The following is a 113,226-nucleotide window of genomic DNA, read 5'->3' on the forward strand; positions in this document are numbered from 1 at the left end:
AGCGACATGCGGCAGTAGGCCAGCCGCTGCTCCAGGTCCATCACCTTGTTGGTGTCCTTGAAGTAGCGCGGCAGCTCGGCGTAGGCACCCTTGGTCACGCCCGGGCCCTTGCCCAGGTCGCATTGCTCGAGCGAGGCGTTCTTCGGCCCGGCGGGCTTCTTCCACAGCTCTTCGCCGGCGGCTTCCCACAGCTCGGCGGGATTGCCTTCGGCCAGCATCTGGCGGTATTTGGCGATTTCGTCGGCGGTGCTGCCCTGCGCATGCACGGCCGCAGATCCGAGCGCCGCCGCCAGCGCCGCGGTGGCGGCCACGGCCAGCGCCGCGCGCCGGCCCAGGCTTGGGATGGTGTTCATGGGGCTTCTCCTCGCGGCCTCGCCCGGGGCGGGCCGTTCTCTCTTGTATTGCCGAAGCTACGCTGCCCGGCTCAGGGCAGGTTATATCAAGGCTTGATATAAGCGTAGCCTTCTTCGGCCTGCAGGCGCGCGATCTCGACCACGCCGGCCGGCACCACTTTCGCTTCCATCAACAGGCTCGATTCCGGGATCTTGCGCGCCGTCAGCGTATTGCGGCACACGCGGAATTCCACCCCGGCCGACGCCAGCGCGCCGACCGGTCCGTCAAAGGTGTTGCCGCGCGCATCCTTGGCGCCTTCCACCAGGAAATCGATGCCGTAGCCGAACGCCACCACCACGATCTTGGTGTCGGGGGCGCCGTTCAGGTGGTTGCGCAGGTTGCCCATCGCACGTACCGCCTGGTCGACGCCTTCCGACAGCTGGTACACCACCTTCACGCGCCCGCCCTTGCCCGCGGCGCTCGCCGCCGGCGCGGACTGGGCTGCCGCCTTGGCGCTCAGGCCGATGGCGGCCAGCGCCGCCGTTGCTCGAATAAATGCTCGCCGCATGTCGTTCCTTCCCGCCGGGCCAGTCCCGGCATCCGTCCCGAACCTTAGCAGAGGACGGCTTGCCGTGCCGGCCGCATCCAGCCGGTTAGCAGGCGGTGCCGGGCGCGATCAGGCGATGGTGGCCTCGTCGGTGCGCTTGTCGCCCTTGTTGTCGACCCAGGTCACGGCGACCTTGTCGCCCTTGGCACCGCCCTTGAACTTGAAGTTCAGGAACGGATCCTTGGACACCGCCGGGCCGAACTGGGCGCGGAACACTTCCTTGCCCTTGTACTGGGCGCTCACGGTCTGGATATGCCAGGCCGGGATGACCTTGCCGGACGCATCCTTGCGCTGGCCGGTCTCCATGTCGTGCTTCATCAGGATCTTTACATCAACCACGCCGCCGTTCTCGGTGGCGCGTACGCGCATCGGGTCTGCCATGTGTTTCTCCGGTTGCAGTTGGCGGAAATTTTGGTGACGAGGGCGCGGCGTCAGCCGCCGCAGCCGCCCAGCGTGACCTTGATTTCCTTCGATGCCACGTACCACTTGCCGCCGGCCTTGACCGCGGCGTGCACCACCGAGGTCTGGCCCATCTTCACGCGCGTGGAGACGAACGGCTCGGTGCCGGCCGGGATGATGAAGTCGGCGGCCAGGGTATTGGGGTTCTTTTCCACCAGGATCGCGATCTGCTCGGTATCCGGGAGGGTGCTGGTCACCGCAACCGGCACCACGGCGCCGTTCTCGGCGATATCGGGGGCGGTGAAGGTGATGGCGGTGCTTTTCTCGGTGCCGCTGCCGCCGAGGGCCTTGATCACGTCGGCAACACTCTTGCCGTCAAAGGCGTTCTTGTTCCACTCGGCCGCCTGCGCTTCGCTGATCAGGCCGGTGGCGGCCATCAGCGACAGGACAGCGGTGACCCGCAGCACTTCTCGTCGTTTGGAATTCATTGCTTGCTCTCCGGCTACTCCGTTCCAGTCGGTCGTGGACCGTTTCAGGGGTGTTGCATGCGGCCGGTACATCGCCGGCCGCTGGTTGTCCCAGGCCGCACGGCATTCACCGTCCGGCCCGGCGCATCGGCGGACTGCCCGCCCTGGCAGTCGGTCTTACTTGGCAGGGGCGCCTGCCAGCACCCACTCGACCACGGTCTTCAGGTCGGCGTCGCTGAGGGCAGCGTTGGCCGGCATCGGCACCGGACCCCACACGCCCGAGCCACCGTTCTTGACCTTCTTGGTCAGGGTAGCCAGGGCGTTCTTGTCGCCCTTGTACTTGGCCGCCACATCCTTGTAGGACGGGCCAACCAGCTTCTTGTCGACCTGGTGGCAACCCATGCAGGCGTTCTTGTTGGCGATCTCCTGTGCCTTGGCGGCATCGACCGCGTGGGCCGATGCGGCGGCGCCGAGCATCAGCGCTGCGATGACAAACTGCTTCATTGTTAAGCTCTCCAAGCTCTGTAAAGCCGTGGGGACGGCAAAGGCCGCGGGGCCGTGCTGCAATGGCCATGCGGCACACACGGGCCGCCGCCCGGGGGCACTGCGGCGGCCAGTCCGTTATTTTGCCTCAAGAATCCAGCCCACCATGGCCTGGACGTCCGAATCCGGGATTTGCGGCTGCGGCGGCATCGGCACGGCGCCCCACGCGCCCTGCCCGCCCGCCTTGACCTTGCGCGCCAGCGCCGCGTGCGCATCCTGCCCCTTGTACTTGCCCGCGATGTCGGCAAAGGACGGCCCCACCAGCTTGCGGTCCATGGCGTGGCAGGCCACGCACTGGTACTGGCTGGCCAGCCGCGCGCCGGGCGCCGGCGCCGCCGGGGCGACCGATGCGACGCTTCCGGCGGCTGCGCTACCAGCCGCGATGCCGCGCACCGGCCCGAACGCCCGCTGCTGCTGCGCCAGGTCGCCGTGGGCGTCGCGGGCATAGGCCGGCATCGACGAGGCGATCGCTACCTGGTCCGCGCAGCGCGACATGCAGGCGGTGTTGCGGGTATCCGGCCGGCCGCGCCCGGGCCACAGGCCGTGGTCGGTGGTCATGCCGGCCCGGTTGGGCATGCGCCGCTGGACCTCGGCGATATTGGCGTCGGACAGCGTAAAGTCGGCCGGGACGATCTCGCCCAGGTTGAGCAGGTAGGCGGTGACCGCATAGACCTCGTTCACGCTCATGCTCTTGGGCGCGTTCCACGGCATGGCGCGGTGGATATAGTCCCACAGCGTGCTGACGGTGCTGACCTTCATCAGCGTGGTGCGGTAAGGCTGGTTGCCGGTCATGCCGGCGACGCGCCCGCGCCGGATATCCTCGGCGGTGGTGCCGCCGACCAGCGGCGTGAACACCTCGTTGGATTCGCCGAAGTCGCCGTGGCACGACGCGCATTTGCCGTCCCAGACCTTCTGCCCCTGCGCCACCGTGCCGCTGCCCTTCGGCAGGCCCTGGAAGTCCGGGCGCACGTCGATGTCCCATGCCGCCACTTCCGCCGGCGTGGCGGTGCGGCCAAGTGCCGCACGCGCGTCGGCCGTGCCGGCCGCTGCGGTTGCGGCGCAGCCGGCCAGCAGCAGCGCGGCGGCGATCCTGAGCTCAACCCACATGGACATTGGTCACCTCGCCGCCGGCCGCCACCTGCCAGCTCTGGATCGCGTTGTTGTGATAGATCGAGCGCGTGCCGCGCACCGCGCGCAGCTGCCCCAGCTTCGGCTGCACGTAGCCGGTCTCGTCGATGGCGCGGCTTTGCAGGAGGGCCGGGCTGCCATCCCAGACCCAGTCCAGGTTGAAGCGCGTCAGGCATTTGGACAGCACCGGCGCCTCCAGCCGCGCGGTGCGCCAGTTGCGCCCGCCATCGGTCGAGACATCGACACGCCGGATGCGGCCGCGCCCGGACCACGCCAGGCCACTGATGTTGTAGAAGCCCTTGCCAACCAGTTGCTGCCCGCCCGAGGGGGTAGTGATGACCGACTTGCACTCCTGGATCGAGGTGTACTGGCGCAGCTTGCCGTCGGGCATCATGTCGACGTAGTGGATGGTCTCGTCCTTGGCGTTCCACGGCTGGTCGCCAAGCTCCAGCCGGCGCAGCCACTTGACCCACGACACGCCCTGCACGCCCGGCACCACCAGCCGCAGCGGGTAGCCGTTCTCCGGGCGCAGCATCTCGCCGTTCATGCCCCAGGCCACGATGATCTCGTCGGCCAGTTCCATCGGGATGGTGCGCGTCATCGACGAGCCGTCGCCGCCTTCGGCCAGTAGGTAGCGGCCGCGGCGCAGGTCGGCGCCGGCATCGTCCAGCAGCACCCGCAGCGGCACGCCGGTGAATTCGCAGCAAGACAGCATGCCGTGGGTGTACTGCACGGTCGGCACCGCCACGTTGCCCCACTCCATGCCGGTATTGGCGCCGCATTCGATGAAGTGCATGCGCGACACCGCCGGCAGGCGCATCAGGTCGTCCATGGTGTAGACCCGCGGCGTGCGCACCAGGCCATTGATCATCAGGCGGTGACGGGCCGGGTCGAGATCGTGCCAGCCCTGGTGGTGGCGCTCGAAATGCAGGCCGTTGGGCGTGATGATGCCGAAGAAGCCTTGCAGCGGGGCGAACGCCACCGAGGCCGCCGACACCCGCGTCAGGCCCGGGGACTCGCGCCGCACCAGGTTTTTCTCATGAGCCGAGGGCTGGCCGTAGGGGCGTGCCGCCACCGGCTGTCCCAGTGACGTGGCCCACGGCTGTGGCTGCAGGATGGCGGGATCGCCGTCCGCGGCCAGCGCGTGCCGGCCTGTCGCGGCCGCGGCAATGCCCGCGGCGGCACCGAGGAAGCTCTTGCGCAGGAAGTCGCGGCGCGGCGCGTCCAGTCCGTGCCGGCCGATGTCCTGCTGCAGCGATGCGCTGACGAAGTGCTCGGGCGCGGGCACGATGCGCCCGGGCCGGTTCCGTTCCTGCAATGCGGTCTCCTCCGGCGCGCTCGCCACGGTCGGTCGGACCGGTCGGCGTGCCTGTTGTACGGAGCGCGGCAACCGGTGCGGCGCCTCCGTTCTGCTGCCGGAAGAGTGGTGGCGTCTAGCCTGCCGTGCGCCGCCTGCGCGCCGGGGCCTCCGGCGCGGGCTGTGCCATGAAGCGGTCGACCACGCCGGAGGGCAAGGCGTTGTCCTCCAGCCGGCTCGCCACCTGCACGCAGACCGTGCGGCACAGCTCGATCACGCTTTCGTCCGCAATGGCGTAGAACACCAGGTTCGCCTCCTTGCGGCGCGACAGCACGCCCGAGCGGTACATCGCGTTGAGATGCCGCGACACATTGGTCTGCGACGAACCCACCGTCTCGACCACCGTGCTGACCGGCTTCTCGCCATCGCACAAGGCGTGCAGGATCTTCAGCCGCGTCGGCTCCGCCAGCAGGCTGAAGTATCCCGATACCTTTTCGAACACGCGATCCAGCTCTTCCATGGCGTCTAATATATTCGTATATGCGTGAATGCGCATATAGTGTTTACCCATTGATGCGGCACAGCATGAAGGCGCCGCGATGCGGGCCCTCAGCGGCGCGCCAGCGCCCGCCCTGGCCAAAGGCGCTGGCCGAACACATTCAGCAGCAGCCCCGCCATCACCACGGCCGCGCCAAGCCACTGCGCTGCGGACAAGTCCTCGCCCAGCAGCGCGTGCGCCGACACCAGCCCGACCACGGGCACCAGCAGCGTCAGCGGCGCCACCTGGGTGGCCGGATAGCGCGTCAGCAGCCGGCCCCACATGGTGTAGCCGAACACCGTCGCCGCGAACGCCAGGTACGCCACCGCGAACACCGCCATGCCAGACACCTGCGTCACGCTTTGCGCGATGCGCGCCGGGCCCTCCAGCCACAGCGACAGCAGCGCGAACGGCACGATCGGGACCAGTGCGCCCCAGATTACCAGCCCGAGCAAGTCCACGGGCCCGATCTTCTTGCTGACGATATTGCCGCTGGCCCAGCAGAACGCGGCGCACAGGGTCAGCACAAAGCCCGCCGCGCTCATGCCGCCCATGCCGTCGCCCGTCAGGCCCGCGGCCCCGGCGCCGATCAGGGCCAGCCCGCCGGCGGCGACCGCCATGCCGGCGAGGTTGTGCCAGCGCACCGGCTCGCCCAGCCACAGCGCGGCGATCGCCAGCGTGAAGAAGGCCTGCGACTGCAGCACCAGCGACGCCAGCCCGGCCGGCATGCCGACCGCCATGGCGGAGAACAGGAAAGCGAACTGGCCAAGGCTGATGGTGACGCCGTAGGCCAGCAGCAGCCGCCACGGCACGCGCGGGCGCGGCACGAAGAAGATGGCCGGGAACACCACCAGCAGGAAGCGCAGCGCACCCAGCAGCATCGGCGGCACGCCCGCCAGCCCGACCTTGATGACAACGAAGTTGACGCCCCAGACGCAGACGATGGCGAGGGCGAGGAGACGGTCTCTGGCTTGCATTGGGAGTGCCGGGCGCGAGCGCGCGGGATGGTCGATCGGGACGCCTAGGGTAGCAGCGCCGGTGCCCGCGGCATTGTACGTTCTTGCGGTTTTGTGCGGGCACGAAGCGCCCGCACAAAACCGCTGTCAGCCCAGCATCTCCGCCCAGATCCCGCGGGCCCAGGCCAGCGCGTAATCGCCCTCGAGCGCCGTCGGCGCCGGCGACAGCCCGCCCGAGCCCGGCACCGTGACCATGGTCTTCTGCGCGGCATCGTAGCGATGCACGCTCGACACATGCACCGCCTCGCGGTCCGAAGTGAAGCTGTAGCAAGTGTTGTTGTACAGCGGCTCCGGATCCGGGGCGCGGCCCGACAGCAGCGCCACCAGCGCCGCCGCCGCGACCTTGCCGTGCTGGTTGGCCATATGGCCGGACTTGGGCATCAGCGGCGCGATCTGGATGGCGTCGCCGATCACGTGGATATGGGCCGCGGCGCGCGACTCGAAGCTGAGGAAGTCCACCTCGCACCACTTGGCATTGGCCGTGGCCAGCCCGGCCGACACCGCGATCGCGCCGGCCCGTTGCGGCGGCAGCACGTTGAGCACGTCGGCGCGCACATCGTCCTGCACCTCGAACTTGAGCGTGCGCGTGGCGGGGTCGACATCGGCCACCTCATGCTGCGGCCGGTATTCCACCATGCCCGGGTAATGCGTGGCCCAGGCCTGGCGGAACAGCGCCGCCTTCGAGGTGATGTCGGGGTTGGCGTCCAGGATCAGCACCTTGCTGCGCGGCTTGTGCTGCCTGAAATAATGCGCCACCTGGCAGGCGCGCTCGTACGGCCCCGGCGGACAGCGGTACGGCGCCAGCGGCACGCTGATGGCATAGGTGCCGCCATCGGGCATCGCCTCCAGCTGGCGGCGCAGCGCGACGGTCTCGGGGCCCGCCTTCCAGGCATGCAGGATCTGGTCGCCGCCGGGCCGTTTCAGGCCGGGCAGCGCCTCGGTCATCATCTCGACGCCGGGCGACAGCAGCAGGCGGTCGTAGGGCAGCGCGCCGCCGCCCGCCAGGCGCACGGTGCGCCGGGTGGGGTCGATGGCGACCGCGGTGTCGCGCGCGAGCCGCACGCCGTGGCGGCGCACCAGCGCATCGTACGGCAGCGTCAGGTCGCCGAGCTGGCGGCTGCCGCCGATTACCAGGTTCGACAGCGGACACGAGACAAAGGCCGGATTCGCTTCGACCAGCGTGACCTCGATGGCCTGTCCGCTCCATTCGCGCAGGTAGCGCGCCGCCGTGGCCCCGCCATAGCCGCCGCCCACCACCACCACCCGGGCCGGGGCCGCGGCGCGCGCCTGCCGGATCCCGGCCGTACCCAGCACTGCGGCGCCCGCGGCGCCGAGGAAGCTTCGTCTGTGCATGGCTCGCTCCCGTCAGCGCACGGCGGCAAACCAGGCCGCGATCGCGGCAATCTGGTCGTCGCTGTAACCCTTGGCAATCTGGTGCATCACCGTGGCCGGGCGCGTGCCGGCCTTGAAGGCCTGCATCTGCGCGGCAAGCTCCGTCTGCGGACGGCCGGCCAGCGGCGGGATGGTGCTGCCTGACGGAGCCCGCCCGGCCGGGCCATGGCAGTTGGTGCAGGCGGCGGCCTGGCTGCGCGCGCGCAGCGCGGCATCGGTAGCCTGAGCAGGCGCCGCGGCTGACGCAGCGCCGGGTTCGGTCGACTGCGCCGGCTGGGCGCACAGCATTGCTGCCAGCAACGCCAGTCGCGGCGGCACACGCCAGGCAGGCCGGGGGATCGTGGTTGTCATGGTCTCGCTCCGTCTGGGGCCGGCGCCGTGTTGTCGCAAGTCAGCCAGCGTGGCAACCGTAGCACATCGGCCGGGCCGGTGTGCGTTGCAAACCGTAGAACGAAAAACGGCGCCCGCATGAGCGGACGCCGTCTTGACCAGCGCGGCAACAGCGACGGGCGCTTCAGGGCAGATTGCGGCCGGGTGGCAGCGCCACCGGCGAAGAGACCGGCGCCGCGACCGGTGCCGTGGTGGTGGCGCCCGCGCTGCCGGCGGTACCCGGGGCGGCATTGGCCGGGGCATCGATGGGCCCGCCCACGCCCGGCACCGACTGCACCGGCGCCGGCGTGCCGACGCTGCCGTCGAACGACGGGTTCTGCGAAGTCGAGGCCGTATCCAGGCGCGCGCGCTCGGCGTCATTGACGTAGTCGAAGGCCTTGACCACCTTGGTCACGCCCGAGGCATTGCGCGCCACGTCGGTGGCCCGGTCGCCCTCGGCGCTGGTGACCACGCCGAGCAGGTAGACCACGCTTTTCTCCGTAGTGACCTTGATCGAGTTGGACGGCACGCCTTCGGCGGTCATCAGCAGGGTCTTGACCTTGCTGGTCAGGTAGGCGTCCTGACTCTGGGTCATGAAGCCGGGCGAGTTGACCACCTCCAGTTCATTGATCACCACGCGCGCATTCTGCAGGCCGCGCACGTACTGCTCGATCTGCTGCTTGACGCTGTCGCTCTTCGCTTCGCCGGTCAGCAGCACCTTGCGGTTGAAGACGGTCACGTTGACCCGCGCCTGGCCGCTGAAGCGCGAGTTGATGGTGTTCTCGGCCTCGAGCTGCAGGCCGCGGTCGACGGTCTGGGTGGCGGCCGGGCGGCGGTCGGTGGCCATCGCCACGCCGGTCCCCATGGCGCCTGCGATCACCGGGAAGCAGCCGGCCAGCTGCGTGGCGCACACCAGCGCGGCCGCGGCCAGGCCGGCGCGGCCCAGTCCGGCGCTGGCCAGGGGACGGGAAGGATGGCGCGCGTCCGCGCCGTTCCGGGGAGCTTGCGTAGTGGGCAGGTGAGTCATGCGGTCCTTGCTGTGGCTGGATGTTGGAAATAAGGGGGGCGGCGGAGGCCTGGCATCAGGCTTCCCCGAGCAGGGCCTCGTCAATGCCGTTGCACAGGCAGTGCAGCGTCAGCAGGTGCACTTCCTGGATGCGCGCGGTGCGCTCGCTCGGCACGCACAGGTGGATGTCGAATTCATCGAGCAGGCCGGCGATGGCCCCGCCGCCCTTGCCGGTCAGGGCCACCACGGCCATCTCGCGCTGGCGCGCGGCGGCCACGGCAGCCATGACGTTGTCCGAATTGCCTGACGTGGAAATCGCCAGCAGGATATCGCCGGGCTGGCCGAGCGCCTCGACCTGCTTGGAAAACACCTTGCTGAAGTCGTAGTCGTTGCCGATCGCGGTCAGGATCGCGCTGTCGGTGGTCAGCGCAATCGCGGCCAGGCCGGGCCGTTCGCGCTCGAAGCGCCCGACCAGTTCGGCGGCGAAATGCTGCGCCTGCGCCGCGGAGCCGCCATTGCCGCAGGCCAGAATCTTGTTGCCGCTGGTCAGCGCGCCAACCATGCGTTCCACCGCGGCGTCGATATAGGGAGCCATTACCGCCGCGGCCTCTCGCTTCGCTTCGGCACTGTCTAGGAACTGTTGCTGAATACTGTCGATACTCATGGCTCTGGGGCCGGTTTGTTGCCATGGCGATCCGCAGATCGCCGCTCATGTCTGCCGCTTATGTCTGCCGCGCATTATGACCCAGCCCCGGCGGCATCCACGTCAAAGGCGTGCTGCAACCACTCCAGCCGGCCGGGTTCCAGCGCCACCACGTCAAAGCGGCAAGGGGGCACCCGGGCCAGCGTGGCCAGGTAGTGCCCCGCGGCCAGCAGCACGCGCCGCTGCTTGGCCGGGGTGATGCTGGCCGCGGCGCCGCCGAAGTCGCGCCCGCTGCGGTGGCGCACCTCGACGAACACCAGCGTGCCGTCCGGCGTGCGCATCACCAGGTCGATCTCGCCGCCTTTGCAGCGATAATTGCGCACCACGGGCTCCAGGCCCTGGCTCCGCAAGTGGGCCAGGGCCCGGTCCTCTGCCTGCGCCCCGCGTGCCTGACGGCTCGGCTCCTGCGTGGATTTGAATGATCGCATCAACGGAAGTTCTCAAGCATGAGTGACTGGATCTCCCTGGCGGCAAGCCAGTCGTACCCGGCCGGCACGCTGTATGTCGTGGCCACGCCCATCGGCAATGTCGCCGACCTGTCGCTGCGGGCACTGCATGTGCTGGGGCTGGCCGACGCCGTAGCGTGCGAAGACACGCGCAATACCGGCCAGTTGCTGTCGCGCGTCGGCCTGCAGCGGCCGCTGGTGGCGGTGCACGAACACAACGAGCGCGAGGCCGCGGGCCGCATCGCCGAACGCCTGGCGGCGGGCGAGCGCATCGCCTACGTCTCGGACGCCGGCACGCCGGGTATTTCCGACCCCGGCGCGCGGCTGGTCGAGGCGGTGCGTGCCGCCGGCCATCCGGTCGTGCCGCTGCCAGGGCCCAGTGCGGCGGTGACAGCGCTGTCGGTGGCAGGCGACCTGCTCGATGCCGGCGCGGGCCGCTTCACCTTTGCCGGCTTCCTGCCCCCCAAGCCCAAGGCCCGCGCAGAGGCCATCGCCCGCCTGGCGGCGCTGGACCACGCCTGGGTCTGCTACGAGGCGCCGCATCGCATCGCCGACACGCTCGCCGCGCTGGCCGCGGGCCTGCCCGGCGAGCGGCGGCTGCTGGTCGGGCGCGAACTGACCAAGCTGTTCGAAGACATCGCCGTGTTGCCGGTGGCGCAGGCGCCGGCCTGGCTGGCGGCCGACCCAAACCGGGCCAAGGGGGAATTCGTGCTGGTGGTGGAAGGCGCCGGCAGCGCCGCCGCCGAGGGTGGCCTGCCGGATGCCGAAGCGCAGCGCGTGCTGTCGCTGCTGCTGGCCGAGCTGCCGGCCAAGCGCGCCGCCAAGCTGGCGGCTGCCATCACGGGCGCCGGCACCGACGCGCTGTATCAGTTGGCGCTGGCGCAACGCGCCGGCCGCGCCGACGATTGATGCCGCGGCCCGCGCGCAAGCATGGGCCTGCAGGTGCGAATGTAATGTGGAGGTGTCAGCGCGCGGCGGCATGCGACGGCGCTGGCGCGGTCAGCGGCGCTTGCGCTTGACGGTCTTGCCGGTGGCCTTGAACGCCTTGGCGGGCGCCAGCGAATTGGCCAGTTCCGGCACGGACACGTCGTCATCGCCGCTGCCGTCGCCGGCCTCGGTGCCGCCGGCATCCACCTGCGGGCCCAGCGCGGCCACTTCAGTGCGGGTCAGGCGGCGGATCTCGACGTTGGTGGCGCCCCGCTCGACAAAGCCCAGGCGGCGCGCGGCGCCGAAGGACACGTCCAGCACGCGGTTGCCGTGGTATGGCCCGCGGTCATTGATGCGCAGCACCGCGACCTTGTTGTTGCGCAGGTTGCGCACCAGCACCCAGCTGTCCAGCGGCAGCGACGGATGCGCCGCGGTCATGGCGCGCATGTCGAAGCGTTCGCCGTTCGCGGTCTTGCGCCCGTGGAAGCCCTTGCCGTACCACGAGGCCACGCCGCGCTGCTCGAAGGTGCCGATGTCGGCGCGCAAGCCTTCTAGCGAATTGCCGCTGCGGCCTTCGTCCGGGTCGTAGCCGAACAGGTTCCAGCTGCCGCTGTCCGAGGCGCGCGCGGCTTTGTCGGTGTCGGCGCGTTCGGGCTTGACCGGCTTGGCGTTCCTTGCCGCGCGCGTGGGCACGGCGCCGGTGTCATTGCTGGCGGTGTCGCTTTCTGGCGGTGTGGCACAAGCGGCCAGCACCACGGCGCAGGCGGTGCATGCGCCGAGTTTGGCTAGCCGTTGCCAGCGCTTGGTGAGAGCGGAGATCCTGAACATGGGCGGCAGTCTAACATTGACTGTTTCGGACTATGTCTTTCAATTTGTTACGAAATCTGTGCGATTTCGCACGATCGTGGCCTAATTGGCCGAAATCCCGCATGTAGCAACGGATTCCGGGCCACGGCGCCGATGCGTGATGGGAAACTCATTCATCACATCGAACCCATGAGGTCGTGTCTGGCGGCCCCGGCGCTACAATGCTGGGCACGGTCGCCGCAGCCCGCGGCGCCGCTTGCGCCCGCCAGCGGAACTACCGCCGAGACGCGCTTTTGCCGGCGCGGCCCGGCCACCAGAAACTGCCATGAAAGCCCTGCTTATCCCGGTCACGCCCTTCCAGCAGAACTGTTCGCTGCTGATCGATGAAAGCACTGGCGTCGCCGCGGTCTGCGATCCCGGCGGCGACCTCGAGCGGATCCGCGGGGCGGTGAAAGAGCAAGGCGTCACGCTGGAAAAGATCTTCCTGACGCACGGCCACGTCGACCATTGCGCCGGCGCCGCGGCGCTGTCGCGCGAACTCGGCATCCCGATCGAGGGGCCGCATCAGGACGAGCGCTTCTGGATCGACCAGCTGCCCGAGCAGACCCGCCGCTTTGGCTTCGGCCACGCCGAGAGCTTCGAGCCTGACCGCTGGCTCGAAAACGGTGACACCGTGCAGTTTGGCAATGAAACCCTGGAGGTCTACCACTGCCCCGGCCATACCCCGGGCCATGTGGTGTTCTTCTCGCGCCCCAACCGGCTCGCCGTGGTCGGCGATGTGCTGTTCGCCGGGTCGATCGGCCGTACCGACTTCCCGCGCGGCAACCACGCCGACCTGGTCCGCTCGATCCGCACACGGCTGTGGCCGCTGGGCGAGGATGTGACCTTTATCCCGGGACACGGCCCGGTCTCGACCTTCGGCGAGGAACGCCGCCACAACCCGTACGTCGCCGACCACCTGATCGACGCGGGTTGAAGCCATGGCCAAGCGACAGGCGCCCGACACCCGACCCGAGATCTACGTCAGCACCGACGTCGAGGCCGACGGCCCGATTCCCGGCCCGCACTCGATGCTGTCTTTCGCCTCGGTGGCGATGCTGGCGGACAAAACCGTGCTGGGCACCTTCTCGGCCAACCTCGAGACGCTGCCCGGCGCCGCCGGCCACCCGGTTCAGATGCAGTGGTGGCAAACCCAGCCTGAAGCCTGGAGCGCCTGCCGGCGCGACCTGCAGCGCCCTGAAGAGGCCATGGTGCGCTATGTCGAATGGGTCGAGGCGCTGCCCGGCAAGCCGGTCTTCGTTGCCTTTCCCGCGGGCTTCGATTTCACCTGGATGTTCTGGTACATGATGCGCTTTGCCGGGCGTTCGCCATTCGGCTGGGCCGCGCTCGACATCAAGACCCTGGGCTTTGCCCTGACCGGACGGCCCTACCGGAAGACGGTCAAGGCGGCGTTCCCGGCGGGATGGATGGATCCGCTGCCGCACACCCACGTGGCGCTCGACGATGCGATGGAACAGGGTGCGCTGTTCTGCAACATGCTGGCCACGCTGCGCGAGCGCGAAGGCGCACTGGCCGCGTTCACGCCGGATACGGCAGCTGACGCAAGCGTGCCCTCACCTCCGCAAACGCAAGGCTGATCGCCTGCTGCGATGCGTCAAGCGCGGCGGCATGTCCCTTGCAGGCCGGCGCTCGCAACTGGCGCCAGCCAGCCTATAGTAGAAGCGGATATGGCGTTACCGGGCGAAACGAGCCATGACTAACCGGCGCACTTGCGCAGCCACGCCATATGCCGCTTGAGCCATCTTGCCCGGACCGCGCGGCGCCTGCCGAGGAGGTGTCCATCATGCGTTTCCCTACCGACCTGCACTTGAGAGACCTGGCCGGCCGGATCCATTGGCCGCATGCCACGCGGGACGCCACGCCCATCACGCATCGCCACTCCTCGGACGAGGACGCCGAAGTCGCCAAGGCCACGCTCTACGTCAGCACCGTGACGCTGGTGGTACTGCTGGTGGTGCTGGCGGCCATCGCTTTCGGTCAGGAGGCCATGCACTGGCTGGGTGTTCATTAGACGACCCCGCCTGAAGCAGACTGCCTCGCAGACCGGCCGGCCCCCACTCACCGTGGGGGCCGGTTTTATTTCAGGCGAGCAGCGGCGCGACGTTTTCGGGCGGCCGGCCGATCGCGGCGCGACGGTTGCGCACCACCACCGGGCGCTGCAGCAGGATCGGGTGGTCGGCCACCGCGGCCAGCAGCTCGGCATCGGTCAGGCCAGGGTCGGCCAGGCCCAGTTCCGCATAGGGCGCTTCGTTGTCGCGCAGCATTTCGCGCACCGGCAAGCCCAGCAGGGTGTGCAACTGGCGCAGCGTCGACAGCGACGGCGGATCCTTCAGGTACTCCACGATCTCCACCGGCTCGCCCAGCCGCCCGGCGGCGGCCTGGACCAGGGCAAGGGTCTCGCGCGACTTGGAGCAGCGTGGGTTGTGGTAGATGGTGATCATGGCAGGTCCTTTCTTGTCGAGGCCGCGCTCCATGGCGGGGCGGCGGCACTAATGCGGTGCAAATCAATCCGCACTATATACAAGACAGCGGCCGGCGCGCAGCATCATGCCGCGCCCGTCTCCGGCACGCATCCTGCGTTACACCGGCTTCTTGCTCCAGGCGCCATTGCCGATGACCTCCCTCCCTGTTTCCGCCACCGAGCCCCGCTTCACGCTGCGTGACGCCACGCGCGCCGACGTGCCTGCCATCCACGCCATCTATGCCTACCACGTCCAGCATGGCCGCGCCTCGTTCGAAGAGGAGCCGCCGAGCGTCGACGAGATGCAGTTGCGCTTCGCCGAAGTGCACCGCAAGGGCCTGCCCTACCTGGTCGCCGAGCGCGCCGGCGCGGTGCTGGGCTACGCCTATGCCTCGGCCTATCGCGCGCGTAGCGCCTATCGCTTCGCCATCGAAGACTCGATCTACATCGACCACCGGCGTGTCGGGGAAGGCCTTGGCCAGGCGTTGCTGGCCGAACTGATCGCACGCTGCGAAACCGGCCCGTGGCGCCAAATGGTCGCCGTCATCGCGTGCACCGCCGGCGGCGAAGGCGCGGGCTCGCTGGCCTTGCACGAGCGGCTGGGCTTCCGCACCGTCGGCCGGCTGGAGGCGGTGGGGTTCAAGCATGGGCAGTGGATCGATACGGTGCTGATGCAGCGGATACTCGGCGCGGGTGCGACGTCGCTGCCGGCCTAGGCGGAATCGGCTTCCCCGAGTTCAGACGTGTCTCATAGGCATGCAGGGCCTTCTGTATCGACAATGCCTATACTTTGTCATCACAAGGAAACCGGACATGCTTGTGTCAGAAGAAACCGAACTCACGTTCACGCTGGACGCCCAGATGCATGACGCATTGATCGCCGAAGCCAGCGCCCGGGGAAGCACGCCTTCGGAAATCCTCCGGGACCTGGTGCGCGAATACCTCGATCGCAACGGCAAGAAGCGCGACTACGAGGCTTTCCTGCACAGCAAGGTTGAGGCCTCCCGCGCATCGATGCGCGACCTGGGTGGCATTCCTGCAGAACAGATCGAAGCGGAGTTCGCGGCCTGGCGCACTGCGGCCCGGCGGCGAGCTTGAGGGTTGTCTGGACAGCACTGGCCCGGCGCGATCGCACACTAATTTTCGAGTTCATTGCCCAGGATGACGTCGAAGCCGCTGCTCGCATGGATGAACGATTTCTCCAGGCAGCGGAGCGCTTGTGCGCGTTCCCCGTGTTGGCGCCGGCGGGCTGCGTGCAAGGCACCCGAGAATTTGTGGTTCACGAACACTATCGCCTGATTTACGAGGTCGAGCGCGATACGGTGCTGGTGCTCGCATTGGTCCATACGTCGCGCTGCTGGCCGCCGCTCGAAGCGCGGACGTGATCGGATCGGCCAACAAAAAAACGCCACGGATCTCTCCGTGGCGTCTCTCCAGCCAAGCTAGGCGCCTGCGGCGCGCAGCCTTACTTCATCAAATCCGACAGCGCCAGCGCCACCACCTTGGTCGCACGGTTCAGGTCGTTCAGGCGCAGGTTCTCGTCCGAGTTGTGGCCGCGCGCTTCCATCAGCGTGCGCGGACCGGCGCCGTACAGCACGGTGGGGATGCCGCGCTTGGTGTAGTGGCGGGCGTCGGTGTAGAGCGGCACGCCTTGCACCGGAATCTCCACGCCGAAGACGGATTCGGCGCGGCTCTTCAGGGCGCCGATCAGCTTTTCCACGCCCGGCAGTTCGGACAGCGGCTCGGCCAGGATGATGCGCTCGACCTTCACTTCGATGCCCGGGCGGTCCTTGGCGGCCTGCTCGACCACGGCGCGGATCTCGCCTTCGGCGTCGAAGCCGATCTCCTCGGGGATCATGCGGCGGTCGACGCGGAAGGTCACCAGGTCCGGCACCACGTTGGTGTTGATGCCGCCCTTGATCAGGCCGACATTCAGCGTGGCGGTGTCGATGCCCGGCACCTTGGACTTGCGCGTCGCCAGTTCGGCGCGCAGGCCGTAGATCGCCTGCAGGATATGGGTAGCGGCTTCGATGGCGTCGACGCCGGTGTGCGGCATGGCGGCGTGGCCCTGCTTGCCCTTGACCGTCACTTCGACGTGCAGGCAACCGTTGTGCGACGAGGTGATGCCGTACGAGAAACCCGCCGAGATGGCGTAGTCAGCCTTGCTCAGGTTGTTGTCCAGCAGGAACTTCGGGCCGATGTCGCCGCCGGTTTCCTCGTCATAGGTGAACTGCAGCTCGACCGCGCCGTTGATCTTCGCGCCCTGCTTCTCGGCTTCCATCAGCGCCAGCACGGCATAGGTGTAGGTGGCGAAGTCCGACTTGGACACCGCCACGCCGCGGCCGTACATGACCGGGCCGTGCTCGCTGTCGGCCACTGCGCCGCCGTACGGGTCCTTGGTCCAGCCCAGGCCGGGAGGCACCACGTCGCCGTGGGCGTTCATGGCGATGGTCGGGCCGCCCGTGCCGAACTGCTTGCGCACGATCAGGTTGGTGGCGCTGATCATGCCGGCTGCCTTCACCAGCTCGTCGGGCACCTTGTGCGCCTCCACCGTGAAGCCCAGGCCCTCCAGCAGTGCCTTGGCGCGCTTGCCGTGCGCGTCGCAATCGCCGGCCGGGTTGTCCGAAGGCACCTTGACCAGTTCGGCCAGGAAGGCTTCCTGTTGCGGACGATGCTGGTCGATGAACTGCGTCAGCGTGGTGTCGATGGGGTTCATATTGTCTCGTGCGGTCATGACTGGTTCTCGTAACTTCTGAGGGAGGTTCGGGTGGGGTTTCCGGGGGCTGGTTACTGCGGCAGCCGGAAGTGCTCGACGAAATCGCTGAACACGCGCGCGGACAGTGCGGCATCCTCGGCGGTCATGGTTTCGGTGGGATGGTGGCTGATGCCGCCGTTACCGCAGCGCACGAACAGCATGGCGACATCGGCGATGGCGGCAATGGCCATGGCGTCGTGGCCGGCGCCCGACGGCAGGTGGCGCACGGGCACGCCCTGGCGGGCAATGGCGGCGGCCCATTGCTCTTGCAGCCACGGGGCGCACGGCACGCTCTTCGCCTCGTGGGTCTTGCGGATCTGCACGCGCACGTTGCGGCGCGCGCAGACGCGCTCGATCTCGGCCAGCACGTCATTGACGGCGGCCTCGCGCTCGGCGTCGTCGCCGGCGCGGATGTCGATCGAGAACACCGCACGGCCCGGCACCACGTTGGTGGCGCCGTTGGGGACGTTGAACTGGCCCACGGTGCCGACCAGGCCGGGCTTGCCGCCGCAGCGCTGCTCGATATACAGGCCGATTTCGGCGCCAGCCATGGCGGCGTCGCGGCGCATGTCCATCGGCACGGTGCCGGCATGGCCGGCCAGGCCTTCCAGCTCGACGATGAAGCGGGTCGCGCCGGAGATCGCCGTGACCACGCCCACCGGCAGTCCTTCGTTGAGCAGCACCGGGCCCTGTTCGATATGCACCTCGATAAAGGCCGCCACCTTGCTGCGGTCGTGCCTGGCGTCGGGCAGCGCGGCGGCGTCGAAGCCTGCTGCGCGCATCACCTCGCGCATGGTCTTGCCGCTGTCGTCGACGTTGTCCAGCACGTTGTTGTCGAAGGTGCCCGCGATGGCGCGGCTGCCCAGCAGCGTGGCCTTGAAGCGCACGCCCTCTTCCTCGGCGAAGCCGACGACCTCGAGTGCAAACGGAAAGCGCTTGCCCTGCCGGTTCCATTCCGCCACGCAAGCGATCGGCAGGATCACGCCCAGGTTGCCGTCATAGCGGCCGGCGTCGCGCACGGTGTCGAAATGCGAGCCGGTGAGCAGCGCCGGCGCGTCGGGCGTGGTGCCCTCGTAGCGGCCGATCACATTGCCGGCGGCATCGCGCCGCACCGTCATGCCGGCCTGCTGCATCCACTCGGTCAGCTGCGCCGCGGCGCCGTGGTGGGCGTCGGTCAGGTAGGTGCGGGTGAGCATGCCGGGCTGCTCGGTGTGGGCGGCCAGGGCGTCGGCCCAGGCCATGATGCGCGTGCCAGTCTCTGCGGCGGACGGCGACGGATTTGCTGCCATGCGTGTCTCCTGCTGGAAGTGCGTGAAAGCCGCGGCGGCGTGGCTGGCGGGTGCCAGTGCGGGCGGGACGCCCATGGCCGAAGCTCTATTCTGTGCGATTCATGGTAGCACAGTGAATTCAAAAATTGCATACAAAAATGATATGCACTATATTCGGTTCCACGTTCAGACAATGCGCTGCGGACAATCCGGTCCGGACAACGGATTGCGTGGATTCCGCCCCAACAGGGGGGCAGTCCGCGCGGTGGCGCGCTTCCCACCCGGGAGCCCTGCCTCAGAACGTAAGGCCGGCAGCCCACCCAGCCGTCAGAGCAGTACGGGGCCGCCGGTGATTCCTGGATCGAAATGGGCCAGCCGTGCACATGCGCGGGACCGGCCCGGCACGGAGACAACCATGCAGCACGCAGTTCCCTCGCAGCACCGCCCGGGCGCACCACGCCTGCACACCCGCTTTACCCGCTCGCTGTTCGGCCAGGTGCTGATCGCACTGGTGATCGGCACGGCACTCGGCCTCGCCTTCCCCGAATTCGCCGCCAAGCTTAAGCCGCTCGGCGATGCCTTTATCAAGCTGATCAAGATGCTGATCGGCCCGATCGTGTTCTGCGTGGTGGTGGCCGGCATCTGCGGCGCCGGCGAGCTGAAGAAGGTGGGCCGCGTCGGCATCAAGGCGGTGGTGTATTTCGAGATCGTCACCACCATCGCGCTGGCGCTGGGCATCGTGCTGGCTTATGTGTTCCAGCCGGGGGTCGGCATGAACGTCGATCCCCGTTCGCTCGACGCCTCGGCCATTGCCGGCTTTATCGACAATGCCACCAAGGTCAAGGACCAGGGCACGGTCGACTTCCTGCTCAAGCTGATCCCCAATACCGTGTTCGGCGCCTTTGCCAACGGCGACGTGCTGCAGGTGCTGCTGGTGTCGGTCCTGTTTGGCTGCGCGCTGTCGCTGGTGGGCGAACCGGGCCGGCCGCTGGTCAGCCTGATCGATACCTTCTCGCACACGCTGTTCAAGATGATGGGCTTCATCATCAAGCTGGCGCCGCTGGGCGTGCTGGGCGCGGTGGCCTTCACCGTGGGCAAGTACGGCATTGGCTCGCTCAAGCAGCTGGGCTTCCTGGTGTTCCTTTTCTATGGCGCGGTGACCCTGTTCGTGCTGGTGGTGCTGGGCACGATCATGCGCGTGTGCGGCTTCTCGGTGATCAAGCTGATCCGCTACCTGCGCGCCGAGTTGCTGGTGGTGCTGGGAACGGCTTCGTCGGACAGCGTGCTGCCACAGGTGATGAAGAAGCTGGAATTCATGGGCATCAAGAAGTCGGTGGTGGGCCTGGTGATTCCGACCGGCTACTCGTTCAACCTGGACGCGTTCTCGATCTACCTGACGCTGGCCGCGGTCTTTATCGCGCAGGCCACCAACACCCCGCTGGCGCTGCCCGACCTGCTCGGCATCCTGGCGGTGGCGCTGATCACCTCCAAGGGCGCGCACGGCATTCCCGGCTCGGCCATCGTGATCCTGGCCGCGACGCTGTCGGCCCACCCCGCCATCCCGGCAATCGGCCTGGTGCTGGTGCTGTCGGTGGACTGGTTCATCGGCATCGCGCGCGCGCTGGGCAACCTGATCGGCAACTGCGTCGCTACCGTGGTGGTGGCCGCGTGGGAGAAGGACATCGACCGCGCCCGGGCCCATGGCGTGCTGAACGGCACCATCGAGGCATCGGACCTGGACGCGGGCCTGGCGGCCATGGCGCAGGACGGCGCTGCCGCCGGCTCCGCGGTTGCGGTCCCGGGCCCCGTCGCGGGGCGCTAGAATCACGCATCTCCCCAACCGCGCAGCCTCTGCGCAAGTGCGCTGCCATGCCCGAGCATATCGATCCTGACATGACCGCCGAAGCGATTGCCGAAGACATTGTCGCGGCCATCGTTTCGCACCGCCTGCCGCCCGGCACCAAGCTGCGCGAGGAGGCGTTGGCCAGCGTCTACCGCGTCAGCCGCACCAAGGTGCGCGCGGCGCTGCTGATGCTGTCCAAGGACAAGGTCATCCAGATCGTGCCGGACAAGGGCGCCTTCGTGGCCAAGCCCAGCGCCGAGGAGGCGCGCGAGGTGTTCGCGGTGCGCCGCATCCTGGAGGCCGCGCTGGCGCGGGAGTTTGTCGCCAAGGCCACCGCCGCGGACTACAAGCGCATCGACCGCCACCTGGCGGCCGAGCGCAAGTCGCTGGCGGGCAACGATGCCCAGGTGCGCACCCGGCTGCTGGGCGACTTCCATATCGTGCTGGCCGAGGTGGTCGGCAACGGCGTGCTGACCGAGATGATGCGCGAGCTGTCGACGCGCAGCGCGGTCATCACCATGCTGTACCAGTCGCGCCGCGACGCCGCCTGCTCGTCGGACGAGCACCGCGAGTTCATCGAGGCCGCCCGTGCCGGCGATGTCGAGCGCGCCGTCGCGCTGATGGTGGACCACCTGGGCCACGTGGAAGGCGCGCTGCATTTCGAGGAAACTGCGCCGGTGGCGCGCGGCAAGGACCTGGTTACGGCGCTGCTGGCATAACGCCGACGCTGCCGCCCTGCCGATCCACCCCGGCCTGCAGCGACCCGCTTGACGTGAGTCAAAGCATCCCTGGGCGCCCGCGGGCACACTTCATCTCGCCATGAAGACGCGGGGGCGCACTTCATGAGCAACTTGCCTGCCGGCACCTCATCGTCGGCAGGCTGCCCGCACGCTGCAACGGTGTGCGGGCTTTCTTTTTTCTGAGGACTGGCTTCCGCGGCGCGGAATGGCGCACCGTCCCGCGGCCCTTGGCCCGCGCTGTCCGCACCGGTTTTTCCCTTTCCCGACAGCGGGTTGCGACATCCAGAGCCATGCGTCCGGCCGCCCGTGGCCGCGCCGTGCGCGTCGCCACTTTCCTTGCGTGCCCGCCACGCGTGAAAACGAATCCCGCCTTCGGGTTAGGATGCCGGAGGCCCCGCCAGAGGCCAGCACCGGCGCGCAACGCTGCGCGGTCGGCCGCGCACCATAACAATCACAGGGAGACGCCATGCGCCATCGCGCGATACCTGCCGTGCCGCCGCGCCGCCGGCGCTAGCGCTTGCCTGCATCCGCCCTGCTCCCTGATCGACAAGGACTTCCCATGCCCAGTGCTTTCCGCCCCGACGCTTTTGCCGGCAAGACCGTATTCGTCGCCGGCGCCTCGTCCGGCATCAACCTTGGCATCGCGCACGGCTTTGCGCGGGCCGGCGCGCGGCTGGCGCTGATCAGCCGCACCGCGGAGCGGATCCAGGCCGCCGCCGACACCATCACCGCGGCCGGCGGCACCGCCATCGGCATGGCCGCCGACGTGCGCGACTACGCCGCGGTCGAGGCCGCCTTCACCCGCGCGCAGGACCAGCTGGGGCCGATCGACGTGGTCATTTCCGGCGCCGCCGGCAATTTCCTGGCGCCCGTGGTCGGCATGTCGGCCAATGCCTTCAAGACCGTGGTCGATATCGACCTGCTCGGCACCTTCAATGTGTTCCGCGCCAGCTTCGACCACCTCAACAAGCCCGGCGCGTCGCTGATCGCGATCACCGCGCCGCAGGCGGTCAACGCAATGATGTTCCAGGCCCATGCGTGCGCCGCCAAGGCCGGCATCAACATGCTGATCAAGTGCCTGGCGATGGAATGGGGGCCGGCGGGGGTACGCGTGAACGGCATCTCGCCCGGCCCCATCGCCGACACCGAAGGCATGGCGCGGCTGGCGCCGACGCCCGAGATGGAGGCCCGCTACAAGGCACGCCTGGCGCTGCGCGACTACGGCACCAAGGACGACATTGCTGACGCCGCGATCTACCTGAGCAGCGACAACGCCCGCTACGTCACCGGCACCATCCTCGACTGCGACGGCGGCAGCAAGCTGGGCGACGCCTCGGCCGATGCGCTGAAGAAGCCTCAATAGACCGGCCGCACCAGATTCCTGCACCCGCAACGACCCCAGAAACCAGGAGAACCACCATGACGGCATCCGTCCTCTATCAAGCCAGCGAAGGCGTGGCCACGCTGACCCTGAACCGCCCGGACGTGCTCAATGCACTGAACGCCGACATCCTGCGCGAACTGCGCGAGTCAGTGGACCGCGCGGCGGCCGACACCGAAGTGCGCGCCGTGCTGCTGACCGGTGCCGGCCGCGGCTTCTGCGCCGGCGCCGACCTGGCCGCGCGCCAGGGCGGCGGCGTGTCCGATTCCGGCACGCTGCTGCGCGAGCGCTACCACCCGATCATCATGGCGCTGCGCGAAATGCCCAAGCCGGTCATCACCGCGGTCAACGGCGTGGCCGCCGGTGCCGGCATGAGCCTGGCGCTGGCGGGCGACGTGGTGCTGGCGGCGCGCTCGGCCAGCTTCCTGCAGGCGTTCTCCAAGATCGGCCTGATCCCGGATGCCGGCAGCACCTACTTCCTGCCGCGCTATGCCGGCGAGATGCGCGCCCGCGCGCTGGCCATCCTGGCCGAGAAGATCGATGCGGAAGAAGCCCACCGCATCGGCCTGGTGTGGAAGATCCATGACGACGCCGCGCTGCAGGACGAGGCCGGCAAGCTGGCCCGCCACTTGGCCACCATGCCGACCCTGGCCTACGGCATGATCAAGGAGGCCCTCAACCAGAGCCTCGGCAACGACCTGGCCGCGCAGCTCGAGGTAGAAGCCACGCTGCAGTCGCGCGCCAGCCGCAGCGAAGACTGCAAGGAAGGCGTGGCCGCCTTCGTCGAGAAGCGCAAGCCGCAGTTCAAGGGCCGCTAAGCGCGGCAGCCGCGCACCACCGCCACTTCCAGGGAGCCCGCGCATGAGCGCCAGCAGCAATGAACGTATCCTCGTGACGATCGACGGCGGCGTCGCCGACGTCCGCCTGAATCGCCCCGACAAGATGAACGCGCTCGACCAGGCCATGTTCGACGCCCTGATCGAGACCGGCGAACAGCTCGCGCGCCTGCCTGACCTGCGCGCGGTGGTGCTGTCCGGCGAAGGCCGCGCCTTCTGCGCGGGCCTGGACATGGGCCGCATGGCTGGCATGTTGTCGGACGATGCGGGCGCGTCGCACCAGGACAGCATCGGCGCGGGCCGGCTCGGCCAGCGCACCCACGGCATCTCGAACCGCCCGCAGTACGCCTGCATGGTCTGGCGCGAGCTGCCGGTGCCGGTGTTCGCCGCGGTGCACGGCGTGGCCTTTGGCGGCGGGCTGCAAGTGGCGCTGGGCGCCGATGTCCGCTACCTCGCGCCGGATACCAAGGTGTCCGTGATGGAACTGAAGTGGGGGCTGGTGCCCGACATGGCGGGCATGGTGCTGACGCGCGGGCTGGTGCGCCCCGATGTGCTGCGCGAACTGATCTACAGCGCGCGCGTGCTGAGCGGTACCGAGGCGTGCCAACTGGGCCTGGGCACTTACCTCGCCGATGACCCCCGCGCCGCGGCGCTCGAGGCCGCGCGCCAGGTGGCGCAGAAGAACCCGCACGCGATCCGTGCCGCCAAGCGCCTGATGGCGGTGGCCGAGCACGGCGACCACGCCGCCATCCTGCAGGCCGAGTCCGACGAGCAGGACCGGCTGGTGAGCTCGCCCAACCAGCGCGAGGCGGTGCTGGCCAACCTGCAGAAACGCGCGCCGCGCTTCGAGCCGGCGGGCTGAAGCCGGCAGCTCAGCGGTGGCGCCGGCGCCGCCGTGCCCAGGCCAGCGCATAGACCGCCACGTTGATGCCCAGCACCGCCAGGCCCAGCCACAGCTGCACCGCTGGCGTGAGCCCGGCCGGGTAGATCAGCGGCAGCAGGTAACGTTCGACGAAGCCGCCGCTGTATCCTGCCTCGCCGGCGGTGTGGCGCAACGCATTCTCCAGCGGCGTCAGCGGACAGATCCAGCCAGCCCATTCGATCAGCACGCCCCACACCGCCGCGGGCAGGTGGACCCAGGCGGCACTCGGCCAGCGCAAGACCAGCAGTCCGCCCGCCACCACGAACACGATGAACAGCCCGTGCGCGATGACCACCAGGTCGGCCAGCCAGGCGGCGATGGGCATCGGGTGCGGCGGCGGCCTCAGTTGCCGCCCGCCGTTTCCATCCAGTAGCCCGGGCGCGCGAACTGCGCCTTCAGGTGCTCGATGAAGAAGCGGATCTTGGCCGGCACCGGGCGCTGCTGCGGGTACACCGCGAGAATGTCGTAAGCCGGCAGCGCGTATTCGTCCAGCACCGTGATCAGCTCGCCGCTCTCCAGTTGCGGCAGGATCTCCCAGGTGGAACGCCAGCCCAGGCCCAGGCCCTCGCCGGTCCAGCGGTGCAGCAGCTCGCCGTCGTTGCAGTCAAGGTTGCCGTTGACGCGCACGGTCACGGTCTTGCCGTTCTGGCTGAAGTACCAGCCGCGCTGCTGGCCGCCCTGCAGGTTGAACGCCAGGCAGTTGTGCTGGGCCAGGTCGTCCAGCGTCTGCGGCACGCCGTATTTGGCAAAGTACGCCGGCGTGCCGCAGACCACGCGCTTGTTCGATGCCAGCTTGATCGCAACAAAGTTCGGATCGATGGCGCCGCCGATGCGGATGCCGACGTCATAGCCCTCGCGCACCAGGTCGACCACGCGGTCGGTCAGGTTGAAGGAGATCTGCACCTCCGGATTGCTGGCCAGGAATGCCGGCGCGTGCGGCGCCACGTGCTTGCGCCCGAACGCCGCCGGTGCCGACACGATCAGGTGACCGGTGGCCTTGTGCTTGCCTTCGGCGATCAGCATCTCGGCCCGGTCCAGGTCGGCCAGCGCCTTCTTGCACTGCTCCATGAACACCGCGCCCTGCTCGGTCACGGCGATACGGCGCGTCGAGCGGTGCAGCAGCTTGACACCGATGCGGGCTTCGAGGGCGTTGATGCGGCGGCCGATCATCACCGGCGTGACGTTCTGCGTCAGCGCCGCGGCCGCCATGCTGCCGTGCTCCACCACGGCGATAAAGGCTTCGATTTGCTTGAGTTTGTCCATCGGATATTCGTCTCCCGGGCGCCATTGTGCGGCATCGCCCGGGTTGTGGCATCCCCGCGCGGCTGATGCGCCGGATCGAGGCGGGCGCATAAAGGCCGCCCCGAGACCTGCCAAGGGGCATGCGGGAGCACCCGCGCACAGCTGCTGTCAACCTGCGCCAGCCGTACGCTTGCCGATTTGCGCGTTCATCTCGGCGGCCTCGCCCAGCACATGGACCAGGCGCCGCAGCGGCCGGCTGCATTGCAGATGCAGGTACAGGTAGCAGGCGGCGCCGGTCACGACCATCACGCCGTAGAGCCACAGCAGCGTGCCGGCCAGCGCCTGCTGGCGCGGCAGCGCGGCCATTACCGCGGCGGCAGGCGCCAGTGCCAGCAGGAGCGCCAGGGTACGCGCCGCGCCCTCCCACAGCCGCAGTTGCAGCGCCACGCGCCGCTGGCGTGCCTGCAGCTGCGGCGGCGGGATGCGCGCCAGCCGGCGCAGCAACGCGTCTTCGGCGGCACTGTCGCGGTCCAGTTCGGTCGCCTGCCAGCGCAGCGGATGGCGCAGCCGCGCCAGCACGGTGCCGGCGCGGGCCAGCCCCGCGCCGACATAGCAGGCGGCCGCCAACGCCAGCAGGGCTTCGAAGCCGCGCAGCGTCCAGAGTGGCACCGGCTGCCCGAGCCCGAGGCGCCAGACAGCCAGCCCGGCGCCGCTCAGGAGGGTCGCGGCCAGCATGGCGATAAAGCCGACCCACAACGCGCCCCCGAGCCGGCGGTCCGGCGCCGGGGGGCCGGCGGCCGGCGCAGGCATCGCGGCGGCAAGCGCTTCAAGCAGTTCGTAGGTGGACGGCAGCCTGGAATACATGGTCGGCCCGGATGGCATGGCAATGCCGCCATTTTGCCGCAGCGCCGCGGTGGCCCGCGGGCGTGGCTGCGTACCCAGTGCTGCGCGGCGTGTCCGTACCGTCACACCACATATCCAATTGCCCGCGCAAGCGAACGCTCGCTGACCGTCCGGCCAGCCTTCCAAGCCGATATTGCGTACCCCAGGTATCGAATCAACTGATCGCGCTTCTGTTTATCCCAACCGGCTTGCGGGAATAGGATCAACTCCAATGAAATTTCCCACCATTACCGGAGACAAGATCATGGCAAAGATGAGAGCAATCGACGCGGCAATCGCCGTGCTGGAGAAGGAAGGCGTGACCACCGCGTTCGGCGTGCCCGGCGCGGCCATCAACCCCTTCTACTCGGCGATGCGCAAGTCGGGCAACATCAACCACGTGCTGGCCCGCCACGTCGAGGGCGCCTCGCACATGGCCGAAGGCTACACCCGTGCCGAGCCGGGCAATATCGGCGTCTGCGTCGGCACCTCGGGCCCCGCCGGCACCGACATGATCACCGGCCTGTATTCGGCCTGGGCGGATTCGATCCCCATCCTCTGCATTACCGGCCAGGCCCCGCGCGCGCGCCTGTACAAGGAAGACTTCCAGGCCGTCGACATCGAGTCGATCGCCAAGCCCGTGACCAAGTGGGCCGTCACCGTGCGCGAGCCGGCGCTGGTGCCGCAGGTGTTCCAGCAGGCGTTCCACATCATGCGCTCGGGCCGTCCGGGCCCGGTGCTGGTGGACCTGCCGTTCGACGTGCAGGTCGCCGAGATCGAGTTCGATATCGACACCTACCAGTCGCTGCAGCCGTACAAGCCGGCTGCCTCGCGCGCCCAGATCGAGAAGGCCATCGCCATGCTGAACGCGGCCGAGCGCCCGCTGATCGTGTGCGGCGGCGGCGTGATCAACGCTGATGCATCCGAATTGCTGGTCGAGTTCGCCGAGCTGGTCAACGTCCCGGTGGTGCCGACCCTGATGGGCTGGGGCGTGCTCGCCGACGACCACCCGCTGCAAGCCGGCATGGTTGGCCTGCAGACCTCGCACCGCTACGGCAACGCCACGCTGCTGGCGTCGGACTTCGTGATGGGCATCGGCAACCGCTGGGCCAACCGCCACACCGGCAGCGTCGACGTCTACACCAAGGGCCGCAAGTTCGTGCACGTCGATATCGAGCCCACCCAGATCGGCCGCGTGTTCGGCCCGGACCTGGGCATCGTCTCGGACGCCAAGGCCGCACTGGAGCTGTTCGTCGAAGTCGCCCGCGAAATGAAGATGGCCGGCCGCCTGCCGTGCCGCAAGAGCTGGGTTGCCGACGTGCAGAAGCGCCGCCGCACCATGCAGCGCAAGAGCGATTTCGACAACGTGCCGGTCAAGCCGCAGCGCGTCTACCGCGAGATGAACCAGTACTTCCCGCGCGACGTGCGCTACGTCAGCACCATCGGCCTGTCGCAGATCGCAGCGGCGCAGTTCCTGTCGGTCAACCAGCCGCGCCACTGGATCAACTGCGGCCAGGCCGGCCCGCTGGGCTGGACCATCCCGGCCGCGATCGGTGTGAAGACCGCCTCGCCGGATTCCGACGTGGTGGCGATCTCCGGCGACTACGACTTCCAGTTCATGATCGAAGAACTGGCCGTGGCCGCGCAGTTCAAGGTGCCGTACATCCACGTGGTGGTGAACAACTCCTACCTCGGCCTGATCCGCCAGGCGCAGCGCGGCTTCGAGATGGACTACTGCGTGCAGCTGGCCTTCGAGAACGTCAACTCGCCCGAGCTGAACGGCTATGGCGTCGACCACGTCAAGGTGGTCGAAGGCCTGGGCTGCAAGGCGATCCGCGTGTTCAAGCCGGAAGACATCGGCCCGGCCTTCGCCGAGGCACGCGACCTGATGGCCGAGTTCTCGGTGCCGGTGGTGGTCGAGGTGATTCTGGAGCGCGTGACCAATATCGCGATGGGCACCGAGATCGACAACATCAACGAGTTCGAGCCGATCGAAGACATCGAGGACGCCGACGAAGCGATCCTGAACGAAGAAGTGGAAACGGCGTAAGACGCGCCCCGCCCCTGGCAGGACCAGATCGCCATCCCCGCGCCAGCGGGGATGGCGCACAAAAACCAAGTCACAGGAGATGACAACATGACCAAACTTGCGGCCAACCTCACCATGCTGTTCAACGAAGCGGGCTTCCTCGACCGCTTCGAAGCCGCCGCGCGCGCGGGCTTCCGCGGCGTGGAGTTCCTGTTTCCCTATGCGTTCCATGCGGACCAGATCGCTGACCGCCTGAACCGCTTCCAGCTGGACCTGGTGCTGCACAACCTGCCCGCCGGCAAGTGGGACGCGGGCGAGCGCGGCATTGCCTGCCACCCTGACCGTGTCGGCGAATTCCAGGACGGCGTGGGCGAAGCCATCAAGTACGCCAAGGTGCTGGGCGTGCGCCAGCTGAACTGCCTGGTCGGCATCCTGCCGCAGAACGTCAAGCGCGAGCAGGCGCAGGAAACGCTGGTGGAAAACCTGCGCTTCGCCGCCGGCGCGCTGGCCGCCGAGCAGATCGACCTGCTCATCGAGCCGATCAACACCTTCGACATCCCCGGTTTCTTCCTGTCGCGCACGCAGCAGGCGCTGGACCTGATCACCCAGGTCAACGCGCCCAACCTGTACGTGCAGTACGACATCTATCACATGCAGCGGATGGAAGGCGAGATCGCCAACACCATCAAGGCCAACCTGCCCAAGATCAAGCACATCCAGCTGGCCGACAACCCGGGCCGCAATGAACCGGGCACGGGCGAACTGAACTACCAGTACCTGTTCAAGTTCCTCGATGAAATCGGCTACACCGGGTGGATCGGCTGCGAGTACAAGCCGAAGACCACCACTGAAGAGGGCTTGGGCTGGCGCGCAGCGCACGGCGTGCAGTAACTACCCGTCGCTTTTCAATTCCCGCTTGTTGGCTCCCCGCTCCCGCTAGCGGGAGCGGGGCGGGGAGAGGGCAGGCGCGTCAAAGGCTGAGGCCTGCGAGTCAAAACCGAAGGCCCCGCTTGATGTGGCGCCTTGCTAGCCCACCCCTCTCCCCAACCCTCTCCCCCTGAGGGGAGAGGGAGAACACCTTGCCAAGGCTAGCTCGGGCGGCTTGGGAGCACCCAACACCGCGCTCCCCTTCTGTGCCGGGGCTTCAGAACCACCAGCTTCGATTTCATTTTTCTAAGGAGACATCAACATGGCAACCACTCGCAACGTCGGCTTCATCGGCCTGGGCATCATGGGCGCGCCGATGGCGGGCCACCTGCGCGCCGCTGGCCACACGCTGTTCGTGCATGACGTCAACCCGGCCCCGCAGGCGCTGGTCGATGCAGGCGTGACCGTCTGCACCAGCGCCGAGGAAGTCGCCAAGCGTGCCGACATCATCATCGTCATGGTGCCGGACACCCCGCATGTGGAAGCGGTGCTGTTCAGCGAAAAGGGCGTCGCTGCCGCGTTCAAGGCCGCCGGCAAGGAAGCCAGCTACAGCAAGATCGTGGTCGACATGAGCTCGATCTCGCCGATCGCCACCAAGGACTTCGCCGCGCGCATCAACAAGCTGGGCGCTTCGTACCTGGACGCGCCGGTGTCGGGCGGTGAAGTGGGCGCCAAGGCTGCGTCGCTGACGATCATGGTTGGCGGTCCGCAAGAGGCCTTCGACCAGGTCAAGCCGCTGTTCGAGCTGATGGGCAAGAACATCACGCTGGTGGGCGGCAACGGCGACGGCCAGACCACCAAGGTGGCCAACCAGATCATCGTCGCGCTGAACATCCAGGCCGTGTCCGAGGCGCTGCTGTTCGCCTCCAAGGCCGGTGCCGATCCGGCCAAGGTGCGCGAGGCACTGATGGGCGGCTTCGCCGCCTCGCGCATCCTCGAAGTGCACGGCGACCGCATGGTCAAGCGCACCTTCGATCCGGGCTTCCGCATCGAACTGCACCAGAAGGACCTGAACCTGGCGCTGCAAGGCGCCAAGGCGCTGGGCGTGGCGTTGCCCAACACCGCCACCGCGCAGGAGCTGTTCAATACCTGCGCCGCCAACGGCCTGGGCAAGCAGGACCACTCGGCCCTGTGCCGCGCGATCGAGATCATGTCGAACCACCAGATCGCCAACGCCAAGTAAGTAGCAACGCTGTCGTCCCCGCCCCCGCGGGGACGACACGCTTTGAAGTCCCCGATTCGTACCCGCAGTACCCAGCGTACCTGTCAGCACCCAGGAATCTTCATGCTCGTCACCGAACCCCAAGCCGCCCTGCTGTCGCCCCAGCGCACGGCAGCCAACGCTGAACCGCGCGCGCTGCTGCGCGACCTGTTCGATACCGCGGTCGCCGCCGTCAGCGCCAGCCATTGCCTGCCACCACACCTGCCGGCACCGCCCCGGGGCCGCACCGTGGTGATCGGCGCCGGCAAGGCCGCCGCGGCCATGGCGCAGGCGGTCGAGGCGAACTGGCCAGGCGAGCTGTCCGGACTGGTGGTGACGCGCTACGGCCATGGTGCCGATTGCCAGCGCATCGAAGTGGTCGAAGCCGCCCATCCCGTGCCCGACGAGGCCGGCGCGCGCGCCGCGCAGCGCATGGTCGAACTGGTGCAGGGGCTGACTGCCGACGACCTGGTGCTGTGCCTGATCTCCGGCGGCGGTTCCGCGCTGCTGGCCGCGCCCGCGCCGGGCCTGACGCTGGCCGACAAGCAAGCCGTGAACAAGGCGCTGCTCAAGAGCGGCGCCAGCATCGGCGAGATGAACTGCGTGCGCAAGCACCTGTCGGCGCTCAAGGGTGGCCGCCTGGCGCTGCATTGCGCACCGGCGCGCGTCGAGACGCTGCTGATTTCCGACATTCCCGGCGATGACCCGACCCTGATCGCCAGCGGCCCGACGCTGCCCGACGCGACCACCTGCGCCGATGCGCTGGCGGTCATCGCCAAGTACGGCATCGAGGTGCCGGCCAACGTGCGCGCGCACCTGGAGAGCGGCGCCGGCGAAACCCCCAAGCCCGGCGACGCCCGCTTCAACGGCCACCGCAGCGTGACGCTGGCCACCGCGCAGCAATCGCTGGAAGCCGCCGCGGCGCGCGCACGCGAACTGGGCTTCGCCGCGCATATCCTGTCCGACTGCATCGAAGGCGAAGCGCGCGAAGTCGCCGAAGTGCATGCCGCCATCGCGCGCCAGGTCGCGCAGCGCGGTCAGCCGTTCAGCAAGCCCTGCGTGATCCTGTCCGGCGGCGAGACCACCGTGACCGTGCGCGGCAAGGGCCGTGGCGGGCGCAATGCGGAATTCCTGCTGTCGCTGGCGGTGGCGCTCGACGGCCTGCCCGGCGTGCATGCGATTGCCTGCGACACCGATGGCATCGACGGCTCGGAAGACAACGCCGGCGCCATGCTGTCGCCCGACACGCTGACCCGTGCCGGCGCGCGCGGACTGAATGCGCGTGCGCACCTGGAAAACAATGACGGCTACGGTTTCTTTGCCGGCCTGGACGACCTGATCGTCACCGGCCCGACCCGCACCAACGTGAACGACTTCCGCGCGATCCTGATCGTCTGACGATCGCCGCCAACGTAGTACCAATTGACTCGCGGCGCCGACGCGCCGCTACCGAGAATGGAACAGGAGACATCATGAGACGCCAGCGCAAAGCGAAGATTGTGGCCACGCTCGGCCCCGCCAGCACCGACATCGCGGTGATCCGCGCGCTGTTCGAGGCCGGCGCGGACGTGTTCCGGCTGAACTTCAGCCACGGCACCCACGACGACCACCGCGCGCGCTACGACGCGGTGCGCCAGGTCGAGGTCGAGACCGGCCGCCCGATCGCCGTGCTGGCCGACCTGCAGGGCCCGAAGCTGCGCATCGGCACCTTCGCCGCCGGCAAGGTCGCGGTGCGCACCGGCGACGTGTTCGTGCTCGACAGCGATCCGACGCCGGGCGACGGCACCCGCGTCTACCTGCCGCACCCGGAGCTGTTCCAGGCCGCGCAGGCGGGCCAGTCGCTGTTGATCGACGACGGCAAGGTGCGCCTGGCGATCGAGTCGGTCACCACCGGCACCATCACCACGCGCGTGGCCAACAACGGCACGCTGTCCGACCGCAAGGGCGTGAACGTGCCGGACGCGGTGATCCCCATCCCCGCGCTGACCGAAAAGGACCGCAAGGACCTGGACTTCGCGCTGTCGCTGGGCGCTGACTGGATCGGCCTGTCGTTCGTGCAGCGCCCGTCCGACATCGTCGAGGCGCGCGAGATCGTCGGCACCCGTGCCGGCATCCTGTCCAAGATCGAAAAGCCGGCCGCGCTGCAGCAGCTGGAAGAAATCGTGCGCGTGTCCGATTCCGTGATGGTGGCGCGTGGCGACCTCGGCGTGGAACTGCCGCCCGAGCGCGTGCCTGGCGTGCAGAAGCGCATCCTGCGCGTGTGCCGCCAGCTGGGCAAGCCGGTGGTGATCGCCACGCAGATGCTGGAATCGATGATCGACTCGCCGGTGCCGACCCGCGCCGAGGCGTCGGACGTGGCCAGCGCCATCTATGAAGGCGCCGATGCGGTGATGCTGTCGGCCGAGTCGGCCAACGGCCGCTACCCGGTGCCGGCGGTGTCGATGATGAACCGCATCGTCACCGAGGTGGAACGCGATCCGCTGTACCGCAACCTGCTCGACGCGCAGCACGAGACCCCGCTGAACACGCGCCAGGATGCCATTTGCGCCGCGCTGCGCGAAGTCACGCAGATCATCGGCGCGGCGGCGACGGTGACCTACACCTCGTCGGGCGCCACCGCGCTGCGCGCCGCGCGCGAGCGCCCATGCGCGCCCATCGTCAGCATCACGCCCAACCTGGAGATCGCGCGCCGGCTGGCGATTGCGTGGGGCATCCACTCCACCGTGAGCCCGGACGTGCAGAGCGTCGACGAAATGGTCGAGGCCGCCACGCGGGCGGCCGTCGCCGAAGGCTATGCCGCGCCGGGTGACCAGATCACCATTGCCGCGGGGATGCCGTTCGGACAGGGCGGCACCACCAACCTGCTGCGCGTGGCCGAAGTGGGTGCCAGCGCGCTGGCCCCCGCGCCGGCCGCACGCGAGGCCGCGCTGGCCTGAGCGCGCGCGTTCCCGCTCGAGGCGTCCATGCCATGACGGAACCGGGTGCAAACCCGGTTTCTTTGCCATTGCCGCACACCGCCCGCATTGCCCGTCTCCAGGGCGAGTGGGCGGTGTTTTTTTTGCCCCAGCGGCGCGCGGGCGGCCGGCCCGGCGCGACGCCCGGAGGCCAGCGGGGAAGCGCGGATTGCTATACTGAATTCCATCTTTCCCTGTCCACTTCCCCACGCCCCGGAGCCCCCATGCGCCTAGATGACGAAGGCGAAAGCCAGCACGTTGAAGACCGCCGCGGTGGATTCGGCGGCCTCGGCGGCAAGTCGATCGGCATCGGCACGGTCATCATCGCGCTGGCGGCGTCGTACTTCTTCGGCATCGACCCGATGCTGATCATGCAGGGCGCGTCGGTGCTGCAGGGCTCCGGTCCGCAGCAACAGCAGCAGGCCAACCGCCCGCCCGCGACCGACCAGATGACCGTGTTCACGCGCAAGGTGCTGGGCAATACCGAGCGCACCTGGCAACACATCTTCGAAACCCAGCTGAACCGCCGCTATGCGCCGCCGACGCTGGTACTGTTCTCCGGCGCCACCCCGACCGCGTGCGGCACCGGCCAGTCGGCGATGGGCCCGTTCTACTGCCCCGGCGACCAGAAGGTCTATATCGACCTGGCCTTCTATGACGAATTGCGCCAGCGCTTCGGCGCCGGCGGCGACTTTGCCCAGGCTTATGTGATCGCGCACGAGATCGGCCACCATGTGCAGAACCTGCTGGGCGTTTCGGACAAGGTAGACAACGCGCGCCGCCGCATGGGCGAGGCGCAGGCCAACCAGCTGTCGGTGCGCGTCGAACTCCAGGCCGACTGCCTGGCCGGCGTGTGGGCGGCCACCGCGCAGCGCGCCAACCAGCAACTGCTGGAACCCGGCGATATCGAGGAAGGCCTGAAGGCCGCCGCCGCCGTGGGCGACGACCGGCTGCAGCGCCGGTCGCAGGGCTATGTCGTGCCGGAAGCGTTTACCCATGGCTCGAGCGAGCAGCGCGTGCGCTGGCTGCGCCGCGGCCTGGAGTCCGGCGACATCCGCAAGTGCGACGCCTTCGCCGCGCGCGACCTGTAGGCGCCGCACCCTCCCCAACCTCCGTGGGGGGCGGCAATGTGACGTTTGCGTTGTCCAGGCCCGCTTCCCTGTCTATAATCGCCGGCAAGGCCGCAGTATGACGGCCGGTTGCCGGCGTTGATCCTTGCCGATCCTTCCCGCCGCAGCGCCGGGTCCCCTCCCGCCGGACCCCCGTACCTCGGTACGCACCACTTGCCGCAGTCTTGGCGGCGTCTCCGCACCCAAGCCGTTCCGTTCCAACCGCACCGGAGCCGCGGCCAATCTGCACTTGCCGTGCGCCCGTGCCAGCCCTGACCTGACATGGCGTCGTTTTTCCTGAAGCGCCCGGCGTTCGCCTGGGTGCTGGCCATCCTGACCGTAGTGGCGGGCTTGGTGGCCCTGAACCGCATCCCCATCGCCCAGTACCCGGCGGTGGCGCCGCCCACGGTGATCATCTATGCCGATTACCCCGGCGCGTCCGCGCGCACGGTCGAGGATCGCGTCACCGCGGTGCTGGAGCAGCAGATGCACGGCATCCCGGGCCTGCTCTACCTCGATGCCAGCAGCGAGGGCGGCACCGCCACGGTGACGCTGGGCTTCCGCCAGGGCACCGACCCGCAACTGGCGCAGGTCAACGTGCGCAACCGCGTGGCCCAGGCCGAGCCGCTGTTGCCCGAAGCAGTGCGCCGCGGCGGGGTCTATGTCGACCAGGCCAGCAGCAGCGCCTTCATGTATGTGTCGCTGGTCTCGGACAGCGGCCAGCTGGACGAGACCGCGCTGGGCGACTTTGCCGCGGGCTCGGTGCTGCCGCTGCTGCGCCGCCTGCCCGGCATCGGCAAGGCCGAGCCCTACGGCGCCGAGTACGCCCTGCGGATCTGGTTCGACCCCGACAAGCTGCACGCCTTCAACCTGACCACGGCCGAGGTCGAAGCCGCCATCCGCGCGCGCAACGGCAACGTGACGCCCGGCCAGCTGGGTGGCGCGCCAGCGGTGCCGGGCCAGCCGTTCCAGGCGATCGTGCGCCCGCCCGCGCCAATGCGCGACGCGCAGGCGTTCGGGCGCATCGTGGTGCGCGCCGCCACCGACGGCTCGGCGGTGCTGTTGCGCGACGTGGCGCGGGTGGAGCTGGCCGCCAGCGACTACCGCTATGGCTCCACGCTGAACACGCGCAACGCCGCGTCGATCGGCCTGAAGCTGGCCGATGGCGCCAACGTGCTGCAGACCTCGCGCACCGTGCGCGCCGCGCTGGATGCCGCCAGCAAAGGCTTCCCGGGCGACGTGCGCTATGAGATCTCGTATGACGGCGCCACCTTCGTCAAGGCGTCGATCTCCCGCGTGGTGCTGACCCTGGTCGAGGCTACGGTACTGGTATTCCTGATCCTGTACCTGTTCCTCGGCAACCTGCGCGCCACGCTGATCCCGTGCATCGTGGTGCCGGTGTCGCTGCTGGGCACGGTCGCGTGCCTGTACGCGCTGGGCCTGTCGCTGAACGTGATCACGCTGTTCGGCGTGGTGCTGGCGATCGGCATCCTGGTCGACGACGCCATCGTCGTGGTGGAAAACGTCGAGCGCATCATGCGCGCCGATGGCGTGGACGCGATGCAGGCCGCGGCGCGCTCGATGCGCGAAGTCTCCGGCGCATTGGTCGCGGTGACGCTGGTGCTGTGCGCGGTGTTCGTACCTATGGCGTTCTTCGGCAGCGCGGTGGGCGTGATCTACCGGCATTTCGCCGTGACGCTGGCAGTGTCGATCGCGTTCTCGCTGTTCTTTGCGCTGACGCTCGCGCCGGCGATGTGCGCCAGCCTGCTGCGCCACAGCGCGGCGCCGGCGCGCGGGCCGCTGGCATGGTTCGATGCCCGCTTCGCCGCATTCACCGCACGCTATGCCGGCTGGGTCCAGGCGCTGCAGCGCCGGCGGCTGCGCTGGCTGGCGGTGTACCTGGCGCTGACGCTGGCGTGCGGCTATGCACTGTGGAAGATGCCGAGCGGCTTCCTGCCGGAAGAGGACACCGGCGAGATTGTGGTCGATGTCGAGCTGCCCGCCGGCAGCACCCAGGCCGACACGCGCCGCCTGGTCGCCAGCCTGGAACAGTGGATGCGCGACCAGCACTACCCGGTGCGCTCCAGCTTTGCCGTGCTGGGCTGGTCCAGCGGCGGCAGCGGCGGCAGCGGCGAGCAGCGCGCCAGCCTGTTTATCGGCCTGGCCGACTGGCACGCGCGCGGGCGCGAGCACACCGCGCAGGCGGTGCTGGAACGGCTCTCGGCCGGGCTGGAACGCTGGCCCGGCCGTGGCGCCGCGCAACTGTTCGCCTACAACAGCTCGGCGCTGCCGGAACTGGGCAGCATCGGCGGCCTGGACCTCCGCCTCGTGGCGCGCCAGCCGGTGGGGCGCGAGGCGCTCTTCGCCGCGCGCGACAAGCTGATCGAGCGCGCCAGGCAGGACCCGGCGCTGGGCGAGGTGCGGGCCACCACCGGCCAGCCCGTGCCGGCGCTCGACCTGAAGATCGACTACCGCAAGGCCGAGGCCTTCGGCGTCGATGCCGAAGCCGTGCACCACACGCTGTCGGCGACGCTGGGCTCGCGCTATATCGACGAGGTCGCGCGCGAAGGCCGCGTGCGGCGCGTGATCCTGCAGGCCGACGCCCCGTTCCGCATGCAGCCCGAACAGCTGGCGCGCGTGCATGTGCGCAACGCGCAGGGGACGATGGTGTCGCTGGCCGCCTTCGCGACGCTGGAATGGGGGCGCGGCGAGGTCACGCTGGAACGCTTCGACGGCTTCAGCTCGGTGCGCATCAATGCCGAAGTGGCGCCGGGCTACACCACCGGCGCGGCGATGACGCGGCTGGCCGAACTGGTGCGCGAGCTGGGGCCCGAATACGACGTGCGCTGGACCGGCCGCGCCTATGAGCAGGAACAGACCGGCACGCAGGCGCCGTGGCTGTTTGCGCTGTCGTTGCTGTTTATCTTCCTGTGCCTGGTGGCGCTGTATGAAAGCTGGACCTTGCCGCTGGCGGTGATCGCGATCGTGCCTACCGGCCTGATGGGCGCAGCCGCCGCGATCTGGCTGCGCGGCATGCCCAACGACGTCTACTTCAAGGTGGGCGTGGTGGTGATCATGGGGCTGGCGGCCAAGAACGCGATCCTGATCGTCGAATATGCCGAGCAGCTGCGGCGCGGCGCCGGGGGCGCCATGGATGTGGTCGAAGCGGCCACGCGCGCGGCGCGCCAGCGGCTGCGGCCGGTGGTGATGACCTCGCTGGCATTCGTGCTCGGCGTGGTGCCGCTGGCTATCAGCACCGGCCCCGGCGCGGGTGCGCAGCAGGCGGTCGGCACCGGCGTGCTGGGCGGCATGCTGGGCGCGACGGTGCTGGGCACGCTGGCGGTGCCGCTGCTATATGCGGTCATCGCGCGCCGCTTGCCGCGCGTGCAGCCGGCACCGGAACCACCGGAACACGAGGCAACGGCGATGCCGCCGCCCTCGGCATAGCCGCCTTCAGGCGGATGCCGATGCGGCAGCGGCGTCACGGAATAGAAAAACGCCTGCCTGGCGAAGAGAGAAGGAGGAGGAGGTCGGCCGGGCAGGCGGGAGAGAAAACTTGCGGCCACCGCAGTGGCCGCGCGAGGTCTTGAGGCAGACCCGGTATCAGACGCGATAGCCGTACAGCGAGCCGTCGCCGGTGCGCGAGTTGTCGAGCGCGCGCTCGGCCACGTCACCCGTGAACGTGTGCGTGCCTTCGCTGAAGGTATCGAACTTGCCCTGCTTCGAGATCTCGCCGCTGAAGCTGTGCGCCCCTTCGCTGAAGCTGTCGAACTTGCCATCGCGGCGCGAACCTTCGGAGTACGGATCGAAGCGGCCGGTGCGGGCGCCGTCGGTATAGGTGTCGAACTTGCCTTGCTTGGCGCCGTCCGTATACACGTCGTACTTGCCGACCCGCAGCGCGTCGGCATACACATCAAACTTGCCAACCTTGCTGGCGGCGGGGGCAGCCATCGCTGCAGCGGACGCGGCTACCGCCGCGAACACCAGCGCGCCGCCAAGGATACGTCTGGCGATCATTTGGGACTCCTTCAACTGATTTCGTCGTTCTTTCTTGTATTGGTCCGGGATGAGACTCCGGCCGCCCTGCAATCAATGTTGCGATGCGAGCACGGACTGAAGATTAGTCACAGCCCGCGCCAGCAGAAATACCGCTGCGACGAATGGTGCGTTGCGAGTCGTGAAACGACCGGCTTGCCGATGAATGGTGTCCGCGGATCGCCGGCGACACGCCGCCGCGCGCGCGTGCGCGTGGCGGCGGCCGCACCCGCGGGGCCGGCGTTCAGAGCGTGTACTGGCCGCTGGCTTCGGGCTGGAACGCGATCCCGGTCACGCTTACCTGCTGTTCGCGGCCATCCGGCAGGCGGTAGCTGACGGTCTGCCCGGCGCGCGCGCCCAGCAGCGCCTGCCCCACCGGCGACAGCACCGAGAGCCGGCCGGCGTCGAAATCGGCCGCGTCGGGGTACACCAGGGTCCAGTGGCGCGGTGCCTGCTCGCCGGGCAGCGTGCACACCACGCGGGTGTTCATGGTGACCACATCGGTCGGAATCTCCTCGGGCGCGACGACGGTGGCGCGCGCCAGCAGGCTGTCGAGCATGTCCTCGAGCTGGGCGGAGCCGGCGCGGCTGGCGATGCGCTCCAGGCGGGTGACGTCGAGTTCGGTCAGGTACAGGGTGGCGGTCTGGGTCTTGGTGGCCGTCATGGCGGGTCCTCCGGCAGTCGTGGGTGGGCGCGGCCGGCCGGTATGGCGGGCGGCGGCGGTCAGGTCTTGCGGGTTGGCTTGCCGCGCAGCGGCGCGGATATCAACGGATCGGCAAATGCGTTGCGGCGATCGCCGGCAAATACGGAAACGCTGGCTCGGGCCCGGTTCGGCCCGGGCCCCGCTATGGGAGACGAATCAGGCTGGGAACCGGGCGGAATCAGGCGGTGCGCTGATCCGGCGGGGAGACATCGCGCGCTTGGCGCGCTGGGGGAGGCTGGGGGCCAGGCCAATCGCGGACGGACGCGCGCTGCCGGTCCGCATCGGGCGGACAGGCGCATCGGGCATCGGCGTCAGGCGATCAGTCATGGTCATGCGGAAAATCAGGTCCGTCGCAGCGGAGGGTTCGGCAGGCTGGCTGCCGTCAGGCCTGTGCACCGTGCTGGTGCGGACCCGGGAACAGGCATCGTAGCATAGTGGCGCGGGCGCGGTCGTCACCCGTTGGCGGCATGCCCGGCTTGCGTGGCGCCTTCGTGTGCGCCATCCTGCCCGGCGGCATGGCATTCGCACCCGGCCCCGGCGGCGGCCTGCTGCAGGTTCTGCAGGATGCCGCATTCGCTGGCGGGCTGATGATGGCGGCAGGTCTCGCGCAGCGCCCGCAGCTGGCCCTCCAGCGCCTCGAGCGCCACACGCTGGGCATGGATCTGCGCGATCTGGCGGTCCAGCAACGTGTTGATATCGTCACAGTCGCGCGACGGGTTGCGCTCGAACTCGCGCAGCCGCCGTACGTCGGACAGGCTCATCCCGAGCGAACGGCAATGGCGCACGAAATTCAGCTGCACCAGGTGGGCGTCGTCATAGCGTCGATAGCCGTTGGCCTCGCGCCGGGGCGCGTCGAGCAGCCCTTCGCGCTCGTAATAGCGGATGGTCTCGACATCGCAGCCGCTGGACCGAGAGAGTTCGCCGATACGCATCGCTGATCCTCGCCATACCCTGTAACAACTACAGGGTTAGGGGTAGTTTAATCCAGTCTCGGACATCCTGCAGGCGTCCACGTCCGGCCGGTGGACCGGCAAGTGCGGCCATGCGGCATCCTGTAGAATTCCTTCCTCTTTCATCGATAAGCCGTCTCTTTCGTGCGCGCCCTGCGGCTGCTCCTGCTGGTCATGATGCTGGCCACCCTGCCCCTGCCGGGTTGGGCGGCGGCGTTCGCGCACGCCGTGGCGACCACCGCCGAAGTCGCGGCCGCACCAGCCATCGCCCTTAACGCAGACGACGCTGCCGACGTGGCCGCGGCGGGCCACCCCGCCAGCGATTCCTTGCCGGTCCCCGAAGCCGCCGAGCCGCAGTGGCAGCCTGGTGCCGACCTGGCTGAACAGCTGCTGCCCGCCCCGCCCTTGCGCCTGGCCGCCGCGGCCGGCCGCACCGGGCCACCGCGCTATGCCGGCGCCGTGCTGCCCGAACCAGACCTGCCACGACTGCCGCGCCCGCCGCGCACCTCCTGATCTTCCCGGCGCGGCCCGGCCGCGCCCGCCTGAACTCGCGTGCCGCGCCCTAGCGTGCGGCACGCGCCTGCGGTCCGACCGCATCCTTGCGCTGCCATGCGCTACACATACTGCTCCCCACTCACATGAAACGCGTATTGCTTTTCCTGGCGACCAACCTCGCCGTCATGCTTGTCCTCAGCATCACCGCCAGCGTGCTCGGGGTAAACCGCTTCCTGACCGCCAACGGCCTCAACCTTGGCATGCTGCTGGCCTTTGCCGCGCTGATGGGCTTCGGCGGCGCCTTTATCTCGCTGCTGATGTCGAAGACCATTGCCAAGTGGTCGACCGGCGCGCAGGTCATCACCCATCCCAGCACCAGCACCGAGCTGTGGCTGGTGCAGACCGTCGAAAAGCTGGCGCAGCGCGCCGGCCTGCCGATGCCGGAAGTGGCCATCTACGAAGGCGAACCCAATGCCTTCGCCACCGGGGCGACCAAAAACAGCTCGCTGGTGGCGGTGTCCACCGGCCTGCTGCAATCGATGTCGCACGAAGAGGTGGAGGCCGTGCTGGCGCACGAAGTGGCGCACGTCGCCAACGGCGACATGGTCACGCTGACGCTGATCCAGGGCGTGGTCAACACCTTCGTGATCTTCCTGGCGCGCGTGGTCGGCTACTTCGTCGATTCGATGCTGCGCAAGAACGATGAGGAGTCGAGCGGCCCGGGCATCGGCTACATGGTCACGGTGATCGTGTGCGAGATCGTGTTCGGCATCCTGGCCAGCATCATCGTGGCGTGGTTCTCGCGCCGCCGCGAGTTCCGCGCCGATGCCGGCGCCGCCGGCATGATGGGCACCCCCACGCCGATGGTGGCGGCCCTGCGCCGCCTGGGCGGGCTCGATCCGGACGGACTGCCGCAGAATATGCAGGCCATGGGAATCGCCGGCGGCAAGTCGTGGATGGCGCTGTTCTCGAGCCACCCGCCGATCGAGCAGCGCATCGCCGCGCTGCAGTCGGCGCGCTGACGCCAGGGTTCAGTCGAACACCCGGCCGCGCATTGACTTGACCTGGCTGCGCTGGCTCTTGCTGTCCAGCCGGCGCTGGCGCGACGCCAGCGTCGGCCGCGTCGGCCGGCGCACGCGCGGCGGCGTGGCCACGCTGCGCACCAGCTCATGCAGGCGCCGCACCGCCTCGTCGCGGTTCTGGTCGAGGCTGCGGAATTGCTGCGCCTTGATCACCACCACGCCGTCGCGCGTGATGCGGTGGTCGTGCAGCGCCAGCAGCCGTTCCTTGTGGTCGGGGGCGAGCGACGACGCGCGCACGTCATAGCGCAAGTGCACGGCATTGGACACCTTGTTGATGTTCTGGCCGCCCGCCCCCTGCGCCCGGATCGCGGTGATCAGGTATTCGTGATGGGGGATGGCGAGGTCGTCGGTCATGGTCCGATCATAGCAAGCGCCGCCGGTGCTAGCGCCAGGCATAAGCCAGGCCGACGCCGTAGGTGATCTGGTTGCGGGTGCCGCGCTGGGTCACGATGGGGCTATCGGCGGCATCGCCGGTCAGGCGCTGGCCATACACCATCGCGCCGCCATACCAGTGCTTGTCGAGTTGCCAGATCAGCGCCAGCCAGCCGGTGAACTGCTCGAGACCGCCGCCCGGGCTGTAGGCCGGCAGCCCGCTGGCTGCCGCATCGGCCGGCGTCACGCCGAAATAGGTGCGATTGAAGCTGCCGCTGACCCAGGTGGCACCCAGCCCCGCGCCCGCGTAGAGACGGGGGTGCAGCGGCACCCACAGCGAGCCGGTGGCGCTGACGCGCGCGCCGCCATAGACGATGCCGGCGTTGGTCATCACGTTGACGCCGCCGCGCAGCCGCCACGGGACAGAGCCCGAATGGATGTACTCGTAGCCGATGAAGCCGCCGGCCTCGACCGTGGTGTCGATCTCGTGCAGGCGCGACACCACCGGATCGTCCACGTCGTTACGGCCCAGCCGCAAGCCCGCCGCCGGTCCCCACTGGAACCCGGTCAGCCCGCCGAAATTGAACTGGGCATAAGGCCCGTACCATTCCAGCAACCGGCCGCCCGGCGTGACATAGCGCAGGCCGGGCACCACGCCGACCATGCGGTCCTTGCCGCCGGCAAATTCCGTGGTGGACCCGATGCCCAGGCCGGCCATGTTGGGCAGTGAGCCGGGAAGGTCGAGCGGTGTGGCAATGGTTGCGGCCCCTGCGCTGGCGAGCGCCAGTCCTGCCAGCCAGCGAAGGAGGTTCGTCGGAATAGCCATGGCTGTCTGCGCAACGGCGGCATCGGCGCGCCCGGTTCGGTGGAGTCTGGAAATCTATCAGCACCGGCAAGCCGCCATCGCCAAACGCGTGATGAAAGTTTTCAGCGCGCGAGTTAAAGCTTGCCTGTCGCGCACGGGCAGCAGCACCTGACCTATCGGAGGAAATTTGGCGCGCCCGGCTGGGATCGAACCAGCAACCCCTGCCTTCGGAGGGCAGTACTCTATCCATTGAGCTACGGGCGCGCGGGACGGTTTTTCAACCGGTTTTGCGGGTACAGCGGTTGCGGCGGGCGAGTGCCGCCGCAGGAAAGTCGCATAGGATACCGCTTTTGCCGGGCGCCGTCCATGCGGGCCTGGCGAGGGCGTCAGGGAACGTCTCGCAACCGCCGCTTTTTGGCACTGGCAGGGGGGCTTTGGGGCTATAATCGCCAGCTATTTGCGTCAAATCGTGCCCGTCGCGCCGTCAGGCGCAGCGAGTCGACCGGGGTCAAATCCGCGCGGCTGGTTGTGGGCGACAATCGGGCCCCGGTCCGGGAGACAGTCCGAGGCACGCAAAGGCAACAGACCCAAGTCAGGCAAGGGCCGCAGGAGAGCGCGGGCGGTCCGGATAGGGCCGGACAGTGGTCAGCGAAAGGCCACGCCAGGGCCAGAAAAAGCAAGCCGAGCGTAAGCGGCCAGAAGGTTTCCTGCAAAACTGAGAGTTCTGTATGAGCGACGTCCACAACGAACACCCCGAACACGAGTCTCCCATCAAAACCCCGAAGCAGTTGATCGCAGTCGTGATCGCGGCGTTCCTGGTGCCGATCATCGTGATCATCCTGCTGGTCAACTTCGTCGGACACGGCTCGACCGAAAGCGCCGGCGCGGTTACCACCGCCGAAGCCGTCAACGACCGCATCAAGCCGGTCGCCTCGCTCGAAATCAAGGATCCGAACGCGCCGCGCGTGTTCAAGACCGGCGAACAGGTCTACAAGGAAATCTGCGCCGCCTGCCACGCCACCGGCGCGGCGGGTGCGCCGAAGTACGGTAACGCCGGCGACTGGTCCGCGCGCATCGGCCAGGGCTTCGAAGGCCTGATGAAGTCCGTGCTCCATGGCAAGGGCGCGATGCCGCCGCGCGCCGGCAGCACCCCGGACGACTACACCGATTACGAACTGTCCCGCGCCGTGGTCTACATGGCCGACGCTGGTGGCGCCAAGTTCCCCGAGCCGGCTGCCCCGGCCGCTGCCGCACCGGCCACGGCCGCAGCCTCTGAAGCCGCCGCGCCGGCTGCCGCTGCGGCGCCGGCCCCTGCCGCGCCGGCTGCTCCGGCCGCCCCGGTCGCCGCAGCGACTGCCGCCGCACCGGCCGCGCCTGCAGCGGCCTCGGCCGAAGTGGGCAAGAAGGTCTACGAGCAAGTCTGCGCCGCCTGCCACGCTGCCGGCGTGGCCGGTGCGCCCAAGTTTGGCGACAAGGCCGCCTGGGCCCCGCGCCTGAAGGAAGGCATGGACGCCGTCCACAACTTCGCACTCAAGGGCAAGGGCGTGATGCCGCCCAAGGGTGGCTATGCCGGCCCGGACGCCGACGTGATCGCCGCCTCGGACTACATGGCCAACGCCGCCAAGTAAGCCGGCTCCCGTCGCAAAAAAAACCGCGCTTTTGGCGCGGTTTTTTTGTGCCCGTGTCAGCCTTGTCCGGGCGGATCGTTGCGCGTTACACCACGCGCGAGTAGCGCGGCACGATGCGGATCGGCTGGGCGCCATCGTTGGCGGCGCGGGCACCGTTGTCGAGCGGCCGCGCGGCGTCGTCGCGCAGGTAGCGGTCGAACACCATCGCCACGCGGCGCACCAGCAGCCGGCCCAGCGGCGTCACGGTGATGCGCCCGGGCTCGCAGCGCACCAGCCCGTCCGCGGCCAGGCGGTCCAGCTCGGCCAGCTCCGCGGCAAAGGTCAGGTTGAAATCGATGCCGTGCCGCGCCTCGATGCCGGCCAGGTCGAGCACGCCATGGCACATCAGGTCCCCGATCATCTCGCGCCGCAGGTGGTCGTCGGCCGTCATCGCCACGCCGCGCGCCAGCGGCAGGCGGCCCTGGTCGAGCGCGCCGTAGTAGTCGTCGAGCGTGCGCGCGTTCTGCACGTAGCGTCCGGCGATCGCGCCGATCGCCGAGATGCCGAGCCCGACCTGGTCGTAGCCGGCGTGCGTCGAATAGCCCTGGAAGTTGCGCTGCAGCCGGCCCTCGCGCTGGGCCACGGCGAGGTCGTCGTCCGGTAGCGCGAAGTGGTCCATGCCGATATAGACATAGCCCTCGGCGGTCAGCCGCTCGATGGTCGAGACCAGGATGTCGAGCTTCTCGCCGGCCGGCGGCAACGCCGTTTCGTCGATGCGGCGCTGGGGCTTGAACACATGCGGCAGGTGGGCGTAGCTGTAGACCGAAAGCCGGTCGGGACGCAGCGCCAGCACCTGGTCGATGGTGCGGCCAAAGCGCGCCGCGGTCTGGTGCGGCAGGCCGTAGATCAGGTCCAGGCTGACCGAGCGGAAGCCCAGCGCGCGCGCGGCATCGACCACGGCGCGGGTCTCCTCGAACGGCTGGATGCGGTGGATGGCCTGCTGCACCTCGGGGTCGAAATCCTGCACGCCCAGGCTGACGCGGTTGAAGCCAAGTTCGGCCAGCAGCGCCACGCGGGCCTGGTCGACGCGGCGCGGGTCGATCTCGATCGAGTGCTCGCCCTCGGCCGCCAGCGTGAAGTGCGTGTTCAGCAAGGCCATCACGCGGCGCATTTCTTCCGGGTTCAGGAAGGTCGGCGTGCCGCCGCCCCAGTGCGACTGGAGCACCTGCCGGCGCGTGCCCAGGCGCCCGGCCACGAGCGCCATCTCGCGGCCCAGGTAGGTGACGTAGCGCGCGCTGCGGCCGTGGTCGCGCGTGATGATCTTGTTGCAGCCGCAGTAGTAGCAGATGTTCTCGCAGAACGGGATATGCAGGTACAGCGACAACGGCGCGGGCGCGTCGGCGCGGCAGGCGTCCAGTGCATCGTGGTACAGCGACAGGTCCGGACCGTTGTGGAACCGGTCCGCGGTCGGGTAGGAGGTATAGCGCGGACCGTTGCCGTCAATGCGCCCGGCCAGCGCGCGGAAGTCGGAAAGAGCGCCGCGGTCGAGCGCGGGGGAAGTCATGGCAGACGGGTTCATGGGGGCGCGGGGGAATGGGTGTGTGACACGTCATCGTAGGACCGTGCCGGCGCCAGGGGCTTGACCGCCGTCAAGCGGGAGCCGCGGCCGCTCGTATCGAGCCTGCGCGCGTGCGTCACATTGGCGTCATGGGTGACGGGTACGCTGCGCGCCACCGCGCCCGCGCGATCCCTACCCTTTCCTGGCCATGTCACTTTCCCGCCGATCCCCAACGCCCGCGCCGTACCCAGTGCTGCGCGGCCAACTGCCGGCACACGCCGGCCGGCGCCGGCTGCTTGCCGCGACCGGCATGGCGCTGGCCCTGCCTGCGCTTGCCGCCCTGGCACAGGCGCCGCGCACGGTGGTGGTCGGGCATCTGCTCGACCGCAACGGCGCGCAATCCGACCTGGCGCGTGACTACCTGGCCGGGGCCAAGGTCATGTTCGATGCCGTCAACGCCGGCGGCGGCCCGGTGCGCATCCTGCATGTCGTGCGCGATGCGGATCCGGATCCGCGCCGCGCGCTGGCACAGGCGGTGTCGCTCGCCGATACCGAGCATGCCGGGCTGTTGTTCGGCCCCGGCGACCGCTTGCTGCCCGCGCTGGCGTCATCCGCCGAACTGGCCCGGCGCGGCATGCAGATCGTGGCGCCGCTGTCCGGGCTGGCGCTGGCCGCCGACAATGTCTGGTTCACGCGCGCCGACTACCAGGCTGAACTCGACGCCGCCGCGCAGCAGTTGCGTGGCTACGGACTGACGCGCCTCGCGCTGGCTGTGGCACCGGATTTTGCCGTCTCGTCGCTGGCCCGGCTGGAGGCGCAAGCGGGCACCCGCGCCGTGCTGCTGGAAGGCACCGGCGCAGCCGCGGCCCGGCGCATTGCGGCGACGCGTCCGGGCGCGGTGATCGTCGCCGGCGACACCCTGGCCTATGCCGAACTGGGCCGGGAGCTGGCGGCGCAGGGCTGGTACGGGTTCCTGGTCGGCCTGTCCTCGGTCAGCGCCAATGCCGCGCGCGAGATCCTGGGCCGCGGCTACGCCGGCGGCCTGCTGCTGACCCAGGTGGCGCCGGGCCCGCAGCAGGCCACGTTACGGGTGGTGAAGGAACACGTGGCGCGCATGAAGCAGTATCTCGACGAGCCACCCTCGCCGGCAACGCTGGCCGGCTATATCGGCGCCGCCTGGCTGGCGCGGGCGCTGCAGAGCGCGCGCACGGGTAGCCCGGCCGAACTGCGGCGCGCATTGCAGGGGCGCTTCGACGTGGGTGACTTCACGCTCGACTTCACGCGCGGGCAGCGCGGCTCGCAGTACGTCACGCTGGCCGTGTCAGGCGCGAAGTAGTGTTCGACCGCGCCGGAATGGCTCAGCCGGCCACCGCCTTGCCGCCATTGCCGAGCAGGGCCTTGAGCGCGCCGAGGCGGTCCTTGGGGCTCATCGCCGGGGTCGCGTCGACCGGCGCGGGTGCCTCTTCCAGCTTCATCTCGCCGATAAAGCGGGACGGCTGGCACGAATAGGTTTCTCTCGCGCGCTTGCGCTTCTTGCACCAACTGACATGCAGGCTGCGCTGGGCGCGCGTAATGCCCACGTACATCAGGCGCCGTTCTTCCTCGATCTTCTCGTCGCTCATGTCCTCGTCCTCGCGGCAGTGGGGCAGGATGCCCTCTTCCACGCCGACCAGGAACACATGCGGATACTCCAGCCCCTTGGACGCATGCAGCGTGGACAGCCGCACCGCGTCGGGATCTTCCTCGCGGCCTTCGAGCATGCTCATCAGCGCCACGGTCTGCGTCAGTTCAAGCAGGTTCTTGCCTTCGCTGCCGAACCCGTCCGCGGAATCGAAGCCGGTGGCTGCCTCGCCCTCCGTCCCCTCGGGCTTGGTGCCCTTGCGCTTGAGCCAGTCGAGGAATTCCAGGGTATTGGTCCAGCGCGACTGCGCCTGCCGTTCGTCAAAACTGTCGTACAGGTAGGCCTCGTAGTGGATGCCTGCCATCAGGTCGTCGAGCACCTCGGTGGCCGGGTCCTTAGCGGCACGGTCGGCCAGCCGCACCATCGATTCGCAGAACACGCGCAGCGGTTCCAGCTGGCGCGGCTGCAGTTTGCCCTCGATGCCGCCCATCATCGCCGCCTCGAACAGCGACACCTTGGCCTGGCCGGCGAAGGTGCCCAGCACTTCCAGCGTGGTGTTGCCAACCCCGCGGCGCGGCGTGGTGATGGCGCGGATAAAGGCGGGATCGTCGTCGGGGTTGGCGATCAGGCGCAGGTAGGCGCAGATGTCCTTGATCTCGGCCTTGTCAAAGAAGCTCTGGCCGCCCGACAGCACGTACGGGATGCGCTCGCGCCGCAGGATCTGCTCGAACAGCCGCGCCTGGTGGTTGCCGCGGTACAAGATGGCATAGTCGCGGAACTGCGCGCGGCGCTCGAACTTGTGCGCGGACAGGCGGAACACCACCGACTCGGCCTCGTGCTCCTCGTCGTTCATCGGGTGGATGGCGATGGGGTCGCCCATGCCGTGCTCGCTCCACAGCTTCTTGTCGAACAGCTTGGGATTGTTGGCGATGACGGCGTTGGCCGCTTCCAGGATGCGCACGGTGGAGCGGTAGTTCTGCTCCAGCTTGATCACCTTCAGGTCCGGGAAGTCGGTCTGCAGCCCGCGCAGGTTGTCCAGCGTGGCGCCACGCCAGCCGTAGATGGCCTGGTCGTCGTCGCCGACCGCGGTGAACGCCGGCGCGCGCAGGTGCGAACCGCCGGCCAGCAGCTTCAGCAACTGGTACTGGCAAGCGTTGGTGTCCTGGTATTCGTCGACCAGGAAATAGCGCAGGCGGTTCTGCCACTTGAGCCGGACCGCTTCATCGCGCGCGAACAGTTCGGCCGGCAGGCGGATCAGGTCGTCGAAATCCACGGCCTGGTACGCATTCAGCGTGGCCACGTAGTTGCGGTAGACCAGCGCGGCCTGGTGCTCGTCGGCATTACCGGAAACCGCGGCCTGCGCGATCGCGGCTTCCGGGTCGACCATGCCGTTCTTCCACAGCGAGATCGTGCTCTGCACGCCGCGGATCAGCTTCTTGTCGGTGGTGCCCAGTTGCTCCTGGATCAGGCCGAAGCAGTCGTCCGAATCCATGATCGAGAACTGGGGCTTCAGGCCGACGTGCTCGGCTTCCATGCGCAGGATCTGCACCCCGAGCGAGTGGAAGGTGCAGACCGTCAGCTGCTTGAGCGGAATGCGCTTGCCCTCGCGCGTGGTCTTGCCCTCCATCAGCTTGGCGATGCGCTCCTGCATTTCCTTGGCCGCCTTGTTGGTAAAGGTGACGGCGGCGATATGGCGCGGCTCGAAGCCCTTGTCCTCGATCAGATGCGCGATCTTCTGCGTGATCACCCGGGTCTTGCCCGAGCCCGCGCCGGCCAGCACCAGGCATGGCCCGTCCAGGTAGCGGACGGCTTCGGATTGGGCGGGGTTCAGGCCATGGGTCATGCGGGAAGGCGCTTTGGGGGCGGCAACGGAATCGATCGGAAAGGGCGGCGAGGCAGGCGGGGCGCGCCGCATCCCGTCAACAGGACCGGCGGCAAAGCTGCCGATGTTAACACGCACGCGGCGGCAGGTCAGTCAGCGTAATCCGCGTGCGCAGGACTGTTTGTGTCACCGGCGTAACACTTCGTAAAGACCGGAGCCGATTGCGCACTACGACGCTCTAACAAGTGTGTCCCTCGGCCTGTCGGAGGACTTGGGCATGCATAAATCATCACATCGGAGCCAAACCATGAAATCCCTGCAAGCTTTGACCAAGGTGACCCTGATCGGCATGACGGTCGCGGCCTTTGCCGGTTGCGCGGACATGACCCCGAAGCAACGTAATACCGCCATTGGCGCGGGTGCCGGCGCCGTCGGCGGCGCCGTCCTCACGGACGGCAGCGCGCTGGGTACGCTGGGCGGCGCCGCGGTGGGTGGCGTCATCGGCAACGTGGTCACCGACGACAAGAAGAAGTAAATCCTGCCACGCAGCTGCGGGTACGGCAGGCTCCGGCCGTGGTTTGACAAAGGCCGGGGCCTCCCGTACATTGCGCGCATCCAACCGGGAGAGCGCGCATCGCTTGCGCCGCCGAAGGGGTATCACCCGAAAACTCTCAGGCACCACGGACCGGTCGGATCGGCATGCAACATGCACACGATGCATGCCGCACTCTGGAGAGCGGCACCCGCCATTCGTGGCGAGCGTGCCCACCGAAGGGGCGCGCGAGGAGGGATCGACCAGGTCCGCCTCGTAATCTCTCAGGTATCGAGGACAGAGGGGTCATCCGCTGCAGCGGATTGCCTGGCATTACAGCCAGGCGATCGTTGCAGCGGATGACCCTTTTTTGTTTTCGCCAACCGAGACTGCCCCCGAGGATCCCATGACGCTCCAGGCCACGCCCCTCAACGCTATTCACCGCGCCCTCGGCGCCCGCATGGTCGACTTCGGCGGCTGGGACATGCCGGTCAACTACGGCTCCCAGATCGAAGAACACAACGCCGTGCGCAACGATGCCGGCATGTTCGACGTCTCGCACATGTGCGTGGTCGATCTCGCCGGCCCCAATACCCGCAGCTTCCTGCGCGGCCTGCTGGCCAACAACGTCGACAAGCTGCAGACCCCCGGCAAGGCGCTCTATTCCTGCATGCTCGACGAGAACGGCGGCGTCATCGACGACCTGATCGTCTATTTCTTCGCCGAGGACCGTTTCCGCCTGGTGGTCAACGCCGGCACCGCGGTCGGCGATATCGACTGGATCCGTGCCCGCAACGACGCCACCGGCAGCGGCGTGACCATCACGCCGCGCCGTGAAGATGTCGCGCCCGCGGGCGTGCAGCCGCTGGCGATCGTCGCCGTGCAAGGCCCTAACGCCCGCGCCAAAGTGTGGAGCACCTTCCCGTCGACCCAGCCCTCCGATGCGCTCAAGCCCTTCAACGCCGTGGTGGTGCAGGACCCCGCCCTGGGCGAAGTGATGGTGGCGCGCACCGGCTACACCGGCGAAGACGGCTTCGAACTGGTGGTCCCGGCCGCCAGCGTTGCCGGCCTTTGGGAAAAACTGAATGCCGCGGGTGTGCGCCCGGCCGGCCTGGGGGCGCGCGACACGCTGCGCCTGGAAGCGGGCATGAACCTGTATGGCCAGGACATGGATATCAACGTCTCGCCGCTGGACGCGGGCCTGGCGTGGACCGTCGACCTGCAGAGCGAGCGCGACTTCACCGGCAAGGCGGCGCTGGCCGCCAAAGGGCAACAGCAGCAGTTTCTCGGCCTGATCCTGCGTCCTACGGAAGGAAAAGCGGGCGGCGTGCTGCGCGCCCACCAGAAAGTCATTACCCCCGCCGGTGACGGTGAAATCACCAGCGGCACCTTCAGCCCCTCGCTGTCGCAATCGATCGCCTTCGCGCGCCTGCCGCAGGGCGTGAACGTGGGCGACACCGTGCAGGTGGAGATCCGCGACCGCAAACTCAACGCGACTGTGGTTAAACTGCCGTTTGTGCGTCATGGCAAGGCACTCGTGAGCTAAGGGAAAGCCCCGCTCACCCAACGGTCGCCCTCGCCTGCCGGCGCGTTTTGCAATCCGCGCCGGGCAGGCATCACCCAACAAGAAACAGATCTGAATCCGGAGAACCTTCATGAATTTCCCCGCTGACCTCAAGTACACCGAGTCGCATGAGTGGGTGCGCGTCGAAGCCGACGGCACGCTCACCATCGGCATCACCGACCACGCCCAGGATGCCCTGGGCGACATCGTCTTCCTGGAACTGCCTGAAGTGGGCAAGTCGGTCGGTGCCGGCGACGCGCTGGCCGTGGTGGAATCGGTGAAGGCGGCGTCCGATATCTACGCCCCGGTGGCCGGCGAAGTGATCGCCGTCAACGAGGCCGCCACGGCCGCGCCGGAAAGCGTCAACGCCAACGCCTTCGACGCGTGGCTGTTCAAGCTCAAGCCGGCCAACGGCGACGACGTCAACGGCCTGATGTCGGCCGACGCCTACAAGGCCAGCGTCGGCGCCTGATCGCCCGCCGGTCCCGCGCCAGGGATCGGCACACCGCATTCGCGGCGCCGCGGCACGGCTGACCACCTGCCGCTGCGCCCTCCCACGAGGTTCTTGCCCATGAACGCCCCGCTGCCCATGAACGCCGCCCAAGCAACCCGGCCCACGCTGGCCGAACTGGAGGCGCGCGACGCCTTCGCCGCCCGCCATATCGGCCCCGACACCCCCGAGCAGCAGCACATGCTCAAGGTGCTCGGCTATGACAGCCGCGTCGCGCTGATCGACGCCGTGATCCCCGCCGCCATCCGCCGCCGCGACGGCATGCCGATGGGCGAGTTCACCGAGCCGCTGAGCGAAGAGGCTGCGCTGGCTAAGCTGCGCGCGCTGGCAGGCAAGAACAAGGTCCTGAAGAGCTTTATCGGCCAGGGCTACTTCAACACCATCACGCCTGGCGTCATCCTGCGCAATATCTTCGAGAACCCTGCCTGGTACACCGCCTATACGCCCTACCAGCCCGAGATCTCGCAGGGCCGCCTGGAAGCGATGCTGAACTTCCAGCAGATGGTCACCGATTTGACCGGTCTGGACATCGCCAATGCGTCGATGCTGGATGAAGGCACCGCAGCGGCCGAAGCCATGACGCTGCTGCAGCGCGTGAACAAGCACGACTCGAACACCTTCTTCGTCGCCGACGACGTGCTGCCGCAGACGCTGGAAGTGGTGCGCACGCGCGCGCTGCCGCTGGGCATCCAAGTCAAGGTCGGGCCCGCCGCCGATGCCGCCGCAGCGGGCGCCTTTGGCGTGCTGCTGCAATACCCGGGCGTGAACGGTGACATCAACGACTACCGCGCCATTGCCGACGCCGTGCACGCCGCCGGCGGCCTGGTGGTGGCCGCCGCCGACCTGCTGGCGCTGACCCTGATTGCCGCCCCCGGCGAATGGGGTGCCGACGTGGCCGTGGGCAATTCGCAGCGCTTCGGCGTGCCGCTGGGCTTTGGCGGCCCGCACGCCGGCTACATGGCGGTGAAGGACGCGTTCAAGCGCTCGATGCCCGGCCGGCTGGTCGGCGTGACCATCGATGCGCAAGGCAACCAGGCGTACCGCCTGGCGCTGCAGACGCGCGAGCAGCATATCCGCCGCGAGAAGGCGACCTCCAACATCTGTACCGCGCAGGTGCTCCTGGCGGTGATGGCGTCGATGTACGCCGTCTACCATGGCCCGCAGGGCCTGAAGCGCATCGCGCAACGCGTGCACCGGCTGACCGCGACGCTGGCCGCGGGCCTGGAAGCGCTCGGCTTCGCGCGCACCAACGCCAGCTTCTTCGACACGCTGACGCTGGAAACCGGCTTCAACACCGATGCGATCCATGCCGCCGCCACCGCGCGCGGCATCAACCTGCGCCATGCCGGTGCCACCCGCGTCGGCATCTCGCTGGACGAGACCGCCACCCGCGCCGACGTGATCGCACTGTGGGAAGTGTTCATGCAGGGCAAGCCGCTGCCCGCGGAAGTGGACTTCGACAAGCTCGAGGCCGCCGCGTCCGATGCCTTCCCGCCCGCGCTGGCACGTACCAGTGCCTATCTGACGCATCCGGTCTTCAACACGCACCACGCCGAGCATGAAATGCTGCGCTACCTGCGCATGCTGGCCGACAAGGACCTGGCGCTGGACCGCACCATGATCCCGCTGGGCTCGTGCACGATGAAGCTGAACGCGACCAGCGAGATGATTCCGGTGACCTGGCCCGAGTTCAGCCAGATCCACCCGTTCGCGCCGCTGGACCAGACCGTGGGCTACCGCGAGATGATCGACCAGCTCGAGGCCATGCTGTGCGCGGCCACCGGCTACGCCGCGGTCAGCCTGCAGCCCAACGCCGGCTCGCAAGGCGAGTACGCTGGCCTGCTGATCATCCACGCCTACCATGCCAGCCGCGGCGAAAGCCATCGTGACATCTGCCTGATCCCGTCGTCGGCGCACGGCACCAACCCGGCGTCGGCGCAGATGGCCGGCATGAAGGTGGTTGTGGTGGCCTGCGACGAGAATGGCAACGTCGACCTGGAAGACCTGGCGAAGAAGGCCGAGCAGCACAGCAATAACCTGGCGGCGATCATGATCACCTACCCGTCCACGCACGGCGTGTTCGAGCAGGGCGTGCAGCAGATCTGCGAGATCGTGCACCAGCACGGCGGCCAGGTGTACGTCGACGGCGCCAACATGAACGCGATGGTCGGCACCGCCGCGCCAGGGCAGTTCGGTGGCGACGTGTCGCACCTGAACCTGCACAAGACCTTCTGCATCCCGCACGGCGGCGGCGGCCCGGGCGTGGGGCCGGTCGGGGTGGGCGCGCACCTGGCGGACTTCCTGCCGAACCAGGACAGCGTCGGCTACCGCCGCGACGAGCGCGGCATCGGCGGCGTGTCGGCGGCGCCGTTCGGCTCGGCCAGCATCCTGCCGATCTCGTGGATGTATATCGCGATGATGGGCTCGGCCGGCCTGACCGCCGCCACCGAGAACGCGATCCTCGCGGCCAACTACGTCGCCAAGCGCCTGGCGCCGTACTACCCGGTGCTCTACACCGGCCAGCATGACCTGGTCGCGCACGAGTGCATCCTGGACCTGCGCCCGCTGCAGAAGGAAACCGGCATCAGCAATGAAGACGTGGCCAAGCGCCTGATGGACTACGGCTTCCACGCACCCACCATGAGCTTCCCGGTGCCCGGCACGCTGATGATCGAGCCGACCGAGAGCGAGGCCCTGCACGAGCTGGACCGCTTCATCGACGCCATGATCGCGATCCGGCAGGAGATCGGCCGCGTCGCCGACGGCACCTTTGACCGCGACGACAACCCGCTCAAGCACGCGCCCCACACGGCAGCGGTGGTGACCGCCAACGAGTGGACCCACCAGTACACGCGCGAGGAAGCCGCCTACCCGGTGGCGTCGCTGCGCACGCAGAAGTACTGGCCGCCGGTCGGCCGCGCCGACAACGTGTATGGCGACCGCAACCTGTTCTGCGCCTGCGTGCCGGTCAGCGACTACGTGGTGGACTGAGCCGGCGACCCGGCCACAACCTAAGCTGTATTCAGGGCGCCGCGCAAGGCGGCGCCCGCCGGTCTGCCGGCGCTAACCTGGAGCCGTCCGTGGCAGTCAGCGTTTTCGATCTGTTCAAGGTGGGCATCGGCCCGTCGAGCTCGCACACCGTGGGCCCGATGCGCGCGGCGCTGATGTTCGCGCAGGGGCTGGAGCGCGACGGGCTGCTGCCGCAGGTCGCCAGCGTGCGGGTGGAGCTGTACGGCTCGCTTGGCGCCACCGGCAAGGGCCATGGCACCGACAAGGGCGTGATCCTGGGCCTGATGGGCGAGGCGCCCGACACCATCGATCCGGAGGCCATCGACACGCGCCTGGCGGCCTTGCGCAAGACGCGCGAGCTGTCGCTGCTGGGCCGCCACGTGGTCCCCTTCATCGAGAAGGAGCACATCGCCTTCTACCGGCGCGAGGCCATGGCCGAGCATCCCAACGGCATGAAGTTCCACGCCTTCGATGGCGGCGGCGCCACGCTGCGCGAGGCGCGCTACCTGTCGGTCGGCGGCGGCTTCGTGGTTACCGCCGGCGCGCCCAATACGCAGGTGCTCAATGCCGCGCAGCAGTTGCCGCACCCGTTCCGCAGCGGCAAGGAACTGCTGGAGATGACCCGCGCCAGCGGCAAGAGCATCGCCCGGCTGATGCTGGAAAACGAGCTGACCTGGCGCAGCGAGGAAGCGGTCGTCAGCGGCCTGCTGCATATCTGGGACGTGATGCAGGCATGCGTCGCGCGCGGCTGCCGCACCGACGGCGAACTGCCGGGGCCGTTCAAGGTGAAGCGGCGCGCGCCCGAGCTCTACCGCAGCCTGACCGAGCGTGCCGAGCGCACGCTGTCGGATCCGCTCTCGGTGATGGACTGGGTCAACCTGTACGCGATCGCCGTCAATGAAGAGAACGCCGCCGGCGGGCGCGTGGTCACGGCGCCGACCAATGGTGCGGCCGGCATCATCCCGGCGGTGCTGCACTACTATGACCGCTTCGTGCCCGGCGCAAGCCGAGAGGGGGTGGTCGACTTCCTGCTGACCGCCGGCGCGATCGGGCTGCTGTACAAGCTCAACGCGTCGATCTCCGGCGCCGAGGTCGGCTGCCAGGGCGAAGTCGGCGTAGCCTGCTCGATGGCTGCCGGCGCACTCGCCGCGGTGACGGGCGGCAGCCCGGAACAAGTGGAAAACGCGGCCGAGATCGGCATGGAGCACAACCTGGGCCTGACCTGCGACCCGGTCGGCGGGCTGGTGCAGATCCCGTGCATCGAGCGCAATGCGATGGCCTCGGTCAAGGCGGTCAATGCGGCGCGCATGGCGCTGCGCGGCGACGGCACGCACTACGTATCGCTCGATTCGGTGATCAAGACCATGCGCGAGACCGGCGCCGACATGAAGACCAAGTACAAGGAAACGGCACGCGGCGGGCTGGCGGTAAATATCGTGGAATGCTAGGCAAGGTGCGGCGTATCATGGCGGCGTTCCCGGGGCAAACAACAAGAGCACGGCCATGCAGACCTTCCACCAGTTGTTCGACGAGACCTCGTCCACCTTCACCTACCTGCTGATCGACGCCGCCACCGGGGATGCGCTGCTGATCGATCCGGTCGACCATCAGCTCGAGCGCGACCTGGCGCTGCTGCAACAGACCGGAGCGCGCCTGGCGTGGGTGATCGAGACCCACGCCCATGCCGACCACATCACCTCGGCCGGCCACCTGGCCTTGCAGACCGGTGCGCATACCGCCGCGCCGTCCGGCTGCGACATCAAGCCCGCGCACAAGCAGCTGATCGACGGCGACACGGTCGCCTTCGGCAAGCAGGTGCTGCGCGCCATCCATACCCCGGGGCACACGGCCGGCAGCATGAGCTACCTGTGGGAAGAAGCCAGCGCCGACGGCATCGTGCGCCGGATCTTCACCGGCGATGCGCTGCTGATCGATGGCTGCGGCCGCACCGATTTCCAGTCCGGCGACGCCGGTACGCTGTACGACAGCCTGACCCGCAAGCTGTTCGCGCTGCCCGACGACACACTGGTCTATCCGGCGCACGACTACAAGGGCCGCACCGTCTCCACCATCGGCCATGAACGCGCGCACAACAGCCGCGTCGCCGGCCACACGCGCGAGCAGTTCGTCGAGATGATGCGCAACCTGAACCTGCCACGCCCCAAGCTGATCGATGTCGCCGTGCCGGCCAACCAGCGCCTGGGCCTGCGCGACGGCGAAAGCGTGCCGCACGGCGCCTGAGGCCTTTTCCGGCCTCAGGTCTTTCCCCATCTCAGGAGTTCTGGCATGTCCACCTATACCGCTGAAGTCCTGTGGCAACGCGACGGACAGGATTTCGCCGGCAACCGCTACAGCCGCCGGCATGTGCTGCGCTTCGACGGCGGCGCCGAAGTCCCGGGCTCGTCGTCGCCACACGTGGTGCCGCTGCCGATGTCCGATGCCAGCGCGGTCGACCCGGAAGAAATGTTCATCGCGTCGCTGTCCAGCTGCCACATGCTGTGGTTCCTGTCGCTGGCGGCAAAGCAGCGCTTCGTCGTCGACCGCTACCTGGACGCGGCCACCGGTGTGATGGAAAAGAACGCCAATGGGCAGATGGCGATGACCGTGGTGACGCTGCGCCCGCAAGTCACGTTTGGCGGTGAGCGCGAACCCACGCTTGATCAGCTCAACGCCCTGCACCACGCCGCGCACGAGGCCTGCTTTATCGCCAACTCGGTCAGGACCGAGGTGCGCTGCGAACCGGTGTACGCCGGCGCCTAGCCGCCACAAACACATGGCCATGCCCGCCAGCGTGCTGCCCCTGCCGGCGCGGCTATGGACCGCGCGGGCGCCCCTGTGGGGGTGGCTGGCCGCAGCCCTGGCGGGGCTTGCTGCGATCGCTATGCTGCAGGATCACTTCCTCTATTTTCCCGAACGCGTGCCGGTCGACGACATGGTCTCGGCCGGTTTGCGCGCCTGGCCAGGGCCGGATGATTTTCGCGGGCTGGTGGCAGAGCCACCCGGGCCGGTGCGCGCCACCGCCATGGTGTTTCACGGCAACGCCGGGCATGCGGGGCATCGCGACTACTACGCCCAGGCCCTGGCGCCACTTGGCATCCGCGTGATCCTGGCCGAATACCCGGCGTACGGGCCGCGCACGGGCACGCTGGGCGAACGCAGCTTCGTCGCCGACGCGGAGCAATCGATCGCGCTGGCGCGGCGGCAGTTCGATGGCCCGCTGCTGCTGATCGGCGAATCGCTGGGCGCGGGCGTGGCCGCGGCCGCCGCGGCGCGCCAGCGCGACCACGTTGCCGGTGTCCTGCTGATCACACCGTGGGACAAGCTGGCGCATCTGGCCGCGCACCACTATCCCTGGCTGCCGGCCGGCTGGCTTCTGCGCGACCGCTACGACAGCGTGGCCAACCTGGCAGGCTTTGGCCGCCCGGTGATGGTGGCGGTGGCCGAACGCGACACCATCGTGCCGGCACGCTTCGGAGAGGCGCTCCATGCGTCGCTGGGCGAACCGCGGCGGCTGGCGGTGATCGACGGCGCCGGCCACAACGACTGGACCCGGCATGTCGGCGCCGGCTGGTGGCGCGACGCGCTGGCCTTCCTGCTGCCGCGGCCAGACTGACTACTACTGGCTCAGGCGGCCCAGCGGTCGCACGCCTTGCGCACGGTCTCGCGCTGGCTGCGCGCCTCCGCGTCGACCTGGCGCAGCCAGCGGGCATCGCCGTCGCGGCCCCCGGCGAGCGCGCGGATATTGGCCAGCGCCTCCAGCGAGCCGAGCGCCTCGGCATGCGGCACCAGCGCGTCGCAGATCGACAGGATATGGTCCGCGATCGGCATGCGGGTCAGTTCGTTGGGGTGCACGTACTCGCCCTCGAGCCCGAAGCGGCAGGCCTGGAAGCGGTTGAAGGTGTAGACCAGGTAATCGTCTTCCTGGGGCATGAAGGGGCGCGACAGCAGCAGGTAGCGCGCCAGCATCTGGATATACGCGGCGATATCGCAGGCGCGCTGCACCGTCAGCGGCGTGTCCATCACGCGGACCTCGATGGTGCCGAACTCCGGCTTGGGCCGGATATCCCAGTAGAAGTCCTTCATGCTTTCGATCACGCCGGTATTGCGCATCTTCTCGAAGTACGCGGTAAAGGCATCCCACGTCAGCAGGAACGGCGCGCGCCCGCTCATCGGGAAGGCCGCGACCGAGTTCAGCCGCGCCGAGGCAAAGCCGGTATCGACGCCCTGCACATAAGGCGACGAGGCCGCCAGCGCGACAAAGTGCGGCACATAGCGGCCGATCGCATGCAGCAGGAACAGCGACTCGTCGGCGCTGGGGCAGCCGATATGCACATGCTGGCCGAACACGGTGAACTGCTTGGCCAGGTAGCCGTACAGCTCCGAGATGTACTGGTAGCGCGGCGAATCGGAGATGGTGCGGTCGGACCACTGCTGGAACGGGTGCGTGCCGCCGCCGGCTATGCCCAGATTCAGCGAGTGCGACGCCGCCACCATCAAATCGCGCATCACGGTCAGTTCCTGCAGCGCCTGCTGGTAGCTGTGGCAGATGCCGGTGCTGATCTCGATCATCGACGGGCTGATCTCCGGCTTGATGTCGCCGGCATGCTCGGCGCCCTTGAGCGCGCGCAGCAGGTCGGGCGCGAACGGGGCCAGGTCATAGTCATGCCGGTTGACCAGCTGCAGCTCCAGCTCGACGCCGAAGGTCAGCGCCTCGGATTGCTTGAACGGTTCGAGCGACATCAGCGCCCTCCTCCATTGACCCGGCTATCGACGCGGACTTCGCCTGCGTAGCGCAGCGCCCAGGCCGCGATCACGGGGCCGAAAAGTTGTTCGATGGCCAGCGCGCACAGGATGATGGCGGCCAGCGGTTGCCCGGTGCCCGGGTAGAGGCGCGCCACGTCGTGCATCAGCAGGTAGGCCAGGCCCGACATCGGCGCCAGCGCCAGCCCCAGCGCCATGCACTGGCGCAGGCTCAGGCCCGAGAACGAGCCCAGCGAGACTACGCCGGCCAGCTTGGCGACGTGGCGCAGCACCACCAGCGCAATGGCGTAGACGCCGCCCACCGCCCAGTCCTGCGCCGTCAGCGGCAGCCCCAGCGACACCACCATCACGATGATCAGCAGGCTGCCGGCGCTGCCGAAATGCGGCGGCCACACGTGCGGCTGGTGGTCCTGGTGCTTGAACACCACCCCGGCCAGCATCAGCGTCAGCGGCATCGACAATTTTAGTACCCGGGTCAGCGCCAGCGTGAACAGCACCAGGCCCACCAGCACCAGGAAGCTGTAGTGGTCGTCGGCCGACATGCGGTCGTAAATGGCGTGGCCGAGCTTGCCCACCACCCAGGCCAGCAGGCACGAGCCCACCAGCAGGTACAGCGGGTGCAGCAGCGCGGCACCCAGGTTGCCATATTCCGAATGCAGCCAGCCGGTGGCGACCTGCACGATGGCGGCGGCGTAGATGCTGTTGAGCGCGGCCATGGCCATCAGCCGCTCGGTGACCTGCCCGTCCGCGCGCAGTTCGTTCTTGAGCTGCAGCACGATGGTGGGCGAAGTGCTGACGGCGATCCCTCCGGCCAGGATCGCCACGCCGGGCGAGGCGCCGATCCACTGCAGCACCGCCGCCACCAGCCCCCAGGTCAGCAGGCTTTCAAAGGCACTGGTCAGCAGCAGCCAGCGGTTCGCGCGCAGCCAGGTCAGCGAGAGGCGATGGCCGAGTTCGAACAAAGCCAATGCCAGCGCCATATCGATCAGGATACGGGTCTGGCTGATCATGTTCTCGTCGACGATGCTGCGGCCCAGCATGCCCGCGCACAGCCCCGCCGCAGCGTACCCGACAATGCGCGGGCAGCGCAGCCAGCGCCGGCTCACCTCGCCGGCCAGGCCGGCGCCGACCAGGGCCAGCCCGACCCAGAACAGGCCGCCGGGGGCGAGCGGAAGGCTTGGAAAAAGTTGGCTCAGTCCATTCATGGCGACATGGTAATGTAAGCACTTCACAATCCCTGTCAGTGATTGTCCGACACCGCACCAAACACGCGCCGTATTTCGTCTATCTGCACGTAAAAAACGCCATCTACCGATGGCGTTTTTTACACTCCTTACATCTGCAGCGGTTTCCGGAGCCGCAAGAGACGTTTCAGACGCCCCACATCTTCCACACCGGGCGAGTGGCCTTCAGCGCCGCCTCGACCTGCCCATACAGGGTGCGCGTGGCGCCCTGCGCGGCACCGCGGGCACGCGCCTTGTCAAAGTAGCCCAGAGCGGCTTCGCGCTGCCCCTGCCCCAGTGCGGACTGCACCGCGCGCAGGTACACCTCGGGGTCCCAGTCGTCACGCGCGGCGAAGGCGGCGACGAAGTCCGCCAGCGCGGCATCGTGGCGGCGCGCGGCGTTGTGCACCAGGCCCCGCTGCACGCGCGGGCCGGACTGGTCCAGCGGATCGCCCTCGGTCAGCGCCACGGCCTGCTCGAACAGCGGCAGCGCGCGCTCGGGCTCGCCCAAGTCGCGCCAGACCTGGCCAAAGCGGTTGTACAGCCACGCGTCTTCCACCAGCAGCGCGCGGCGCTGCTGGGCCTCGATTTCGGCCAGCGCATCGGTGCGGTCGTGCTCGTCCATGCCGGCCATCTGTGCCTGCAGCAGCGCGGCGTAGTGCGCACGCGCATGCGCCATCGGGTGCGCGGCCTCGCTGCGGGCTTCGACCGGCAGCGCGTCCAGGCGCGCATCCATGTGCGCCATCGCGGCCCGCGCCGCCTCGCTCGGCTCGGCGCCGCCCATGGCCCTCCAGGCGGCGATCATGCGGCTGAAGGCCCAGGTCACGTCGGCCGGGTTGCGCTCGAGCGGGTAGCGGTTGAGCACCTCTCCGGCCAGCTCGGCCACCTGCTGGTGCTGGCCGGCATCGGCGTGGCAATCGAGCAGGTCGATCCAGTGCTCGATGAACTCGCTGGCGGCCATGCCCTGGCGGTGCAGCGCAATGCGCTCGTCCGCATGCGCGGCGTCGGCCGGCAGGCTGCGCGCCAGCAGCCGGCACAGCAGCGAATAGACGTGAGGGTCGGCATTGCCACCATGGCCGGCGGCATCGCCCTGGCCAGTGGCAAAGTACTGGTCGAAGCGCGCCACCCCCGCGCGCCCGGCCTGGACCAGCTGCGGGCGCAGCGCGGCCTCGGCGGCCGGCACGTCGTCGATGAATTCGCCCAGCGCCATCGCGGCGCGGTAGTAGCCGGCGCCGTCGTCGGACTGGTCGGTCAGCGTGAAGCGCAGCCATGGCTCGGCATCGACCGTGGCGGTGGCGTCACCGCGCTGCGCCAGCTGGTGGCGCCAGGCCAGTTCGCGTACCTGGCTCTGCGGGTCGGGGACCTGGCGCAGGTAGACGCCGAGATCTTCGAGCGCGCCCTGCACGTCACCGACGCCATGGCGCAACGGCGCACGCAGCCGGCGCGCCTCCGGGTGGTCGGGGTGCTCGGCCAGCACGCGCGCGGCCTGGTCGGCCGCGACGGCATCGCCCGCTTCGGCATCGAGCTCGAGCAGATGCGGGTTGTCCAGCGCGACGCGGCCCAGGCAGACGCGCATCAGCGGCTCCGCCGGCACGCCGGCGGCCTCGGTGCGGGCGATGTAGTCCGTCAACAGCGGCGCGATGTCGTCCGCGCCCAAGTCCGGGTTGCGCACCATCAGGTCGTACCAGTAGCGCGCGGCGGCGGCCATCTCGCCCTGCCGCAGCGCGGCCAGGCCGGCGTGGAAATGCGCGGCCCATTCGCCGGTCAGCAGGCCGCTGCGCTGCGCGGCCTCATGCAGCCACGGGCGGGCTTCGGCATCGCGGCCCAGGCTCATCAGCATGGCACCGTAGCGGTGCGCGATCACCCCGCGCGAGACCCAGCGGTGCGGCGGCTGCAAGGGCAGCGTGTCGAGCCGCGCCAGCGCCTCGTCCAGTACCGCCAGCGCGGCGGCGGCGTCGCCATTGTCAAAGTGCAGCCGCGCCCGCAGCATGACGAAATCCACCACCTCGGGGCGCGCCAGCGACAACTGGTCGGCAATCTGCAGCGCTTCGGCGAAGCGCCCCTGGTTGGCTAGCCCGATGGCGTGGTCGTAGCTGGCTTCCTGCTCGGACACGTACTGCTCCTATGGATTAAAAAAGTGCGAGTGCGGGATTATGCGCCAATGGCACGCATGGACGTCATGCATCGATCGCGATGCGTTAGGTTTCTCTCGATCTCCAACGTGGCGCCGTGCCTTCCACTGCGCTCGGAAGACTCGCCACTACGCTCGGAATACTCGGCCCGAATTCAGGAATTCGGCCACGGAAACTCGGTATTGCCTCGGTTGGGCACAGCGAGGTCGAACGGCACAATTAATGCCAATGAAACCGGTACCAAACCTGCTTGCCGCGATGGTCATGCTTCCGGATGCGGATCCGCGCGCCATCGTAGCCGTTGCGGCCTCACCGATGTCAGAACCCGTGATGCAAGTCCTCACTGAACGCGGCATAGCGAGCGACGCGCTTCAGCGATTAGACCGGTTTGCATCCGCGACCGGGGATACTGCCGTGGCGAGCGGCATCGTTGCGGATATCCGGGCAAAACTGACCAAGCGCTCGCTTACGCCAGCCCCATGACCCCCGGTCAGGTGCTTCGCATCAACCGTGTCTGCCAAAAAAAACGCCATCCGGGAGGATGGCGTTTTTCCTGCAGGCAGAACTGCCAGACCGATGGCTTACTTCCCGCCCACCGTCTCCAGCACCGTCCACTTGCCGCCCACCACCTTATAGACGGTGATGCCGCCATCCTTCAGGTCGCCACGCGCGTCATACGCCAGCGTCTTGGTGGTCACGCCCTGCATATTGGTCGCGGCCAGTACCGGCAGGTAGCGCGCCGGATCGGTCGAACCGGCCTTGACCATGGCCGTCATCATCGCCGTGGCGCCGTCGTAGGCGTACGGCGAGTAGGTCTGTACCTTCGAGCCGAAGCGCTTCTCGTACTTCTTCTCGTACGCGGTGCCGCCGGGCATCTGGTCCAGCGGCAGGCCGGCCAGCGACACCACGGTGCCCTCGGCGGCCGGGCCGGCGAGCTTCAGGAAGTTGTCGGTCTTGGACATTTCACCCGATACCAGCGGGGCCTTCATGCCCAGTTCCTTGACTTGCTTGGCCATGGGCGCGGACTGGGTCTCGGCGCCACCGTAGAAGATGATGTCCGGGTTGCTGCGCTTGATGTTGGTCAGCACGGCCTTGAAGTCCACCGCCTTGTCATTGGTGAACTCGCGGCGCACGATCTTGCCGCCGGCGGCCTTGGCGGCCTTCTCGAACTCGTCGGCCAGGCCCTGGCCGTAGGCGGTGCGGTCATCGACGATGGCGATGTTCTTCGCACCCAGCTTCTTCACCACGAAGGCGCCGATCACCGAACCCTGCTGGGTGTCGGAAGTCATCATGCGGAACGTGGTCTTGAAGCCCTGCTTGGTGTATTCCGGCGCGGTCGCCATGGCGATCTGCGGGATGCCGGCGCGGTTGTAGACCATCGACGCCGGGATCGTGGTGCCGGAATTGAAATGGCCCAGCATGCCCTGGATGCCGTTATCCACCAGCTTCTGCGCCACCACCGAGCCGGTCTTGGGATCGGCCTGGTCGTCTTCGGAGACCAGCACGAACTTGACTTCCTTGCCGCCAATCTTGGGCTTGGTGGCGTTCATGTCCTCGATCGCGAGGACGATGCCGTTCTGCATGTCCTTGCCGTACTGCGCCTGGCCGCCGGTCATCGGGCCGGCGAAGCCCAGCTTGATTTCCTGGGCCTGCGCGAACGCGGCGGAGGCGGCGGTCAGGCCAGCCAGGGTCAGGGCAACGGTCATTGCCGTCTTGTGGAATGTCGAGCTCATCAGATCTCCTTGGGTCCCAAATGGTGCCGATGTGGTGCCGTTGCCGGCAGTGGTATCGCGGCGCGGCCTGGCAGTGCCGCGCCATGCTTTATATGCGCAACGGGGCAGGATCGCCGCCGCCGCCGCGCGCTTCGACATGACGCCGTCCGAGGGTCGCCTCAGCCGATCGTCATCAAACTGGCATTGCCGCCCGCGGCCGCGGTGTTGACCGAGAGCGAGCGCTCGATCAGCAGGCGGTCGAGCGCGATATTGCGTTCACCCTGCGCCAGGCCCTGCACGCCGATGATCGGACCAGGACGCGCGGCCACCTGTTCGCAGACCGTGCGCAGCTGGTCCGAATCGCCGTGGTGCAGCACCGCATCGATTGCCGTGTCCGCCGCGGTCCAGTCGGCCACCATGCGGACGCGCGATTGTACGCCCTTGGGCAGGCGCGCAAACAGCCCCCGGCTGACAGGGTTTTCCAGCCATACCGCCTCGGCGCCCACCGTCAGCACGGCGCCCAGTTGCAGGGCCAGGTCGGACTCCTGCGCGGACAGGCACAGCACGCGTTCGCGCGCCAGCAGGGTGTAGGTGTTGCGCTCGCCGGTGGGACCCGCCAGCGTCACCGCCAGGCCCGAGGCGGAAGCCTCGGCGAAGCGCTCGCACGCGGCCGCCACCTCCGGCAGCTCGGCGCGCGCCCAGTCGCGGAAGGCCTCCGTGGCCCGCATGGCTTCGTCGTCCGGCCCCACCGTCTGGGCGCCGCCCGCGCCGGCATTGACGTCGGCCGCGCGCACGCTGCGCGCCACGGCGTCCTGCGGGCAGACCGACAGCAGCCGGTGCAGGTAGAGCGGGCCGCCCGCCTTGGGGCCGGTGCCCGACAGCGCCTCGCCGCCGAACGGCTGCACGCCCACCACCGCGCCGACGATATTGCGGTTCACGTACAGGTTGCCCACCTGGGCGCGGCTGACGATAAACGAGATGGTCTCGTCAATGCGGGTATGGATGCCCAGCGTCAGGCCATAGCCGGTGCCGTTGATCTGGCTGACCATGGTGTCCAGCGCCGTGCGCGGGAAACGCACCACATGCAGCACCGGGCCGAAGACCTCGCGCTTGAGTTCCTCGATGCTGTCCAGCTCGATCAGCGTCGGCGGCACGAAGGTGCCATGGCGGCAGCTTGCGCCCTGCGCGGCGTTGGGGTCGGCCTGGTGGACCCGGCGGCCCTTGGCGCGCATGGCATCGATATGGCGCACGATGCCGGCACGCGCCTCTTCGTCGATCACCGGGCCAACGTCGGTCGATAGGCGGTCCGGGTTGCCCATGTTCAGTTCCTGCATCGCGCCCTTGAGCATTTCCAGCACGCGGTCGGCCACGTCTTCCTGCAGGCACAGCACGCGCAGCGCCGAGCAGCGCTGGCCGGCGGAGTCGAAGGCGGAGCTGACCACGTCACCGACCACCTGCTCGGCCAGCGCCGACGAGTCGACGATCATCGCGTTCTGGCCGCCGGTCTCGGCGATCAGCGGGATCGGGCGGCCGGCGGCGTCCAGGCGCCCGGCCACGTTGCGCTGCAGGATGCGCGCGACCTCGGTCGAGCCGGTGAACATCACGCCCTTGACGCGGGCATCGCCCACCAGCGCCGCGCCGACGGTCTCGCCGCGGCCCGGCAGCAATTGCACCGCGCCGGCCGGCACGCCGGCCTCGCGCAGCAGCTTCACCGCGGCGGCGGCAATCAGCGGGGTCTGCTCGGCGGGCTTGGCCAGCACCGGATTGCCGGCCGCCAGCGCGGCGGCCACCTGGCCGGTGAAGATCGCCAGCGGGAAGTTCCACGGGCTGATGCAGACCACCGGCCCCAGCGGGCGGTGGGTTTCATTGTCGAAGCCGCGGCGCACCTCGGCGGCGTAGTAGCGCAGGAAGTCGACTGCCTCGCGCACTTCGGCAATGGCGTTGGAGAAGGTCTTTCCGGCCTCGCGCATGATGATGCCCATCAGCGACTGCATCTGGGCTTCCATCAGGTCGGCGGCGCGCTCCAGCGCGGCCGCGCGCACGTCCGGCGGCGTCGCCTGCCAGATCGGCGCGGCGTTGACCGCGGCCTGCAGCGCGGCGTCGACGTCAGCCTGGCTGGCTTCGGTGACTTGTCCCACCACGTCGCGGTGGTCGGCGGGGTTCAGCACGGGCGTGGTGATGGCGTCGGCCGCGCGCGGCGCATCGGCGACCAGCGCGGCCCCCAGCATCGGCTCGGCGACCTGGCGCTCGCTGGTGCCTGCCAGCAAGGCCGACGACAGCGACGCCAGGCGATGCTCGTTGGCCAGGTCGATGCCGGCGGAGTTGGGCCGGCTCTTGCCATACAGCGTGCGCGGCGACGGGATGCGGGGATGCGGGAGGCCGAGCGCGCCTTCGTCGCGGTGCATCGCCTCGACCACGGCCACCGGGTCGGCAACCAGCTCGTCCAGCGAGATGGTGTCATCGGCGATGCGGTTGACGAAGGAAGTGTTGGCACCGTTCTCCAGCAGCCGGCGCACCAGGTAGGCCAGCAGCGTTTCGTGCGTGCCGACCGGTGCGTAGATGCGGCATGGACGGTTGAACTTGCCGTCGGCGGTGGGGCCCACCACCTGGTCGTACAGCGGCTCGCCCATGCCGTGCAGGCACTGGAACTCATACTGGCCCGGGTAGTAGCTGTGGCCGGCAATCTGGTAGATGGCCGACAGCGTGTGCGCGTTGTGCGTGGCGAACTGCGGGTAGATCGCGTCCGGCACCGACAGCAGCTTGCGCGCGCAGGCGATATAGGACACGTCGGTGTAGACCTTGCGCGTATAGACCGGATAGCCCTCCAGCCCTTCAACCTGGGCGCGCTTGATCTCGCTGTCCCAGTAGGCGCCCTTGACCAGGCGGATCATCAGGCGATGGCGGCTGCGGCGGGCCAGGTCGATCAGGTAGTCGATCACGAACGGGCAGCGCTTCTGGTAGCCCTGCACCACGAAGCCGATGCCGTTCCAGCCGGCCAGCTCGGGCTCGAAGCACAGGCGCTCGAGCAGGTCCAGCGAGATCTCGAGGCGGTCGGCTTCCTCGGCGTCGATATTGATGCCGATGTCGTACTGGCGCGCCAGCAGCGTCAAGGACTTGAGGCGCTCGTACAGTTCGCCCACCACGCGCTCATGCTGCGCGCGGCTGTAGCGCGGGTGCAGCGCCGACAGCTTGATCGAGATGCCCGGGCCCTCGTAGATGCCGCGGCCGCGCGAGGCCTGGCCGATGGCGTGGATGGCCTGCTCGTACGACGCCAGGTAGCGCGCCGCATCGGCCTCGGTCATGGCCGCCTCGCCCAGCATGTCGTAGGAGTAGCGGAAGCCTTCGGCCTCGTAGCGGCGCGCGTTGGCCAGCGCCTCGGAAATGGTCTCGCCGGTGACGAACTGCTCGCCCATCAGGCGCATCGCCATGTCCACGCCCTTGCGGATCAGCGGCTCGCCGCCCTTGCCGATGATGCGCGTCAGCGCGCGGGTCAGGCCCGATTCGGTATGGGTGGCGACCAGCTTGCCGGTCAGCAGCAGGCCCCAGGTGGCGGCATTGACGAACAGCGACGGGCTCTGGCCCAGGTGCGACTGCCAGTTGGCGCCGCTGATCTTGTCGCGGATCAGCGCGTCGCGCGTGGCCTTGTCGGGAATGCGCAGCAGCGCCTCGGCCAGGCACATCAGCGCCACGCCCTCCTGCGACGACAGCGAGAATTCCTGGATCAACCCTTGCACCAGTCCTTCCCGGCCGGTGCCGACCTTCTGCTCGCGCAGGCGCGTGGCCAGCGTCTTGGCCATCTTGAGGGCCGCCTCGGCCTGCTGCTGCGGCAGGCGCGCCTGTTCCAGCAGCACCGGCACGCAATCCGTTTCCGGACGACGATAGGCCGAGGTGATGGCGGCGCGCAGCACCGACTGGGGCTGGATGCTCTGTGCGAACTCCAGGAAGGGTTGCGGCGCGCCGTCGCCATGGACCCCCTCGGCGCCGTCGGCGCCCTCCGCCTCGGCACTGCCCGCGCCGGTGTCGTACGGCAGGTGGCCGCGCTCGATCTGCTCTAGGTAGCTGAAGATCGCCTGCTTGATCAGCCAGTGCGGGGTGCGGTCGATGGATTGGGCAACGCGCTTGAGGCGGTCGCGCGAGGCGTCGTCGAGCTTGACGCCGAGAGTGGTAGTGGCCATTGGGGCAATTCTCCGAAAGACTGGAGCCGCCGCCGGTGCTACCTCGTCCGTGCCGACCGGCAGGGGCGCGCGACCGGCCGCAGCCTGTGAGCTGGCGCGATCTTACTCCCGAAAATCACCAAGGTGCAACCGGGTGCAACCCTATCGAAAACCCTAATGTGTGGGTTGCACCTGTATCCCGCACATCGACCCGCTAGATCCGCAGGGGGTCGATTTCCAACTGCCAGCGCACGCCCTTCACATGCGTGCCTACTTCCGCGAAAGTCGGTACCCACTCGGTGACAAACCTTTGCAGTACCGGGCGCGCGGTGGCTTCGACCAGCATCTGCGCACGCTCCCGATTGAATACGCGCACCATCGACATGGGCACCGGGTCATGCAGTTGCACCTCCTGCGCGAGGGTGCAGTATTCGGCATGCCGGCGCGCGGCTTCGAGGAACTGCAGCGCCCGTTCCAGCTGCCCGTGCTCGGCCGTCACCAGCACCTGGAAGCAGAACGGGGGCAACCCGGCCTGGCGCCGCTCGCGCAACTGGCTAGCCGCGAATCCATCATAGTCATGGCGCGTCAGCGCTTGCAATGCCGGGGTATCCGGGTAGCGGGTCTGGATCAGCACCTCGCCCGGCAGCCCCGCCCGGCCTGCCCGCCCCGCCACCTGCATCAGCGACGCAAACAGGTGCTCGGCCGCGCGGAAGTCGTGGCTGAACATGGCCGCGTCCGGATGGACGATGCCGACCAGCGTCACGCGCTGGAAGTCATGCCCCTTCGCCACCATCTGGGTGCCCACCAGGATGTCGACCTCGCCCGCGTGGACCTCGTCGAACATCGCCTGGGCGCTGCCCTTGCGGCGCGTGGAGTCGGCATCGATACGGGCAATGCGGGCCTGCGGAAAGCGCGCCGCCAGCGCTTCTTCGATGCGCTGGGTGCCGCGGCCAAGCGGCGCGATGTCGACATTGCCGCAGTCCGGACAGTGATGCGGCACCGGTGCCTCGAGGCCGCAGTGGTGGCAGCGCAGGCGCCGCTCGGGCCGGTGCAGCACCAGGTATGCCGAGCAGCGCGGGCAGCCCGACAGCCAGCCGCAGCTGTCGCACGCGATCACCGGCGCGTAGCCGCGGCGATTCAGGAACAGCAGGCTCTGCTCACCGCGCGCCAGGCGCGCGTCGATGGCCTCCAGCAGCGGCACGGACAAGCCCTCGAACAGGGCACGCTGGCGCTGGCGTTCATGGTTCAGGTCGACCAGCCGCACCGCCGGCAGCGCTGCATCGGCCTGCGCGCGCTGGTGCAGCACCAGCTTGCGGTAGGTACCCTGCGCGGCCCGCCACCAGGTTTCCATCGATGGCGTCGCCGAGCCCAGCACCACCGCGATGCCGCGCTGCTTGGCGCGCCACACGGCCAGGTCGCGTGCAGAGTAGCGCAAGCCTTCCTGCTGCTTGTACGAGGTGTCGTGCTCCTCGTCGACCACGATCAGCGCCAGCGCCGGCAGCGATGCCATCACCGCCATGCGCGTGCCCAGCACGATGCGGGCCTCGCCACGATGCGCCGCCAGCCACTGCAGGCTGCGCTCCTGGTCAGCCAGGCCGCTGTGCAGCACCGCGAGCGGCAGCTGCGGGAAGCGCGCGGCAATGCGCGCCTGCAGCTGCGGGGTCAGGTTGATTTCCGGCACCAGCATCAGCACCTGGGCCAGCGGGTTGTGCTCTAGCACCGCCTGCATCGCATGCAGGTAGACCTCGGTCTTGCCGCTGCCGGTCACGCCGTGCAGCAGGAACGGGGCATAGCCTTCGGCCTCGGCAATTGCCTGCACCGCGGCGCGCTGCTCGTCGTGCAGCGGCGGCGCGGCCGTTGGCAGCTGGGCGGGATCGACCGGCAACAATGTGCGTGCGGTGCGCGTTGCCTCGACCCAGCCGGCGGCCTGCCATTCGGCCAGCCGCGATGGCGCCGCCGCACAGAGGACACGGGCCTGCGCGAGCGACAGCGGCGCGCCGGCGGAAGCGCGCTCGGCCAGCGCCTGGGCCAGGGCGCGCACGCTGCGCGCGCGGGGCGGCACGGCCGCCAGCAAGTTGTCAGCCTGTCCCGGCAGCACGCGGTATTCATCGGTGCGGGCACGCTGCGCCAGGTTCGGCCAGCTTTCCGCCTCGCGCAAGGCGGGCGGCAATGCCGGCAGCATCACTTCACCGAGCCGGCGCTGGTAGTAGCGTGCGGCAAAGGCTGCCAGCTCGATCCAGTCCGGCTGCAGCGGCGCCAGCCAGTCAAGCCGTTGGGCCACCGGACGCAGCTTGTCCACAGGCACTTGCGAGCCTTGCGCGAATTCCACCGCCACCCCCACCATGCTGCGGCGTCCGAACGGCACCACCACGAGGTCGCCTGGCGCGACGTCGGCAATGGCGAGGTAGTCAAAGCAGTCGTCGGCGGGCGTGTCGAGTGCAACCCGGATCACGGGCGGCGCAGACGACGCCGCCGCGCCGGACGATGGCGCCACGGGCTGCGGAGGATGCGTGCCGCTATCGGGCATGCCCAACTTGCGATTGCATCGCCGTGGAGCAGGCGCTGGTCCACAGACGTCCTGTCCGGCAACGGGGGAAAGTTAGTGTGCAGCGCAACACCAACTTAAAGTAAAACTTCAAATGTGGCCCTAAGTCGATGATAGATGACTGGTTTTCCACTAATTCCAGCACCCCTGTGGATAACTTTGTTGAAAAGTCGCTTGGCCTGGCCGGGAAGGCCCGAAAAACAAGGGATCCACTGGCATCGACCCCCTCTTTGCAAAACTTCCAAAGCCTTAAAAATCAAGGGCTTGCAAACATCCCCCAGATAGGTTAGGGAATAACCCTGTCATGCAGTGCGGCAAACCTATCGGTGTGCATAAGTCAAGTGCCGCCCGTCAATTGCGCGCACCATTTTGGCGAGTCGTGGCGAAAAAGTTAACTTGACAGGGTACGGCCGCGCGGCTCGCGCAGCACTGGGTACGGGCGCGGTCACAACGTTGCAGCGCGAGGCACGGCCGCACTGGCGTGGTCGCCGGCATACCGCGGCCGTCACTTCCCTGCCGCGCGCAGTTGGCGGCTGTGCTGGTGCACTTCGTCGACCAGCACGGAAACGGCCTCGGGCGGCGTGTACTGCGAAATCCCGTGGCCGAGGTTGAACACGTGCCCGTCGCTGCCGCCGGCGGCGTCATAGCTGTCCAGTACGCCACGCACCTGCTCGCGGATGGCGGCCTCGGGCGCAAACAGGACGGTCGGATCGATATTGCCCTGCAGCGCCACGCGGCCGCCGGTACGCCGGCGCGCCTCGGCCAGGTTGACGGTCCAGTCCAGCCCGATGGCATCGGCGCCGGTGTCGGCCAGCGCTTCCAGCCACAGGCCACCGCCCTTGGTGAAGACGATCGCCGGCACTTGCTGCCCGGCGTGCTCGCGTTTCAGGCCGGCCAGCACGCGGCGCATATACGCCAGCGAGAACGCCTGGTACATGCCGTCGGCCAGCGCGCCACCCCAGGTGTCGAAAATCATCACCGCCTGCGCGCCCGCCTCGATCTGCGCGTTCAGGTACGCAGTGACCGCCTGCGCATTGATGTCGAGGATGCGGTGCATCAGGTCGGGGCGGCCGTACATCATCGCCTTGACGGTGCGGAAGTCGTCCGAGCCGCCGCCCTCGACCATGTAGCAGGCCAGGGTCCAGGGGCTGCCCGAGAAGCCGATCAGCGGCACGCGCTGGCGGCCGTTCTGCACCAGCGCGAGGCGGATCTCGCGCACCGCGTCGAACACGTATTGCAACGACGCCATGTCGGGCACGGCCAGCTTCTGCACGTCGGCCTCGGTGCGCAGCGGATGCGCGAAGCGCGGGCCTTCGCCCTGCGCGAACGACAGGCCCAGGCCCATCGCATCCGGCACCGTGAGGATGTCAGAGAACAGGATCGCCGCGTCCAGCGGATAGCGGTCCAGCGGCTGCAGTGTCACTTCGGTGGCGTAGGCCGGGTTCTTGGCCAGCCCGAGGAAGCTGCCGGCGCGCGCGCGCGTGGCGTTGTACTCGGGCAGGTAGCGGCCTGCCTGGCGCATCAGCCACAGCGGCGTGTATTCGGTCGGCTGGCGGCGCAGCGCGCGCAGGAAGGTATCGTTCTGCAGTGCGGTCATGGTCATCCTCGTAAGACCGCCATTCTAAGGGATGGCAACGCGCGGATGCCGCTCAGACGTCGTCGATCATCCCGGCGAACGCCGACGCGGCGCGGCGCATCCATTCCCGCGCCCGCTCGGCCTCGGGCTGCAGCCGCGCGAAGCCGTGGGTCATGCCGCCAGCCTCGATGGTGATGACCGGGGCGTCGTGGCGCACCAGGAAGTCGGCGTAGGCGAGGCCGTCGTCGCGCAGCACATCGTGGGCGGCCACCATCAGCACGGTGGCCGGCGGACGCACCGGCGCTGCGGCCATCAGGTGCACGCGCGGATCGGTGTGGGCAGCGCCCAGCGCCAGCGCCTCGGCGCCGATGTACTGGGTCCAGAACCACGCCATCTCGTCACGCGTGAGGCCAGGGCCGTCGGCGAAGGCGCGATAGCTTTCGGTGCTGAGCACCGGCGCCGCCACCGGATAGATCAGCAGTTGGGCATCGACCCGCACCGCATCGCCGGCATTGAGTCGCTGCGCGGCCTGCGCGGCGAGGTGGCCCCCGGCGCTGTCGCCGGCCACCGCCAGGAAATCCGGCGCCAGTCCCAGCGCCTGGCGCTGTCCGGCCAGCCAGAGCACGGCTTCGGCGGCATCATCGCAAGGCGCCGGGAAGACATGTTCAGGTGCCAGGCGGTAATCGACGCTCGCCACGGCGCAGCCGGTATCGGCCGCAAGCAAGGCCGCGACGGTATGGTGCGTCCGGGTCGAGCCGACCACCCAGCCGCCGCCGTGGAAATACACCACCAGCCGCGGCGTGGCCACGCCGGGCGGGCGGAACAGCCGCGCCTCGAGCGTGCGGCCGGCCAGCGCCACAGCGAGCTGCTGCACGACCACGCCGTCCGGATCAGGCCGCAGCGAGGCGGCGGCGATCTCGGCGAAACGGGCCCGCTGCGCCGGGACATCGGCCGGCACCGGCTCCGCGGCATAGCGTTCCGCCAGGCGGCGGTAATAGGCAAGCAGTTGGGGATCGATGGCCATGGTCAGCGGCAGTTTGGGGAAATCGGGAGGGCAGAGGAAACGAAAACGCCGGGGATCAGCCGCCGCCAAGCTGGCGCGTCAGTTCGACTTTGCTGCAACAGTCCTGCACCGCCAGCAGCCCCGCACGGGTGGCGTGGCGCACCGCCTGGTCGTTGACGATGCCAAGCTGGAGCCAGACCCCGCGCGCGCCAATGGCAATGGCCTCATCGACCACAGCCGGGGTTTCCTCGGCGCGGCGGAAGATATCGACCCATTCGATCGGGGCACCGGCCGCCGCGGCAGCATCGGCGGCCTGGCGCAGCGTAGCGTGGCAGGTTTCGCCAAGGATGCGTTCGCCGGCATGGCGTGGATTGACCGGCACAATGCGGAAGCCGTGGCCTTGCAGGAATTCGGCCACTTCATGGCTGGGCCGCTCAGGACGGTCGGACAGGCCGACCACGGCGACGGTCTTCATGGCCAGCATGGCTGGTATGGCTTTCTGCATCTCAGGCGCCATGACATCTCGGGGGTGTGGAGTTGTGAGGAAAGGTGACGGCGGGGCGCAACGACATAACCACAGAGGCCGGCGCCTAGTGAATCGTAACCGCAATTGTCACGCAAGATTTGGTGCGGAAACGAACACGGAATCCACCGATAAAAAGATAATCCCGCAACACCTCGGCACGCATGATGTGATGCCAACGGGCGAGAATATGCCGATCCCGCCGGATTTTATGCGCTCCGGCTTTCAACTTCTTTCAAAACGATACATTTTGTTACTGCCATGCCAGGGAGTTTCCCCCACAATGCATTGACACACCCGCAGTTCGGGGCGTGGCGCCCCGATGAAAATGGCAGTTCAGACTAAAGGGGCGTGCTGAAGAAAGCCTTTTTGTAGTGTTTTCCGGCAGTAACCCGATTTTCCGATCCAGCATAAAGCAGCTGGACCGGAGCACCAGGAAGAGCCTTGCAGCGCGTGGCCTTTGCGGCCTGTAGGCGGATCCGTGGAGATCCGTTGCGCCTTGCTTGTCGACCTGGACCGAACCCGTTCCTTCGAATTGACCCCTCGAAGGGATTTTCCCGTCCGCGCGGAGCCTCCCCGGCCCGCGCGCTTTTTTTTGTCCAGGCGCGTCAAAAGCATATCCCCCGCCCACAAAAAAGGCAGCCACGAGGCTGCCTTTTTTAAATGTCGCATCGAAAAAACAACAATGCGACAGCCCTGCCTGATACTTACTTTTTCCGACGCAGACGGGCAATGGCTGCCAGCTGTGCGGCTGCCACGGCCAGTTCACTCTGGGCACGGGCCAGGTCGAGGTCGCTGCTCTGGTTCTGCATCAGCTCCTCGGCGGCGCGCTTGGCTTCCTGGGCCTTGGCTTCGTCCAGGTCGCCACCGCGGATTGCGGTGTCGGCCAGCACGGTGACGTGCTTGGGCTGCACTTCGAGAATACCGCCGGCAACGAACACGAACTCTTCGCTGCCGTCTTCCTTCTCGATGCGCACCGCACCCGGCTGGATGCGCGTGATCAGCGGCGTGTGTCCGGGCAGAATGCCCAGCTCACCCGACTCGCCCGGCAGCGCCACGAACTTCGCCTGGCCGGAGAAGATCGACGCTTCCGCGCTGACGACGTCTACAAGAATGGTTGCCATATCTGATCCTTTCTCCAATCGCTTCGCTCACACGGCAGACCCGGACCGAACCGGGTCCGCCTTCGCTCCCGCTCGCGCGGGAACGGCAAGCAAGGCTTACTGGAGCTTCTTGGCCTTCTCGAAGGCTTCGTCGATCGAGCCGACCATGTAGAACGCCTGCTCGGGCAGGTGATCGCACTCGCCGTCGACCAGCATCTTGAAGCCGCGGATGGTTTCCTTCAGCGGCACGTACTTGCCCGGCGAACCCGTGAACACTTCGGCCACGTGGAACGGCTGCGACAGGAAACGCTGGATCTTGCGGGCGCGGTTCACGGCCAGCTTGTCTTCCGGCGACAGTTCGTCCATGCCCAGAATCGCGATGATGTCGCGCAGTTCCTTGTAGCGCTGCAGGGTCTGCTGCACGCGGCGGGCCACTTCGTAGTGTTCCGTGCCGACGACTTGCGGATCCAGCTGGCGCGAGGTCGAGTCGAGCGGATCGACGGCGGGGTAGATACCCAGCGCGGCGATGTCACGCGACAGCACGACGGTCGAGTCCAGGTGCAGGAAGGTGGTTGCCGGCGACGGGTCGGTCAAGTCATCGGCAGGCACGTACACGGCCTGGATCGAGGTGATCGAGCCGGTCTTGGTCGACGTGATCCGTTCCTGCAGCTTGCCCATTTCTTCAGCCAGCGTCGGCTGATAGCCCACGGCGGAAGGCATACGGCCCAGCAGTGCCGACACTTCGGTACCGGCCAGCGTGTAGCGGTAGATGTTGTCGACGAAGAACAGGATGTCACGGCCTTCATCGCGGAAGCGCTCGGCCATGGTCAGGCCGGTCAGCGCCACGCGCAGACGGTTGCCCGGCGGCTCGTTCATCTGGCCGAACACCATGGCCACCTTGTCGAGCACGTTCGAGTCCTTCATTTCGTGGTAGAAGTCGTTCCCTTCACGGGTACGCTCGCCCACGCCGGCAAACACCGACAGACCGCTGTGCTGCTTGGCGATGTTGTTGATGAGCTCCATCATGTTGACGGTCTTGCCCACGCCGGCGCCACCGAACAGGCCCACCTTGCCGCCCTTGGCGAACGGGCAGACCAGGTCGATCACCTTGATGCCGGTTTCGAGCAGGTCAACCGAAGGCGACAGTTCGTCGAACTTCGGCGCCTTCTGGTGAATCGCGCGCAGTTCGTCCGAGGCGATCGGGCCAGCTTCGTCGATCGGGCGACCCAGCACGTCCATGATGCGGCCCAGGGTGCCGTGGCCGACCGGCACCGAAATCGGGGCGCCGGTGCCCTTCACTGCCATGCCGCGGCGCAGGCCGTCCGACGAGCCCAGGGCAATGGTACGCACCACGCCGTCACCGAGCTGTTGCTGGACTTCAAAAGTCAGGCCCTTCTCGGCGAACGAGCCCTCGTCGCTGTCTTGCAGCACGAGCGCGTCGTACACCTTCGGCATTGCGTCGCGGGGGAACTCGATGTCCACCACGGCGCCAATACACTGCACAATATTTCCGATACTCATTTCGTATCTCCGATAGCTTGAATTCGTGACGCCTTAGACCGCAGCTGCACCGCTGACGATTTCCGACAGTTCCTTGGTAATCGCGGCCTGACGGGTCTTGTTGTAGACCAGTTGCAGTTCGCCGATCACGTTCTTGGCGTTGTCGGACGCAGCCTTCATGGCCACCATGCGCGCCGATTGCTCGGACGCCATGTTTTCGGCCACGGCCTGGTACACCAGCGCCTCGACGTAGCGGACCAGCAGCTCTTCCACCACGGTCTGGGCGTCAGGCTCGTAGATGTAGTCCCACGAGTAGGCGCGCTTCTCTTCTTCGGTCTGCGACAGCTTGTCGGCGGCGAGCGGCAGCAGCTGCTCAACCATCGGTTCCTGCTTCATCGTGTTGATGAACTTGGTGTACGCCACGTACACCGCGTCGACCTCACCATTGGTGAAGGCGTCGAGCTGGACCTTGATCGCGCCGATCAGCTTTTCCAGATGCGGGGTGTCACCGAGGTGCACCACGTGCGAAACCACCTTGGCGCCGATACGGCCCAGGAACTGCATGCCCTTGGTACCGATGGCGGTGGCTTGCACTTCCACGCCACGGCCTTGCAGGGCCTTCAGCTCATTGGTCACCGAGCGCAACACGTTCGTGTTGAGGCCGCCGCACAGCCCCTTGTCGGTCGTGACCACGATCATGCCCACGCGCTTGACGTCGCGCTCCTGCATGAACGGGTGCTTGAACTCGGGGTTGGCCGTAGCCAGGTGCGCCGCAATGTTGCGCACCTTCTCGGCGTAAGGACGGGCGCTGCGCATCCGCTCCTGCGCCTTGCGCATCTTGGATGCGGCGACCATCTCCATCGCCTTGGTGATCTTGCGCGTGTTCTGCACGCTCTTGATCTTGGTTCGAATTTCTTTCGTTCCGGCCATATCTTCCTCTCCATCCGAACCATCGCCGCGCCGGCGTGAGCCAGGCGCGGCGACGATGTCGTGGAATTACGCGGTTAGAACGCGGCGGACTTCTTGAAATCCTCGACAGCGGCACGCAGGGCGGGCTCATCTTCCTTCGAGAGCTGCTTGGTCTCTTCGATGCGGTTGATGAGGTCGGCGTACTTGGTCTTCAGATGGTCGTGCAGGCCCTTCTCGAACGGCAGAATGTCCTTCACTTCCACGTTGTCGAGGAAGCCGTTGTTGGCGGCGAACAGCGACGCGGCCAGCTGCCACACTTGCAGCGGCTGGTATTGCGGCTGCTTGAGCAGTTCGGTCACGCGGCGGCCGCGCTCGAGCTGCTTGCGGGTGGCATCGTCCAGGTCCGAGGCGAACTGCGCGAACGCAGCCAGTTCACGGTACTGGGCCAGGTCGGTACGGATACCGCCGGACAGGTTCTTCACCACCTTGGTCTGCGCAGCACCACCGACGCGCGACACCGAGATACCGGCGTTGATGGCGGGGCGGATACCGGCGTTGAACAGGTCGGTTTCCAGGAAGATCTGGCCGTCCGTGATCGAGATCACATTGGTCGGCACGAACGCGGACACGTCGCCGGCCTGCGTTTCGATCACCGGCAGCGCGGTCAGCGAACCGGTCTTGCCCTTGACGGCGCCGTTGGTGAACTTCTCGACGTAGTCGGCGTTCACGCGGGCAGCACGCTCCAGCAGGCGCGAGTGCAGGTAGAACACGTCGCCCGGGTAGGCTTCGCGGCCCGGCGGGCGGCGCAGCAGCAGCGACACCTGGCGATAGGCCCAGGCTTGCTTGGTCAGGTCGTCATAGACGATCAGCGCGTCTTCGCCGCGGTCGCGGAAGTACTCGCCCATGGTGCAGCCGGCGTAGGCGGCCAGGTACTGCATGGCGGCCGAATCCGAAGCGGCGGCGGCCACGACGACGGTGTATTCCATCGCGCCATGCTCTTCCAGCTTGCGCACCACGTTGGCGATGGTCGAAGCCTTCTGGCCGATTGCCACGTACACGCAGAAGACGCCCTTGCCCTTCTGGTTGATGATGGCATCGACAGCGACGGCGGTCTTGCCGGTCTGGCGGTCGCCGATGATCAGCTCGCGCTGGCCACGGCCGATCGGCACCATCGCGTCGATCGACTTCAGGCCGGTCTGCACCGGCTGGCTCACCGACTGACGCGCGATCACGCCCGGGGCCACCTTCTCGATCACGTCCGTTTCCTTGGCGTTGATCGGGCCCTTGCCGTCGATCGGCTGGCCCAGCGTGTTGACCACGCGGCCCAGCAGTTCCTTGCCCACCGGCACTTCCAGAATGCGGCCGGTGCACTTGACCGTATCGCCTTCGGAAATGTGTTCGTACTCACCCAGCACCACGGCGCCGACCGAGTCGCGCTCGAGGTTCAGCGCGAGGCCGAAGGTGTTGCCGGGGAATTCCAGCATCTCGCCCTGCATCACGCCAGACAGGCCATGCACGCGGCAGATACCGTCGGTCACGGAAATCACCGTGCCGGTGTTGCGCACTTCAGCTTCGGCGCCAAGACCCGAGATGCGGGTCTTGATCAGCTCGCTGATTTCTGAGGGGTTCAGTTGCATCACAATGCTCCTAATTCTTCAATCCGTCGGACGGCCGCTCAAGCGGCGGTCAGCGCGGTTTGCATGGCTGCCAGGCGCGCACGCACGGAGGTGTCGAGCACTTCGTCGCCAACCTTGACGCTCACGCCGCCGATCAGGGACGGGTCCACCGCCACCTGCGCGTACAGCTTGCGGCCGAACTTGCGTTCGAGTGCGGCGACCAGGTCGTTCAGTTGGCCATCTTCCAGCGGGAAAGCGCTGGTGATTTCCACGTCGGACGACCCTTCGCGGGCGTTCTTGAGCGCATGGAACTGTTCGGCGATGTCGGGCATCACCGTCAGGCGGCCGTTATCCACCAGCAGCTGCACGAAGCGGCGCGCCTCGTCGTTGACCGGGGACTTCAGCACCGACAGGAACAGTTCAGCCAGCTTTGCGCCGGGAACGTTCGGATCGTCGGCGACCGCCTTCATGTCGGGATTGGCGGCAACCTGCCCCATTTCCGACACCAGCTCGGACCATGCACCCAGGTTGCCTGCGCTCGATTCACTGGCGACGCGGAACAGCGCCTCAGCGTAGGGACGGGCAATGGTTGCGGTTTCAGCCATGATTAGAGCTCAGCCTTGAGTTGATTGAGCAGGTCGTTGTGGACCTGCGCGTTCACTTCACGCTTGAGGATCTGCTCGGCACCCTTGACGGCCAGCACGGCAACCTGGTCGCGCAGTTCTTCGCGCGCGCGGGTAACCTGCTGTTCGGCTTCGGCCTTGGCCTGGGCAATGATGCGTGCGGCTTCTGCCTGGGCGTTCTGCTTGATCTCGTCGGCCGTCAGCTGAGCGCGCTTTTCGGCGTCAGCGACACGTTGAGCGCCTTCGGTGCGGGCTTCGGCCATGGCCTGGTCCACACGCTTGTTGGCGAGTTCGAGCTCGGCCTTGCCCTTCTCGGCAGCGGCGAGGCCATCGGCGATCTTCGTTGCGCGTTCGTCGAGCGCCTTCACCAGCGGCGGCCAAATGAATTTGGCAACAACCCACCACAGGATGAAGAACACGACCATCTGCGCAAAAAACGTTGCGTTCAGATTCATGGTGTGTTCCTTTCGGTAATCAAACTACAGATAAATGCGCAAGGGCGGCCAGGCTAAGTGGCCCGCGCCGCCCGTCAGCATCATGCAGACCGAAAAGAATTACTTGATGACAGCCAGCAGCGGGTTGGCGAAGGCGAACAGCATTGCCACGCCCACGCCGATCAGGAATGCCGCGTCGATCAGGCCAGCCAGCAGGAACATCTTGGTTTGCAGCGGGTTCATCAGCTCGGGCTGACGTGCGCAGGCTTCGATGTACTTGCCGCCCATCAGAGCGATACCCAGGCAGGCGCCGATAGCGCCCAGGCCGATGATGATGCCGATACCGATGGCGGTCAGACCCTGGATGTTGGCGAGAAATGCTTGCATGATGACTCCTTTAATTTAGAGAGACTTAGAACCAAAAAACCAAAAAACCAAAAAACCTGAAATCTGCAGTGATCAGTGGTGATCGTGAGCCTGGCCGATGTACACCAGCGTCAGCATCATGAAAATGAAGGCCTGGAGCAGCACGATCAGGATGTGGAAGATCGCCCATACGGTACCGGCCACCACATGCCCGACAAAACCCAGCGCGGACAGGTCGGGGCTGAAGGTCCAGATGGAGCCGAGCAGCGCGATCAGCAGGAACACCAGTTCGCCGGCATACATGTTGCCGAACAACCGCATGCCCAGCGACACGGCCTTGGCCAGGAATTCAATGATGTTCAGGACCAGGTTGAACGGGGCCAGATACCACTTCGCGCCGAACGGTGCGGAGAACAGCTCATGCATGAAGCCGCCCGCGCCCTTGATCTTGAAGCTGTAGTAGATCATCAGCACCAGCACCGAGCACGACATGCCCAGCGTGCCGTTCAGGTCGGCCGTGGCCACTGCGCGGTGGTGCGGCAGATGGATGTGGAAGATGCCCAGCAGGTTGTTCAGGCCGGTGACCCAGTCCACGGGGATCAGGTCGATCGCGTTCATCATGGTGATCCAGCAGAACACCATCAGCGCCAGCGGGGCGATCCACGAGCGGTCGCCGTGGATGATGCCCTTGGCCTGGTCGTCGACCATCTCGACGATCATCTCGACGAAAGCCTGGAAGCGGCCCGGCACGCCGGGGGTGACGCGGCGCGCGGCAACGTACAGGAACAGCACGGCGATGGCGCCGCACAGCACGGACCAGAACACCGTGTCGTAGTTGAGCACGGAGAAATCGACCACCGACGCTTGCGTGCCGCCGACCGAATTCAAGTTCTGCAAGTGTTCGGCGATATAGCCGGAGGGTGTCAGCGCGTGTTCGGCGCTTTGGGTAGCATCAGACATGTCGATACGAACGGTATATTGCGAAATCTTCGGGCCGCGCGCCGCCACAGTCTGGCAAGCGCCCGGTACGCGTCTTGCATTGCCTTCGGCGGATTCGCCGGTCACCGCAATGCAAGCAGGGTTCAACCTTGACCGTGTCCGGAGTCAGCGCCATGAAACCCGCTGCATCCGCCACGGAAAACTCTTGATATTCCGTTTCGGTGCCACCACCTTTAGAGGAAGCACCATTTTCGGGCAGCCGACCTAGCGCAATGCCAGGGCCACCACCCAGTATGTCTTTAGCGCCAGCAGGAACGTGACCAGCATCGGCACCCAGCGCAGATCCCGGTACAGCACCACCACCAGCACCAGCAGCGCCACCGTGGCAAAGACCTTGATCGCTTCGCCCAGCACCAGCCCGCCCACCGAAGCCCGGTCGCGCGCCAGCCACAGGCGGAAGGCGAAAAACCCGCTCGGCACGAAGCACACCATGCCGCCGAACAACGCCGACCATCCATATGGCCCGGCCTCTTTCGCAAACAGCGCCCAGCACAGTGCCGACAGCAGGGAAACCATCACCTGCGCCAGGACAACTTTGCCCGGGGTCATGCGCGAAGGACGCAGCGCGCGCTCGCCAAACAGCGTCACCGCTTCGGCATGCGACAGCGGATCGACAGCTTCTTCCTCACGGTCCGCGCCTTCTTTCCAATCGTCCCAGTCATCTTCCTGACGGGACCCGGCGCCTCGTTGCTGACGGTCTCGAACCACCACCTGCCTGCCTTATCCGGACCGGAACTTTTCGGCCCGACCAGAATTCAAACCGCACGATTTTAAGGGGAACTACTGATTCGCGTCAATCTGCTTACATTTACCTTGCAGTGCATTGCGCACAACGGTTGCCATCACGATTGCATGATGGGCGCGCGAAAATTGCGCGGCAATGATGTTTGACGTAATTGGATTGCGCGGCGAACCCTGCGCATGATGGGGGATTACCGGCTGCTCACAACGGATACCGCCTATCCACGTCGCCAATGCTGCGTGCGCGCAACAGTCGCCGCAGCAATGGCCGTTAATCGCGCAGTAAATCAGGCGGCCTGCTGGCCTTCGCGCGATTCGCGCAGCCGCGTCAGCACTCCTTCGAGCGCATCGTTGTTGCTGAAGTGAATCGTAAGCTGGCCCTTGCCGCGCGCACCCAGCTTGATCTGCACCGCCAGCCCCAGCGCGTCCGACAACTCCTCTTCCAGCCGCGCCACATCGCGCACATTGTTGCCGCCCTTCTGCTTGAGCGACTTCAGGTCGAACGGCTTGAGCGTCGACGCCACCAGCTTCTCGGTCTCGCGCACCGAAAGCCGCTTGTTGACGATCTGGTTGGCCAGCGTGATCTGGTTGGCGCCGTCGACGGCCAGCAGTGCGCGCGCGTGGCCCATGTCGAGGTCACCGGCCATCAGCATGGTTTGCACCGGTGCGGCCAGGTTCAGCAGCCGCAGCAGGTTGGACACCGCGCTGCGCGAGCGCCCCACCGACTCGGCCGCCTGCTCGTGCGTGAAGCTGAACTCGCGGATCAGCCGCATGATGCCCTGCGCTTCTTCCAGCGGATTCAGGTCTTCGCGCTGGATGTTCTCGATCAGCGCCATCGCCGCCGCGGCCTCGTCGGCGACGTCCTTGACCAGCACCGGCACCTTGTCCAGCCCGGCCAGCCGGGAAGCGCGGAAGCGCCGCTCGCCGGCAATGATCTCGTAGCGGTCGGGCTCGGCCACGCGGCGCACCAGGATCGGCTGCATCAGGCCCTGGGCCCGGATGCTGGCGGCCAGCTCCTGCAGCGCGCCCTCGTCCATGCGGGTGCGCGGCTGGTACTTGCCAGGCTGCAGCTGGTTCAGGTTCAGCACGGTGGGCGCCCCCTCCTGCCTGACCGATTCGACGATTTCGGCAGGCCCGCCCAACAGCGCTTCCAGGCCACGGCCCAGGCCCTTCTTCTTTGCAGTGCTCATGCTCTTGCCCTCTCCTTCAGCCCAGCTGCCGGACCCGCGCGATCATCTCGGCGCCGAAGTCCAGGTACGCCTTGGCGCCCTTCGATGACGGATCAAATGCCACGCCCGGCATGCCATAGGACGGCGCCTCGGCCAGCCGCACATTGCGCGGGATCAGGGTCTTGAAGACCTTTTCACCGAAGTGCGATTCCAGTTGCGCCGAGACTTGCTGCTGCAGCGTCACGCGCGGATCGAACATCACGCGCAGCAGCCCGATCACCTGCAGGTCGCGGTTCAGGTTGGCGTGCACCTGCTTGATGGTGTTGACCAAGTCCGACAGCCCTTCCAGCGCAAAGTACTCGCATTGCATCGGCACGATCACGCCGTGCGCCGCGCACAACCCGTTCAGCGTCAGCAGCGATAGCGACGGCGGGCAATCGATCAGCACGAAGTCATAGTCGCCTTCGACCTCCGCGATGGCCTGGCGCAGCCGGCGCTCGCGCTGGTCCAGTTCGACCAGTTCCACTTCGGCACCGGCCAGTTCGCGGTTGGCCGGCAGCACGTCGTACTTTCCGGTTTCGGAGCGCTGGCGCGCCTGGGGGATACCGGCCAGGCCAACCAGCACCTGGTACACGCTGGTTTCCAGCGCCTGCTTGTCGATGCCGGAACCCATCGAGGCATTGCCCTGCGGGTCCAGGTCGACCAGCAGCACGCGCTGGCCCTGCGCGGCCAGGCCGGCGGCAAGGTTCACCGTGGTGGTGGTCTTGCCTACCCCGCCCTTCTGGTTTGCGATCACGAATACCTTGGCCATAAGCTCCTGCGGCTCCTGCTTCAAATCATCCGGCCAGCACGCGGCTGGCAGTTCGCGGCGCGCTTGCGCGGCGCCGCGGCGTAGGTCATGCGGGGGCGCCCGCGCGGCGCGACAGCACCACCAGGTGCCGCTCTGCCTTCAGGCCGGGCACGGTCAGCCGAGGCACGGCGTCGACCTGCCATTGCGCCATCAGCCCGGCGGCTTCCATGCGGTCCAGCTCGGCCTGCGGATACACGCCCTTCATCGCGATCAGCTTGCCGCGCGGCGCCAGCAAGTGGCCCGCCAGGTTCACGAAATCGGTCAGTTCGGCAAACGCGCGCGAGGTGATGACGGCAAAGCCGCTGGCATCGTCCAGCTTTTCCACCGGCCCCCAATGCGCCGCGGCGTTGGACAACCCGAGTTGCGCGCGGCACTGCGTCAGGAAGGCCGTCTTCTTCTGCACAATGTCGACCATCAGCACCGACACATCGGGACAGGCGATGGCCAGCGGCAGGCCTGGCATACCGCCGCCGGAGCCTACGTCGAGGACCCTGCCCCGCGCCGGCACCTCAACTTCGGCAGCACGGGCGGCTTCCGCTAACGCCGGCACCGCAGCAAGCGAATCCAACATGTGATGCGTGAGCATCTCGTCTGGATGCCGGATCGCAGTCAAGTTGTAGACGCCATTCCATTTGCGCAGCAGGGCGAGGTATGCGAACAGCGTGTCGACCTGCGCCGGTGCCAACACCAGCCCGATCTCGGCCAGACCCGATTCAAGGCGACGACGCTGCGTGGCGTCGTCGGTCATGGTATGTCGCGGACCGGGCACTCAGGCAGCCTCTTCAGCGTTGCCGGACGACGCCCCGGAGTCTGTACGGCCACGGCCCAGCCCCTTCTTCTTGAGGTGTACCAATAGCAGCGAGACCGCGGCCGGTGTCACGCCCGAGATGCGAGAAGCCTGGCCAAGCGTTTCCGGACGATGCTGGTTCAGCTTTTGGCTGACTTCGAAACCGAGCCCGCGCACTTCGGTGTAATCCAGCCCTTCCGGCAGTCGCGTCGATTCGTTGGCTTCCAGCTTGTCGACTTCGGCTGCCTGACGGGCGATATAGCCGTGGTACTTGATACCAATCTCGATCTGCTCGCGGATCTGTTCCGCCAGCATCGAATCTGCATCCAGTGGTGCCGCGGGGGCATGGCGACCGCCCTGCAGAGCCATCAGCGCTTCGTAGCGGACTTCCGGCCGACGCAGCAGGTCGGCCAGGCTGTACTCGCGTTCGATTGGCTTGCCCAGCAGCGGCACCGCCTCTTCAGCTGACAGCATGGCCGGATTCACCCATGTGCTTTTCAGACGCTCTGTTTCACGTGAAACAGCGTCGCGCTTCCGGTTGAAAGCATCCCAACGCGCATCATCGACCACGCCAAGTTCGCGGCCAACCTCGGTCAGCCGCATGTCGGCGTTATCTTCCCGCAAGCTAAGGCGGAATTCGGCACGGCTGGTGAACATGCGGTACGGCTCGGTCACGCCCCGCGTGATCAGGTCGTCGACCAGCACACCCAGGTACGCCTGATCACGGCGCGGCGTCCAGGGGTCGCGCTCACGCACAAAGCAACCGGCGTTGATGCCCGCCAGCAGACCTTGCGCCCCAGCCTCTTCATAGCCGGTGGTGCCGTTGATCTGGCCGGCAAAGAACAGGCCACGGATCGCCTTGCTTTCCAGCGATGCCTTGAGGCCCCGCGGATCAAAGTAGTCGTATTCGATCGCATACCCGGGCCGCAAGATGTGGGCGTTCTCCAAGCCTCGGATCGAATGCACCAGCTCCAGTTGCACATCGAATGGCAGGCTGGTCGAGATCCCATTGGGATAGAACTCGTTGGTCGTCAGGCCTTCCGGCTCCAGGAAGATCTGGTGGCTTTCCTTGCTGGCAAAGCGGTGGATTTTGTCCTCGATGCTGGGACAGTAACGCGGCCCTACCCCTTCGATCACGCCGGTGTACATGGGCGAGCGGTCCAGCCCGCCGCGGATGATGTCGTGGGTACGGCTGTTGGTATGGGTGATCCAGCACGGCAGTTGCTGCGGATGCTGTTCAGGCCGGCCCAGGAAAGAGAAGACGGGCACCGGATCGAGGTCGCCAGGCTGCTCTTCCATCACCGAGAAATCGATGGTACGGCCGTCGATACGCGGCGGCGTGCCCGTCTTCAGGCGGCCTTGCGGCAGCTGCAGGTCCTTCAGGCGTGCTGACAGCGATACCGCGGCGGGGTCGCCGGCGCGGCCGCCGGTGTAGTTGTCCAGGCCGACGTGGATCTTTCCGTCCAGGAAGGTACCAGCAGTCAGCACGACGGCACGCGCGCGGAAGGCGATACCCACCTGAGTCATGGCGCCGACGACGCGGTCGCCCTCCACCATCAGGTCGTCCACGGCTTGCTGGAACAACATCAGGTTCGGCTGGTTTTCCAGCCGGGTACGGATCGCCTTGCGGTACAACACTCGGTCCGCCTGGGCGCGCGTGGCACGCACGGCTGGGCCCTTGCTGGAATTCAGGATGCGGAACTGGATGCCGGCCTCGTCCGTGGCCGCGGCCATGGCGCCGCCCATGGCATCCACCTCCTTGACCAGATGTCCCTTGCCGATGCCGCCGATCGACGGGTTACAGCTCATCTGCCCAAGCGTCTCGATGTTATGGGTCAGCAGCAGCGTCTGGCAGCCCATGCGGGCCGCGGCAAGGGCGGCTTCAGTGCCGGCATGGCCACCGCCGACGACGATGACATCGAATTCTTTCGGGTAAAGCATGGGACACCTCCTCCGGGAGGCTGGCGGGAAAATACGGGAATGCGAAATTATAGCGGCATTCGACCGGCCGCCTTCCGACCGACACTATGTTTCACGTGAAACATGGCTTCCACGGTACTCGAGTAGTCGCCTGGAAACGACGTCATGTTTCACGTGAAACAAAAAGGCCGGGCGCAGGGCCCGGCCATAGGTTCCACGTGAAACAAGCGCCTCAGAGCTGCGACCTGATATAAGCCCCTAGCCGCTCAGTCAACTTGCCCAGATCACGCTGCAATGACGCAAAGCCTGCATTGCGCTCGCGGCTCGTTTCGTCCATATACAACGGTCGCCGGATCTCGATCTGCAGGCTATTGCGCCGCTCAGCCGGCCGCCCAATCTGAGCAATCAACTGCACGCCTTTATACGGGTCGTTACGCGCAACGGTGTAACCCATGCCCCGCAGTTCACACTCGACCAGGTCGACCAGCCCCGGCTCACAGGTAGTGCCATCGCGATCACCCAGCACAAAGTCGGCCAGCGGGTGCGTGCTGGCGATCTTCAGGCGCTCATAGGCGTTGTTGGGCATGGAGTGCAGGTTCAGGTGCCAGACCGCGCCAAAGCGGGCGTAAGCCCCCTCTACGGCGTCGGCCAGCGCCGCATGGTACGGCCGATAGTAGCGGTCGATACGGGCCTGTACTTCCGCGACCGACAGCCGGCGGTCGTAGATTGGCGTGGACGCATCGATCCGGCTCCAGATCAGACCGTAGCCTAGCTGCGTCTTTGGCCCCGGGGCCAGCGCGGTCGGCCAGGCACCGTCTAGCTGGGCCGGGTCGATGTCGTCAGCCATCCGGTTCGGGTCGATATAGACACGCGGGAAGGTCGCCGCCAGCAGCGTGCCACCCGCCGCGGGCACGGCCTGCCACAGCGCATCGACGTGCGTATCCTCACCGCCGCGTAGCCGCGCGGCGGGAACCGCGGCGCCAAAATCCGCCGGGTAGGCGGTACCGCTGTGCGGCGAATCGCACACCAGCGGCAGGGCCTCCCCTTCCGGCAAGCGCACGATCACCGGCGGCAGCGCCGCGGCCTGGTTGGTTGTTTCCGCCATGCCTCAGTCCAGCTTGATTTCGGCAGCCTTGGCCACGCGAGCGTAACGGGCCATGGCCTGCTGGATCTGGGCCTTGAACTGTTCCGGCGTGGTCGGCACCAGGGTGCCGCCGGACTCTTCCACCTTGCGCTTGAACTCAGGGTTCTGCATGGCCTTGTGAATAGCCTGGTTCAGCCTGCCGACAATGGCGGGCGGCGTATTGGCGGGCGCCACAATACCGAACCAGCCGCCCTCGCCCATGTCCTTGAAGCCCAGTTCGGCGTAGGTCGGCACGTTGGGCAGCTGCGCGGAACGGGCCGCGCCCAGCACCGCCAGCGCGCGCAGCCGGCCAGCCTTCACGTGCGGAAGCGTCGAGGACAGGTTATCGGTAATTGCGTTTACCTGGCCTGCCACGGCGTCGTTCAGCGCCAGCCCGGCGCCCTTGTAGGGCACATGCAACAGGTCGATCTTGGCCAGCATCATGAAGTTCTCGATGTTGACATGGCCCAGCGAGCCGGCACCCGGCGAGGCGAAGCTGTACTTGCGGGGGTTGGCCTTGGCAAGCGCGATGAACTCTTGCATGGTCTTGGCCGGCACGCTTGGATGCACCGCGAACACGCTGGGGATCGCCACCACGTTGGTGACCGGGGCAAAGTCCTTGATCGGGTCGTACTTAAGCTTGGGGTACACGGCCGGATTGGAGCCATGGGTGCTGACCGTGGCCATGCCGATGGTGTAACCATCCGGCGCGGCATTGGCGACCTGCTCCATGCCCAGGGAACCGCCGGCGCCGCCCTTGTTTTCCACGACGATCGACTGGCCCAGCTCGCGGCCAGCAAACTCGGCCACCAGGCGAGCCGACAAGTCGGTAGAACCGCCCGCGGCAAATGGCACAATCAGCCGGATCGGCCGGGTCGGGTAGCTGGCCTGCGCCAGCGCGCTGCCGGCAAAGACCAGCGTGGCGGTCGCGGCGGTGCCAGTTAGCAGCAGCTGGCGGCGGGACATCCGGGCTCGAATCATGGAGCTTCTCCTGTTGGTGTTGTGCATGAATCGGGCGAGTGTCAGCCGTTTACCGGTTGTGCGCAAACGACTATATTGCACTTTTGCATTACCAAAGATCATCCTTGCGCCGGGCTTGCGGGAGATGACCGTCCTTCCGCCCCTCCCCTGCGTCCTCCATGCGGCTGCATTCCCCTTCAATGTCCGAGTTGCACGCCTTTGCCACCGCGGCGCGGCTGGGCAGCTTTACCCGCGCGGCGGAAGAACTGTGCGTGACGCAGGGTGCGATCAGCCGCGCCATCGCCCGGCTGGAAGCGCATTTCGGCCAGCCGCTGCTGCAGCGCAACGCCCACCGGCTGGGGCTGACCGACGTGGGCCGGGAATTGCTCGATGCCGTGGCCGAACCGCTCGCCGCCATCGAACACGCCAGCGCCACCTTGCGCGCCGGAGACCGCCGGCACCATCTGACCCTGTCCGTGGTGCCCACGCTCGCCAGCGTCTGGCTAGTGCCGCGGCTGCCGGATTTCCACCGCCGCCATCCGGAAATCCGGCTCGACTTCGTCCCCTACCAGCGCGACGAAGACTTGTCCGGTCCCTCTCCTGATGCCGCCATCCTGGCTGGCGAAGCCGGCAAGTGGCCTGGCCTGCAAGTGGACTACGTGGTCGGCCGCGAAATGGTGCCGGTCTGCCACCCCGACCGCGCCCGCGCCCGGCGCGAGGCCGGCCGCTGGCAGTCTCCCGCGGAGCTGCTGGACGAGCCCCTGCTCTACCACACCACCGCCCCGGCGAACTGGCAAAACTGGCTGCAGGCGGCCGGCGTACCCAACGCTGCGCCCCGCTTATCCACAGCGTTCGATCAGGTCTCGATCCTGATCCAGGCCGTGCGCGCGGACATGGGCGTGGCGGTGCTGCAGCGCTGCCTGGTGCGCGAGGAAATTGCGGCCGGACGCGTGGCGGCACCGTTTGACCTGCCGATTACGCTGCAACGCGGCTATTTTTTGTGTGCGCCGAAGGAACGGCGCGAGCATGGCGCGCTGAATTGCTTCCGCGCGTGGCTGCTGGAAACGGCGGCTGAGGATACGGCCAGAGAAAACGCGACCTTATTCAGTGGATGAAATTCGCCGATTAAGTCATGCGCGAAAAAATTCGTCGCGCGAATTACCTTGGTTCTTGTCATCCACTAGATGGATGAAATTCGCCAATGACTGCATAGTTACATTTGTCAGCTGAATAAATAGCTCGCTGGGAGTGTCTCCACGTACCCTCACAGGTCAAAGGCCCCAAAAATCAGGTTATCCCCAAAGTTATTCACACCACCAATAACAAAGGGCCCGTCTGCACGGACCCTCATTCTTCCAGCGAAAGAGAGGCTATCTACGCCGCCTTTTTTGCCAATCCAAGATAGGTTTCGATCACCTTCGGGTTCGCCGCCAACTCACCGGCCGGTCCCTCCATGGCCATGTCGCCGGTCTCGATCACATAGCCGTAATCCGCTACCTGCAGCGCCGCGCGGGCGTTCTGCTCGATCAGCAGCGTGGCCACGCCAGTCTGGCGCAGATTGCTGATGATGTGAAAGATCTCCTTGACGATCAGCGGAGCCAGGCCAAGGCTGGGCTCGTCCAGCATCAGCAACCGCGGCTTGGCCATCAGCGCGCGGCCCACCGCCAGCATCTGGCGCTCGCCGCCGGAGAGCGTGCCGGCGTCCTGGCGGGCGCGCTCGCGCAGTCGCGGGAACAGGTCGTAGACCACGTCCATCTGGTCCAGGTAGTTCTTCTCACCGGCGCGCTTGCGGCGGAAGGCGCCGAGCTGCAGGTTGTCCTCGACCGTCATCGACGCGAACAGCTCTCGCTTTTCCGGCACCAGGCACATGCCGCGCGCGACGCGCCCCTCCACCGGGATGCCGGCCATGTCGTGGCCCAGATAGCTGACCGCGCCGCTGGACGACCCGGTTACCGGCAGCGCACCCATGATCGCATTGAGCATGGTCGACTTGCCGGCGCCGTTCGGGCCAATTACGGTGACGATGCGGCCGGCCTCCACCTTCAGGTTGGCGCCGTGCACCGCTTCCACTTTGCCGTAGCGCACGTGGAGGTCCTTCACTTCCAGAATCGGGCTCATGTCAGGTCCTTACTCCACGCCGCCGAGGTAGGCTTCCAGCACCGCCGGGTTCTTCTGCACTTCCTCGGGCACGCCCTCGGCGATGCGCGACCCGAACTCCATCACCACCAGCCGGTCAGTGAGGTTCATCACGAAGTCCATGTCGTGCTCGACCAGCAGCACGCTCATGCCTTCGCCACGCAGCTTGCGCAACAGCTCGGCCAGCGCCTGCTTTTCCTTGTAGCGCAGCCCCGCGGCAGGCTCGTCGAGCAGCAGCAGGGCCGGGTCGCAGCACAGCGCGCGCGCAATCTCCAGGATGCGCTGCTGGCCCAGTGCCAGGCTGCCGGCTTCCATGTACATGCAGTCGGCCAGGCCGACGCGCTCCAGCTGCCGCTTCGCTTCAAACAGCAGCTTCTCTTCCTCGACCTTGTTCATGCGCAGGATCGCGGCGCAGACGCCGCCCTGCGCGCGGAAGTCGCCGCGCAGGTGCGCGCCGATGGCCACGTTCTCCAGCACCGTCATGGTCGGCAGCAGGTGCACGTGCTGGAAGGTGCGGCCGATGCCACGCTTGACGATCTCGCGCGACGGCAGGCCCGAGATCACTTCACCGCGGTAGCGCACCTCGCCGCCCGAGACCGGCAGCACGCCGGTCACCAGGTTGAACGTGGTGGACTTGCCCGCGCCATTGGGGCCGATCAGGCCGATGATTTCTCCGGCCCGCACCTGGAAGCTGACATCGTTTACCGCGACCAGCCCGCCGAACTGCTTGCGCGCGGCGCGCACGTCCAGGATCAGCTCGCCCGCCTCGGGCTTCTGGCGCACCGCCAGCGCCGCGGCCTGGCCCGGCGCCAGCACCGGCGGCCCCGACGGCACCAGGCGGCGCAGGAACGGCCAGATGCCATCGCGCGCATACTGCAGCAGCAGCACCAGCAGCACGCCGAAGACGATGATCTCGAAGTTGCCGTTGGCGCCGAGCAGCCTGGGCAGCACGCCCTGCAGCACGTCCTTCAGGATGGTCAGGATGCCCGCGCCCAAGACTGCGCCCCACACGTGCCCGACTCCGCCGACCACCGCCATGAACAGATACTCGATGCCGTAGTTCAGGCCGAACGGCGTCGGGTTAACCGCGCGCTGCAGGTGCGCGTACAGGAAGCCCGACACGCATGCCAGGATCGCCGCGACCACGAAGATCACCACCTTCATCCACGCGGTGTTCACGCCCATGGCCTCGGCCATCACGCCGCCGCCCTTGAGCGCGCGGATGGCACGCCCCGGGCGCGAGTTCAGCAGGTTCTGCATCGCCAGCACCGCCAGCAGCACCACCGCCCAGATCAGGTAGAACATCGCACGCCCGGACTGCAGTTCGATGCCGAAGAACGACAGCACCGGGATGCCGTTGAGCCCGTCATACTTGCCCAGGAACTCCAGGTTGCCGAACAGGAAGAACAGCGACAGGCCCCAGGCGATGGTCGCCAGCGGCAGGTAGTGTCCCGACATGCGCATCGTGATCAGCCCGATCACATAGGCCGAGGCCATCGTGATCACCAGTCCCACCAGCAGCCCGAACCACGGCGACAGCCCGAACTGCGTGGTCAGGTACGCGGTGCTGTACGCGCCCAGCCCCACGAACGCCGCCTGCCCGAACGAGGTCATGCCGCCCACGCCGGTCAGCAGCACCAGCCCGATCGCGACGATGCTGTAGAGCCCGATGTAGTTGCCCAGCGTGATCCAGAACTCCGGCGTCGGCAGCACCGGCAGCAGCGCCAGCACCACCATGAAGGCCACCACCAGCAGCCGGTTGCGGTTCAGCCGTGCGCGGCTGCCGGCCTCGGCGCCGGCCACGCGCGCCTGCTTGTCGGTCAGCATGGTCATGGCTTATTCCTCCTCCTCGACATGCTTGCTCGTCAGCGAGCGCCACAGCAGTACCGGGATGATCAGTGTGAAGACGATGACCTCCTTGAACGCGCTGGCCCAGAAGGACGAATACGATTCCAGCAGGCCCACCAGCAGCGCACCGAGCGCCGCCACCGGGTAGCTCACCAGGCCGCCAACGATGGCGCCAACAAAGCCCTTCAGGCCCACCAGGAAACCCGACTCGTAGTACACCGTGGTCAGCGGCGCGATCAGGATGCCGCACAGCGCTCCCATCGCCGCCGCCAGCGTGAACGACAGGCGCCCCGCCTGCGTGGTGCCGATGCCGACCAGGCGCGCGCCCAGCCGGTTCACCGCGGTCGCACGCAGCGCCTTGCCCTGCAGCGTGCGCTCGAAGTAAAAGTACAGCGCACCGATCAGCAGGGCCGACACCGCCACCACCCACAGACTCTGTCCCGAGATGCTGAGCGCGCCGACCTCGAAGCGCGCATCCGAAAACGCATTGGTGCGCGAGCCCTCGGCGCCGAACATCACCAGCCCCAGCCCCACCAGTGCAAAGTGCACGCCCACCGAGACGATCAGCAGCACCAGCGTGCTGGCTTCGGCCAGCGGCTGGTAGGCCAGCCGGTACAGCATCGGCCCCAGCGGAATGATGATCAGCAGCGTCAGTGCGACTTGCGCCAGCATCGGCAGCGGCTGCGCGCCGTATTGCTGTGTCACCCAGTGCACCGCGAGCGGAAACACCAGGTACTTGCCGGCCAGCACCGCCAGCCGCTGGCCCAGCGTGCGCCGCAGTTCCGCGCTGCGCAGCACCGTCACCGTCTCATAGAGAAAAGTCAGCACGCCCATCGCCAGCAGCAGCCAGCTGGTCTGCGGTGCATGGCCGGCCTGCATCGCCGCCAGCGTCAACGCGCCATAGGCAACAAACTCCCCTTGCGGGATAAAGATGACGCGGGTCACCGAGAACACCAGTACCAGCGCCAGTGCCAGCAACGCGTAGATCGCGCCCGAGGTGATGCCGTCCTGCGCCAGGATGGCGGCGATAGATAGGTCCATTGTCTCCCCGTATCGTTGGAAAGCCTGCCTGCATCGAACGGGGTCGGCGGGGGCGCCGACGGCCGACAGGGTGGTGCGCTTCGGATTACGAAATAGTAAACGGGTTGCGCATTGCGGAAATACAGAGCAACCCTAGGTTGGCGCGGGCGGCGCTCCGCCCGCGTGGCAGAAAAAAGGGCGCATGGTCAGCCATGCGCCCTGCTTCACTGCGAGTCCGGCATGCCTCGCCGGCCGGCTCCAGACGCGTGGTTCAGCCGCTTATTTCAGCAGCTTCCACTTGCCGTCGACGATCTGCACCATCACGCGCGCGCGCTGGTCGAAGCCCAGGTGGTCGGTGGCGCTCATGTTCATGATGCCATGCGATACCGGCAGGTTCCTGGTCTGCTCCATCGCATCGCGCAGTGCCTTGCGGAATTCCTTGGTGCCCGGCTGGCCCTTCTTCAGCGCCTCGGGAATGGCATGCTGCAGGATCAGGCCCGCATCCCAGGCATGACCGCCAAAGGTCGACACCTGCCCGCCAAAGGCCTTCTCATAGGCGGTCTTGTAGGTCAGCGCCGGCTTTTTCACCGGATTGCTGTCGGGCAGCTGCTCGGCCACCAGCAGCGGGCCGGCGGGCAGGAACGTGCCTTCGCAATCCTTGCCGCATACGCGCAGGAAGTCGGCATTGGCCACGCCGTGGGTCTGGTAGATCTTGCCCTTGTAGCCGCGCTCCTTGAGCGTCTTGGCCGGCAGCGCCGCGGGCGTGCCCGACCCGGCGATCAGCACGGCGTCGGCGTTCGCGCCCATCATCTTCAGCACCTGTCCGGTGACCGAGGTATCGGTACGGGCAAAGCGCTCGTTGGCGACGACCTTGATCTTGCGCAGTTCGGCCACCTTGGCGAATTCCTGCGCCCAGCTATCGCCGTAGGCATCTGCAAAGCCGATGAACGCCACCGTCTTCACGTTGTTGTTGCCCATGTGCTCGGCAATGGCGGTGGCCATGTGCGAGTCGTTCTGCGGGGTCTTGAAGACCCATGCGCGCTTGGCGTCCATGGGCTCGATGATGCGGGCCGAGGCCGCCATGGTGATCATCGGGGTCTCGTTCTCGGCCACCACGTCAACCATCGCCAGCGAGTTCGGCGTAACGGTCGAACCCACCATCACGTCGACCTTGTCCTCGCTGATCAGCTTGCGCGTGTTCTTGACCGCCGTGGTCGTGTCCGAGGCATCGTCCAGGACGACGTACTCGATCTTCTTGCCCGCGATCTCCTTGGGCATCAGCGTGAAGGTGTTCTTTTCCGGAATGCCCAGCGATGCCGCCGGACCCGTGGCCGACACCGTTACCCCGACCTTGACCTGCGCCTGGGCGACTCCGGCAACCAGGCTGGCCGCAGCGATTGCCAGCAGGCTGGCGCGCTTGAAATCCATCTTGTCTCCTTCGGTTCCTGAAACGGAAAAGGCATCCGTCCGGCGTCCGCCGGCGGATGCCCATTTTTTGGACCCCTCGGGTCAACGCAGGCACATCGCCGGCACCTGCGCTACAACCAGGAACAGCACCAGGCCGTTCCCCAATTTCCCGTCCACGCCACTCCCCCGGAAAGGCGCTTCGGCCATTCACCGACCGCTCGGTCGGGAATGCGGATCGAGTCTATCACAGCACCCTGGCGCGAACAGCGAGGACTAACCCGCATCGCCCGCCCAGCCTGGCTTCGCCGTCAGCGCACGAAAGCGTCCCAGGCGGTCTTCACGATCAGCGCGCTGACCACCACGATAAACACCTTGCGCACAAAGGCGCTGCCGTGTCGCAGCGCCAGCTTGCTGCCCACCTGGCTGCCGGCGACGTTGGCCACGGCCATCACCAGGCCCAGCTGCCACCAGATATGGCCCTTGCTGGCGAGCAGCAACAGTGCCGCGAGGTTGGTTGCCAGGTTGACCAGCTTGGTCGACGCGGCCGCATGCAGGAAGTCATAGCCGAACACCCGCACGAACACGATCATCAGAAAACTGCCGGTGCCCGGGCCGAACACGCCGTCATAAAAGCCGAGCACGGCGCCCGCCAGCAGCGCCGCCCCGCGTTCGCGCCAGCCTGCCAGCGTGGGCGCGTGCTCGGTGCCGAGGTCTTTCTTGGCGACGGTATACACCAGCAGCACCACCAGCACGAAGGGCAGCGCCTTGCGCAGCGGCTCGGCCGGGATCATGGTCAGCGCCCAGGCGCCGGCCATCGAGAACACAAAAGCCGCCACCACCGCCGGCGCTGTCGCGCCCCAGTAGATGCGCACGCTGCGGCCGTAGCGCAGCGCCGCGCTGGCGGTGCCCGCGATCGAACCGACCTTGTTGGTGCCCAGCAGCGTGGCCGGCGCAAGGTTGGGATAGGCCGAGAACAGCGCCGGGATCTGGACCAGCCCGCCGCCACCGGCGACCGCGTCGATCAGGCCGGCAAGAAAGGCGGCAGCCGCCAGGAATGCGAATTCCGTCATTGCAGGAAAGCGAAAATGGGAAAAGGGGGGAAAAATCAGGAAGGACCGGGACTGCGTTTCCGGCATACCGCCGGCCAGGGGGGAATCAACCCAGTACCTTGGCCGCCGGCACCAGGCTGCGGTGCCACATGCCGTTGCCATGGAGGCGGAAGCCGGGCGGCGCGCCGCCGTGGCCTGCCACCAGCCCCGGCGCCAGCAGCGCGTGGCGGATGCCGTGCGCGCGGCCCCAGTCGGCCAGCGTGGCGCAGCAGGCTTCCAGACAAACGTGGCGGGTGGCCGCTTCCAGCCCCGGCAGCACCCACCACTCAATGGCGCAGGCGGCAAGGCCCGCAAGTTCGAGGCTGGGCAGCAAGGCCACCGGCAAGCAGGCAAGCAGACGATCCTGGTCCGGCGCGCAGGCCAGCAGGCAGATACCGCGCCCCGACTGGGCCAGCAGGTCGCCCAGCATCAGCTGCCGGGCGCGCGCGGCGGGTACGGGCAAGGGCTGGAGCTGGTCCAGCCAGTCCGCTACCGGGGCAGCGTCGGCACCCTGTCCCAGGCGTACCCGGACCTGCGGCGCGGCGGCGCTGCTCGGGTGCGCAACGGTCGGGGACGGATCGGGGGGAACGGTGGCGGACATGGGCGGGCAGCAAAGAGCGCCCGCATTGTCGCATGCGCAAGGCCGCGAGGTGATGCCGATGCAGCATAAGCGCCCCAAGTTGGGGCGAAGTCATCACAACGAAAGTGCGAAGCCCAAATGAAAAAAGCGTTGCCGAGGATCACCCGGCAACGCCCTTTATTTTATAACGCTGCTACCCGACACCGGGTGCGCGCCTGTCGTCTCCTCGCTTCCGCCTCCATTTAACCTGCGAAAACCGTATATGGAATGTAACGAAGCGGTGCATCGAGGACAAGCTAGAAAAAACCCTAGCCCCAGATTCGGGCATGTCGACCAGCGGTCACTCCCGCCGCCCGCTGTGGCCCCCGAAGCGCGCCAGCAGCTCGCCCATGATGCCCCGGCGGAAGGTCAGCACGCAGATCACGAAGATCACGCCGGTCACCATCGTCACCGACTCGCCCAGCGTGCCGAACCACGATAGACCGGTCACCGATGCCAGGAAGTTGCCGATGTCGCCCAGCTTGTTCTCGAGCGCCACGATTACGAACGCGCCGACGATCGGGCCCGACAACGTACCGAGGCCGCCGACCAGCGTCATCAGGATCACCGATCCCGACATCGACCAGTGCACGTCGGTCAGCGTCTCGAAGCCCAGCACCAGCGCCTTGATCGAGCCGGCCAACCCCGACAGCGCCGCCGACAGCACGAACGCGGTCAGCTTGAAGCGGTCGACGTCATAGCCCAGCGACACCGCGCGCGGCTCATTCTCCTTGATCGCCTTCAGGATCTGCCCGAACGGCGAATGCACCGTGCGCACGATCAGCGCGAAGGCCACCACGATGATCACCAGCGCCACGTAGTACAGCGTCAGGTCATCCGACAACGACAGCACGCCGAACAGCTTGCCGCGCGGAATGCCCTGCAGCCCGTCCTCGCCGCCGGTGAACGGCGCCTGCAGGCAGATGAAGAACAGCATCTGCGCCAGCGCCAGCGTGATCATCGAGAAGTAGATGCCCTGGCGCCGGATCGCCAGCGAACCCACCACGTAGCCGATCAGCGCGCCCGTGGCGGTGCCCAGGATCAGGCCGACCTCGGGCGTCACGCCCCACACCTTCATCGCATGGCCGGCCGCGTAACCGGCGCCGCCGAAGAACGCCGCATGGCCGAACGACAGCAGCCCGGTGTAGCCGATCAGCAGGTTGAAGGCGCACGCAAACAGCGCGAAGCACAGCACCTTGAGCACGAACACCGGGTACGCCCCGGCCAGCGGTGCGGCCAGCAGTGCCAGCAGCAGCAATCCGTACAACAGTTTCTTCTGCACGCCTTGTCCCTTTCCTGCCTTGCCCGAGTTGGCCGCCACGCTCGATGGCGTCGATGATGTCGAGGGTGCGCTCATCACTTCTCCTTGCCGAACAGCCCGGCGGGGCGCAGCAGCAGCACGATCACCATGATGAAGAACACCACGGTCGCCGAGGCTTCCGGATAGAACACCTTGGTCAGGCCCTCGACCACGCCCAGCCCGAGGCCGGTCAGGATCGAGCCCATGATCGAGCCCATGCCGCCGATCACCACCACCGCAAACACGACGATGATCAGGTTCTGCCCCATCAGCGGCGAGATCTGGATCACCGGCGCGGCCAGCACGCCGGCAAACGCGGCCAGCGCCACGCCGAAGCCGTAGGTCAGCGTCACCATCAGCGGCACGTTGACGCCGAAGGCCTCGACCATCTTGGGGTTCTCAGTGCCGGCGCGCAGGTACGCCCCCAGCTTTGTCTTCTCGATCACGTACCAGGTGGCAAAGCACACCGCCAGCGAAGCCACCACGACCCAGGCGCGGTAATTGGGCAGGATCATGAAGCCCAGGTCAGTGGCGCCCTGCAGCGCGTCCGGGGTCTGGTAGGGCAGGCCCGAGACGCCGTAGATCGAGCGGAAGATGCCTTCAATCACCAGCGTGATGCCCAGCGTCAGCAGCAGGCCGTAGATATGGTCGAGCTTGTAGATCCAGCGCAGCATGGTCTTCTCGATCACCACGCCCAGCGCGGCGACCACCAGCGGCGACAGCAGCAGCATGACCCAGTAATTGAGCCCGGCGTATTCCATGCCCATCCAGGCCAGCACCGCGCCCAGCATGAAGAGCGCGCCGTGCGCAAAGTTGATGACGTTGAGCAGGCCGAAGATCACCGCCAGGCCCAGGCTCAGCATCGCGTAAAAGGCGCCGTTGACCAGCCCCAGCAAGAGCTGGGAAAGCATGGCAGGCAGGGGGATTCCGAAGATGTCCATCGCGGTGGTTACTTGTTGCTGTGGTGAGCTCCCCTCTCCCGCCGTGCGGGAGAGGGGTTGGGGGTGAGGGTGGGCGCTGGCCAGACATGAGACTCCTGGCCTGACCGCGGTCCGGACTTTGCGCTGGCACGGCGCGTTCGTGCCGCCACACCATTGCGAACGCCTGCCCTCACCCCCGGCCCCTCTCCCGCTCGCGGGAGAGGGGAGCAAACCGGCCGGCTTGCTAACCGCCCAAGCCGGCTTTTCTTTTTACTTCTTCAACATCGCGCACTTCGACTCGGCCACCGTGGTGAAGGCCTGCTCGCCCGGGATGGTCGCAACCACCTTCAGGTAGTCCCACGGCTTCTTTGACTCTGCCGCCGTCTTCACCTGCATCAGGTACATGTCGTGGATGCCACGGCCGTCCTGGCGGATATAGCCCTTGGTGTAGAAGTCGTTGATCTTCATCTTCTTCAACTCCGCCATGACCTTGTCCGGATCGTCGGTCTTGGCGGCTTCCACCGCCTTCAGGTACGTGCTGGCCGCCGAGTAGTCCGCTGCCTGCAGGCTGCTTGGCATCTTCTTCATCTTGCCGAAGAAGCGGTTGGCGAACTTGCGGGTGTCGTCGTTCATGTCCCAGTACCAGCTGTCGGTCATCAGCAGGCCTTCGGTGTTCTTCAGCCCGAGGCTGTGCACATCGTTGATGAACATCAGCAGGCCGGCGATCTTCATCGTCTTGGTGATGCCAAATTCCTTGGCCGCCTTGATCGAGTTGATGGTGTCGCCGCCGGCGTTGGCCAGGCCCAGGATCTGTGCCTTGGACGCCTGCGCCTGCAGCAGGAACGACGAGAAGTCCGAGGCCGACAGCGGATGGCGCACCTGCCCCGCCACCGTGCCGCCGTTGGCCTTGACCACCGCCGCGGTATCGCTTTCCAGCGAGTGGCCGAAGGCGTAGTCGGCGGTCAGGAAGAACCACGACTTGCCGCCCTGCTTGACCACCGCGCTGCCGGTGCCTTTGGCCAGCGCCACCGTGTCATAGGCGTAGTGCACCGTGTACGGCGAGCACTCTTCGTTGGTCAGGCGCGCGGTGCCGGCGCCGATGTTGATGTAGACGCGTTTCTTCTCCGAAGCCACCTTGTTCATCGCCAGCGCGGTGCCCGAGTTGGTGCCGCCCAGCAGCATGTCCAGGCCCTGCTGGTCCATCCATTCGCGCGCCTTCGAGGCGGCGATGTCGGCCTTGTTCTGGTGGTCGGCCGAGACGATCTCGATGGGCTTGCCCAGCACCTTGCCGCCGCGGTCCTCGATCGCCATCTTGATGGCTTCCAGGCCGCCAGGGCCGTCGATGTCGGCATACAGGCCCGACATGTCGGTGATGTAGCCGATCTTGACGGTGTCGCCCGACACCTGTGCGGCAGCGCCGAACGACACTGCACCCATGGCAATGGCCGCCATCGCGGCCGCGAGCCGAGTCTTTTTCATTTCCGTGTCTCCTGATTTGCGGCGGCATGCGCGCCACCCGTTCCTGCCAACAAGCAACCATCGATCCGCATTGCGCGGATCAGACCCCGAGCAATTCATGCAGCACCGGCATCTTGGCCTGCAGCTCGCTGGCCGCGAAGCGTTCGACGATGGTGCCGTGCTCCATCACATAGAAGCGGTCTGCCAGCGGCGCGGCGAAGCGGAAGTTCTGCTCCACCATCACTACCGTGTAGCCCTTCTGCTTGAGCATCCGGATCATGCGCGCCAGCGCCTGCACGATCACCGGTGCCAGCCCTTCCGAGATCTCGTCGAGCAACAGCAGGTTGGCGCCGGTGCGCAGGATGCGCCCGACCGCCAGCATCTGCTGCTCGCCGCCCGACAGGCGCGTGCCCTGGCTCTGGCGGCGCTCCTTCAGGTTGGGGAACATCTCGTAGATGTCGGCCTCGCTCATGCCCTGGCTGGCGTCGGCGCCCTTGAGCACCGGCGGCAGCAGCAGGTTCTCTTCGCATGAGAGGCTGGAAAAGATGGCGCGCTCTTCCGGGCAATAGCCGATGCCGTAGTGCGCGATCTTGTGCGTCGGCAGGCCGATGGTCTCGTGGCCGTCGACCCGGATCGAGCCCTTGCGCGTGCCGGTCAGCCCCATGATCGCGCGCAGCGTGGTGGTGCGTCCGGCGCCGTTGCGGCCCAGCAGCGTGACCACCTCGCCGCGGTTCACGGTCAGGTCCACGCCGTGCAGGATGTGCGATTCGCCGTACCAGGCGTGCAGGCCCTTGATGTCCAGGGCGGGAGTATCCGCTGTGCTCATGTCTCGTCCCCGCTCAGTGCGCGCCCTGCAGTTCCGCGTCGGCGGTGCCCATGTAGGCCTCCATCACGCGCGGGTCCTTCGATACTTCCGCATACGGGCCTTCGGCCAGGATGGCGCCGCGCTGCAGCACCGTGATCTTGTCGGCGATCGACGAGACCACGCTCATGTTGTGCTCCACCATCAGGATGGTGCGGCCCGCCGAGACCTGCTTGATCAGCTGCGTAACGCGGTCCACGTCCTCGTGGCCCATGCCCTGCGTGGGCTCGTCGAGCAGCATCAGCTCGGGCTCCATCGCCAGCGTGGTGGCGATCTCCAGCGCGCGCTTGCGCCCGTACGGCAGGTTCACCGTGAGCGTGTGCGCGAACTCGGTCAGGCCCACCTGGTCAAGCAGCGCCATGGCGCGGTCGTTGAGCACGTCCAGCGAGCGCTCGCTGCGCCAGAACTGGTACGCGGTGCCCAGTTGCCGCTGCAGCCCGATGCGCACGTTCTCCATCACTGTCAGGTGCGGAAACACCGCCGAGATCTGGAACGAGCGGATCACGCCGCGCCGCGCGATCTGCGCCGGCTTTTCGCGAGTGATGTCGATGCCGTTGAAAAGAATGGTGCCGGTGGTCGGCTCCAGGAACTTGGTGAGGAGGTTGAAGCAGGTCGTCTTGCCGGCGCCGTTGGGGCCGATCAACGCATGGATCGACCCGCGGCGCACCCGCAGGTTGACGTCGCTCACCGCCGTGAACCCCTTGAACTCCTTGGTGAGGTTCCGCGTCTCCAGGATGGTTTCCTGCTGGTTCATGTCTCCTGCCCGCCCTCTTGCTGAACTGCCGGGGTGATGCCCGGCACTGACAATGGTCCGAACCGGCCTTGTAGGCCCTTTGCTGCCGCTTGTTCCGTCAGGGCTGCCGTGGTGGCGGCCATGCCTGCGGATTTTTATCGGTGCGGGGCGGCTCCCGCGAGGGCTGCGACGGCGACATGGGATGTGCGGCCGAAGCACCCTGTGAGGCGTCTATTGTGTGCGCCTGTTGCATCGCAAAACATCGGGGTTTGCACTATGAAACATGAACCAAGTGTCAGTTTTTTTGCGGCCGCACAAGCGGCGCAACCGGCGCATGGCATCCACCCCGTTGGCGGCCATGCGCCGTGCCGTTTCAAGCGCTTGCAACAACCGTCGCCGGCGCGGGCGAGGCGTGCGGCGGCGCCTCCACCGGACCTGCCCCTTGCGCGGCCGAGTCGCGATGCCTGCGGTCCTCGCGGATCATGTCGCTGGCGCGCTCCGCGATCATGATGGTCGGAGAATTGGTGTTGCCCGACGTGATCCGTGGCATCACCGACGCATCGACCACCCGCAGGCCGTCGAGGCCCAGCACGCGCAGCCGATGGTCGACCACCGCCATCGCATCGTCGGCGCGGCCCATCTTGCAGGTGCCGACCGGATGGAAGATGGTGGTGCCGATATTGCCTGCGGCTTCGGCCAGTTGCTCGTCGGTCTGGAAGGCCGGTCCCGGCAGCCATTCCTCAGGGCGGTACGGCGCCAGCGCCGGCGACGCCACGATGCGGCGCGTAAGCCGGATCGAATCGGCGGCAACCTTGCGGTCCTCGTCCGTCGACAGGTAGTTGGGCGCAATCACCGGCGCCTGGCGGAAGTCCGCGCTGCCGGCATGCACGCTGCCGCGCGAAGTCGGGCGCAGGTTGCAGGCGCTGGCGGTAAAGGCATTGAAGGCATGGAGCGGATCGCCAAACTTGTCCAGCGACAACGGCTGCACGTGGTACTCGACGTTGGGCCGCGCCTGCGACGGGTCCGAGCGCGCAAACGCGCCCAACTGCGATGGCGCCATGCTCATCGGGCCGCTCTGGTTGAACGCATATTGCACGCCGATGCAGAACTTGCCCCACAGGCTGGCGGCGCGCGTGTTCAGCGTGCGCACGCCGTTGACCTTGACCACGCTGCGCAGCTGCAGGTGGTCCTGCAGGTTCTCGCCCACGCCGGGCAGCGCGTGGCGCACCGGAATGCCCAGCGCCTGGAGCCGCTCGGCCTGGCCGATCCCCGACAGCTCCAGCAACTGCGGCGTGTTGACCGCGCCGGCGGCGAGGATCACCTCGTGCGTGGCCGCCGCCGTATGCGGGCGAGTGCCGCCGATATAGTTGACGCCGGTGCAGCGGCGCCCGTCGAAAGTCAGCCCGCTCACCTGCGCGCCGGTGACGATGGTCAGGTTGGGCCGCTCCGAGGCTCGCCGCAGGAACGCCTTGGCGGTGTTCCAGCGGATGCCGCGGCGCTGGTTCACCTCGAAATAGCCCACGCCGAAATTGTCGCCGCGGTTGAAGTCGTCGGTGCGCGGGATCCCGGCCTCTTCGGCGGCATCGGCAAAGCGCTCCAGGATGTCCCAGCGCAGCCGCTGTCCCTCCACGCGCCATTCGCCGCCGGCGCCGTGGAATTCGCTTGGGCCGCGGTGATGATCCTCGCTGCGCTTGAACAGCGGCAGCACGTTGTCCCAGCGCCAGCCATCGTCGCCGGTCAGCCGCGCCCACTCGTCATAGTCCTCGCGCTGGCCGCGCATATAGATCATGCCGTTGATCGACGAACAGCCGCCCAGCACGCGCCCGCGCGGATAGCCCAGCGAGCGCCCGTTCAGCCCCGCTTCGGCTTCGGTGCGATAGAGCCAGTCGGTGCGCGGGTTGCCGATGCAGTAGAGGTAGCCCACCGGAATATGGATCCAGTGGTAATCGTCCTTGCCGCCCGCTTCCAGCAGCAGCACGTTGATGTCCGGATCCTGCGTCAGCCGGTTCGCCAGGACACAGCCGGCCGAGCCGGCCCCCACGATGATGTAGTCGAATGTCTCCATGGCGCTCGTTGTCGTGATCGTCGGTTTTACTTCGCCACCGGCATGGTGAACTCGGCGCCCTTGGCGATCGAGTCCGGCCAGCGCTGCATCACGCTCTTGTAGCGCGTGTAGAAGCGCACGCCCTCTTCGCCATAGGCATGGTGGTCGCCGAACAGCGAGCGCTTCCAGCCGCCGAACGAATGCCACGCCATCGGCACCGGGATCGGCACGTTGATGCCGACCATGCCCACCTGGATCTGCCGCGCGAACGCGCGCGCGATGCCACCGTCGCTGGTGTAGCACGACACGCCGTTGCCGTACTCGTGCGCATTGATCAGCGCCACCGCCTCGGCAAAGTCATGCACGCGCACCACCGACAGCACCGGGCCAAAGATCTCTTCCTTGTAGATGGTCATGTCGGGCTTCACATGGTCGAACAGCGTGCCGCCGACATAGAAGCCGTTCTCATGGCCATCGACCTTGTGCCCGCGCCCATCGGTCACCAGCGTCGCGCCTTCCGCCACGCCTTTGGCGATATAGCCTTCGACCTTGGCCTTGTGCGCGCCGGTCACCAGCGGGCCCATCTCGGCATCGGCCTCCATGCCGTTGCGGATCTTCAAGGAACGCGCCCGCTCGGCCAGGCGCGGCACCAGCTGGTCGGCGACCTCGCCAACGGCAACGGCCACCGAGATCGCCATGCAGCGCTCGCCGGCGGAACCGTAGGCGGCGCCGATCAGCGCATCGACCGCCTGGTCCAGGTCCGCATCGGGCATCACCACCAGGTGGTTCTTGGCACCGCCCAGTGCCTGCACGCGCTTGCCGTGCTTCGTGCTTTCCGTATAGATGTACTCGGCGATCGGGGTCGAGCCGACGAACGACAACGCCTGCACGTCCGGATGCGCCAGCAGCGCGTCGACCGCTTCCTTGTCGCCCTGCACCACGTTGAACACGCCGTCCGGCAAGCCGGCCTGGCGCAGCAAATCGGCGATCAACAGGCTCGGCGACGGGTCGCGCTCGGACGGCTTGAGCACGAAGGTATTGCCGCACGCCAGCGCCACCGGGAACATCCACATCGGCACCATCACCGGGAAGTTGAACGGCGTGATGCCGGCCACCACGCCCAGCGGCTGGCGCAGGTTCCAGTTGTCAATGCCGCCGCCGATGTTGTCGGTGAAATCGGTCTTGAGCAGGTTGGGAATGCCGCAGGCAAACTCCACCACCTCGATGCCGCGCGTGACTTCGCCCCTGGCATCGGAGAACACCTTGCCATGCTCGCGCGTGATCAGCGCGGCGAGGTCGTCGTGGTGCTGGTCCAGCAGTTCCTTGAACTTGAACAGGATGCGCGCGCGGCGCAGCGGCGGGGTGTCGGCCCACGCCGGGAAAGCCGCCTTGGCGGCGGCGACGGCCTCGGCCACGTCTTGCATGGTGCCGAGCGCCACACGCGCGGACACTTCGCCGGTGGCGGGGTTGTAGATCTCGGCCAGGCGCTGCGATGCGCCGCGTGTCTGCCTGCCTGCGATGCTATGGCCGATGATGGCCTGCACTACGCTGGCCTCTGCAAGGATGTCTTCCACTTCCGCTCCTGAATGCTGGTGCCCAGGGCGCTTCGGCCCCGGATTTGCTGCGTCGATCTTTGCGTCTGGTGAAGACGCTGCCACGGCGCGCCGAGCCCCGGCCCCGGCACGTATGCCGTGCGGCACAAGACTTCGGGCCATGGTTGAGCGCAAGCTTGGTGCAGTTGCGCGGCCCCGTCCAATGATTTATCGTCAATCGCAATATAAGCCGCGCAAAATATTGCGACGCACCACACCCACTGCGCCCCGCCCCTTGGACCTCCATCACCTGCGCGCCTTTGTCGCCGTTGCGCGCGAAGGCAATCTGACTCGTGCCGCACAGCGCCTGCACCTGACCCAGCCTGCGGTCAGCCTGCAGCTGAAGGCGCTGCAGTCGGCGTGGCGCATCAAGCTGTTCGAGCGCACCGCGGCGGGCCTGACCCTGACCGCCGATGGCGCCGCGCTGTTGCCGCTGGCCGAGCGCATCCTCGATGGCGTGGGCGACCTGCAGCACACCGTCAGCGCCATGCATCACACCGTGCGCGGTCGGCTGGCGATCGGCACCATCCTCGATCCGGAATTCACGCGGCTGGGCCCGATGCTGCGCACGCTGGTCGAGCGGCACCCGCAGATCGGCACCGAACTGCGCCACGGCATGTCGGGCTGGGTGCTGCAACAGATACGCAGCGGCGCGCTCGACGTCGGCTTCTACCTCGGGCAGCCGGCCGAAGCCGGTTTCCACGCGCTGACGCTGACGCCGTTCTCGTATTACGTGGTGGCGCCCAAAGGCTGGAAGGAGCGTACCGCGCTGCGCTCATGGGCGCAGCTGGCCACGCTGCCGTGGATCTGGACCCCGCCCGAATCGGCGCACAACCGGCTGTTGTCCGCGCACTTCGCCCAGGCGGGCGTGGATCCGGCCACCGTGCCCAAGGTGGCGCATGTCGACCAGGAAGCCTCGATGCTGGACCTGGTGCGTTCCGGCGTCGGGCTGTCTCTGGTACGCGACGCGATCGCGCTGCGCGAATCGCATGCGCACGGGCTGGTGATCGTCGAAGGCGTCTCGGTGCAGACTGAGCTGACCCTGGTCTGCCTGGCCGCGCGCCGCGACGATCCGGTGGTCGCGGCGGTGTTCGGCGTGGCCGAGTCCGTGTTCCGGACCTAGTGCTGCGGGCTGGCCAGCCGGCGCTGCAGCCAGTTGGTCAGCGCCGCAAACACTTCGCCGCGCAGCGGCTGCGCTTCATTGAAGATCTCGTGGTAGCCATGGTCGAACCAGACCTGTTCGCGCAGGTCGGGCGGCGCATTGTCGAAGAAGGCGCGGCTGCCGGCCGGGTCCACCACGCGGTCGGCGCCGCCGACCAGCATCAGCATGGGCGCCTCCAGCAGCGCGGCGTCGGCCTGGGCCTGCGCCATGCCGCGGATAAACCCTTCCAGCACGCCGGCGGTGATGGTGGTCTGCACCAGCGGATCGGCGCGATAGGCGGCGACTACCGCCGGATCGTGCGACAAGTGCCGGGCATCGATCGGATTGGGCACGCGCAGCCGCGGCGCCAGCATCAACAGCACGCGGTGCAGCGCCAGCGCTGGCCGCGATAGCCGCAGCGCCAGCGCCGGCGAGGACAAGACCAGGGCGCGCACCGGCCGCACCCGCGCGGTGGCAAAGCGCGCCGCGATCAGGCCGCCCATGCTGTGGCCGAGCAGGATCGGCAGTTCGTGCCAGCCCGGCACCGCGGCATCGTAGATCTCGGCGAGGTCGTTCAGGTAGGTGTCCGGATGGTCCGCGACCATGCGCGCGCCGCCGCTGGCGCCGTGGCCGCGCAGGTCGAAGGCCCGCACCCGCAGCCCCAGGCCGCACAGCACCTCGGCGACATGCTGGTAGCGGCCGGCGTGTTCGGCCAGCCCGTGCACCAGCAGCACCGAGCCGAGCGGTTCAGCAAAGCTCGCCCGGTCGGGTTGCCAGGTACGGAGCAGCAGTTCGGTGCCGTCGCGCATGCGCTGGCGGCTCTGCACCGGTGCAAGGCTGCCAGCCGGGGTGGCGGCAAGCGCGCTGGCAACGCCGGCCATGGCCGGATCTTCCGTCATCGGCTGTTCCATCTGCACAGGTCTCCTGCCGGCACGGGCGCGCACCGGCTGTCATTATTTTTGTGGATACCGCTTTGCCGGCCCGCGCCGGCCACGCCGAGAGTTTGCCCGAACTCAGCCGTGAGCTCAGCCGTGACAGGCCGGCCGTTCCGGTGCGTCCGGCTGCGCCATGTCGGCCAGGATCGGGCAGTCCGGCCGGTCGTCGCCATTGCAGTGCTGCGCCAGTTCGCGCAGCGTGTCGCGCATCGCCGCCAGTTCGGCGATGCGCAGCTCCAGGTCGGCCACATGCCGCAAGGTCAGCGCCTTGACGTCGGCGCTGGCACGGCCGCGGTCGTGCCACAGCGACAGCAGGTTGCGGATCTCGTCGAGCGAGAATCCCAGATTACGGGCACGCCGCACGAAGCGCAAGGTATGCACCGCGCGTTCGTCATAGCGGCGGTAGCCGCCTTCGGTGCGCGGCGGCGCCGCCACCAGCCCGATCGATTCATAGTGGCGGATCATCTTGGCCGAGACGCCCGAGGCCTGTGCCGCTTCGCCGATATTCATCACTTGCCTCCTTGCGTCGCGGCGGACGCACCCGGCGCGGTGCCGGCCTGCGCACGCCAGCGGCGCAGCAGCAACGCATTGCTGACCACGCTGACGCTGGAGAACGCCATCGCCGCGCCCGCCACCACCGGGTTGAGCAAGCCGGCCGCGGCCAGAGGAATCCCCACCACGTTATAGATAAAGGCCCAGAACAGGTTCTGGCGGATCTTGCGCACGGTGCGGTGCGAGACCGCCAGCGCATCGGCCACCAGCGCCGGGTCGCCGCGCATCAGCGTAATGCCGGCGGCGTGCATGGCGACGTCGGTGCCGGTCGACATGGCAATGCCCACGTCGGCCGCGGCCAGTGCCGGCGCATCGTTGATGCCGTCGCCCACCATCGCCACCACTGCGCCATTGCGGCCCAGCGCCCGCACGCGCGCGGCCTTGTCCTCGGGCAGGACTTCGGCCTGCACGTCATCCAGCCCCAGCGCCTGCGCCACGCGCGCCGCGGCGCCGGCGTTGTCGCCGGTCAGCATCACGGTGCGCACGCCCGCGGCGCGCAGCCTGGCGATCGCCGCAGGCGCGCCCGGCTTGATGGCATCGCCGAAGGCGACCAGCCCGGCCACGCGCGGCGGTGTGGCCTGCACCAGCCACGACACGGTGCGGCCCTCGGCGCGCAACTGGTCGGCCACCGCGGCCAGCATGCCCGCCGGCGCGCCCAGCGACTCGCGCAGGCGCTCGCTGCCCAGTTGCAGGGCCTCGCCATCGACCACGCCGGCAATGCCGCGGCCCGGCAGCGCCTGCACCCCGCTGGCCTGCGGCACGGCGATGCCACGCGCCTGCGCCGCGGCCAGCACGGCGCGCGCCAGCGGATGCTCGCTGCCGGCCTGCAGCGCGGCCAGTTGCGCCAGCAACGCGCTGCCGTCGACGTCGGCGGGATCGGCCGCATGCAATGCCACCACTTCGGGCTTGCCGACCGTCAGCGTGCCGGTCTTGTCGAACGCCACCACGCTGACGCGGTGCGCGACTTCCAGCGCCTCGGCGTCCTTGATCAGGATGCCGGCGCGCGCCCCGGCGCCGGTGCCGGCCATGATCGCGGTGGGCGTTGCCAGCCCCAGCGCGCAGGGGCAGGCGATCACCAGCACCGCCACGGCGTTGAGCAGCGCCGCTTCCCAGTCGCCGGCAAACAAGCCCCAGCCCAGCACGGTCACCAGCGCAATGCCCAGCACCACCGGCACGAACACCGCGCTGACGCGGTCGACCAGGCGCTGGATCGGCGCCTTGGCCGCCTGTGCGTGCTCGACCATGCGAATGATGCGCGCCAGCACCGTCTCGGCGCCCACCGCCACGGTGCGCGCCACCAGCAGGCCTTCGAAATTGATGGCGCCGCCGGTGATGCGGTCGCCGGGCTGCTTGGGCACCGGCAGGCTTTCGCCGGTCAGCATCGATTCATCGGCATGGCTGGTGCCTTCGACCACCTCGGCATCCACCGGGATGCGCTCGCCGGGGCGCACCACCACCTCGTCGCCGATGCGCACGTCCGCCAGCGGCACGCTCTGCTCGACCCCGCCGCGCCGCACGCGCGCGGTGTCGGGGCGCAATGCCGCGAGCGCGCGGATGGCCTCGGCGGTCTGGCGCTTGGCGCGCGTCTCCAGCCATTTGCCCAGCCGCACCAGCGTGATCACCACCGCCGCGCTCTCGAAGTACAGGTGCGGCATGGCATCGGCCGGCGTGCGCCACATCAGCCACAGCGACAGCCCGTAAGCGGCCGTGGTGCCGAGTGCCACCAGCAGGTCCATATTGCCCGCGCCGGCGCGCACCGCCTTCCAGCCCGCCTTGTAGAAGCGCCAGCCGAACACGAACTGCACCGGCGTGGCCAGCAGCCACTGCACCCACGCCGGCAGCATCCAGTGCACCCCGAACCATTCCAGCACCATCGGCGCGACCAGGGGCAGCGACAGCGCCGCCGAGATCGCCACCGGCCACGGGCCGTCCCAGAACGCCGGGCGCGTGGCCTGCCCGGGCTGGGCTGGCTGCACCGCATCCGCCACCGGCGTCGCGCCATAGCCGGCGCGCGCGACCGCACTCACCAGCGCTGCGGTATCCGCGGCGCCGCGCAGCAGCGTTACGCTGGCGCGCTCGGTCGCCAGGTTGACGGTGGCCTCGACCACTCCGGGCACGGCGCGCAGCGCCTTTTCCACCCGGGCCACGCACGAGGCGCAAGTCATGTCGGCGATATGCAGTTCGAGGGTGTCCCGGGGCACGGCGTAGCCGGCCTCGGCCACGGCGCGCGCGGCCGCAGGCAGCACCGCGGCGGAGGCCGCGCGCAGCGTGGCGGCCTCGGTGGCCAGGTTGACGGCCACATCGCGCACGCCCGGCACCTTGGCCAGGGCCTTCTCGACGCGTCCCACGCAGGAGGCGCAGGTCATGCCTTCGACCGGCAGGCGCCATTCAGGCATGGCGTCGGCGGGCGGGCGGTGGTCCGTGCGGACCGGTTGGGAAGCGAGCACAGCGCTGGAATCTGGCATGGTTCTGAGTCATCCACAGTGTCGATGTCAGCATCATGGACCTTACCATCATTGGAAGGTCAAGGCCCCCTTCAGATGATGCCTGCGACACGTCGATACTAGAATTTCCGCTTGCGCTTCCCATGGTGGCAAGGTTCAAACTATCTCTGTCGCGGCTCGATACCGCGTTTCCATCCCGTTCAGGAGCGTTCCAACATGATCCAGTTCCAGGTTGAAGGCATGACTTGCAACCACTGCGTCGGCGCCATCACGCGTGCCGTGCAGGCGGTCGACCCCGCCGCGCGCGTTAGCGCCGATGTGCCGGCCCAAGCCGTGCGCGTCGACAGCGGCGCTGACGCGCAGGCGTTGCGCCAGGCCATCGAGGCGGCCGGGTACCCGGTCAAGTCGGCGGCGTAAGCCGTCGTCACCAAGCAAAAAGGGCGCCCCGGGGCGCCCTTTTTGCATTGCGCGTGCCGCGCTCAGAAGCGGTAGCCCACGTTTAGGAACGTCACCACCGGATCGATCTTGATCTTGGTGTGCGACTGGATCGTCACCGGGCCCGCCTGCGTGGTGAACGACGCGCGCGTCGACAGCGGCACGTACGACACCGACAGCCCGACGAACCAGTTGTCGTTGATGGCGTAGTTGGCGCCGATATTGAACACGGGATTCCACGACGGCTTGGCGCTGGCGGTCATGCGCGCGCCGGGCGCGAACTCGCGATTGACGAAGTTCTGGTTGGTAATGGTCTCGTCGGTAAACCAGGTGTAATTCACGCCGATGCCGACATAGGGGCGGAACCTGGTCTTGGCGTCGAAGAAGTGGTACTTGACCAGCAGCGCCGGGCTCCACTGCTTGACCGAGCCGAGCTTGCCATACTGGGCGTAATTGCCGGTGCCCTTGACATCATGCTTCGGCGGAATGCCCGCGATGATCTCGCCCGAGATGTTGTCGGTAAAGTAATGGCTAAAGGCCAGGCCCAGCGTGTCGGCGGACTCGATTTTCGCGCCGGTGTTTGGGCGGGTGATGCCGACGGGGCGGCCGCCGATGCTGTCCACGGTGAGCGGATCGGCGGAGCTGTTCGGCATCACGCGGAACCAGCCCATGCTGACGATATTGCTGCCCGCGGACTGCGCGTGTGCGG

The 113,226-nt window shown here is 67.6% G+C and carries 103 protein-coding genes, 1 tRNA gene and 2 riboswitches (2 of these 106 only partly in view); of the genes, 34 read left to right on the forward strand and 70 right to left on the reverse strand.

Annotated features, from left to right (window positions below; translation table 11 throughout):
* The 14 genes from soxA to E5S69_RS18955 form a co-directional block, all read right to left on the reverse strand.
* A protein-coding gene (soxA, locus tag E5S69_RS18890) for a sulfur oxidation c-type cytochrome SoxA (protein ID WP_171516172.1) crosses the window boundary here: on the reverse strand, positions 1-353 show its beginning. Its footprint begins 484 nt before the window's first position; the window shows 353 of its 837 coding nt (coding positions 1-353); it begins with the start codon at positions 351-353; the stop codon falls past the left edge of the window.
* Positions 354-439: 86 nt separating this feature from the next.
* Entirely contained in the window at positions 440-901 is a 462-nt protein-coding gene (locus E5S69_RS18895; protein WP_171516173.1) for a DsrE family protein, read from the reverse strand.
* Between the two features lie 108 nt (positions 902-1,009).
* Positions 1,010-1,321 carry a thiosulfate oxidation carrier complex protein SoxZ gene (gene soxZ / locus E5S69_RS18900; protein WP_171516174.1) on the reverse strand — a complete coding sequence of 104 codons (312 nt, stop codon included), beginning with the start codon at positions 1,319-1,321 and terminating at the stop codon, positions 1,010-1,012.
* A gap of 50 nt (positions 1,322-1,371) precedes the next feature.
* Complete coding sequence (gene soxY / locus E5S69_RS18905; RefSeq protein WP_018006136.1) at positions 1,372-1,827, reverse strand: thiosulfate oxidation carrier protein SoxY; 456 nt, start codon at positions 1,825-1,827, stop codon at positions 1,372-1,374.
* Positions 1,828-1,983: 156 nt separating this feature from the next.
* Positions 1,984-2,310, reverse strand: a complete 327-nt coding sequence (locus E5S69_RS18910) for a c-type cytochrome (RefSeq protein WP_116338130.1) — start codon at positions 2,308-2,310, stop codon at positions 1,984-1,986.
* A 117-nt stretch (positions 2,311-2,427) separates the two neighbouring features.
* On the reverse strand, positions 2,428-3,462 hold the full coding sequence (locus E5S69_RS18915; RefSeq protein WP_171516175.1) for a c-type cytochrome: 1,035 nt from the start codon (positions 3,460-3,462) through the stop codon (positions 2,428-2,430).
* On the reverse strand, positions 3,446-4,795 hold the full coding sequence (gene soxC / locus E5S69_RS18920; protein WP_171516176.1) for a sulfite dehydrogenase: 1,350 nt from the start codon (positions 4,793-4,795) through the stop codon (positions 3,446-3,448). The genes E5S69_RS18915 and soxC overlap by 17 nt, the downstream gene beginning before the upstream one ends.
* A 115-nt stretch (positions 4,796-4,910) precedes the next feature.
* On the reverse strand, positions 4,911-5,330 hold the full coding sequence (locus tag E5S69_RS18925) for an ArsR/SmtB family transcription factor (RefSeq protein ID WP_171516177.1): 420 nt from the start codon (positions 5,328-5,330) through the stop codon (positions 4,911-4,913).
* A gap of 53 nt (positions 5,331-5,383) precedes the next feature.
* Positions 5,384-6,289, reverse strand: coding sequence for an EamA family transporter (locus tag E5S69_RS18930; RefSeq protein WP_171516178.1), 906 nt, complete (start codon positions 6,287-6,289; stop codon positions 5,384-5,386).
* Between the two features lie 126 nt (positions 6,290-6,415).
* Entirely contained in the window at positions 6,416-7,681 is a 1,266-nt protein-coding gene (locus tag E5S69_RS18935) for an NAD(P)/FAD-dependent oxidoreductase (protein ID WP_171516179.1), read from the reverse strand.
* Between the two features lie 12 nt (positions 7,682-7,693).
* Positions 7,694-8,071: a c-type cytochrome gene (locus tag E5S69_RS18940; protein ID WP_171516180.1), complete on the reverse strand. Its 378-nt coding sequence runs from the start codon at positions 8,069-8,071 to the stop codon at positions 7,694-7,696.
* Between the two features lie 163 nt (positions 8,072-8,234).
* The gene (locus E5S69_RS18945; protein WP_171516181.1) at positions 8,235-9,116 is read right to left on the reverse strand and encodes a BON domain-containing protein; all 882 of its coding nucleotides are present in this window, start codon (positions 9,114-9,116) and stop codon (positions 8,235-8,237) included.
* A 55-nt stretch (positions 9,117-9,171) separates the two neighbouring features.
* Positions 9,172-9,759, reverse strand: coding sequence for a phosphoheptose isomerase (locus E5S69_RS18950; protein ID WP_171516182.1), 588 nt, complete (start codon positions 9,757-9,759; stop codon positions 9,172-9,174).
* A 74-nt stretch (positions 9,760-9,833) separates the two neighbouring features.
* On the reverse strand, positions 9,834-10,226 hold the full coding sequence (locus E5S69_RS18955) for a YraN family protein (RefSeq protein WP_171516183.1): 393 nt from the start codon (positions 10,224-10,226) through the stop codon (positions 9,834-9,836).
* Positions 10,227-10,244: 18 nt separating this feature from the next.
* Between E5S69_RS18955 and rsmI the strand changes: the two genes are divergently transcribed.
* Positions 10,245-11,153, forward strand: coding sequence for a 16S rRNA (cytidine(1402)-2'-O)-methyltransferase (rsmI, locus tag E5S69_RS18960; RefSeq protein WP_171516184.1), 909 nt, complete (start codon positions 10,245-10,247; stop codon positions 11,151-11,153).
* A 90-nt stretch (positions 11,154-11,243) separates the two neighbouring features.
* Here rsmI and E5S69_RS18965 read toward each other — a convergent pair whose 3' ends face one another.
* Positions 11,244-11,999, reverse strand: coding sequence for a septal ring lytic transglycosylase RlpA family protein (locus tag E5S69_RS18965; protein WP_171516185.1), 756 nt, complete (start codon positions 11,997-11,999; stop codon positions 11,244-11,246).
* A 304-nt stretch (positions 12,000-12,303) separates the two neighbouring features.
* On the opposite strand from E5S69_RS18965, the gene E5S69_RS18970 reads away from it, so the two are divergent.
* The 3 genes from E5S69_RS18970 (at position 12,304) to E5S69_RS18980 (ending at position 14,049) form a co-directional block, all read left to right on the forward strand.
* Positions 12,304-12,954 (forward strand): MBL fold metallo-hydrolase, encoded by a 651-nt coding sequence (locus E5S69_RS18970; RefSeq protein ID WP_171516186.1) that lies wholly within the window; start codon positions 12,304-12,306, stop codon positions 12,952-12,954.
* 4 nt (positions 12,955-12,958) lie between these two features.
* The gene (locus tag E5S69_RS18975) at positions 12,959-13,615 is read left to right on the forward strand and encodes an exonuclease (protein ID WP_171516187.1); all 657 of its coding nucleotides are present in this window, start codon (positions 12,959-12,961) and stop codon (positions 13,613-13,615) included.
* Positions 13,616-13,821: 206 nt separating this feature from the next.
* Entirely contained in the window at positions 13,822-14,049 is a 228-nt protein-coding gene (locus E5S69_RS18980; protein ID WP_012354224.1) for a hypothetical protein, read from the forward strand.
* Between the two features lie 70 nt (positions 14,050-14,119).
* On the opposite strand, the gene arsC is transcribed toward E5S69_RS18980, so the two are convergent.
* Complete coding sequence (gene arsC / locus E5S69_RS18985; RefSeq protein WP_171516188.1) at positions 14,120-14,479, reverse strand: arsenate reductase (glutaredoxin); 360 nt, start codon at positions 14,477-14,479, stop codon at positions 14,120-14,122.
* Between the two features lie 172 nt (positions 14,480-14,651).
* Here arsC and E5S69_RS18990 point away from each other — a divergent pair, with 172 nt between their 5' ends.
* The 3 genes from E5S69_RS18990 to E5S69_RS19000 all read left to right on the forward strand — a co-directional run bounded on the left by E5S69_RS18990 (position 14,652) and on the right by E5S69_RS19000 (position 15,884).
* Positions 14,652-15,215, forward strand: a complete 564-nt coding sequence (locus E5S69_RS18990; protein WP_171516189.1) for a GNAT family N-acetyltransferase — start codon at positions 14,652-14,654, stop codon at positions 15,213-15,215.
* A 97-nt stretch (positions 15,216-15,312) separates the two neighbouring features.
* Complete coding sequence (locus E5S69_RS18995; RefSeq protein ID WP_171516190.1) at positions 15,313-15,597, forward strand: ribbon-helix-helix protein, CopG family; 285 nt, start codon at positions 15,313-15,315, stop codon at positions 15,595-15,597.
* The gene (locus tag E5S69_RS19000) at positions 15,594-15,884 is read left to right on the forward strand and encodes a type II toxin-antitoxin system RelE/ParE family toxin (RefSeq protein WP_171516191.1); all 291 of its coding nucleotides are present in this window, start codon (positions 15,594-15,596) and stop codon (positions 15,882-15,884) included. Before E5S69_RS18995 ends, E5S69_RS19000 begins: the two co-directional genes overlap by 4 nt.
* 80 nt (positions 15,885-15,964) lie before the next feature.
* Here E5S69_RS19000 and E5S69_RS19005 read toward each other — a convergent pair whose 3' ends face one another.
* Together E5S69_RS19005 and E5S69_RS19010 are read right to left on the reverse strand one after the other, a co-directional pair.
* A complete protein-coding gene (locus E5S69_RS19005) occupies positions 15,965-17,233 on the reverse strand; it encodes a M20/M25/M40 family metallo-hydrolase (RefSeq protein ID WP_171516192.1) in 1,269 nt (422 codons plus the stop codon).
* Positions 17,234-17,286: 53 nt separating this feature from the next.
* A complete protein-coding gene (locus E5S69_RS19010) occupies positions 17,287-18,543 on the reverse strand; it encodes an allantoate amidohydrolase (RefSeq protein ID WP_171516193.1) in 1,257 nt (418 codons plus the stop codon).
* Positions 18,544-18,937: 394 nt separating this feature from the next.
* Here E5S69_RS19010 and E5S69_RS19015 point away from each other — a divergent pair, with 394 nt between their 5' ends.
* From E5S69_RS19015 to E5S69_RS19035, 5 genes are all read left to right on the forward strand, one after another.
* The gene (locus E5S69_RS19015) at positions 18,938-20,344 is read left to right on the forward strand and encodes a C4-dicarboxylate transporter DctA (RefSeq protein WP_171516194.1); all 1,407 of its coding nucleotides are present in this window, start codon (positions 18,938-18,940) and stop codon (positions 20,342-20,344) included.
* Positions 20,345-20,391: 47 nt separating this feature from the next.
* Positions 20,392-21,084, forward strand: a complete 693-nt coding sequence (locus tag E5S69_RS19020) for a GntR family transcriptional regulator (protein WP_171516195.1) — start codon at positions 20,392-20,394, stop codon at positions 21,082-21,084.
* 580 nt (positions 21,085-21,664) lie between these two features.
* Positions 21,665-22,468, forward strand: a complete 804-nt coding sequence (locus E5S69_RS19025; RefSeq protein ID WP_171516196.1) for an SDR family oxidoreductase — start codon at positions 21,665-21,667, stop codon at positions 22,466-22,468.
* Positions 22,469-22,524: 56 nt separating this feature from the next.
* Entirely contained in the window at positions 22,525-23,304 is a 780-nt protein-coding gene (locus E5S69_RS19030) for an enoyl-CoA hydratase-related protein (RefSeq protein ID WP_171516197.1), read from the forward strand.
* 43 nt (positions 23,305-23,347) lie between these two features.
* The gene (locus tag E5S69_RS19035; protein ID WP_171516198.1) at positions 23,348-24,184 is read left to right on the forward strand and encodes a crotonase/enoyl-CoA hydratase family protein; all 837 of its coding nucleotides are present in this window, start codon (positions 23,348-23,350) and stop codon (positions 24,182-24,184) included.
* 10 nt (positions 24,185-24,194) lie between these two features.
* Here the strand turns inward: E5S69_RS19035 and E5S69_RS19040 are convergent, their stop codons facing one another.
* The 3 genes from E5S69_RS19040 to E5S69_RS19050 all read right to left on the reverse strand — a co-directional run bounded on the left by E5S69_RS19040 (position 24,195) and on the right by E5S69_RS19050 (position 26,350).
* The gene (locus E5S69_RS19040) at positions 24,195-24,569 is read right to left on the reverse strand and encodes a DUF2784 domain-containing protein (RefSeq protein WP_171516199.1); all 375 of its coding nucleotides are present in this window, start codon (positions 24,567-24,569) and stop codon (positions 24,195-24,197) included.
* A gap of 17 nt (positions 24,570-24,586) precedes the next feature.
* Positions 24,587-25,507: a LysR family transcriptional regulator gene (locus E5S69_RS19045; RefSeq protein ID WP_026164199.1), complete on the reverse strand. Its 921-nt coding sequence runs from the start codon at positions 25,505-25,507 to the stop codon at positions 24,587-24,589.
* Positions 25,508-25,654: 147 nt separating this feature from the next.
* On the reverse strand, positions 25,655-26,350 hold the full coding sequence (locus E5S69_RS19050; RefSeq protein ID WP_171516295.1) for a hypothetical protein: 696 nt from the start codon (positions 26,348-26,350) through the stop codon (positions 25,655-25,657).
* A 283-nt stretch (positions 26,351-26,633) separates the two neighbouring features.
* Here E5S69_RS19050 and gcl point away from each other — a divergent pair, with 283 nt between their 5' ends.
* The 7 genes from gcl to E5S69_RS19085 all read left to right on the forward strand — a co-directional run bounded on the left by gcl (position 26,634) and on the right by E5S69_RS19085 (position 38,035).
* On the forward strand, positions 26,634-28,418 hold the full coding sequence (gene gcl, locus E5S69_RS19055) for a glyoxylate carboligase (RefSeq protein WP_171516200.1): 1,785 nt from the start codon (positions 26,634-26,636) through the stop codon (positions 28,416-28,418).
* A gap of 87 nt (positions 28,419-28,505) precedes the next feature.
* Entirely contained in the window at positions 28,506-29,288 is a 783-nt protein-coding gene (gene hyi / locus E5S69_RS19060; RefSeq protein ID WP_171516201.1) for a hydroxypyruvate isomerase, read from the forward strand.
* A gap of 298 nt (positions 29,289-29,586) precedes the next feature.
* Positions 29,587-30,507: a 2-hydroxy-3-oxopropionate reductase gene (locus E5S69_RS19065; RefSeq protein ID WP_171516202.1), complete on the forward strand. Its 921-nt coding sequence runs from the start codon at positions 29,587-29,589 to the stop codon at positions 30,505-30,507.
* 102 nt (positions 30,508-30,609) lie between these two features.
* Positions 30,610-31,923, forward strand: a complete 1,314-nt coding sequence (locus E5S69_RS19070) for a glycerate kinase type-2 family protein (RefSeq protein ID WP_171516203.1) — start codon at positions 30,610-30,612, stop codon at positions 31,921-31,923.
* Between the two features lie 74 nt (positions 31,924-31,997).
* The gene (gene pyk / locus E5S69_RS19075) at positions 31,998-33,461 is read left to right on the forward strand and encodes a pyruvate kinase (protein WP_171516204.1); all 1,464 of its coding nucleotides are present in this window, start codon (positions 31,998-32,000) and stop codon (positions 33,459-33,461) included.
* A 242-nt stretch (positions 33,462-33,703) separates the two neighbouring features.
* A complete protein-coding gene (gene ypfJ / locus E5S69_RS19080) occupies positions 33,704-34,570 on the forward strand; it encodes a KPN_02809 family neutral zinc metallopeptidase (RefSeq protein WP_171516205.1) in 867 nt (288 codons plus the stop codon).
* Positions 34,571-34,870: 300 nt separating this feature from the next.
* Complete coding sequence (locus E5S69_RS19085) at positions 34,871-38,035, forward strand: multidrug efflux RND transporter permease subunit (RefSeq protein ID WP_171516206.1); 3,165 nt, start codon at positions 34,871-34,873, stop codon at positions 38,033-38,035.
* A gap of 156 nt (positions 38,036-38,191) precedes the next feature.
* Here the strand turns inward: E5S69_RS19085 and E5S69_RS19090 are convergent, their stop codons facing one another.
* The 3 genes from E5S69_RS19090 to E5S69_RS19100 form a co-directional block, all read right to left on the reverse strand.
* Complete coding sequence (locus tag E5S69_RS19090; protein ID WP_171516207.1) at positions 38,192-38,605, reverse strand: hypothetical protein; 414 nt, start codon at positions 38,603-38,605, stop codon at positions 38,192-38,194.
* Between the two features lie 262 nt (positions 38,606-38,867).
* Complete coding sequence (gene rnk, locus E5S69_RS19095; RefSeq protein WP_171516208.1) at positions 38,868-39,287, reverse strand: nucleoside diphosphate kinase regulator; 420 nt, start codon at positions 39,285-39,287, stop codon at positions 38,868-38,870.
* Between the two features lie 491 nt (positions 39,288-39,778).
* Positions 39,779-40,258, reverse strand: a complete 480-nt coding sequence (locus tag E5S69_RS19100) for a Cd(II)/Pb(II)-responsive transcriptional regulator (protein ID WP_171516209.1) — start codon at positions 40,256-40,258, stop codon at positions 39,779-39,781.
* Positions 40,259-40,420: 162 nt separating this feature from the next.
* On the opposite strand from E5S69_RS19100, the gene E5S69_RS19105 reads away from it, so the two are divergent.
* Both E5S69_RS19105 and htpX read left to right on the forward strand, forming a co-directional pair.
* The gene (locus tag E5S69_RS19105) at positions 40,421-40,789 is read left to right on the forward strand and encodes a hypothetical protein (protein ID WP_336510602.1); all 369 of its coding nucleotides are present in this window, start codon (positions 40,421-40,423) and stop codon (positions 40,787-40,789) included.
* Positions 40,790-40,914: 125 nt separating this feature from the next.
* A complete protein-coding gene (gene htpX, locus E5S69_RS19110) occupies positions 40,915-41,793 on the forward strand; it encodes a protease HtpX (protein ID WP_092316717.1) in 879 nt (292 codons plus the stop codon).
* A gap of 9 nt (positions 41,794-41,802) precedes the next feature.
* Here htpX and arfB read toward each other — a convergent pair whose 3' ends face one another.
* The 3 genes from arfB to E5S69_RS19125 form a co-directional block, all read right to left on the reverse strand.
* A complete protein-coding gene (gene arfB / locus E5S69_RS19115; RefSeq protein WP_171516210.1) occupies positions 41,803-42,207 on the reverse strand; it encodes an alternative ribosome rescue aminoacyl-tRNA hydrolase ArfB in 405 nt (134 codons plus the stop codon).
* A 28-nt stretch (positions 42,208-42,235) separates the two neighbouring features.
* On the reverse strand, positions 42,236-43,051 hold the full coding sequence (locus tag E5S69_RS19120; RefSeq protein WP_171516211.1) for a MipA/OmpV family protein: 816 nt from the start codon (positions 43,049-43,051) through the stop codon (positions 42,236-42,238).
* A gap of 167 nt (positions 43,052-43,218) precedes the next feature.
* Positions 43,219-43,294 (reverse strand) — tRNA-Arg (locus tag E5S69_RS19125).
* Between the two features lie 464 nt (positions 43,295-43,758).
* Between E5S69_RS19125 and E5S69_RS19130 the strand changes: the two genes are divergently transcribed.
* The gene (locus tag E5S69_RS19130; RefSeq protein ID WP_171516212.1) at positions 43,759-44,658 is read left to right on the forward strand and encodes a c-type cytochrome; all 900 of its coding nucleotides are present in this window, start codon (positions 43,759-43,761) and stop codon (positions 44,656-44,658) included.
* 85 nt (positions 44,659-44,743) lie between these two features.
* Here E5S69_RS19130 and hemN read toward each other — a convergent pair whose 3' ends face one another.
* Positions 44,744-46,216, reverse strand: coding sequence for an oxygen-independent coproporphyrinogen III oxidase (gene hemN / locus E5S69_RS19135; protein WP_171516213.1), 1,473 nt, complete (start codon positions 46,214-46,216; stop codon positions 44,744-44,746).
* A 187-nt stretch (positions 46,217-46,403) separates the two neighbouring features.
* Here hemN and E5S69_RS19140 point away from each other — a divergent pair, with 187 nt between their 5' ends.
* Entirely contained in the window at positions 46,404-47,531 is a 1,128-nt protein-coding gene (locus E5S69_RS19140; protein WP_171516214.1) for an ABC transporter substrate-binding protein, read from the forward strand.
* 22 nt (positions 47,532-47,553) lie between these two features.
* Here E5S69_RS19140 and E5S69_RS19145 read toward each other — a convergent pair whose 3' ends face one another.
* Positions 47,554-49,659 carry a UvrD-helicase domain-containing protein gene (locus E5S69_RS19145; RefSeq protein ID WP_171516215.1) on the reverse strand — a complete coding sequence of 702 codons (2,106 nt, stop codon included), beginning with the start codon at positions 49,657-49,659 and terminating at the stop codon, positions 47,554-47,556.
* Between the two features lie 286 nt (positions 49,660-49,945).
* Here E5S69_RS19145 and E5S69_RS19150 point away from each other — a divergent pair, with 286 nt between their 5' ends.
* From E5S69_RS19150 to E5S69_RS19185, 8 genes are all read left to right on the forward strand, one after another.
* Positions 49,946-50,173: a glycine zipper 2TM domain-containing protein gene (locus E5S69_RS19150; RefSeq protein WP_171516216.1), complete on the forward strand. Its 228-nt coding sequence runs from the start codon at positions 49,946-49,948 to the stop codon at positions 50,171-50,173.
* A 75-nt stretch (positions 50,174-50,248) separates the two neighbouring features.
* Positions 50,249-50,336: riboswitch (glycine riboswitch) on the forward strand.
* 21 nt (positions 50,337-50,357) lie between these two features.
* Positions 50,358-50,481, forward strand: a riboswitch (glycine riboswitch).
* Positions 50,482-50,576: 95 nt separating this feature from the next.
* Positions 50,577-51,716 (forward strand): glycine cleavage system aminomethyltransferase GcvT, encoded by a 1,140-nt coding sequence (gene gcvT / locus E5S69_RS19155; protein ID WP_171516217.1) that lies wholly within the window; start codon positions 50,577-50,579, stop codon positions 51,714-51,716.
* A gap of 109 nt (positions 51,717-51,825) precedes the next feature.
* Complete coding sequence (gene gcvH / locus E5S69_RS19160) at positions 51,826-52,206, forward strand: glycine cleavage system protein GcvH (RefSeq protein WP_018006183.1); 381 nt, start codon at positions 51,826-51,828, stop codon at positions 52,204-52,206.
* Between the two features lie 99 nt (positions 52,207-52,305).
* Entirely contained in the window at positions 52,306-55,236 is a 2,931-nt protein-coding gene (gene gcvP, locus E5S69_RS19165) for an aminomethyl-transferring glycine dehydrogenase (RefSeq protein ID WP_171516218.1), read from the forward strand.
* Positions 55,237-55,325: 89 nt separating this feature from the next.
* Complete coding sequence (locus E5S69_RS19170; RefSeq protein WP_171516219.1) at positions 55,326-56,702, forward strand: L-serine ammonia-lyase; 1,377 nt, start codon at positions 55,326-55,328, stop codon at positions 56,700-56,702.
* A gap of 55 nt (positions 56,703-56,757) precedes the next feature.
* Complete coding sequence (locus E5S69_RS19175; RefSeq protein WP_171516220.1) at positions 56,758-57,495, forward strand: MBL fold metallo-hydrolase; 738 nt, start codon at positions 56,758-56,760, stop codon at positions 57,493-57,495.
* A 45-nt stretch (positions 57,496-57,540) separates the two neighbouring features.
* A complete protein-coding gene (locus tag E5S69_RS19180; protein ID WP_171516221.1) occupies positions 57,541-58,014 on the forward strand; it encodes an OsmC family protein in 474 nt (157 codons plus the stop codon).
* A gap of 19 nt (positions 58,015-58,033) precedes the next feature.
* A complete protein-coding gene (locus tag E5S69_RS19185; RefSeq protein WP_171516297.1) occupies positions 58,034-58,867 on the forward strand; it encodes an alpha/beta hydrolase in 834 nt (277 codons plus the stop codon).
* 11 nt (positions 58,868-58,878) lie between these two features.
* Here the strand turns inward: E5S69_RS19185 and E5S69_RS19190 are convergent, their stop codons facing one another.
* From E5S69_RS19190 to E5S69_RS19305, 24 genes are all read right to left on the reverse strand, one after another.
* Positions 58,879-59,994, reverse strand: coding sequence for a YbdK family carboxylate-amine ligase (locus E5S69_RS19190; RefSeq protein ID WP_171516222.1), 1,116 nt, complete (start codon positions 59,992-59,994; stop codon positions 58,879-58,881).
* Positions 59,994-61,220: a cation:proton antiporter gene (locus tag E5S69_RS19195; RefSeq protein WP_171516223.1), complete on the reverse strand. Its 1,227-nt coding sequence runs from the start codon at positions 61,218-61,220 to the stop codon at positions 59,994-59,996. Before E5S69_RS19195 ends, E5S69_RS19190 begins: the two co-directional genes overlap by 1 nt.
* Positions 61,221-61,386: 166 nt before the next feature.
* Positions 61,387-63,351 carry a tetratricopeptide repeat protein gene (locus E5S69_RS19200; RefSeq protein ID WP_171516224.1) on the reverse strand — a complete coding sequence of 655 codons (1,965 nt, stop codon included), beginning with the start codon at positions 63,349-63,351 and terminating at the stop codon, positions 61,387-61,389.
* 600 nt (positions 63,352-63,951) lie between these two features.
* A complete protein-coding gene (locus E5S69_RS19205) occupies positions 63,952-65,103 on the reverse strand; it encodes a branched-chain amino acid ABC transporter substrate-binding protein (protein ID WP_171516225.1) in 1,152 nt (383 codons plus the stop codon).
* A gap of 158 nt (positions 65,104-65,261) precedes the next feature.
* On the reverse strand, positions 65,262-69,257 hold the full coding sequence (gene putA / locus E5S69_RS19210) for a trifunctional transcriptional regulator/proline dehydrogenase/L-glutamate gamma-semialdehyde dehydrogenase (protein WP_171516226.1): 3,996 nt from the start codon (positions 69,255-69,257) through the stop codon (positions 65,262-65,264).
* A 193-nt stretch (positions 69,258-69,450) separates the two neighbouring features.
* Positions 69,451-71,763 carry a primosomal protein N' gene (locus E5S69_RS19215; RefSeq protein WP_171516227.1) on the reverse strand — a complete coding sequence of 771 codons (2,313 nt, stop codon included), beginning with the start codon at positions 71,761-71,763 and terminating at the stop codon, positions 69,451-69,453.
* A gap of 523 nt (positions 71,764-72,286) precedes the next feature.
* The gene (hemE, locus tag E5S69_RS19220; RefSeq protein WP_171516228.1) at positions 72,287-73,378 is read right to left on the reverse strand and encodes a uroporphyrinogen decarboxylase; all 1,092 of its coding nucleotides are present in this window, start codon (positions 73,376-73,378) and stop codon (positions 72,287-72,289) included.
* 52 nt (positions 73,379-73,430) lie between these two features.
* Complete coding sequence (locus E5S69_RS19225) at positions 73,431-74,381, reverse strand: alpha/beta hydrolase (protein ID WP_171516229.1); 951 nt, start codon at positions 74,379-74,381, stop codon at positions 73,431-73,433.
* 55 nt (positions 74,382-74,436) lie between these two features.
* Positions 74,437-74,877: a CoA-binding protein gene (locus E5S69_RS19230; protein ID WP_171516230.1), complete on the reverse strand. Its 441-nt coding sequence runs from the start codon at positions 74,875-74,877 to the stop codon at positions 74,437-74,439.
* A 713-nt stretch (positions 74,878-75,590) separates the two neighbouring features.
* Positions 75,591-76,007 carry a F0F1 ATP synthase subunit epsilon gene (locus tag E5S69_RS19235; RefSeq protein WP_010811262.1) on the reverse strand — a complete coding sequence of 139 codons (417 nt, stop codon included), beginning with the start codon at positions 76,005-76,007 and terminating at the stop codon, positions 75,591-75,593.
* Positions 76,008-76,103: 96 nt separating this feature from the next.
* Positions 76,104-77,507 (reverse strand): F0F1 ATP synthase subunit beta, encoded by a 1,404-nt coding sequence (atpD, locus tag E5S69_RS19240; protein ID WP_171516231.1) that lies wholly within the window; start codon positions 77,505-77,507, stop codon positions 76,104-76,106.
* Between the two features lie 33 nt (positions 77,508-77,540).
* A complete protein-coding gene (atpG, locus tag E5S69_RS19245) occupies positions 77,541-78,416 on the reverse strand; it encodes a F0F1 ATP synthase subunit gamma (RefSeq protein ID WP_171516232.1) in 876 nt (291 codons plus the stop codon).
* A gap of 74 nt (positions 78,417-78,490) precedes the next feature.
* Positions 78,491-80,032 carry a F0F1 ATP synthase subunit alpha gene (gene atpA / locus E5S69_RS19250; RefSeq protein ID WP_171516233.1) on the reverse strand — a complete coding sequence of 514 codons (1,542 nt, stop codon included), beginning with the start codon at positions 80,030-80,032 and terminating at the stop codon, positions 78,491-78,493.
* 38 nt (positions 80,033-80,070) lie between these two features.
* Positions 80,071-80,616, reverse strand: coding sequence for a F0F1 ATP synthase subunit delta (locus E5S69_RS19255; RefSeq protein ID WP_171516234.1), 546 nt, complete (start codon positions 80,614-80,616; stop codon positions 80,071-80,073).
* A 2-nt stretch (positions 80,617-80,618) separates the two neighbouring features.
* On the reverse strand, positions 80,619-81,089 hold the full coding sequence (locus E5S69_RS19260; RefSeq protein ID WP_116383842.1) for a F0F1 ATP synthase subunit B: 471 nt from the start codon (positions 81,087-81,089) through the stop codon (positions 80,619-80,621).
* 99 nt (positions 81,090-81,188) lie between these two features.
* Positions 81,189-81,455: a F0F1 ATP synthase subunit C gene (gene atpE / locus E5S69_RS19265; RefSeq protein ID WP_013958389.1), complete on the reverse strand. Its 267-nt coding sequence runs from the start codon at positions 81,453-81,455 to the stop codon at positions 81,189-81,191.
* A 72-nt stretch (positions 81,456-81,527) separates the two neighbouring features.
* A complete protein-coding gene (gene atpB, locus E5S69_RS19270) occupies positions 81,528-82,394 on the reverse strand; it encodes a F0F1 ATP synthase subunit A (RefSeq protein WP_171516235.1) in 867 nt (288 codons plus the stop codon).
* 243 nt (positions 82,395-82,637) lie between these two features.
* Positions 82,638-83,144 (reverse strand): ATP synthase subunit I, encoded by a 507-nt coding sequence (locus E5S69_RS19275; RefSeq protein WP_171516236.1) that lies wholly within the window; start codon positions 83,142-83,144, stop codon positions 82,638-82,640.
* Between the two features lie 317 nt (positions 83,145-83,461).
* The gene (locus E5S69_RS19280; RefSeq protein ID WP_171516237.1) at positions 83,462-84,364 is read right to left on the reverse strand and encodes a ParB/RepB/Spo0J family partition protein; all 903 of its coding nucleotides are present in this window, start codon (positions 84,362-84,364) and stop codon (positions 83,462-83,464) included.
* A gap of 16 nt (positions 84,365-84,380) precedes the next feature.
* Positions 84,381-85,154 (reverse strand): ParA family protein, encoded by a 774-nt coding sequence (locus tag E5S69_RS19285; RefSeq protein ID WP_171516238.1) that lies wholly within the window; start codon positions 85,152-85,154, stop codon positions 84,381-84,383.
* An 85-nt stretch (positions 85,155-85,239) separates the two neighbouring features.
* Positions 85,240-85,941 carry a 16S rRNA (guanine(527)-N(7))-methyltransferase RsmG gene (gene rsmG, locus E5S69_RS19290; protein WP_171516239.1) on the reverse strand — a complete coding sequence of 234 codons (702 nt, stop codon included), beginning with the start codon at positions 85,939-85,941 and terminating at the stop codon, positions 85,240-85,242.
* A gap of 21 nt (positions 85,942-85,962) precedes the next feature.
* Complete coding sequence (gene mnmG / locus E5S69_RS19295; protein WP_171516240.1) at positions 85,963-87,921, reverse strand: tRNA uridine-5-carboxymethylaminomethyl(34) synthesis enzyme MnmG; 1,959 nt, start codon at positions 87,919-87,921, stop codon at positions 85,963-85,965.
* A 211-nt stretch (positions 87,922-88,132) separates the two neighbouring features.
* On the reverse strand, positions 88,133-89,005 hold the full coding sequence (locus E5S69_RS19300) for an N-formylglutamate amidohydrolase (protein ID WP_171516241.1): 873 nt from the start codon (positions 89,003-89,005) through the stop codon (positions 88,133-88,135).
* A gap of 3 nt (positions 89,006-89,008) precedes the next feature.
* Positions 89,009-90,004 (reverse strand): Bug family tripartite tricarboxylate transporter substrate binding protein, encoded by a 996-nt coding sequence (locus E5S69_RS19305; RefSeq protein WP_171516242.1) that lies wholly within the window; start codon positions 90,002-90,004, stop codon positions 89,009-89,011.
* A 158-nt stretch (positions 90,005-90,162) separates the two neighbouring features.
* On the opposite strand from E5S69_RS19305, the gene E5S69_RS19310 reads away from it, so the two are divergent.
* Complete coding sequence (locus E5S69_RS19310; RefSeq protein WP_171516243.1) at positions 90,163-91,098, forward strand: LysR substrate-binding domain-containing protein; 936 nt, start codon at positions 90,163-90,165, stop codon at positions 91,096-91,098.
* A 259-nt stretch (positions 91,099-91,357) separates the two neighbouring features.
* Here the strand turns inward: E5S69_RS19310 and E5S69_RS19315 are convergent, their stop codons facing one another.
* The 13 genes from E5S69_RS19315 to E5S69_RS19375 all read right to left on the reverse strand — a co-directional run bounded on the left by E5S69_RS19315 (position 91,358) and on the right by E5S69_RS19375 (position 106,950).
* Positions 91,358-92,101, reverse strand: coding sequence for an ABC transporter ATP-binding protein (locus E5S69_RS19315; protein ID WP_171516244.1), 744 nt, complete (start codon positions 92,099-92,101; stop codon positions 91,358-91,360).
* A 9-nt stretch (positions 92,102-92,110) separates the two neighbouring features.
* Positions 92,111-93,952, reverse strand: a complete 1,842-nt coding sequence (locus tag E5S69_RS19320) for an ABC transporter permease subunit (RefSeq protein WP_171516245.1) — start codon at positions 93,950-93,952, stop codon at positions 92,111-92,113.
* A gap of 3 nt (positions 93,953-93,955) precedes the next feature.
* Positions 93,956-95,008 (reverse strand): branched-chain amino acid ABC transporter permease, encoded by a 1,053-nt coding sequence (locus E5S69_RS19325; protein WP_171516246.1) that lies wholly within the window; start codon positions 95,006-95,008, stop codon positions 93,956-93,958.
* A 258-nt stretch (positions 95,009-95,266) separates the two neighbouring features.
* Entirely contained in the window at positions 95,267-96,415 is a 1,149-nt protein-coding gene (locus tag E5S69_RS19330; protein WP_171516247.1) for an ABC transporter substrate-binding protein, read from the reverse strand.
* Positions 96,416-96,702: 287 nt separating this feature from the next.
* Positions 96,703-97,464, reverse strand: a complete 762-nt coding sequence (locus E5S69_RS19335) for a sulfite exporter TauE/SafE family protein (protein ID WP_171516248.1) — start codon at positions 97,462-97,464, stop codon at positions 96,703-96,705.
* Between the two features lie 85 nt (positions 97,465-97,549).
* Positions 97,550-98,083 carry a hypothetical protein gene (locus E5S69_RS19340; RefSeq protein ID WP_171516249.1) on the reverse strand — a complete coding sequence of 178 codons (534 nt, stop codon included), beginning with the start codon at positions 98,081-98,083 and terminating at the stop codon, positions 97,550-97,552.
* A 319-nt stretch (positions 98,084-98,402) separates the two neighbouring features.
* Positions 98,403-99,458 carry a branched-chain amino acid ABC transporter permease gene (locus E5S69_RS19345; RefSeq protein ID WP_171516250.1) on the reverse strand — a complete coding sequence of 352 codons (1,056 nt, stop codon included), beginning with the start codon at positions 99,456-99,458 and terminating at the stop codon, positions 98,403-98,405.
* Positions 99,458-100,342, reverse strand: a complete 885-nt coding sequence (locus E5S69_RS19350; RefSeq protein ID WP_171516251.1) for a branched-chain amino acid ABC transporter permease — start codon at positions 100,340-100,342, stop codon at positions 99,458-99,460. Before E5S69_RS19350 ends, E5S69_RS19345 begins: the two co-directional genes overlap by 1 nt.
* A 249-nt stretch (positions 100,343-100,591) precedes the next feature.
* Positions 100,592-101,800 carry an ABC transporter substrate-binding protein gene (locus E5S69_RS19355; RefSeq protein WP_171516252.1) on the reverse strand — a complete coding sequence of 403 codons (1,209 nt, stop codon included), beginning with the start codon at positions 101,798-101,800 and terminating at the stop codon, positions 100,592-100,594.
* Positions 101,801-101,879: 79 nt separating this feature from the next.
* Positions 101,880-102,605, reverse strand: a complete 726-nt coding sequence (locus E5S69_RS19360) for an ABC transporter ATP-binding protein (RefSeq protein ID WP_171516253.1) — start codon at positions 102,603-102,605, stop codon at positions 101,880-101,882.
* A 13-nt stretch (positions 102,606-102,618) separates the two neighbouring features.
* Positions 102,619-103,395: an ABC transporter ATP-binding protein gene (locus E5S69_RS19365; protein ID WP_171516254.1), complete on the reverse strand. Its 777-nt coding sequence runs from the start codon at positions 103,393-103,395 to the stop codon at positions 102,619-102,621.
* 352 nt (positions 103,396-103,747) lie between these two features.
* Entirely contained in the window at positions 103,748-105,439 is a 1,692-nt protein-coding gene (locus E5S69_RS19370; RefSeq protein ID WP_171516255.1) for a GMC family oxidoreductase, read from the reverse strand.
* A gap of 26 nt (positions 105,440-105,465) precedes the next feature.
* Positions 105,466-106,950 (reverse strand): CoA-acylating methylmalonate-semialdehyde dehydrogenase, encoded by a 1,485-nt coding sequence (locus tag E5S69_RS19375; protein WP_423766654.1) that lies wholly within the window; start codon positions 106,948-106,950, stop codon positions 105,466-105,468.
* A gap of 295 nt (positions 106,951-107,245) precedes the next feature.
* On the opposite strand from E5S69_RS19375, the gene E5S69_RS19380 reads away from it, so the two are divergent.
* Entirely contained in the window at positions 107,246-108,133 is an 888-nt protein-coding gene (locus E5S69_RS19380) for a LysR family transcriptional regulator (protein ID WP_171516257.1), read from the forward strand.
* On the opposite strand, the gene E5S69_RS19385 is transcribed toward E5S69_RS19380, so the two are convergent.
* From E5S69_RS19385 to E5S69_RS19395, 3 genes are all read right to left on the reverse strand, one after another.
* The gene (locus E5S69_RS19385) at positions 108,130-109,062 is read right to left on the reverse strand and encodes an alpha/beta hydrolase (protein WP_171516258.1); all 933 of its coding nucleotides are present in this window, start codon (positions 109,060-109,062) and stop codon (positions 108,130-108,132) included. The genes E5S69_RS19380 and E5S69_RS19385 overlap by 4 nt on opposite strands.
* Positions 109,063-109,176: 114 nt before the next feature.
* A complete protein-coding gene (cueR, locus tag E5S69_RS19390; protein ID WP_171516259.1) occupies positions 109,177-109,596 on the reverse strand; it encodes a Cu(I)-responsive transcriptional regulator in 420 nt (139 codons plus the stop codon).
* Complete coding sequence (locus tag E5S69_RS19395; RefSeq protein WP_272871727.1) at positions 109,596-112,103, reverse strand: heavy metal translocating P-type ATPase; 2,508 nt, start codon at positions 112,101-112,103, stop codon at positions 109,596-109,598. The genes cueR and E5S69_RS19395 overlap by 1 nt, the downstream gene beginning before the upstream one ends.
* A gap of 195 nt (positions 112,104-112,298) precedes the next feature.
* Here E5S69_RS19395 and E5S69_RS19400 point away from each other — a divergent pair, with 195 nt between their 5' ends.
* Positions 112,299-112,499, forward strand: coding sequence for a heavy-metal-associated domain-containing protein (locus tag E5S69_RS19400; protein WP_171516260.1), 201 nt, complete (start codon positions 112,299-112,301; stop codon positions 112,497-112,499).
* A gap of 62 nt (positions 112,500-112,561) precedes the next feature.
* Here E5S69_RS19400 and E5S69_RS19405 read toward each other — a convergent pair whose 3' ends face one another.
* Positions 112,562-113,226, reverse strand: partial view of an OmpW/AlkL family protein gene (locus E5S69_RS19405; RefSeq protein WP_171516261.1) — the 3' portion only. Its footprint extends 58 nt past the window's final position; only the last 665 of its 723 coding nucleotides appear in the window; the start codon falls outside the window, past its right edge — the gene reads right to left on this strand; it ends in the stop codon at positions 112,562-112,564.

This window comes from Cupriavidus necator, assembly GCF_013141915.1.
In the GTDB taxonomy this organism is placed as follows: Bacteria; Pseudomonadota; Gammaproteobacteria; order Burkholderiales; family Burkholderiaceae; genus Cupriavidus; species Cupriavidus necator_B.

Coding starts and splice junctions, on each gene's coding strand:
- E5S69_RS18950 (WP_171516182.1), bottom strand. CDS start 9,759: ATGAGTATCGACAGTATTCAGCAACAGTTCCTAGACAGTGCCGAAGCG.
- arsC (WP_171516188.1), bottom strand. CDS start 14,479: ATGATCACCATCTACCACAACCCACGCTGCTCCAAGTCGCGCGAGACC.
- E5S69_RS19180 (WP_171516221.1), top strand. CDS start 57,541: ATGTCCACCTATACCGCTGAAGTCCTGTGGCAACGCGACGGACAGGAT.
- atpE (WP_013958389.1), bottom strand. CDS start 81,455: ATGCAAGCATTTCTCGCCAACATCCAGGGTCTGACCGCCATCGGTATC.
- E5S69_RS19190 (WP_171516222.1), bottom strand. CDS start 59,994: ATGTCGCTCGAACCGTTCAAGCAATCCGAGGCGCTGACCTTCGGCGTC.
- E5S69_RS19065 (WP_171516202.1), top strand. CDS start 29,587: ATGGCAACCACTCGCAACGTCGGCTTCATCGGCCTGGGCATCATGGGC.
- E5S69_RS18940 (WP_171516180.1), bottom strand. CDS start 8,071: ATGACAACCACGATCCCCCGGCCTGCCTGGCGTGTGCCGCCGCGACTG.
- E5S69_RS19335 (WP_171516248.1), bottom strand. CDS start 97,464: ATGACGGAATTCGCATTCCTGGCGGCTGCCGCCTTTCTTGCCGGCCTG.
- E5S69_RS19320 (WP_171516245.1), bottom strand. CDS start 93,952: ATGACCATGCTGACCGACAAGCAGGCGCGCGTGGCCGGCGCCGAGGCC.
- E5S69_RS19175 (WP_171516220.1), top strand. CDS start 56,758: ATGCAGACCTTCCACCAGTTGTTCGACGAGACCTCGTCCACCTTCACC.
- ypfJ (WP_171516205.1), top strand. CDS start 33,704: ATGCGCCTAGATGACGAAGGCGAAAGCCAGCACGTTGAAGACCGCCGC.
- E5S69_RS19010 (WP_171516193.1), bottom strand. CDS start 18,543: ATGGCAGCAAATCCGTCGCCGTCCGCCGCAGAGACTGGCACGCGCATC.
- E5S69_RS19120 (WP_171516211.1), bottom strand. CDS start 43,051: ATGGCTATTCCGACGAACCTCCTTCGCTGGCTGGCAGGACTGGCGCTC.
- E5S69_RS19140 (WP_171516214.1), top strand. CDS start 46,404: ATGTCACTTTCCCGCCGATCCCCAACGCCCGCGCCGTACCCAGTGCTG.
- E5S69_RS18895 (WP_171516173.1), bottom strand. CDS start 901: ATGCGGCGAGCATTTATTCGAGCAACGGCGGCGCTGGCCGCCATCGGC.
- E5S69_RS19365 (WP_171516254.1), bottom strand. CDS start 103,395: ATGAACCAGCAGGAAACCATCCTGGAGACGCGGAACCTCACCAAGGAG.
- E5S69_RS19285 (WP_171516238.1), bottom strand. CDS start 85,154: ATGGCCAAGGTATTCGTGATCGCAAACCAGAAGGGCGGGGTAGGCAAG.
- E5S69_RS19235 (WP_010811262.1), bottom strand. CDS start 76,007: ATGGCAACCATTCTTGTAGACGTCGTCAGCGCGGAAGCGTCGATCTTC.
- rsmI (WP_171516184.1), top strand. CDS start 10,245: ATGAGTGACTGGATCTCCCTGGCGGCAAGCCAGTCGTACCCGGCCGGC.
- E5S69_RS19395 (WP_272871727.1), bottom strand. CDS start 112,103: ATGCCAGATTCCAGCGCTGTGCTCGCTTCCCAACCGGTCCGCACGGAC.
- E5S69_RS19005 (WP_171516192.1), bottom strand. CDS start 17,233: ATGACCGCACGAGACAATATGAACCCCATCGACACCACGCTGACGCAG.
- E5S69_RS18995 (WP_171516190.1), top strand. CDS start 15,313: ATGCTTGTGTCAGAAGAAACCGAACTCACGTTCACGCTGGACGCCCAG.
- E5S69_RS19370 (WP_171516255.1), bottom strand. CDS start 105,439: ATGGAGACATTCGACTACATCATCGTGGGGGCCGGCTCGGCCGGCTGT.
- E5S69_RS19355 (WP_171516252.1), bottom strand. CDS start 101,800: ATGAAAAAGACTCGGCTCGCGGCCGCGATGGCGGCCATTGCCATGGGT.
- E5S69_RS18935 (WP_171516179.1), bottom strand. CDS start 7,681: ATGCACAGACGAAGCTTCCTCGGCGCCGCGGGCGCCGCAGTGCTGGGT.
- E5S69_RS19325 (WP_171516246.1), bottom strand. CDS start 95,008: ATGGACCTATCTATCGCCGCCATCCTGGCGCAGGACGGCATCACCTCG.
- E5S69_RS18980 (WP_012354224.1), top strand. CDS start 13,822: ATGCGTTTCCCTACCGACCTGCACTTGAGAGACCTGGCCGGCCGGATC.
- E5S69_RS19150 (WP_171516216.1), top strand. CDS start 49,946: ATGAAATCCCTGCAAGCTTTGACCAAGGTGACCCTGATCGGCATGACG.
- E5S69_RS19035 (WP_171516198.1), top strand. CDS start 23,348: ATGAGCGCCAGCAGCAATGAACGTATCCTCGTGACGATCGACGGCGGC.
- atpD (WP_171516231.1), bottom strand. CDS start 77,507: ATGAGTATCGGAAATATTGTGCAGTGTATTGGCGCCGTGGTGGACATC.
- arfB (WP_171516210.1), bottom strand. CDS start 42,207: ATGACCGACGACCTCGCCATCCCCCATCACGAATACCTGATCACCGCG.
- E5S69_RS18990 (WP_171516189.1), top strand. CDS start 14,652: ATGACCTCCCTCCCTGTTTCCGCCACCGAGCCCCGCTTCACGCTGCGT.
- hyi (WP_171516201.1), top strand. CDS start 28,506: ATGACCAAACTTGCGGCCAACCTCACCATGCTGTTCAACGAAGCGGGC.
- E5S69_RS19400 (WP_171516260.1), top strand. CDS start 112,299: ATGATCCAGTTCCAGGTTGAAGGCATGACTTGCAACCACTGCGTCGGC.
- E5S69_RS19360 (WP_171516253.1), bottom strand. CDS start 102,605: ATGAGCACAGCGGATACTCCCGCCCTGGACATCAAGGGCCTGCACGCC.
- E5S69_RS18975 (WP_171516187.1), top strand. CDS start 12,959: ATGGCCAAGCGACAGGCGCCCGACACCCGACCCGAGATCTACGTCAGC.
- atpB (WP_171516235.1), bottom strand. CDS start 82,394: ATGTCTGATGCTACCCAAAGCGCCGAACACGCGCTGACACCCTCCGGC.
- E5S69_RS19345 (WP_171516250.1), bottom strand. CDS start 99,458: ATGAGCGCACCCTCGACATCATCGACGCCATCGAGCGTGGCGGCCAAC.
- hemE (WP_171516228.1), bottom strand. CDS start 73,378: ATGACCGCACTGCAGAACGATACCTTCCTGCGCGCGCTGCGCCGCCAG.
- atpA (WP_171516233.1), bottom strand. CDS start 80,032: ATGCAACTGAACCCCTCAGAAATCAGCGAGCTGATCAAGACCCGCATC.
- soxY (WP_018006136.1), bottom strand. CDS start 1,827: ATGAATTCCAAACGACGAGAAGTGCTGCGGGTCACCGCTGTCCTGTCG.
- E5S69_RS19130 (WP_171516212.1), top strand. CDS start 43,759: ATGAGCGACGTCCACAACGAACACCCCGAACACGAGTCTCCCATCAAA.
- E5S69_RS19100 (WP_171516209.1), bottom strand. CDS start 40,258: ATGCGTATCGGCGAACTCTCTCGGTCCAGCGGCTGCGATGTCGAGACC.
- E5S69_RS19255 (WP_171516234.1), bottom strand. CDS start 80,616: ATGGCTGAAACCGCAACCATTGCCCGTCCCTACGCTGAGGCGCTGTTC.
- gcvT (WP_171516217.1), top strand. CDS start 50,577: ATGACGCTCCAGGCCACGCCCCTCAACGCTATTCACCGCGCCCTCGGC.
- atpG (WP_171516232.1), bottom strand. CDS start 78,416: ATGGCCGGAACGAAAGAAATTCGAACCAAGATCAAGAGCGTGCAGAAC.
- E5S69_RS19315 (WP_171516244.1), bottom strand. CDS start 92,101: ATGAGCCCGATTCTGGAAGTGAAGGACCTCCACGTGCGCTACGGCAAA.
- E5S69_RS19015 (WP_171516194.1), top strand. CDS start 18,938: ATGCAGCACGCAGTTCCCTCGCAGCACCGCCCGGGCGCACCACGCCTG.
- E5S69_RS19385 (WP_171516258.1), bottom strand. CDS start 109,062: ATGGAACAGCCGATGACGGAAGATCCGGCCATGGCCGGCGTTGCCAGC.
- putA (WP_171516226.1), bottom strand. CDS start 69,257: ATGGCCACTACCACTCTCGGCGTCAAGCTCGACGACGCCTCGCGCGAC.
- E5S69_RS19070 (WP_171516203.1), top strand. CDS start 30,610: ATGCTCGTCACCGAACCCCAAGCCGCCCTGCTGTCGCCCCAGCGCACG.
- E5S69_RS19260 (WP_116383842.1), bottom strand. CDS start 81,089: ATGAATCTGAACGCAACGTTTTTTGCGCAGATGGTCGTGTTCTTCATC.
- rnk (WP_171516208.1), bottom strand. CDS start 39,287: ATGACGGCCACCAAGACCCAGACCGCCACCCTGTACCTGACCGAACTC.
- hemN (WP_171516213.1), bottom strand. CDS start 46,216: ATGAACCCGTCTGCCATGACTTCCCCCGCGCTCGACCGCGGCGCTCTT.
- soxZ (WP_171516174.1), bottom strand. CDS start 1,321: ATGGCAGACCCGATGCGCGTACGCGCCACCGAGAACGGCGGCGTGGTT.
- E5S69_RS19330 (WP_171516247.1), bottom strand. CDS start 96,415: ATGGATTTCAAGCGCGCCAGCCTGCTGGCAATCGCTGCGGCCAGCCTG.
- E5S69_RS19305 (WP_171516242.1), bottom strand. CDS start 90,004: ATGATTCGAGCCCGGATGTCCCGCCGCCAGCTGCTGCTAACTGGCACC.
- E5S69_RS19085 (WP_171516206.1), top strand. CDS start 34,871: ATGGCGTCGTTTTTCCTGAAGCGCCCGGCGTTCGCCTGGGTGCTGGCC.
- gcl (WP_171516200.1), top strand. CDS start 26,634: ATGGCAAAGATGAGAGCAATCGACGCGGCAATCGCCGTGCTGGAGAAG.
- E5S69_RS19340 (WP_171516249.1), bottom strand. CDS start 98,083: ATGTCCGCCACCGTTCCCCCCGATCCGTCCCCGACCGTTGCGCACCCG.
- E5S69_RS19215 (WP_171516227.1), bottom strand. CDS start 71,763: ATGCCCGATAGCGGCACGCATCCTCCGCAGCCCGTGGCGCCATCGTCC.
- rsmG (WP_171516239.1), bottom strand. CDS start 85,941: ATGACCGACGACGCCACGCAGCGTCGTCGCCTTGAATCGGGTCTGGCC.
- E5S69_RS18955 (WP_171516183.1), bottom strand. CDS start 10,226: ATGCGATCATTCAAATCCACGCAGGAGCCGAGCCGTCAGGCACGCGGG.
- E5S69_RS19310 (WP_171516243.1), top strand. CDS start 90,163: ATGCGGCTGCATTCCCCTTCAATGTCCGAGTTGCACGCCTTTGCCACC.
- E5S69_RS18925 (WP_171516177.1), bottom strand. CDS start 5,330: ATGCGCATTCACGCATATACGAATATATTAGACGCCATGGAAGAGCTG.
- E5S69_RS19195 (WP_171516223.1), bottom strand. CDS start 61,220: ATGAATGGACTGAGCCAACTTTTTCCAAGCCTTCCGCTCGCCCCCGGC.
- E5S69_RS19225 (WP_171516229.1), bottom strand. CDS start 74,381: ATGGCCATCGATCCCCAACTGCTTGCCTATTACCGCCGCCTGGCGGAA.
- E5S69_RS18915 (WP_171516175.1), bottom strand. CDS start 3,462: ATGTCCATGTGGGTTGAGCTCAGGATCGCCGCCGCGCTGCTGCTGGCC.
- E5S69_RS19145 (WP_171516215.1), bottom strand. CDS start 49,659: ATGACCCATGGCCTGAACCCCGCCCAATCCGAAGCCGTCCGCTACCTG.
- E5S69_RS19030 (WP_171516197.1), top strand. CDS start 22,525: ATGACGGCATCCGTCCTCTATCAAGCCAGCGAAGGCGTGGCCACGCTG.
- E5S69_RS19230 (WP_171516230.1), bottom strand. CDS start 74,877: ATGGCGCCTGAGATGCAGAAAGCCATACCAGCCATGCTGGCCATGAAG.
- pyk (WP_171516204.1), top strand. CDS start 31,998: ATGAGACGCCAGCGCAAAGCGAAGATTGTGGCCACGCTCGGCCCCGCC.
- gcvH (WP_018006183.1), top strand. CDS start 51,826: ATGAATTTCCCCGCTGACCTCAAGTACACCGAGTCGCATGAGTGGGTG.
- E5S69_RS18970 (WP_171516186.1), top strand. CDS start 12,304: ATGAAAGCCCTGCTTATCCCGGTCACGCCCTTCCAGCAGAACTGTTCG.
- E5S69_RS18910 (WP_116338130.1), bottom strand. CDS start 2,310: ATGAAGCAGTTTGTCATCGCAGCGCTGATGCTCGGCGCCGCCGCATCG.
- mnmG (WP_171516240.1), bottom strand. CDS start 87,921: ATGCTTTACCCGAAAGAATTCGATGTCATCGTCGTCGGCGGTGGCCAT.
- E5S69_RS19025 (WP_171516196.1), top strand. CDS start 21,665: ATGCCCAGTGCTTTCCGCCCCGACGCTTTTGCCGGCAAGACCGTATTC.
- E5S69_RS18965 (WP_171516185.1), bottom strand. CDS start 11,999: ATGTTCAGGATCTCCGCTCTCACCAAGCGCTGGCAACGGCTAGCCAAA.
- E5S69_RS18930 (WP_171516178.1), bottom strand. CDS start 6,289: ATGCAAGCCAGAGACCGTCTCCTCGCCCTCGCCATCGTCTGCGTCTGG.
- E5S69_RS19300 (WP_171516241.1), bottom strand. CDS start 89,005: ATGGCGGAAACAACCAACCAGGCCGCGGCGCTGCCGCCGGTGATCGTG.
- E5S69_RS19045 (WP_026164199.1), bottom strand. CDS start 25,507: ATGGACAAACTCAAGCAAATCGAAGCCTTTATCGCCGTGGTGGAGCAC.
- E5S69_RS19185 (WP_171516297.1), top strand. CDS start 58,034: ATGCCCGCCAGCGTGCTGCCCCTGCCGGCGCGGCTATGGACCGCGCGG.
- E5S69_RS19050 (WP_171516295.1), bottom strand. CDS start 26,350: ATGTATTCCAGGCTGCCGTCCACCTACGAACTGCTTGAAGCGCTTGCC.
- E5S69_RS19020 (WP_171516195.1), top strand. CDS start 20,392: ATGCCCGAGCATATCGATCCTGACATGACCGCCGAAGCGATTGCCGAA.
- gcvP (WP_171516218.1), top strand. CDS start 52,306: ATGAACGCCCCGCTGCCCATGAACGCCGCCCAAGCAACCCGGCCCACG.
- E5S69_RS19280 (WP_171516237.1), bottom strand. CDS start 84,364: ATGAGCACTGCAAAGAAGAAGGGCCTGGGCCGTGGCCTGGAAGCGCTG.
- htpX (WP_092316717.1), top strand. CDS start 40,915: ATGAAACGCGTATTGCTTTTCCTGGCGACCAACCTCGCCGTCATGCTT.
- E5S69_RS19090 (WP_171516207.1), bottom strand. CDS start 38,605: ATGATCGCCAGACGTATCCTTGGCGGCGCGCTGGTGTTCGCGGCGGTA.
- E5S69_RS19040 (WP_171516199.1), bottom strand. CDS start 24,569: ATGCCCATCGCCGCCTGGCTGGCCGACCTGGTGGTCATCGCGCACGGG.
- E5S69_RS18945 (WP_171516181.1), bottom strand. CDS start 9,116: ATGACTCACCTGCCCACTACGCAAGCTCCCCGGAACGGCGCGGACGCG.
- cueR (WP_171516259.1), bottom strand. CDS start 109,596: ATGAATATCGGCGAAGCGGCACAGGCCTCGGGCGTCTCGGCCAAGATG.
- E5S69_RS19350 (WP_171516251.1), bottom strand. CDS start 100,342: ATGGACATCTTCGGAATCCCCCTGCCTGCCATGCTTTCCCAGCTCTTG.
- E5S69_RS19205 (WP_171516225.1), bottom strand. CDS start 65,103: ATGAGCTCGACATTCCACAAGACGGCAATGACCGTTGCCCTGACCCTG.